The organism is Mycobacterium fragae (assembly GCF_002102185.1).
In the GTDB taxonomy this organism is placed as follows: Bacteria; Actinomycetota; Actinomycetes; order Mycobacteriales; family Mycobacteriaceae; genus Mycobacterium; species Mycobacterium fragae.
The window spans coordinates 1-115,343 of the sequence record NZ_LQOW01000028.1; the positions used below are offsets into that span (position 1 = coordinate 1).

At 65.9% G+C, this 115,343-nt stretch carries 102 protein-coding genes, 3 tRNA genes and 3 pseudogenes (1 of these 108 running past the window's edge); 48 read left to right on the forward strand and 60 right to left on the reverse strand.

Going from position 1 to position 115,343, the window contains the following annotated elements:
• Positions 1-72 precede the first annotated feature (72 nt).
• A pseudogene (locus AWC06_RS23675) lies at positions 73-447 on the forward strand (HNH endonuclease signature motif containing protein); the annotation flags it as partial.
• Positions 448-453: 6 nt separating this feature from the next.
• Here AWC06_RS23675 and eccA read toward each other — a convergent pair.
• The 15 genes from eccA to AWC06_RS16845 form a co-directional block, all read right to left on the reverse strand.
• Positions 454-2,307, reverse strand: coding sequence for a type VII secretion AAA-ATPase EccA (gene eccA, locus AWC06_RS16775; protein WP_085199147.1), 1,854 nt, complete (start codon positions 2,305-2,307; stop codon positions 454-456).
• A gap of 4 nt (positions 2,308-2,311) precedes the next feature.
• Positions 2,312-3,844 carry a type VII secretion protein EccE gene (gene eccE, locus AWC06_RS16780; protein WP_085199148.1) on the reverse strand — a complete coding sequence of 511 codons (1,533 nt, stop codon included), beginning with the start codon at positions 3,842-3,844 and terminating at the stop codon, positions 2,312-2,314.
• Positions 3,841-5,502, reverse strand: a complete 1,662-nt coding sequence (mycP, locus tag AWC06_RS16785) for a type VII secretion-associated serine protease mycosin (RefSeq protein ID WP_169715369.1) — start codon at positions 5,500-5,502, stop codon at positions 3,841-3,843. Before mycP ends, eccE begins: the two co-directional genes overlap by 4 nt.
• Positions 5,499-6,980 (reverse strand): type VII secretion integral membrane protein EccD, encoded by a 1,482-nt coding sequence (eccD, locus tag AWC06_RS16790; protein ID WP_085199149.1) that lies wholly within the window; start codon positions 6,978-6,980, stop codon positions 5,499-5,501. Before eccD ends, mycP begins: the two co-directional genes overlap by 4 nt.
• Positions 6,980-8,008, reverse strand: a complete 1,029-nt coding sequence (locus AWC06_RS16795; protein WP_211281981.1) for a MinD/ParA family ATP-binding protein — start codon at positions 8,006-8,008, stop codon at positions 6,980-6,982. The genes eccD and AWC06_RS16795 overlap by 1 nt, the downstream gene beginning before the upstream one ends.
• Positions 8,009-8,042: 34 nt before the next feature.
• Positions 8,043-8,876 carry an ESX secretion-associated protein EspG gene (locus tag AWC06_RS16800; RefSeq protein ID WP_085199151.1) on the reverse strand — a complete coding sequence of 278 codons (834 nt, stop codon included), beginning with the start codon at positions 8,874-8,876 and terminating at the stop codon, positions 8,043-8,045.
• A 69-nt stretch (positions 8,877-8,945) separates the two neighbouring features.
• Entirely contained in the window at positions 8,946-9,239 is a 294-nt protein-coding gene (locus AWC06_RS16805; RefSeq protein WP_085199152.1) for a WXG100 family type VII secretion target, read from the reverse strand.
• Positions 9,240-9,281: 42 nt separating this feature from the next.
• On the reverse strand, positions 9,282-9,605 hold the full coding sequence (locus tag AWC06_RS16810) for a hypothetical protein (protein ID WP_139820095.1): 324 nt from the start codon (positions 9,603-9,605) through the stop codon (positions 9,282-9,284).
• 166 nt (positions 9,606-9,771) lie between these two features.
• Positions 9,772-10,980 (reverse strand): PPE domain-containing protein, encoded by a 1,209-nt coding sequence (locus AWC06_RS16815; RefSeq protein WP_085199154.1) that lies wholly within the window; start codon positions 10,978-10,980, stop codon positions 9,772-9,774.
• A gap of 11 nt (positions 10,981-10,991) precedes the next feature.
• Positions 10,992-11,303, reverse strand: coding sequence for a PE family protein (locus AWC06_RS16820; protein WP_139820096.1), 312 nt, complete (start codon positions 11,301-11,303; stop codon positions 10,992-10,994).
• Positions 11,304-11,419: 116 nt separating this feature from the next.
• Entirely contained in the window at positions 11,420-15,514 is a 4,095-nt protein-coding gene (eccCa, locus tag AWC06_RS16825) for a type VII secretion protein EccCa (RefSeq protein WP_085199156.1), read from the reverse strand.
• 2 nt (positions 15,515-15,516) lie between these two features.
• Positions 15,517-17,010 carry a type VII secretion protein EccB gene (eccB, locus tag AWC06_RS16830; RefSeq protein ID WP_085199157.1) on the reverse strand — a complete coding sequence of 498 codons (1,494 nt, stop codon included), beginning with the start codon at positions 17,008-17,010 and terminating at the stop codon, positions 15,517-15,519.
• Between the two features lie 2 nt (positions 17,011-17,012).
• Entirely contained in the window at positions 17,013-17,837 is an 825-nt protein-coding gene (locus AWC06_RS16835) for a transglycosylase SLT domain-containing protein (RefSeq protein ID WP_139820097.1), read from the reverse strand.
• Positions 17,834-18,154, reverse strand: coding sequence for a DUF2710 family protein (locus tag AWC06_RS16840; protein WP_085199159.1), 321 nt, complete (start codon positions 18,152-18,154; stop codon positions 17,834-17,836). Before AWC06_RS16840 ends, AWC06_RS16835 begins: the two co-directional genes overlap by 4 nt.
• A gap of 49 nt (positions 18,155-18,203) precedes the next feature.
• Positions 18,204-19,559, reverse strand: a complete 1,356-nt coding sequence (locus AWC06_RS16845; protein ID WP_085199160.1) for a DUF5631 domain-containing protein — start codon at positions 19,557-19,559, stop codon at positions 18,204-18,206.
• A 114-nt stretch (positions 19,560-19,673) separates the two neighbouring features.
• Between AWC06_RS16845 and AWC06_RS23315 the strand changes: the two genes are divergently transcribed.
• Positions 19,674-19,817: a hypothetical protein gene (locus tag AWC06_RS23315; RefSeq protein WP_169715370.1), complete on the forward strand. Its 144-nt coding sequence runs from the start codon at positions 19,674-19,676 to the stop codon at positions 19,815-19,817.
• Between the two features lie 10 nt (positions 19,818-19,827).
• Here the strand turns inward: AWC06_RS23315 and AWC06_RS16850 are convergent, their stop codons facing one another.
• The 6 genes from AWC06_RS16850 to AWC06_RS16875 form a co-directional block, all read right to left on the reverse strand.
• Positions 19,828-20,142, reverse strand: coding sequence for a DUF2694 family protein (locus AWC06_RS16850; RefSeq protein ID WP_085199161.1), 315 nt, complete (start codon positions 20,140-20,142; stop codon positions 19,828-19,830).
• Positions 20,139-20,456, reverse strand: a complete 318-nt coding sequence (locus AWC06_RS16855) for an ESX-1 secretion-associated protein (protein WP_085199162.1) — start codon at positions 20,454-20,456, stop codon at positions 20,139-20,141. The genes AWC06_RS16850 and AWC06_RS16855 overlap by 4 nt, the downstream gene beginning before the upstream one ends.
• A gap of 45 nt (positions 20,457-20,501) precedes the next feature.
• Positions 20,502-21,947: a DUF4226 domain-containing protein gene (locus AWC06_RS16860; protein WP_085199163.1), complete on the reverse strand. Its 1,446-nt coding sequence runs from the start codon at positions 21,945-21,947 to the stop codon at positions 20,502-20,504.
• Between the two features lie 104 nt (positions 21,948-22,051).
• Complete coding sequence (locus AWC06_RS16865) at positions 22,052-22,414, reverse strand: DUF4226 domain-containing protein (protein ID WP_085199164.1); 363 nt, start codon at positions 22,412-22,414, stop codon at positions 22,052-22,054.
• A gap of 44 nt (positions 22,415-22,458) precedes the next feature.
• Complete coding sequence (locus AWC06_RS16870; protein WP_085199165.1) at positions 22,459-23,292, reverse strand: C40 family peptidase; 834 nt, start codon at positions 23,290-23,292, stop codon at positions 22,459-22,461.
• Entirely contained in the window at positions 23,279-24,070 is a 792-nt protein-coding gene (locus AWC06_RS16875) for a helix-turn-helix domain-containing protein (RefSeq protein WP_085199166.1), read from the reverse strand. Before AWC06_RS16875 ends, AWC06_RS16870 begins: the two co-directional genes overlap by 14 nt.
• 143 nt (positions 24,071-24,213) lie before the next feature.
• Between AWC06_RS16875 and AWC06_RS16880 the strand changes: the two genes are divergently transcribed.
• From AWC06_RS16880 to AWC06_RS16905, 6 genes are all read left to right on the forward strand, one after another.
• The gene (locus AWC06_RS16880) at positions 24,214-24,630 is read left to right on the forward strand and encodes a WhiB family transcriptional regulator (RefSeq protein ID WP_085199167.1); all 417 of its coding nucleotides are present in this window, start codon (positions 24,214-24,216) and stop codon (positions 24,628-24,630) included.
• 71 nt (positions 24,631-24,701) lie between these two features.
• Positions 24,702-26,084, forward strand: a complete 1,383-nt coding sequence (locus AWC06_RS16885) for an acyl-CoA dehydrogenase family protein (RefSeq protein ID WP_085199168.1) — start codon at positions 24,702-24,704, stop codon at positions 26,082-26,084.
• 34 nt (positions 26,085-26,118) lie between these two features.
• Positions 26,119-26,460, forward strand: coding sequence for a GNAT family N-acetyltransferase (locus AWC06_RS16890; RefSeq protein ID WP_085199423.1), 342 nt, complete (start codon positions 26,119-26,121; stop codon positions 26,458-26,460).
• 47 nt (positions 26,461-26,507) lie between these two features.
• Positions 26,508-28,541, forward strand: a complete 2,034-nt coding sequence (locus AWC06_RS16895; RefSeq protein WP_085199169.1) for a serine/threonine-protein kinase — start codon at positions 26,508-26,510, stop codon at positions 28,539-28,541.
• Between the two features lie 46 nt (positions 28,542-28,587).
• Complete coding sequence (locus AWC06_RS16900) at positions 28,588-29,838, forward strand: DUF7373 family lipoprotein (RefSeq protein ID WP_085199170.1); 1,251 nt, start codon at positions 28,588-28,590, stop codon at positions 29,836-29,838.
• Positions 29,839-29,852: 14 nt separating this feature from the next.
• On the forward strand, positions 29,853-31,103 hold the full coding sequence (locus tag AWC06_RS16905) for a DUF7373 family lipoprotein (RefSeq protein WP_085199171.1): 1,251 nt from the start codon (positions 29,853-29,855) through the stop codon (positions 31,101-31,103).
• Between the two features lie 13 nt (positions 31,104-31,116).
• On the opposite strand, the gene AWC06_RS16910 is transcribed toward AWC06_RS16905, so the two are convergent.
• Positions 31,117-31,202 (reverse strand) — tRNA-Leu (locus AWC06_RS16910).
• A 246-nt stretch (positions 31,203-31,448) separates the two neighbouring features.
• Here AWC06_RS16910 and AWC06_RS16915 point away from each other — a divergent pair.
• The 7 genes from AWC06_RS16915 to pknB all read left to right on the forward strand — a co-directional run bounded on the left by AWC06_RS16915 (position 31,449) and on the right by pknB (position 41,033).
• On the forward strand, positions 31,449-32,939 hold the full coding sequence (locus AWC06_RS16915) for an FhaA domain-containing protein (protein WP_085199172.1): 1,491 nt from the start codon (positions 31,449-31,451) through the stop codon (positions 32,937-32,939).
• Positions 32,940-33,073: 134 nt separating this feature from the next.
• Positions 33,074-33,541, forward strand: coding sequence for an FHA domain-containing protein FhaB/FipA (locus tag AWC06_RS16920; protein ID WP_085199173.1), 468 nt, complete (start codon positions 33,074-33,076; stop codon positions 33,539-33,541).
• Positions 33,538-34,983, forward strand: a complete 1,446-nt coding sequence (locus AWC06_RS16925; protein ID WP_085199174.1) for a PP2C family protein-serine/threonine phosphatase — start codon at positions 33,538-33,540, stop codon at positions 34,981-34,983. The genes AWC06_RS16920 and AWC06_RS16925 overlap by 4 nt, the downstream gene beginning before the upstream one ends.
• Positions 34,980-36,389: an FtsW/RodA/SpoVE family cell cycle protein gene (locus AWC06_RS16930; RefSeq protein WP_085199424.1), complete on the forward strand. Its 1,410-nt coding sequence runs from the start codon at positions 34,980-34,982 to the stop codon at positions 36,387-36,389. Before AWC06_RS16925 ends, AWC06_RS16930 begins: the two co-directional genes overlap by 4 nt.
• Positions 36,386-37,861, forward strand: a complete 1,476-nt coding sequence (gene pbpA, locus AWC06_RS16935; RefSeq protein WP_085199175.1) for a D,D-transpeptidase PbpA — start codon at positions 36,386-36,388, stop codon at positions 37,859-37,861. The genes AWC06_RS16930 and pbpA overlap by 4 nt, the downstream gene beginning before the upstream one ends.
• Positions 37,858-39,156, forward strand: coding sequence for a protein kinase domain-containing protein (locus AWC06_RS16940; RefSeq protein ID WP_085199176.1), 1,299 nt, complete (start codon positions 37,858-37,860; stop codon positions 39,154-39,156). The genes pbpA and AWC06_RS16940 overlap by 4 nt, the downstream gene beginning before the upstream one ends.
• The gene (gene pknB / locus AWC06_RS16945; protein ID WP_085199177.1) at positions 39,153-41,033 is read left to right on the forward strand and encodes a Stk1 family PASTA domain-containing Ser/Thr kinase; all 1,881 of its coding nucleotides are present in this window, start codon (positions 39,153-39,155) and stop codon (positions 41,031-41,033) included. The genes AWC06_RS16940 and pknB overlap by 4 nt, the downstream gene beginning before the upstream one ends.
• Here pknB and AWC06_RS16950 read toward each other — a convergent pair.
• Together AWC06_RS16950 and AWC06_RS16955 are read right to left on the reverse strand one after the other, a co-directional pair.
• Entirely contained in the window at positions 41,011-41,679 is a 669-nt protein-coding gene (locus tag AWC06_RS16950; protein WP_085199178.1) for an aminodeoxychorismate/anthranilate synthase component II, read from the reverse strand. The two genes, pknB and AWC06_RS16950, sit on opposite strands and share 23 nt — an antisense overlap.
• A gap of 9 nt (positions 41,680-41,688) precedes the next feature.
• A complete protein-coding gene (locus AWC06_RS16955) occupies positions 41,689-42,936 on the reverse strand; it encodes a nucleotide disphospho-sugar-binding domain-containing protein (RefSeq protein WP_211281982.1) in 1,248 nt (415 codons plus the stop codon).
• A gap of 95 nt (positions 42,937-43,031) precedes the next feature.
• Between AWC06_RS16955 and AWC06_RS23820 the strand changes: the two genes are divergently transcribed.
• Positions 43,032-43,700, forward strand: a complete 669-nt coding sequence (locus tag AWC06_RS23820; RefSeq protein ID WP_139820098.1) for a TetR/AcrR family transcriptional regulator — start codon at positions 43,032-43,034, stop codon at positions 43,698-43,700.
• Here the strand turns inward: AWC06_RS23820 and AWC06_RS16965 are convergent.
• A pseudogene (locus AWC06_RS16965) lies at positions 43,690-44,231 on the reverse strand (DUF881 domain-containing protein). The gene AWC06_RS23820 and the pseudogene AWC06_RS16965 overlap by 11 nt on opposite strands.
• 91 nt (positions 44,232-44,322) lie before the next feature.
• On the opposite strand from AWC06_RS16965, the gene crgA reads away from it, so the two are divergent.
• Together crgA and AWC06_RS16975 are read left to right on the forward strand one after the other, a co-directional pair.
• A complete protein-coding gene (gene crgA, locus AWC06_RS16970; protein ID WP_085199180.1) occupies positions 44,323-44,604 on the forward strand; it encodes a cell division protein CrgA in 282 nt (93 codons plus the stop codon).
• A gap of 155 nt (positions 44,605-44,759) precedes the next feature.
• A complete protein-coding gene (locus AWC06_RS16975) occupies positions 44,760-45,176 on the forward strand; it encodes a PH domain-containing protein (protein ID WP_085199181.1) in 417 nt (138 codons plus the stop codon).
• A gap of 4 nt (positions 45,177-45,180) precedes the next feature.
• Here the strand turns inward: AWC06_RS16975 and AWC06_RS16980 are convergent, their stop codons facing one another.
• On the reverse strand, positions 45,181-45,729 hold the full coding sequence (locus AWC06_RS16980; protein WP_085199182.1) for a peptidylprolyl isomerase: 549 nt from the start codon (positions 45,727-45,729) through the stop codon (positions 45,181-45,183).
• 132 nt (positions 45,730-45,861) lie between these two features.
• Between AWC06_RS16980 and cwsA the strand changes: the two genes are divergently transcribed.
• From cwsA to AWC06_RS23685, 4 genes and pseudogenes are all read left to right on the forward strand, one after another.
• Positions 45,862-46,287, forward strand: coding sequence for a cell wall synthesis protein CwsA (gene cwsA / locus AWC06_RS16985; RefSeq protein ID WP_085199183.1), 426 nt, complete (start codon positions 45,862-45,864; stop codon positions 46,285-46,287).
• Between the two features lie 25 nt (positions 46,288-46,312).
• Entirely contained in the window at positions 46,313-46,807 is a 495-nt protein-coding gene (locus AWC06_RS16990) for a hypothetical protein (RefSeq protein WP_085199184.1), read from the forward strand.
• A gap of 82 nt (positions 46,808-46,889) precedes the next feature.
• On the forward strand, positions 46,890-47,120 hold the full coding sequence (locus AWC06_RS16995; RefSeq protein WP_085199185.1) for a hypothetical protein: 231 nt from the start codon (positions 46,890-46,892) through the stop codon (positions 47,118-47,120).
• A gap of 480 nt (positions 47,121-47,600) precedes the next feature.
• A pseudogene (locus tag AWC06_RS23685) lies at positions 47,601-47,845 on the forward strand (IS1634 family transposase); the annotation flags it as partial.
• Between the two features lie 134 nt (positions 47,846-47,979).
• On the opposite strand, the gene AWC06_RS23075 reads toward AWC06_RS23685, so the two are convergent.
• On the reverse strand, positions 47,980-49,086 hold the full coding sequence (locus AWC06_RS23075; RefSeq protein ID WP_139820099.1) for a hypothetical protein: 1,107 nt from the start codon (positions 49,084-49,086) through the stop codon (positions 47,980-47,982).
• Between the two features lie 311 nt (positions 49,087-49,397).
• Between AWC06_RS23075 and AWC06_RS23080 the strand changes: the two genes are divergently transcribed.
• Positions 49,398-49,853, forward strand: a complete 456-nt coding sequence (locus AWC06_RS23080; RefSeq protein WP_139820100.1) for a hypothetical protein — start codon at positions 49,398-49,400, stop codon at positions 49,851-49,853.
• 17 nt (positions 49,854-49,870) lie between these two features.
• Here the strand turns inward: AWC06_RS23080 and AWC06_RS17010 are convergent.
• The 9 genes from AWC06_RS17010 to dnaA all read right to left on the reverse strand — a co-directional run bounded on the left by AWC06_RS17010 (position 49,871) and on the right by dnaA (position 60,705).
• A tRNA-Ala gene (locus AWC06_RS17010) sits at positions 49,871-49,943 on the reverse strand.
• Between the two features lie 139 nt (positions 49,944-50,082).
• Positions 50,083-50,156 (reverse strand) — tRNA-Ile (locus AWC06_RS17015).
• Between the two features lie 58 nt (positions 50,157-50,214).
• Entirely contained in the window at positions 50,215-51,087 is an 873-nt protein-coding gene (locus AWC06_RS17020) for a DUF3566 domain-containing protein (RefSeq protein WP_085199187.1), read from the reverse strand.
• A 46-nt stretch (positions 51,088-51,133) separates the two neighbouring features.
• Positions 51,134-53,644: a DNA gyrase subunit A gene (gene gyrA / locus AWC06_RS17025; RefSeq protein WP_085199188.1), complete on the reverse strand. Its 2,511-nt coding sequence runs from the start codon at positions 53,642-53,644 to the stop codon at positions 51,134-51,136.
• 18 nt (positions 53,645-53,662) lie between these two features.
• Positions 53,663-55,696, reverse strand: a complete 2,034-nt coding sequence (gyrB, locus tag AWC06_RS17030; RefSeq protein WP_085199189.1) for a DNA topoisomerase (ATP-hydrolyzing) subunit B — start codon at positions 55,694-55,696, stop codon at positions 53,663-53,665.
• A gap of 219 nt (positions 55,697-55,915) precedes the next feature.
• The gene (locus AWC06_RS17035; RefSeq protein WP_085199190.1) at positions 55,916-56,419 is read right to left on the reverse strand and encodes a DUF721 family protein; all 504 of its coding nucleotides are present in this window, start codon (positions 56,417-56,419) and stop codon (positions 55,916-55,918) included.
• 33 nt (positions 56,420-56,452) lie between these two features.
• On the reverse strand, positions 56,453-57,631 hold the full coding sequence (gene recF, locus AWC06_RS17040; protein WP_085199191.1) for a DNA replication/repair protein RecF: 1,179 nt from the start codon (positions 57,629-57,631) through the stop codon (positions 56,453-56,455).
• Between the two features lie 7 nt (positions 57,632-57,638).
• Positions 57,639-58,838 carry a DNA polymerase III subunit beta gene (dnaN, locus tag AWC06_RS17045; RefSeq protein WP_085199192.1) on the reverse strand — a complete coding sequence of 400 codons (1,200 nt, stop codon included), beginning with the start codon at positions 58,836-58,838 and terminating at the stop codon, positions 57,639-57,641.
• Between the two features lie 364 nt (positions 58,839-59,202).
• The gene (gene dnaA / locus AWC06_RS17050; protein ID WP_085199193.1) at positions 59,203-60,705 is read right to left on the reverse strand and encodes a chromosomal replication initiator protein DnaA; all 1,503 of its coding nucleotides are present in this window, start codon (positions 60,703-60,705) and stop codon (positions 59,203-59,205) included.
• A gap of 573 nt (positions 60,706-61,278) precedes the next feature.
• On the opposite strand from dnaA, the gene rpmH reads away from it, so the two are divergent.
• The 9 genes from rpmH (at position 61,279) to AWC06_RS17095 (ending at position 67,651) form a co-directional block, all read left to right on the forward strand.
• A complete protein-coding gene (gene rpmH / locus AWC06_RS17055; RefSeq protein ID WP_083088040.1) occupies positions 61,279-61,422 on the forward strand; it encodes a 50S ribosomal protein L34 in 144 nt (47 codons plus the stop codon).
• A 21-nt stretch (positions 61,423-61,443) separates the two neighbouring features.
• Positions 61,444-61,797: a ribonuclease P protein component gene (gene rnpA / locus AWC06_RS17060; RefSeq protein WP_085199194.1), complete on the forward strand. Its 354-nt coding sequence runs from the start codon at positions 61,444-61,446 to the stop codon at positions 61,795-61,797.
• 5 nt (positions 61,798-61,802) lie between these two features.
• The gene (yidD, locus tag AWC06_RS17065; protein ID WP_085199426.1) at positions 61,803-62,123 is read left to right on the forward strand and encodes a membrane protein insertion efficiency factor YidD; all 321 of its coding nucleotides are present in this window, start codon (positions 61,803-61,805) and stop codon (positions 62,121-62,123) included.
• Positions 62,107-63,192, forward strand: coding sequence for a membrane protein insertase YidC (gene yidC, locus AWC06_RS17070; protein ID WP_139820101.1), 1,086 nt, complete (start codon positions 62,107-62,109; stop codon positions 63,190-63,192). The genes yidD and yidC overlap by 17 nt, the downstream gene beginning before the upstream one ends.
• 47 nt (positions 63,193-63,239) lie before the next feature.
• Complete coding sequence (locus AWC06_RS17075) at positions 63,240-63,851, forward strand: Jag family protein (protein ID WP_085199196.1); 612 nt, start codon at positions 63,240-63,242, stop codon at positions 63,849-63,851.
• A gap of 78 nt (positions 63,852-63,929) precedes the next feature.
• On the forward strand, positions 63,930-64,658 hold the full coding sequence (rsmG, locus tag AWC06_RS17080; protein ID WP_085199197.1) for a 16S rRNA (guanine(527)-N(7))-methyltransferase RsmG: 729 nt from the start codon (positions 63,930-63,932) through the stop codon (positions 64,656-64,658).
• 41 nt (positions 64,659-64,699) lie between these two features.
• Entirely contained in the window at positions 64,700-65,635 is a 936-nt protein-coding gene (locus AWC06_RS17085; RefSeq protein ID WP_169715376.1) for a ParA family protein, read from the forward strand.
• The gene (locus AWC06_RS17090) at positions 65,632-66,609 is read left to right on the forward strand and encodes a ParB/RepB/Spo0J family partition protein (protein WP_085199199.1); all 978 of its coding nucleotides are present in this window, start codon (positions 65,632-65,634) and stop codon (positions 66,607-66,609) included. Before AWC06_RS17085 ends, AWC06_RS17090 begins: the two co-directional genes overlap by 4 nt.
• A gap of 310 nt (positions 66,610-66,919) precedes the next feature.
• Positions 66,920-67,651, forward strand: a complete 732-nt coding sequence (locus AWC06_RS17095; RefSeq protein WP_085199200.1) for an acetyltransferase — start codon at positions 66,920-66,922, stop codon at positions 67,649-67,651.
• On the opposite strand, the gene AWC06_RS17100 is transcribed toward AWC06_RS17095, so the two are convergent.
• From AWC06_RS17100 to AWC06_RS17135, 8 genes are all read right to left on the reverse strand, one after another.
• Positions 67,638-68,858, reverse strand: coding sequence for an N-acetylmuramoyl-L-alanine amidase (locus tag AWC06_RS17100; RefSeq protein WP_085199201.1), 1,221 nt, complete (start codon positions 68,856-68,858; stop codon positions 67,638-67,640). The genes AWC06_RS17095 and AWC06_RS17100 overlap by 14 nt on opposite strands.
• A gap of 123 nt (positions 68,859-68,981) precedes the next feature.
• Positions 68,982-69,329, reverse strand: coding sequence for a thioredoxin (gene trxA, locus AWC06_RS17105; RefSeq protein ID WP_085199202.1), 348 nt, complete (start codon positions 69,327-69,329; stop codon positions 68,982-68,984).
• Entirely contained in the window at positions 69,326-70,324 is a 999-nt protein-coding gene (gene trxB, locus AWC06_RS17110; protein ID WP_085199203.1) for a thioredoxin-disulfide reductase, read from the reverse strand. Before trxB ends, trxA begins: the two co-directional genes overlap by 4 nt.
• A gap of 68 nt (positions 70,325-70,392) precedes the next feature.
• A complete protein-coding gene (locus tag AWC06_RS17115; protein ID WP_085199204.1) occupies positions 70,393-71,073 on the reverse strand; it encodes a hypothetical protein in 681 nt (226 codons plus the stop codon).
• A 50-nt stretch (positions 71,074-71,123) separates the two neighbouring features.
• Positions 71,124-71,675 carry an RNA polymerase sigma factor SigM gene (gene sigM / locus AWC06_RS17120; RefSeq protein ID WP_085199205.1) on the reverse strand — a complete coding sequence of 184 codons (552 nt, stop codon included), beginning with the start codon at positions 71,673-71,675 and terminating at the stop codon, positions 71,124-71,126.
• Positions 71,676-71,718: 43 nt separating this feature from the next.
• A complete protein-coding gene (murJ, locus tag AWC06_RS17125) occupies positions 71,719-75,357 on the reverse strand; it encodes a murein biosynthesis integral membrane protein MurJ (protein WP_085199206.1) in 3,639 nt (1,212 codons plus the stop codon).
• Entirely contained in the window at positions 75,354-77,744 is a 2,391-nt protein-coding gene (locus AWC06_RS17130; RefSeq protein WP_085199207.1) for a hypothetical protein, read from the reverse strand. Before AWC06_RS17130 ends, murJ begins: the two co-directional genes overlap by 4 nt.
• Positions 77,741-78,490: an NUDIX hydrolase gene (locus AWC06_RS17135; protein WP_085199208.1), complete on the reverse strand. Its 750-nt coding sequence runs from the start codon at positions 78,488-78,490 to the stop codon at positions 77,741-77,743. The genes AWC06_RS17130 and AWC06_RS17135 overlap by 4 nt, the downstream gene beginning before the upstream one ends.
• A 76-nt stretch (positions 78,491-78,566) precedes the next feature.
• Here AWC06_RS17135 and AWC06_RS17140 point away from each other — a divergent pair, with 76 nt between their 5' ends.
• Both AWC06_RS17140 and AWC06_RS17145 read left to right on the forward strand, forming a co-directional pair.
• Positions 78,567-80,009, forward strand: coding sequence for a CCA tRNA nucleotidyltransferase (locus AWC06_RS17140; RefSeq protein WP_085199209.1), 1,443 nt, complete (start codon positions 78,567-78,569; stop codon positions 80,007-80,009).
• 24 nt (positions 80,010-80,033) lie between these two features.
• Complete coding sequence (locus AWC06_RS17145) at positions 80,034-80,543, forward strand: pullulanase (protein WP_085199210.1); 510 nt, start codon at positions 80,034-80,036, stop codon at positions 80,541-80,543.
• A gap of 73 nt (positions 80,544-80,616) precedes the next feature.
• On the opposite strand, the gene AWC06_RS17150 is transcribed toward AWC06_RS17145, so the two are convergent.
• Positions 80,617-81,390: a TIGR03084 family metal-binding protein gene (locus tag AWC06_RS17150; protein ID WP_085199211.1), complete on the reverse strand. Its 774-nt coding sequence runs from the start codon at positions 81,388-81,390 to the stop codon at positions 80,617-80,619.
• A 10-nt stretch (positions 81,391-81,400) separates the two neighbouring features.
• The gene (locus AWC06_RS17155; RefSeq protein ID WP_211281983.1) at positions 81,401-82,684 is read right to left on the reverse strand and encodes an MFS transporter; all 1,284 of its coding nucleotides are present in this window, start codon (positions 82,682-82,684) and stop codon (positions 81,401-81,403) included.
• A 130-nt stretch (positions 82,685-82,814) separates the two neighbouring features.
• Between AWC06_RS17155 and AWC06_RS17160 the strand changes: the two genes are divergently transcribed.
• Positions 82,815-83,420 carry a YqgE/AlgH family protein gene (locus AWC06_RS17160; RefSeq protein ID WP_085199213.1) on the forward strand — a complete coding sequence of 202 codons (606 nt, stop codon included), beginning with the start codon at positions 82,815-82,817 and terminating at the stop codon, positions 83,418-83,420.
• 7 nt (positions 83,421-83,427) lie between these two features.
• Here AWC06_RS17160 and AWC06_RS17165 read toward each other — a convergent pair whose 3' ends face one another.
• The gene (locus tag AWC06_RS17165) at positions 83,428-84,345 is read right to left on the reverse strand and encodes an LpqN/LpqT family lipoprotein (protein WP_085199214.1); all 918 of its coding nucleotides are present in this window, start codon (positions 84,343-84,345) and stop codon (positions 83,428-83,430) included.
• Between the two features lie 188 nt (positions 84,346-84,533).
• Between AWC06_RS17165 and leuS the strand changes: the two genes are divergently transcribed.
• Positions 84,534-87,422, forward strand: coding sequence for a leucine--tRNA ligase (gene leuS / locus AWC06_RS17170; RefSeq protein WP_085199215.1), 2,889 nt, complete (start codon positions 84,534-84,536; stop codon positions 87,420-87,422).
• Here the strand turns inward: leuS and AWC06_RS17175 are convergent.
• The 10 genes from AWC06_RS17175 to AWC06_RS17220 form a co-directional block, all read right to left on the reverse strand.
• Positions 87,419-88,093, reverse strand: coding sequence for an SDR family oxidoreductase (locus AWC06_RS17175; RefSeq protein ID WP_085199216.1), 675 nt, complete (start codon positions 88,091-88,093; stop codon positions 87,419-87,421). The two genes, leuS and AWC06_RS17175, sit on opposite strands and share 4 nt — an antisense overlap.
• Positions 88,094-88,099: 6 nt before the next feature.
• Positions 88,100-88,594 carry a MarR family winged helix-turn-helix transcriptional regulator gene (locus AWC06_RS17180; protein ID WP_085199217.1) on the reverse strand — a complete coding sequence of 165 codons (495 nt, stop codon included), beginning with the start codon at positions 88,592-88,594 and terminating at the stop codon, positions 88,100-88,102.
• Between the two features lie 55 nt (positions 88,595-88,649).
• The gene (locus AWC06_RS17185; RefSeq protein WP_280522672.1) at positions 88,650-89,399 is read right to left on the reverse strand and encodes an amino acid ABC transporter ATP-binding protein; all 750 of its coding nucleotides are present in this window, start codon (positions 89,397-89,399) and stop codon (positions 88,650-88,652) included.
• On the reverse strand, positions 89,396-91,180 hold the full coding sequence (locus tag AWC06_RS17190) for an ABC transporter substrate-binding protein/permease (protein WP_085199218.1): 1,785 nt from the start codon (positions 91,178-91,180) through the stop codon (positions 89,396-89,398). Before AWC06_RS17190 ends, AWC06_RS17185 begins: the two co-directional genes overlap by 4 nt.
• A 21-nt stretch (positions 91,181-91,201) precedes the next feature.
• A complete protein-coding gene (locus AWC06_RS17195; RefSeq protein WP_085199219.1) occupies positions 91,202-91,879 on the reverse strand; it encodes a GntR family transcriptional regulator in 678 nt (225 codons plus the stop codon).
• A gap of 17 nt (positions 91,880-91,896) precedes the next feature.
• Positions 91,897-92,703, reverse strand: a complete 807-nt coding sequence (locus tag AWC06_RS17200) for an LLM class F420-dependent oxidoreductase (RefSeq protein WP_085199220.1) — start codon at positions 92,701-92,703, stop codon at positions 91,897-91,899.
• A gap of 9 nt (positions 92,704-92,712) precedes the next feature.
• Entirely contained in the window at positions 92,713-93,609 is an 897-nt protein-coding gene (locus AWC06_RS17205) for an alpha/beta fold hydrolase (protein ID WP_085199221.1), read from the reverse strand.
• A gap of 10 nt (positions 93,610-93,619) precedes the next feature.
• Positions 93,620-94,723 carry an inositol-3-phosphate synthase gene (locus AWC06_RS17210; protein ID WP_085199222.1) on the reverse strand — a complete coding sequence of 368 codons (1,104 nt, stop codon included), beginning with the start codon at positions 94,721-94,723 and terminating at the stop codon, positions 93,620-93,622.
• Positions 94,724-94,776: 53 nt separating this feature from the next.
• Complete coding sequence (locus AWC06_RS17215) at positions 94,777-95,319, reverse strand: PadR family transcriptional regulator (RefSeq protein WP_085199223.1); 543 nt, start codon at positions 95,317-95,319, stop codon at positions 94,777-94,779.
• Between the two features lie 136 nt (positions 95,320-95,455).
• Positions 95,456-96,292 (reverse strand): DUF1707 SHOCT-like domain-containing protein, encoded by an 837-nt coding sequence (locus tag AWC06_RS17220; protein WP_227371207.1) that lies wholly within the window; start codon positions 96,290-96,292, stop codon positions 95,456-95,458.
• A gap of 86 nt (positions 96,293-96,378) precedes the next feature.
• Here AWC06_RS17220 and AWC06_RS17225 point away from each other — a divergent pair, with 86 nt between their 5' ends.
• The 10 genes from AWC06_RS17225 (at position 96,379) to AWC06_RS17270 (ending at position 109,020) form a co-directional block, all read left to right on the forward strand.
• Positions 96,379-97,566 (forward strand): LLM class flavin-dependent oxidoreductase, encoded by a 1,188-nt coding sequence (locus AWC06_RS17225; RefSeq protein WP_211281984.1) that lies wholly within the window; start codon positions 96,379-96,381, stop codon positions 97,564-97,566.
• A 1-nt stretch (position 97,567) separates the two neighbouring features.
• On the forward strand, positions 97,568-98,863 hold the full coding sequence (locus tag AWC06_RS17230; RefSeq protein WP_211281991.1) for an MFS transporter: 1,296 nt from the start codon (positions 97,568-97,570) through the stop codon (positions 98,861-98,863).
• Between the two features lie 58 nt (positions 98,864-98,921).
• Entirely contained in the window at positions 98,922-99,347 is a 426-nt protein-coding gene (locus AWC06_RS17235) for a DUF5318 family protein (protein WP_085199429.1), read from the forward strand.
• The gene (locus AWC06_RS17240; protein ID WP_139820102.1) at positions 99,340-101,952 is read left to right on the forward strand and encodes a transglycosylase domain-containing protein; all 2,613 of its coding nucleotides are present in this window, start codon (positions 99,340-99,342) and stop codon (positions 101,950-101,952) included. The genes AWC06_RS17235 and AWC06_RS17240 overlap by 8 nt, the downstream gene beginning before the upstream one ends.
• Positions 101,949-103,583, forward strand: coding sequence for a glycosyltransferase family 87 protein (locus AWC06_RS17245; protein ID WP_085199226.1), 1,635 nt, complete (start codon positions 101,949-101,951; stop codon positions 103,581-103,583). The genes AWC06_RS17240 and AWC06_RS17245 overlap by 4 nt, the downstream gene beginning before the upstream one ends.
• 184 nt (positions 103,584-103,767) lie before the next feature.
• Complete coding sequence (gene rpsF, locus AWC06_RS17250) at positions 103,768-104,058, forward strand: 30S ribosomal protein S6 (protein WP_085199227.1); 291 nt, start codon at positions 103,768-103,770, stop codon at positions 104,056-104,058.
• A gap of 89 nt (positions 104,059-104,147) precedes the next feature.
• A complete protein-coding gene (locus AWC06_RS17255) occupies positions 104,148-104,669 on the forward strand; it encodes a single-stranded DNA-binding protein (protein WP_085199228.1) in 522 nt (173 codons plus the stop codon).
• 30 nt (positions 104,670-104,699) lie between these two features.
• A complete protein-coding gene (gene rpsR / locus AWC06_RS17260; protein ID WP_045375648.1) occupies positions 104,700-104,954 on the forward strand; it encodes a 30S ribosomal protein S18 in 255 nt (84 codons plus the stop codon).
• A gap of 31 nt (positions 104,955-104,985) precedes the next feature.
• A complete protein-coding gene (gene rplI, locus AWC06_RS17265) occupies positions 104,986-105,444 on the forward strand; it encodes a 50S ribosomal protein L9 (protein WP_085199229.1) in 459 nt (152 codons plus the stop codon).
• A 492-nt stretch (positions 105,445-105,936) separates the two neighbouring features.
• Complete coding sequence (locus tag AWC06_RS17270; protein WP_085199230.1) at positions 105,937-109,020, forward strand: replicative DNA helicase; 3,084 nt, start codon at positions 105,937-105,939, stop codon at positions 109,018-109,020.
• A gap of 278 nt (positions 109,021-109,298) precedes the next feature.
• Here AWC06_RS17270 and AWC06_RS17275 read toward each other — a convergent pair whose 3' ends face one another.
• Positions 109,299-109,871, reverse strand: coding sequence for a TetR/AcrR family transcriptional regulator (locus tag AWC06_RS17275; RefSeq protein WP_211281985.1), 573 nt, complete (start codon positions 109,869-109,871; stop codon positions 109,299-109,301).
• A gap of 130 nt (positions 109,872-110,001) precedes the next feature.
• On the opposite strand from AWC06_RS17275, the gene AWC06_RS17280 reads away from it, so the two are divergent.
• Together AWC06_RS17280 and AWC06_RS17285 are read left to right on the forward strand one after the other, a co-directional pair.
• Positions 110,002-110,241 carry a tautomerase family protein gene (locus AWC06_RS17280; RefSeq protein ID WP_085199232.1) on the forward strand — a complete coding sequence of 80 codons (240 nt, stop codon included), beginning with the start codon at positions 110,002-110,004 and terminating at the stop codon, positions 110,239-110,241.
• Positions 110,238-111,245 (forward strand): zinc-dependent alcohol dehydrogenase, encoded by a 1,008-nt coding sequence (locus AWC06_RS17285; RefSeq protein ID WP_169715371.1) that lies wholly within the window; start codon positions 110,238-110,240, stop codon positions 111,243-111,245. Before AWC06_RS17280 ends, AWC06_RS17285 begins: the two co-directional genes overlap by 4 nt.
• Before the next feature lie 402 nt (positions 111,246-111,647).
• Here the strand turns inward: AWC06_RS17285 and AWC06_RS17290 are convergent, their stop codons facing one another.
• Positions 111,648-112,583, reverse strand: a complete 936-nt coding sequence (locus tag AWC06_RS17290) for an NAD(P)/FAD-dependent oxidoreductase (protein ID WP_085199234.1) — start codon at positions 112,581-112,583, stop codon at positions 111,648-111,650.
• Positions 112,584-112,674: 91 nt separating this feature from the next.
• Positions 112,675-115,343, reverse strand: partial view of an MMPL/RND family transporter gene (locus AWC06_RS17295; RefSeq protein ID WP_085199235.1) — the 3' portion only. 340 nt of this gene lie beyond the right edge of the window; the window shows 2,669 of its 3,009 coding nt (coding positions 341-3,009); its start codon lies off the right edge, out of view; the stop codon is at positions 112,675-112,677.

Below are 115,343 nucleotides of genomic sequence, written 5' to 3' on the forward strand. Positions count from 1 at the left end.
GCGAACTGTATCGGGCACTCCAAGCCGACCTAAACCGAAAACCAGAGGCTCTTGACGCTGCATAGGAGCATCCACACGCTGCCCTACCCGCTGGGACCGACTCATGCCTCCAACCTGAAATGTTTATGCCGAAAACATCACTTACTCAAGACTTTTTGGACCGCATGGCGTGACCAGCAGTTGCCCGACGGCACGGTCATCTGGACATCGCCGAGCGGGCACACCTACACCACCCATCCGGGCAGTCGTCTGCTGTTTCCGAGTCTGTGCCTGCCCACCGGCGAATTACCCACTGCGCCAAGGGCGGAGCGACCACCTGGTGACCGCACAATCATGATGCCCACACGCCGCCGAACCCGCGAGCAAGACCGCGCTAAACGCATCCACGCCGAACGCGCACTCAACGACGCCCACGTCGCCGAACGCAACCAACCCCCACCCTTCTAGCGTGAGTCAAAGTTGTATGGGCACATGCTTTTCCGCGCATGCGTCGGCCACAGCGGCGACTATGTCCTGTGTACGCAGCGTCTCAAGATCCTCGACGGTCACCGAGCCCTTGTCGGTGCGGTGCTGGGCGGCCACTCGTGAGTCTCGGAGCCGCTCGGCGCGTTCGACGACGTTGCGGGCGAAGCGCCCGTTCTGCATCACGTCGATACCGTGGGTGCCGTCGGGCGCCAGATAAGCCCGCAGCGTCTTGCAAGCCATATTCAGCGCTTCGCGTGCGGCTGGCTCGATGACGGTCGCGCGCGGTTCGCCGTAGCGGATCGCAATCTCGACCAGCTCATCGGGAGAGTAGGACTCGAACCGCAGCTTGCGGTTGAACCTGCCCGCCAAACCGGGGTTGACGGTGAGGAATTCGTCGACTTCCTTCTCGTACCCCGCGCCGATGAAACAGAAATCGAAACGGTGCACCTCCAGCGCGACGAGTAGCTGATTGACCGCCTCCATGCCGATCATGTCCGGGCGGCCATCGTGGTGGCGCTCCACCAACGAGTAGAACTCGTCCATGAAGAGAATCCGCCCCAGCGAGCGGGCGATCAGCTCGTTGGTCTTCGGACCCGACGCCCCGATGTGCTCGCCACAGAAATCGGCCCGCTTGACCTCGATGATCTCCGGGTGCCGCACGATGCCCAAGCCGGCGTAGATCTTTCCCAGCGCCTCGGCCGTCGTCGTTTTACCGGTACCGGGCGGGCCGACGAGCAGCATGTGGTTGGTTTGATTGGTCACCGGCAGCCCGGCCGCCATCCGCAGGGCGCGGACCTCGATCTGGTCCTCGATCTCGGCCACTGCTCGTTTGACTTCACTCAACCCGACCTGGTTGTTGAGCAGTGCGCGGCCTTCTGCCAAGAGTTCTTCTCGCCGCTCTTCGTTTTCCTCTTCATGGCGCTGCTGCTGCGACCGCTCGGTGCTGACGTCCCATTTGTTGGTCCGGGTGTTGATGGTGTCCTCGTCGGTGACAACCAGTTGCAGATGGGGATCGGCCAGCGCCTGCTTGGCCGGTTCGATCAGTGCGCCGTTGATCGTCGCCTTCGACAGCCAGATCTGGGCCTTGTCCTCCTCATCGAGCTGGCGGTGAGCCATGCCTCGCACGTATGCGAGATCTGCTGCGATCAAGGGGAATTCGCTCGGATCTATTGCCGTCACCGCGGTGTCGCTCAGCTGGTGGCGGCGAGCTTCGACGGGACTACGGTGGCCGGCGCGCAAATCGACGCGATCTGCCCAATCCAGCGCCACCCGTCCCTGTCCGAGGTGGGCCGCGGCGTGAGCCGCCAGCGCGTTGGTGCCCGCCGTGACCGCCGACATGATGATCGCCTGCGGCGGCAATATCGTGGCTGCCACCGAGATCACATCGGGCCAGCGCTGTGTGGCGAACATCAGATACGCCCGCACATACTGTTGCCACTGGTGGTTCTCCCAGGTGTCCAACAACGTCGAATCATCCAGCAGCGCTTCGGCTTTCTCGTACTGGCCATCATCGACAAGAGCGCTGGCCAGCGCCAACCCTGCATGCGATGCTTCCGTCACCGAGATGGACAAATACGGCCCGGCTTTGATCGCCGCCGACAGGCGGACGCCGAGCCGATTGGTTTCCCGATGCAGCCGCGCCCCGTACGCATACAGCTCCTGCAATGTCTGCAGCGACTCGTCACCGGCCGCGATTCGGCCCAGCCACGCATCGGCCATCGATGGGTCGATCTCCGTGGCCTCCCGGAACCGGGCCTGCGCGGCGGCGACGTCGGTGTCGAACAACGCCATGGCTTGATCGAACCGCTTGCGCGCGGCGGCCGTGGTAGTGCTGCTGGTCATTCGTCTAGTCCACCGGTTCGAGCTCGGCTGTCCTCAGGGTTGTCGGCTCTGAGGATATGTAGCGATTCTCGGCACGGAACAACTCGACCTCGACGGTGTGCAGTTCTCCGGCCGCCGTCACGTCCACGGTCGCCGGGCCGACCTGGGTGATCACCACATCGGCCGACCCCCGGTAGGGCTTCCCCGGCTCCCCGACCGAGATCAGGGTGTTCGGGCGGGGCGCGGGGGTCAGCGTGCCGTCGACGACGCTGACCGTTGTACCGGGTATGGGCCTGACCCGGCTACCCACCGCGATATCAGGCATCCGCACGCTTGCCCAGCGTTGCTCGTCGCGAGTGTGCACGGTTATCCGCTCACCGGCTCCGGCCAACCGCACCACGATTCGTTTGGCCAGCGCGTCTTGCGCGGCAATGTGGACACGACTGAATTCTCCTGGGTCGTCAAGGGGCAGCATCAGCCGGTTTCCGGCATCGACTTTGCCCAGCAGCACACCGGAGGGTCCAATCGGAACGATCAGCGGCCCGCTCAAAACGCCGCTGCGAATACCGTGCAGCCTCGGCAGGGGCGCGCACAGGTTGGCCGCGAATGCACTGGCCTGTTCGCCCGGCAAGGTCCGCAGCATGACGCTCGGCGGAGCCGTCGGCGGCTGTGCGCTGCGGACGGTCACCGTGGCGGTGATACTGCCGTCACCGAACAGCGTCAGGTTCTGGATGATCCCGTCGGCGCGCAGCGACCAGGCGTGCGCCAAATTCTCCGCGGTGATGTCGTCCGGTCGATACCAGTAGGTCGTCAGCCAACCGCCCTCGCCGCGCGCGGTGTGCCAACGCTGGTTTCGCGCGTTGAGTGCGGAGTCACCCAGCCGCCGCTCCAGCTCGACGATGTCCGTGGCGGTCGCCACCTTGGCGCGAATACCGTGTTGCCGCAACGCCGCACTGATTCGCTGGGCAGCCGCCAACGTCGCGGTGCCCACTGATGTGCGCCACTGCAGCGCCTCGGCATTGGCCAAAGATGCGATCCGCACCACCAGCCAGGTCTCACGCTGTCCGGCATAGGGTGGCGTGCCGATCAACGTGTCGTAGACCCGCGGATAGTCGCCGGTAGCACGCCGGCGGGCGCCCACACTGACCACACTGATCGAGTCGATCGCCAAACCCAGACTCTGGTGCAGCAGCGGCAGCAGGTCGGCGACGTCGACCGTGTTTTCGGTATAGGTCGCCGTCGAGCCGGTGAACAGGGTGGGCCGATGCGCCTTGCCGAGCAGCTGCACGGCCACCACTGCAACGCCGTCCTGATACCGAACCCCGCCGCCCGCACGGTCGTTGGCCACCGTGATCGGTTCACTGAGAACAATCGCGCGACGGCGTCGCCGCCATAGCATCAGCCACGACCACAACGGCTGACCACGCCAGCAGATCACGCCGGCCGCCACACCGAGCGTCAAACCCACTGCGGCGCCGGGGTATCCGCCAACGGCCCACCCAACCATGCCAATAGCCAGGACGCCGACGATGACCGCCAGCCTCGTCGCGGCCGTCATCGCTCCCGCCGAGCCCGCGCAACAAGCGACGCGATCACCACAGCGGCCACCACGACGCCGGCGAACACCAATGCGACATTGCGGGCACGGTGATCCGGCGGTGGCGGCGGTGCCGCCGGCACGATCAGCCGGCTCTGCGCGCCGGGCGCAACTCGGTCCCCCGGAGGCACATTGAAGGTCAACGCCGCGACCGGGTCCACCACTCCGTAGCCCACCTGGTTGTCGACACCGCGCGGTGGGTTGTGCGCCGTCTGCAGGATGCGGTTGATCACCTGATGCGCGGATAGTCCCGGATACTTCGCGCGCACGAGCGCGGCCACTCCGCTGACGTAGGCCGCTGAGAAGCTCGTCCCCCAGAACGGCATGTTTTTCTCACCCGCGCGGATCGGCGGGTAGGCGTTGGCCGGCCCACCGGTTTGCGGAGACAACCCCATAATTCCCACCCCGGGGGCCGCGGCGGCCACCCACGGCCCGGCGAGGCTCTTGCTGATCGGTGCGCCGGTATTGTCCACCGCACCCACCGACAGCACGTAGTCGGAAAACCAGGACGGCGAGGACACCGTCTTGACTTGATGCCAGTCGCGGGGATCGGAGGTGTCCAGCGGATCGAAGGCGGGGTTCTGCGCGCACTCGTCTTCGCCCTCGTTGCCGGCTGCCGCGACGATCACGGCGTCCTTCACGGTTGAGGCGTACCAGACGGCGGCTCCAATTGCGCTCTGGTCCAACGGATCAGCAGCCGGCACACAGGCGGTGACGCTGACATTGATCACCTTGGCGCCCACGTTGGCCGCATGCACGATGGCGTTGGCCAGCGTGGCAATGGTGCCGGCCTTCTTGCGGGCCTCCATGTCGCCGCCGCCCGGCTTTTCCGGTTCGTAGGCCCGCGAAGACTGGCGGATGGAAATGATCCTCGCGTGCGGCGCCACCCCGACGACCCCGTCCGGTGCTCCCGGCGGAGGTGGCGGCACCTCGGGGTCCTCCGGCGCTCCGGGCGCCGGATCCCCCGGCGCGTTAGCCGGTTCATCAGCCGGTGGCGGAGGTGGCGGTGGCGGCGCCGGCCTGATTTCGGTGATCGTCACTGGCGAGGGGGGCGGTGGCGGTGCGGGCGGGGGTGGTGGTCCGCCGGGCGGTGCCGGTGCCGCGTCGGTGGCCGGTGGGCCGGCCGGCGGTGGAAATGCCGGTACGGCGGGCATCGGGGCGGGCATCGGGATGCCTTGGGGCGCAGCGGCAATCACCGAGGCGACGACGGTGCCGTGCGCGTCGCAGTCCAGCAATCCGTCGCCGTCCATGATGTAGTCCCCACCGGGGACCACCGGCAGGCGATGGCTGGGGTTGACACCGGTGTCGATAACTGCGACGGGCACCCCGTTACCGGTCGAATACTGCCACGCCTTGCTGACGTTGAGCATCGTGAAGCCGGGAGCGGTGACGGCCACGTTCGGGTCGGCGACAGTGATGGTCCGCGCGCAGATATTGCTTTGCCGCATCGGCTGGTCCGGACCGGGCTTGCCGTCCGCGGGTACCCGCCCAGGGTCGACGGTCGGCGGCGGAATCGCCTGCGCCGCAGGAAGACCCGCCGACAAGCCGACCAGTAGGCCCGCGAGCGCCATCGCGGAAATCCGCCGCGGCGCTGATGCATTCCCGCCCCGCTCGGTCATCGCATCCGCACCCAGGTGAACAGCCCGCCGATCCACGCCGCCAGCGGAAGGGCGGCGATAATCGCGGCTATTTCCAGCCATTCGGCGATCATCCGCACCAGAGGGGTGAACCTGGTGATGGGCACCAACAGCGCGGCCGCCAGGCCGGCAGCGCCGAATCCGGCGAGTACCACCGCGGCCCATAGCGCCGACTGGGCCGATGCCGGTGGCTCATGCAGGACGTACTTGACGACGCCGACGCACACCGCGGCAACGGCTCCCGACACCAGCGCAATGGCTTGCCGCTTGTCGGCGAATGCCCTTCCGCGGCTAATGAAGATGAGCACGAACAGCCCCGCCAGCACTGCGGCCCCGACACTGCGGCCTCGTCCCGGCATCAGCGTGGCCCACACCGCGGCAGGCAGGGTCAGGCCGGCAGCAACGCAGATTCCGGTCAGCACGTTGTTGGCACGCACGGCGGCAGCGGCAATCTGCGCCCCGCGCGGGGTGGTGTCAGGGCTCAGCTCCTCGTCGCCGGCCTCGTCCACCGGCGACACCGCGTCGGCAGGCAGGCCGGCGCTGCGGCGAAACAGATCGCGTCCGGTGATCGACCCGAAATACGGTGGCCGGATCCGAGCCGCCCACAACGCAATCGTCGGCGCCAGGGTCAGCAAGAACAACAAAACGACGAGCGTGCACATGCCGAGCCACTGGGCCGGAACCGGCCGCCACATCCGCGCCGCTGCGACCACACCGCCCAGCGCACACAAGGTCACGATCGTCGCCGCCACATGGATGTGACGTCGGGTCATCACAGCGATGCCGCAGGTAAGCACTCCTACCGCGAGCGCCCCGATGAAAAGATGTGCGGCACCGAGGTCGCCGGGAGCACCCATGGCCAGGCTCGCCGCGAGCATCGGCATCGCAAGCCATGCGAACCCGGCCAGCATGTCGCCGCGATGCGGCCACCACCGCGACACCACGCCCGCGCCACCGGCAGCAAGAAGTCCGGGCACGCCGGTCACGCTGCTCGGCACTATCGAATCGCTGGCCGTACGGCTACGCAGCGCCAGCCCGAGCACCGCCGCGAAGACCATTGCCAGGACAGCGAGCGCGGTGTGGGCCGCTGTATCGGCGGTGACGGGTTGGAACAGTTTTTTGCCGATGCGGGCCAGTCCGGTGGACAAGGACTCGTATTGCGGCTCAAACGATTCGCCGTCGACTGCGGGGACCAGTACCAGGGTGGCCCCGTCCTCGACGCCCAACTCGTCGAGCGTTTTCGTGACGTCCAGGCGCACGCCGTTGGCCTTGTGAAGTTCGTAGCCGGCGCCCGGCTCGAGCCCGGCGAGGCCGCGGCGTTTGAGTTCGTCGTTCAGCAGCTCGACGATGTTGTCGATGAACACCTCGACCGGCACCGAGGCCGGATACACCTGGGAGACGAGGTGCTCGCCACATACCACCGCAACTGCGCAACGCGCCGGAAATGCGACCTTCGGCATTAATGTGGCCTATCGGCGTCCGGAATATATTTGTCGGCGAGTGCCGCGGTGATCTCGAATAACCGCAGACGCGTTTTCTTTTTCAGCTCATGTTGCGTATCGATAATTCCGCCTTTGGCCAGATGCGGGTCATAAGGCATGAATTCGACTGTCGCACCCGATTGCCCGAAGCGTTCGGTGAGATATGCGCGCGCGTCGGGGTCGTATTTGTTTCGGCTGTCATTCAGAATGACCATGCTGCGCGACACCAATTCGTGGTAGCCCATTGACCGCAGCAAATCGATTGCGCGGGTGACCGGCAGCGAGGTGTCGGCAGTCAGGCCCGATACGAACACCAGCGTGTCGCAGGAGTCGAAGACCGCCTTCATCACCGGGTGTTCCAGGTCGTCAGAGGTGTCCACCACGATGACGTTGTGGGTGCGACGCAGCCGCGACAGCACCCCGGCGAACATCGACGGCACCAGCGGGCGCGGTTGGTCGGAGGCGCGGTTTCCGGCGAGCACATCCAGCCCTAAGCTGTTCTGCCCCAAGTGTTCCCGAATGTCGGCATAGCCTTGGACATCAGTGTCGTTCAACACCGCGGTGTAATCACCCGGAGGGGATTCATCGATCCGGCCGGCCAGCGTCCCGAAGCCAGGCGCGGCGTCGATGGCGACCACGTTCTCCGGCCGGCACTCACGGAACACCGCACCGATGCATGCGGTCAACGTGGTTTTGCCGACACCGCCCTTGCCGGAAACCACCCCGATGACGTACTGCTTGCGGATGTGGCGGCGGATGCGGTCCTGCAATTCGCGGTAATGGCGTTCGCCCGGTGATTCACCGAGATTAATGGCGTGAAACGACAAGTTGTATAAAAACTTGCGCCACCCTGATCCGGGCGGGATTTTGCGCGGAGCGACCATATCGGAGATGCGCAATGTTCCCGAGACGGATTCCGGGTGTTGCGGCCGCGGAACCGACGCTTGTCTCGGCGTGTGCCTGCCTTGTTCCGGTGAATTCGGCGGCGCTTTCCACGGATTTGTCACGGTGCCGATGCTAACATGCGCGCCATACCCACTTTTACACAACCTTTCGGTACGAATACCATTCCTCGTTTGCGGGCAGACGCCTCACCATCTGGTTGACCGCCGAGGCGATGCTGCTCGCGGTGCCGGGCGCGATGATCATCCATCTCTTGCCACTCGACACAAAATGCTCGCCAACGAGCCTGCCCTCAGGGGTATCGACGATGGTGACCACACTCTGCTCGATGTGTTTGCGGGTGGGCTGATCGGTGTCCACGCCGGACTGGATCGCGACGATGAAGGCCCGCGCCGATCGGCGCATGTCGGCGGCCGACATCAGGATCTGCAGCTGATCGGCGTCCACCTGCTGGCGCAACAGCTGCTTGCGCAACGTTTCTCGGCTGTTTACGCCCACCATCACTTCGTCGACGTCCAGCGTCACTGGCTGGAGCGGCGCGGGCTCCTGGGTTCCACACAGCCGCTCGATCTGCCGGATAACGACGTCGTTCGCCGCAGATTCGCTGCTCGACGTGCCGGCGCCGCTGATGCGGATGAGTTCTTCAGATCGCTCCATCACCACCCACCACTGTGCGAAGCGCGCGAGAATCGCCTTCGCAGGGGCGTCGTCATCAGTTCTCTGGGCGTACATCAGCAACGCGACGTCTCGGCGGGCAAGTACGGTCAGCCACTCAACGACGGTGGCATCGACGTTCCCGGACTCATCGATCACGCCGGCAGCACGGAGCTCGGCGGCGATCGGATGGGCAAGCGCCATAGGCGCTGTCTCGACACTGGGCAGTATGGGCCGCAGCGCCAACTCTGGCGCCAGTACCTCAATCCCGGTGAGTACTTGCAGTACCCACAGCCCGTCAACTGTGGTGGTTAACACGTCTATCCCAATCAAACCGCTGGGGCGCACGCGCCCGCGTGCGCCCCAGCCCGAAGTACAACCCGGGCTTCAGCAGGAGAATCTGTGCATCTCGGCCTGGTCGAGAGTTTGCGTGTCATGGCCGGTGCTCCCAATCGTGTGACCGTACTGACGCACCGTTGCGATGACGTTTTCTGATTGCTGGCTCATCTGCGTAAAAGCCGCCAGGAAGGCCTCCGGCGCCTGACCCTGATAGGACCCGTCGCCGACCAGCGCATTGGCCTTGTTCAGCATGTCGGTGCGGAGCTCGTCCAGCGTCTGCGCGAAGATTGCTACCTCAGCGGCATGGTCAAAGACTGATGCAAAGTCCCACTGTATTGTCATATTGATTAACCTCACTTAGCTCTAGTGGTTTTCTCGAGATATTTAGGTGCTAATGGCGGTGTCGCCGCCTCCGAGCGCATTAAAACTCTGCGCACTATCCAAGTCACTGTTGTGCATAACGCTAACGTTCTGGCCGACGTTCTGAACCAACGTCATACCCCATGCGTGTACATCCTTCAGGCGACCGTGCAGATCAATACCGGTGTTATACGCGGCCATTCGCGCCTGGCCCTTCCAAAATGCGGCCGCGCCCTCTACCCGGTCGGCAAAGGTCTTAGCAGTAGCACAAAAGGTATCCAGCGAGTTTAAAAAATCGTGCTGGCGCGCCAATACAGGATCGGCATCGATATTTAGTGGATTGCTCATTTCTCCTCCTCTGGTGGTCTTTCCGACCGGGCGTACTGAGGTAGTTTAAGTGGTCTGCGGCGGTTGTCACTTCACCCTTTTGTCACTCTCCGGCATCACCGCCTAGCCCCGGGAACCGACCCTCGCAATCGGCCCGGCGGAATCTGGTCATGGCGGCCTCGGCGCATTAATCGGGGTCCTGCTCATCACGGTCGACAACAATGCGCGCATGTGTCACCTTGTCTTTGTCCGCATTGGCGCCTTCACGACCCAACATCCCGGCAGCTGCCGGCGACACCGGCATCGCGCCGCCGCCCGTCGGCGCTGTGGTGGTCGGGCCGCGAACATCGGCCGCGTTGAGTAAACCGCCCGGCCTCAACCCTGTTGGTCGGCCCGCGGTTTCTGGCTCGAACGTGCTCGCGGGACGGGTAAAGCTGGTCAGCCCTGCTCCCGGATACCCGGCGCCGACAGCGCCCGCCCCCGAGCCCAGGCTGCCGGCGGCCCCGCCGCCCGCGCCTATCGGTCCGGCAACAGTCTCCGCAGGGAGAGCTTCTGCCGGATTCGCGCCTGACATCGCCCCCGGGAACATGCCCATGAGCGCTTGTAGCGGGCTCGAGAAACTCTGGGATGCGTTCTGGAAAAACTGTGTTGGGGCACTCGCGAACTGGTTCATCGGTTCAGATGCACTCGAGAACAGGCTCTGCGCCGGGCCCAGCATCGACTCGAACTGATTCGTCACACTAGAAGCCGGGGACGCGGCCTCACCTGCCCCATCACCGAGACCAGACGATGCCTGCAGTCCGGATTTCGCCGCCGTCTGCGCGACGCTCTCCGCCGGCGCAGCCGCAGCCGCAGGTGACGCTCCCATCGGTGTGATGGGCGGGGGGGTACTCGTTATTGCCGCCATCAAGGTGGTCAGCGTGCTTGCATACGCCAAACCGGCGCTCATGTTGTTGGGCCAAAATCCGTTGTAATACAGGTCCTCGTTTGCGGCGATCAACGGCGTGTTGCAACCACAGAAGTTGGTCGAGTACAGCGCGGCCGTCTCGTCGCGATTGCTTTGACACACCGCCGCGGGAATCACCGCTGATCTCGCGATGGTGTTGGCTTCCACCGCGGCTTGCCCGATCGTGACGTGCTTCAAGCAGTGCGCCACCATCGGCGCCAACCCGGCGAAGTTGAGTTCGGTTCCCTTCAACGCGGAGGCGGCCCCGCCGAGGCCTATCCACTGCTCCATGGTCGCCGCGACATTGGCAATCGATACCCCCATGGACACTTCGTGGCTGACGGCCTCGCTGAGCCATGCCGCGATATTGGCGATCACGGTCGACGGGTTGCTGCCCTCCAGGAGGGCAGCAACGCTTTCGGGCGGACCGAACCATAGCGGGTCGGGCATATCGCGCCTTGCTAAATGATCGACGAAACGTTGACGGCACTGAGCAGGTCGTTCACCACATAGCTGATCGAGGCGAGGCTTTGTCCACCGGCATAGGCAGCCCGCTGTCCAACATGTTCCGCAACCGAGCCCAGGTAGGCCATGCCCGCCCCGTTCAGCATGGACGAGAACGCCGCGTCGTCCGACGTGGGCACCATGGGTACTGTCCCGGTGAGCGCGGCAGCCCCGGCGGCATTGTTGGCGGCCATATCACCGCTGATCACCATCTCCGTGACCGACGACACGTTCACGGCCTCCGGAACTACGTTTAGGAAACCAGTCACATCAACTCCCCTAGGTCGTCCTGCGGACCATCACTGCAAGTGGTCTGAGCTTAAGGCCTTCCTGCGTGGCCAATTCACACGAATTCTGCGGTAACCGACGCCGCCGCGCAATTTACCTAATCCACCTGCTCGGGAGCCTCAGGAGCACCCACCAGCACTCCTTCGATCTCCCCATCGGTCGTAACCAGGAGGCCACGGCCGGGCGGTAGCTGCTGCGCACTGATCCTGGCGTAGACCTTCACACTGGCGGGATCGTTGTCCATGAACAACGTGGGTGACCGCGAGCCGGTGAGTTTCTGCAGGAAGGGATTCATCACCGACTGCGACGCCCAGTTTCCCGGCGACCGGGCAGCAATTACGTGCAAACCGACCTCGCGGCTGCGTTCGATCAACGCCCATAGCGGCGCGGTGGCCGCGGGCTTGGCTACTTGGTTGTGGGGTCGCAGCTCATGTTCATCGTCAATCAGGACAAAGTGGTGTGGACCTTCCCACGGTTTCCGGTTAAGTAGCTCCTCCTGGCTCAGCCCAGACGGCGGCAGGCGGTCCCGCAGCGCGGCCGCGAGTTCACCGATCACGGCATCGATGTCGTCTGCCGTATAAGCGTAGGCACGGACATGCCGACCCTGGATTTTGCCGATGAGCGTTGTCTTTGGGTCGATGATCGTGATCTGTGCCTGCTCGGGACTGAACCGGCTGACGATCGCCTGACCGATAGCTGCCAGGGTGGTGGTCTTTCCACACAGTTGGCGTCCCACCACGAGCAGGTTCGGCAGCATGCTGGTCGGCAGCGCGACCGGCTGGAGTGCGCTCTCACCGAGCGCGAACGGGATGTTCAATGGGTCCGCCGCCTCGGGCGTGTCAGCAAAACCGGCGATGACCCGGCTCAGCGGCACGCGCTCCGGCAGGCGCGAGAGCCGTTCTACCTTGCCGGTCCCGGTGACCTCGGCGATCAGCGACCCGACGCCGCGGGTCCCCACCCGTTCGCCCTTGGTGCCGGTAACTTCGGGCACCCCGACCAGCAGCTCATGCCCATCGCGGGTGAGTCCGAATCCCGGGCGGTCTAGCGTGTTGCGAGCGGCCCTGCGCTGCTCGATGGAGGTCCCCATTTGCGACTCGTCAGGGTTGCTCAGCCGGAGTTGGATGCGCGCATTCGAGACAGTGAGCAACCCTTGCTTTTGACCCACAAACCAGCCATTGGCGCTCGTCATCACGTGCACTCCATAGGACAGGCCTTGGCGGGCAACGGCGATCGCGCGATCACCAATGCCGGGATCCTTTTCATAGAGATCGCCGTAGTTGTCGATGACGAGGAAGACGTCACCGAACTTGTCGTTGGGGTCGGTTCCTCCACCGCCAGCCGCCCCGAAGCGGCGCTCGCGAAATTCCGAGATGTCGATCTGGTAGTGCTTGAACGACGCCTCGCGGGCTCGGATCAAACCCTCCATCGTCGCGATGGTGCGCGACACCCCTTCGGTGTCGTTCAGGCTGACGACGCCCGCGACGTGCGGCAGGTCCTCCAATGGGTACAGCGCTGCCCCGATGCAGAAGAATGTGACCCGCTCCGGGCGGTACATCAGCGCGGCGGAGGTCATCAACGTCATCAATGTGGTGGACTTGCCGCGCTGAGCAGTGGCGACCACCATGACGTTGTCCATCTCGGCGTCGATCACATGTACTCGTTGCGCGTGTTCTTCCGGAATGTCGACAATCCCGATCGGGAAGGTCAGGCCCGGGTTCTGCCCGTAGTCGACGTGCCAAGGCTTGCCCCGCCAGTACCCCACCAGCGCGGCCGCCGGCTCACTGACTTCCAATGGGGGAAGCCAGATTTGGTGCGGCAACCGGGCAGGATGTGACACAAGTGATTCGCGGATGACGTCGAGTATCTTCTTTTTCCTGAACCCGTCGGGGTGGAAGAGGAATTCGTCGGGTTCCTCGGGCTCGTCGGCCACCGCCAGCGCTGCGGTGTCCTCGGCGCTGAGCGGCTGGTACTCCCACGTAAGCGGTCGCGGCTGGGAGAAACTCACATCGACCGTCTTGTTGACGTTCGTAACCTTCTTCGGCAACACGAACGGCGCCGACAAGTAGAAGCACCGGAACGGCTCGAGGTCGCGCGGGCCGACCTTGAGCAGTGCATACCCGTTTTCCTTCGACGGCAGATGCAGTGCGGCATCGCTACCGATCACGTCGCGCGAGTCTTCTGCTGTCTCCGCGCGCAGCGCCACCCGAAACGCGATGTTGCTCTTGACCTTGCTCAGCGACGACAGATCCAAGCGCTGGCCGCCCAGCGTGAAGAACACGTTGCAGCCGCGGCCCTCCTGCCCGATGTGGATCACCAGCTGTATCCACTCTTGGTGATGATGAAAGAGCTCCAGGTACTCGTCGATGATGACCAACAGAACGGGCACCGGTTCCAGATCTCGGCCCGCGAGCCGCATCTCTTCGTACTCGTTGGCGTCACGCGCGCCGGCTTCCTTGAAAAGTCGGTAGCGCCGGTGGATTTCGCCATTGATGGCTTTACGCATTCGCTCGGCTAGGTGCCGATCGTCCTTACCCAGGTTGGACAGCGAGCCCGCAACGTGCGGCAAGCCTTCGAGATCCTGGGCGGCAGATTCGAACTTCATGTCGACAAAGATCACGATGAATGTTTCGGGTGAATGCGTCAGCGCGATCCCGTTGCACAGCGAAAGGAAGAACTCCGACTTGCCCGAGCCGGATGTACCGATCACCACGGAGTGAAAACCAAACCCGCCGAAGTCTTTCGCGCGGAAGATGACGTACTGCAACTCGCCGCCGGGCTTCACCCCGACCGGCACCATCGCCCACTTCGGGTCACCACGACCGCGGCTCTCGGCCCATAGCCGGTCGACGTCGAGCTGGCGCGGGTCGCCGATCCCCAGCGCCCGCAGCAATTCGCCTGCCTGGCTGTCGGTTTCGGACAATTCCCCCGCGCTCATCGGCGACCAGCGCGCCAATGAGCGTGCATACCTGTTGGCGGTGCTCTCCGCGAGCATGTCGGCCACCGCGTAGAACGCGTCGCGGTGATAAAGCCGGCCCTCGCGAAGTTCGAACCGCTGGTCCTCGTCCGCAAAACCGACGCCGACACCCGGCCGGGTCGCCAACCGCAGCACGGTGATGCCGGCCATACCCTTCTGGCCGGTGACGCCCTCCCACTGCTCGGGAGTGCCGACGCCGTCGTCGACGATCACCCAGTGCGGCCCCAGCGTCAAACCCGGCGACTCCATTGGTGAGGGCATCGACGTCGGGCTGGTACCTACCGGCGGCGTCCACGGCCCGCGGCCCTTGCGGTGCAGTTCGGCGTCGAGCGCTTCCTCCAATTCGGTCGGCGAGGCGAACACAAGCCTGCGAAGACCGCAGGCATCGAACATCTCGTCGTGCTGGTTGTGCGGCAGCCATACCAGCCACGACCACAGTTCGGGATGACGGGTGACCACCATGATCTTGAGGTCGTTGGCGCTGTGATAGACCGCCAGCGAGCACAGGATCGATCGTGCAAGGTGGTGCAGTGCGCCGGGGTCGTTTCCGATGAAGCTGAACCCGGGTTTGGAGCGCAGACTCAGCACCTTGCCGATGCCGCGGATTTTGCTTTGCTCGAGGATGAAATCCCGCAGCGCACCACCGGTGACCGGCTCCAGTTCCTCCCCGATCGGCACTTCCGGCCATTGCAGCGATACCGCTGAGTCGCTCGCCTGCTGAATCCCGATACCGAGTCGGACGTCAAGGAAATCCGCGTCCCCCGGGCGGCGCTCCCACATCCGCGGACCGCCGATCACGGTGTCCAGCTTCTGCGGGTCGCCGTGCACGAACAGTTGGCTGCGGCGCTGCTCCTGGGCGGCGCGCTGCACTTCTTCGCGGTCCTCGTCGAGCTGGCGCAGGTAGATACGGCGCTGCTTTTCCTGTTCGCCCCAAGAGATTCGCCGCCCTCGGCCGAACCGGCCGCTGAACATCAGCGCGCCGAACCCCGCGAGACCAACCATCGGGAAAAACCCCGACTGCAGCGACCGGACACCGGAGGTGTACATCACCACCAGCGTGCCGATGATGCCGACCAGCAGCGCAGGAAGCGCGATCATCAGCAGGATGTTGCGTGGCTCGCGTTCCGGCAGCGCCAGCGGCGGAGCGACCGCCACCCGCACCGGCGGAACTGTCGGCGGCGCCTTGCGTGGTCCCCTTACGAAACCGCGTTTGGACATGCCTAACCTCCAGCCTGCGAATTGGCTTCCGGGACAGGGGCGACCGCGCCGCCGCCTGTGATGGTGTCGTGTGCCAGCAGCGCGCTGTCACGGCTGATCGCCGGGCCTGGCGCAAAGGTGCGAACGATCGGCCACGGCGCCTGTACGGCATTGTGTGGATCTAACCCAAGCGCCTGCAGGGTCGGGTTGTCCCACTGGATCCCAAACCTAACGCCCTGCGGTGAAAGCCAATACAGGCTTTCACGGCTCTCGGATGTGGCCACGCCGCTCGTCGTCGCGACGAAATTCGCAGCTCCGGGCAGCACCAATGTCTGGTCGGCCTCCACCGAATTGGGGTGGCGGTCATCGCGGACCAGGCGGACCAGGCGAACATCCATGCCGATCGGAACCGGTAGACCTCGCCCGCTGAAGACTCTGATCGCCGCTTGCGGGTCGGTGGACTGTTTCTGCCACGCGACGCAGGTCACCGGATTCGCCGCGGTGTCAATGAAATCCAGCTTGCCCGACGGGTAGTAGTTGACATCGAGCACGTCGACGACGGGAATGTGGATCAGCTTGTCCGGCGAGACCAACTTCGGTGTGGGCGAGCCCTGGGCGTTCGCGGTGCGGAGTAGATCGGCCACAAAGCTGCTGATCTTCTGCACGCCGTCGGGCAACAGCACATAGAAGCCCGTGACAGTGCCCTTGGCGTCGCGGGTTTCCAGCACACTGCCGACCGTCGAGCCCGGCAGCCATCTCGATGGTGTACCTGACTCCGGGATCGCGGGTACCACAAGAGGTTCCGTCGACGGCATGGCATCGAAGAGAGCGTTGGAGATTTCGATCGGATGGGTGACGCCGGGATCGAGACCGAGGTTGAAAGTCACGGACCGGTCCGTGGGGTCGATGCGCGAGCGCTGCCCGCCCCAGATCACATAGGTGGCGCCCTGGTGCGTGGCGAGGACGGCCTGCGACGGGCCCATCGGAGCCGCCCGGCCCACCGTGGAAAGTTCACCGGCGATCGATGTCACCAACGGTGGCGTCACGGTTCCCCTGGTGGGTGCGGTATCGCACACAGACCACGCCGACACCGCGCTCGGAGTAACCGTAAGGCTGTCGGGCACACCGGGAATGCCGATCATCGGCCCGGTGGGGTACTTGGCGATCTCGGATTCCTTGACCCAGGTGGGCGCGGTAGCGTTGCCGACGGCCAGCCGGGCGGACGTCAGGTTGAGCGCCGGGTAGAGACGGCCGTTGATCTTCGCGTACACCGCTCCGGTGTCGCGGTTTCCGATGATCGCCGACTGGCCCACCAACCCGGCGGGTTTCATGATGTGCAGCAGAGCCATCCAGCCGACGCCGATCAAGACGAAGACCATCGACAGCGCCACCGCCGCCTGCTGCTTGCGGTCGTCGTGCTTCATCCGCACCGAGAACCGGGTGATCGCGGCTTTCAGCCTGCGGTTGTAGAACAGATGACCCGAATTCTGGTCTCGGTTCGACAAATTGAGTGGCATCGTCAGTATCCTTTCGGCGGTCGATGCGGATCCGCCTGCTGCACCAGCGCGGCGAGGTTGTCGCCGCTGAGGCTGACGCCATAGCGATGGATCACGTAGTTCATCGACGCGCAGATATTGGCGACCGGATCGTAAATGTTGGTCGAGGTTCCTGGCTGGTGGTAGTGCGCGAAGGTCGCCGGAATCGTTTGGGCGATGCCGCGAGCGGAGCCTGGCCCGACCGCATCTGGGCGCCCGCCCGACTCCCTGGCGATCAGCGTCTCGTATCCACGTAGCCAGTTACGCCGCGCGGCCGGGTCGGAGATGCCCCTGCGATCCAGCGCTGCGGCGATCCGCTGCCTGACATGGCCTGGCGTAAAGGACTTTTCGTACCGAATAGCACGGATCCGGCGGGTAAGCAGGTGAGAGTTGTGCTGCGACCGGCGGACGTATTGCCGCTGCCGCCGAAGCCTAACCGCCATGCGCCGCAATGCTTCCTGTCGTCCCAGCGGGGTATCGGCCGCCGGGATCGGATCAGCGTGCGCGTCGTCGAGGACCCGTCGGGTGCCCTGGCGTCCCAGCGTGTGATCAGCGCGCGCACTAGCCAGCACGGCGGCCAGCTGGGTGTCGGTGGCGGCAATCCGCTGCAGGCCCGCGGCCGTTCGCAGGCTTGCACGGGCCGCGGCGTCCATCCCCTCACCGCCGGACACCCTGGTGAGCCGTTCCGCACGATGCCGAAGTTGCTCCGGCGGGTCCGCTAATCCGGAGTGGAGGCGCTGACCGGCATACAGGTTGTACCCGCGCGCCAGCAACTGGAGCGCGTGGTGGGTCAGTGGATCCACCGTCACTGGACGGCTCCGCCGTAGCGTGCCTTGTTCTCCGCTTCGGCCTCTTCCCGCAGCGCCGCGATCGCAAGATTCAACCTGTCGGCGAGTTCGCTGTGGGTGTAGCCGGCCGTGACGTCCGGATGCAAAGTCAATTCGACCAATCTGCCATCCGAATTTGCGACCGCTCGAATGTCGCCGAGATCAACGCTGTACGTGACTGTCTGGGCCTGCTCGACGATCGCTTCCCACTTGTCGGCGGCCTCACTCAGCTCGCGCAGGACCGATTCGACGAGATCCTTGTCGCTTAGCTGCACGCGACCGCCCGATCCCGACACCATGGCAGTATCTCGACCCCTCCGACCAGCGTCAATTCATGCTTTGCACAGGTCACTCGCCTGCCGCCCATCTGCTCGGCGGTGGAGAACTCAGCATCTGGAACCAGGCGAAATGATAATTCGCGACGATCAGGTCCCCTGTGGCGATGCCCTCGGTAGCTGCCAGCAGCAGGCAATTGAGCAGCAGCGCGGGATCGACATCCGGGTATTGCGCCATGAGGTGGTAGCGCGCGATCTCCAGGTGGACCCGCAGCACGTCGAGCTCGACGTCAACCACTCCCGTTCCGGCCGCCCCCGCCTTGGCCAACGTGTGAACCATCCGGGGCAGGCCATCGCGCCAGTGCGTGGCCTCGGTCAGGGCCCAGCCCAGGTCGTCGACCGGCGGCAACTCCCTGGGTTGCGACGAGGTGTCCGTTTCCTCATAGTCGGTAGCCCACCCCAGCGCGTCGCCGGGCGCGTAGCTCACCGATAACGTCGTCTGTCCGAGGAGGGCCTTCGCGTTGCCGGTGCGCCGCTCCGGGACCAGCAACGTGACCTCGGCGGGCAGCGTGATCCCGGGTGGTATCCAGCCGTGCGCGAGGTCGGTCACCAGCACCGTGCTGCCGTCGTCGCGGTTGCCGATCGCCCAGCGCAACCCCGACTCCTGACGAGCGACGAACTTGAGGAGCCGATCCAACTGTTCCCGATCGGAGTCGGATCCGGCAGGCGGTTCCGGGGCAGGGGTAGGCGGAGCTTCATCGACTGACGGCTTAGCGTGGCGAGCGGGTGTCGGTGGCGCCGGCGGTTCCTCAACTGCAGGGTCCGTGATTTTCGCGAAATCCTTGAGGACCGTGGCGATCTCGTCGAGCACCTCGGTGTCGTCCGTGTCGAACGGGGACGTTGGCCTTACCCATTTTGGCTCGGGGGTTTTCGGTTTGGCGGCCGGCGCCGGCTGCGCTTGCTCTGGCACGCTGATCGGTTCGGTGCGGCTCTCGCCCCGATCGAGCGTGGGCGCCCGATGGCGGTCTTGCGCCGGCTCCGCACCATTTACGGGCCGGGATCCGTTGCGGAATTCCTGCCTCGCATTGCGGAGATGACGGACCGTCGACTCGACCCGTCGAACAGCAAAGGCACGGGCATCGTTGATCACCCGAGCCTCTTCGGCCTGGCGTATCGGATCGGCCATCCCCGCGCGCCTGATACCTTCCAGTTCGGCATTGGCCGCATTGACTATCCGCTGCAAATCCGCCTTCAGATATTCGACGAGTGGGGCCGTTTCAGCGGTAACCGTCGACAATTCGGCAGGCCATAACCCCCCCGTCACCCACGGGGTGCAGTCAACCGGAGAGCTGAACGCCGGAATCTGCAGCGATTCTCGGGTAGCTCTCCGCAGGCGCTGGCGCGCCGTATTCCGGCCGAAGATTGCCACCGGCCAAGAGTACCGTCACTTTCAGATCGACAACTTCGCTGTTTGCTCCGCCTTGCGGTGCGGTATCGCGGCGGTGAATTGTGCGACTAAACCCGGTGTGGGTAGCGTAAGGGCGTGGCTGATTCTGGGCTGCAGCAGCAGCTAAACGAAGTACGCGCACTGCTTGACCGGGCGCGAGAATTGTTCGGTAGCAATCCCGTCGAGCCGCCGACCGATATCGTTCCGGATCGTGATGCCGTCAAGACCTGGATCCGCTAAAGCTCATACTCTATTGATCGGTGTCGTCGCGGCGGTGTAGTTCATGCGCCACCAACTTCTCGATTGCCACGTCGAGATCGTGCGCCGTCGGTACCTCCGCGGAGGGGGTGTAGCCCGCCGCGACGATCTCACCGCGGACTTCCAGGACTGCCTTGAGATACGAGACGTCCGCGGTCAGCAAGATGCCTTGCGCCAAGGTTTCCGCGTCGGTGTTCATCGCGGCCTCGCTCAGCGTGACGCTGTGCATATACCCGCCCCGGCAGGACCGAACGAGAATGTGTCCGCTCGGATGCACGGTGTCGAACGCGGGATCGGCTTCTGTCATTGACTGTCGTCACGGATACGTTCGAACTTGGCGGCAGATTCCGAATCGTGCTGCTCCCACATGGCGGCCGATGTTGTCAGGTGGTGGGCAAGCTCCGCGTGGCTGTCGGCCTGTTCTTCGTAGCACTGCCGACGTTGCTCGAGCAGTTCGCGTCCGGCCTCTCGCAGTTCGCCGAAGATCGGGCCCAGCGAATCCAGGCTTTCTTGGATCTCGTGATGCGACGACTGGACCGTCCGTAGGTAGTCGGATGTCTCCTGGTGGTGGCCGGCGGCTTGCCGCAGGTTGTCGGGCACCACGTGAATTCGATCTGCCATCCGCTGTCTCCTGTTGATCTGCCGGCGAGCCGCCGGATTCCTTAACTATGGTCTGCCGGTGCTCGCCGGCCGGGTGGGCGCGGGCGGGTCCGTCCTGGCCGGTGCGACCGGTGCGACCGGCGCAGGCGGGTGCTCCCAGCCTAGGAAGCTGGGCCCGCTCACGGTGGAAATGTGCTGGATCTGACCGTTCAGCAGCGCACGGCTTTCACGGAGGGCAAGCGCGTGACGATCGGTGAACATGCCGATGTCTCCGGGCACGACATTCGACGGGTCCACGGGGTCGGTCACCGCGGTCCCCGGCGGCGGGATGGTGATTCCCTGCTGGCGGAAGGCATCTGCGATGGGCGCGCCGCCCGCCGCGGCCTGGATGGCTTCGGCGAGCTGGGGGTTGGCAGCAGTCACCGTTTCGCCGTTCGGCAGGGTGATCGTGGTTGGGCCACTCGCGGGCGGTTGTACACTGGCAGCTTGCGGTTCGGCGTCCTCGTGGTCTGGCGGGTCATCGCTTTCGGTGTCGGGGGACGGCCGGTCGCGCGGATCGTCCGATTCCAGCAGCGCGTCATCAGGTTCTCTCGGCGACCGGGGCTCAGCGCCTGACAATGGCCCGGGCAGTGGAAACCCGGTCGGCATCGCCCCGGGCAGCGCTGCCCCGCCCGGAACCGCTCCCCCACCAAATGAGGGGATGCTCGGCATCGGCGCCGGCCCCGCTGTCGGCGCCGTCTGCGCCGTCTGCGCCGGCATGTCCTCAGGTAGCAAGCCGGAATCTTCGCCGAGCAGCGGATCGGGGTATGGATCCATTGCGGGTTCGGGGGGTGCCGTCCGAGGTTGGCCGACGGCCGTGGCCGGCGAGCCTGCCGGTCCGGCTATCGACGGGTGGCGTTCACCGGTGTCCTCGTCCGCGGGCTTGGCGGCACTGTAGAGAGATGTCCACGCGGCCATCAGTGCCGACTTCGATGTGTCGTCAAGGCTCGCCGTGGCGACCACGGCGCGGATATCCCTGAGCTTGCCGACCAGGAACCGCTGGAAGTCCCGCGCCCCGGCCGGGGTGTCCAGATCGGATCGCGTTCTCACCGCCGCCTCGATATCCTGCTGCAGACCGTTCAGCGCTTCCCTGCCCTCGGCGGTCTTTTGGTGCGCATTGAGCACTGCGTCGATCACTTGCAGATCGAGCTGCGCGGTTGCTGAGTTCTGCTGTGCCAGAGCGGCTTCGGCGTCCCTGATTGCGTCGGCTGCCTCGCCCTCCTGATGATCGGAGACACACCCGCCACTTGGGCGTGACGGGAAAAGCATTTCCCCGGTCGTCGGGTTGAACAGATCGGGATGTTGTCGGCGGATCCTGCCAAGCAGCCCGTCGAGTTGTTGTGGACTTGCCGCGAAGATCGTCACCACATCCGTCGCGTCTTGCGGCGTCAGCCCGCTCAGCCACGCTTTCGGGTCGCCCGTGCATTGCTTGACGTGCTCGATCGCGACGAGCACGTCGTTAGGCGTTGCCATTGCTCAGGCGAGCGACGACGCGTAGCTGTGCGGCCCCAACATGCTGGCGACAGTAGCCAGGTGGGTCATACTCGACAATTCACCGACGACTGGCCTGTCAGGCGTTAGCCGGCCGAGGCGGTATAGCGCGGCAGCACCTCTTCCAAGGCTGCTTTTTTGGCGCCGTCGAGCTCGTGGGCGTGTGCCACGACGGCGATGATTTCACGTTGCTTGGCGATCAGGAACTTCTGAAACTCGCGCGCCCCCAACGGGGTATCGACGGCCATGAGGGCCTGGTTCTCGACAGCGCGGTCGATTTCGGCGGCGATGGCATCGAGGCGCCTGCGGCCCTCAACCGTTGCAGCATGCGCGCTGACGAGTGCCTCGGTGATGATACGGTCGGCCTCGGCGGCGGCACCGTGTTGCTTCGATAGCGCGGCCTGCTTGGCCTGGATCGCACCGATCGAGAGCCCGGCCTGGTCCGTCATGGCTTGACCGTACTCAGGCGCTCGGCGCTCAACAACCATTCCTGTCACCCCAAGGGACGTCGGATCTGCACGTTTCCGCCCAGCGGGCTGATCCGCACCGTCGCGCCGGCATGGGGCGCCTCGACGACCAGGTTGTTGCCGATGGCCATCTGTACATGTCCCGCGTTGGGGAAGACGAGGTCGCCCGGGCGCACCTGTGAGCGCGGAACCGCAATTCCGTCGTAGATCTGCTGATAAGTGGTGCGGTCCAAGTGAATTCCCGCCCGCGCGTAAGACCACTGGGTCAGTCCCGAACAATCGAACCGGTCAGGTCCGGTTGCTCCCCACATATAGGGCTTGCCCAGCCGCGATAGCGCCGCCCGCACGGCGATACCGGCACGGCTGCTCGCCGGCGGTAGTCGCAGCCCGGCCACCCGTGCGCGGCGCCGCGAACGGCGGTAGCGCAATGCCCGCAACAGCGCCCGATGTCGTCGGGACTGCTGACGCGCCGATACAACATGGCCGCGTTGAGCGCGTAACCGTGTCACCCGACGGCGGATCGCCTCACGCTGCGCCATCGGGGTGTCCGGTATCGCGGTATCCGCGCGGGCCTCGTCGAGAACGCTTTTCGTCAGCCTGCGGGCGGTGGAGTGGTCCTGGCGAGCGTGCGCGAGGATCGTCGCGACCGCATCATCTGTCGTCGCGGCCGATCGCAGGGCTTCGCGGCTGTGTCCGACTGACTGCCGATAAAGCCCATGTCCCCCACCGGTATTCAGCCCCGCCGCTCGCTGCAGCAATCGATCTACGTGCGCAGTGTCGGCGTTCAGGGTTGGCTCGCGAGTATCGGCCGCGAACAGTTCATGCGCTCGCGTCAACGCGTCCAGTTCAGTTCCGCTCACTGCCCTCCCCCAAGCCGGTCTCGTCACTAGCGTCGGTGGATTCGACCATCTCCGCGAAAGCACGCACGCGCGGAAGCGCTCCCGGCGGGATGACGCCTCGATTGCGGATATCCCACAGCTCCTCGACGGTGACACCGAGCAGAGCGGCGATGACCGGCTCGGGTAGCGATGACTGTGCGCAGGCTCGGTCGAATTGGGCACCCAGGCTCAAAGGCATGCGGTTGAGGAGAGCGCTGCGCGTGGTCTCCAACGCCTCCAGGTGTTGCATCAGCCGTCCTGCAGAATCCGCGCCGGCATTGACCGCGACCCGCCAGGAGCTGGCGGCCAGCATCTCCGCCTTCACGCATTGGTCGATCACAGAAAGAATATACGACTCATATTCGTTTGATGTCGCCTCAGGTAACCGTTCGATCACCGAGTTCAGCGCCGCCAGCTGGGCTCCGGCGTATCCCTCCAGCACGTCAGCGTCGCTGTGGCGATCCACCACGATCGCACCCGAGTGCCGGGCGGGCGGCTGCTGCGCAGGCGTCACCGCGGTCAGGCGCGCCAGTTCGGCCTCGGGATCAGCGGCGACAACCAGTCGCGAATAGGTGCCAGGCGGCAAGCCTAGCCCATTCTCAACCTTCTGAACTGTGCTTTTGTGTGGCTTGCGGGCGCCTCGCTCCAAGTAGCTCAGACCCATGATGCTCACGCCGGTCGCGGCGGCGAGGTCGGCCAGCGACCAGTCCCTTGCTTCGCGCAGCGCCCGGATCGCCGCTCCCGCCGCTTCGCGGCTCACCGCAGCGCTCCGGCCATATTCGGATACTACACAGACCTGGCCATATCCTTTGGTATATACGATTCTGTCACGTTTCTCTTGCCTAAGGGCCGCCATCTCGTATACGCTTTTGCCTACGTTTTGAGCCCAGCGGAGGCGGACAGATGGCACATCCCTGCGCGGTCAACCCAGAATTGTGGTTTGGCTATGCCGACGACGACGGCGGCGATGGAGCCGCCAAGGCGCGCGCCTATGAGCAGTCGGCCACTGAGGCGCGACTGCTTTGCCTGCGCCGGTGCCCGCTGGCCCAGCAGCGGCTGTGCGCGCAATACGCGGTGGAGAACCGCGAAGAATATGGCGTCTGGGCGGGTGTCAAGCTGCCCGGCGGCCAATACCGCAAGCGGCAACAGTTGGCTCGCGCTCACGAAACCTTGCGCCGGATTGCCCGCGGCGAGATCAATTCGAGGCAGTTGCCCGACAATGCAGCCCTGCTGGCCCGGCGTGAGGGCGAGGCCGTCGCAGTCACCGCCACGGTGTTTCACCTGCCGGTCCGCCAGGCCGGGCCGAGATCGGCGGCCTGACTACCCGCAGCCGTTTGGTTGGATCGGTCGACAGGGGGTACTAACAACCTCAGTCGACTCAACGGGGATCCATGGGCTTTGATCTGACGCCGACGGCGGCACAACACGATCTTGCGCGGCGCACGCACGATTTCGCCGAATCCGTGATACGTCCGGTTGCCCTCGAATACGACCAGCGTCAGGAGTTCCCGTGGCCGGTGCTCGAGGAAGCGGCCGAGCGCGGTTTCTACAGTCCGCTGTTCTACCGTGACCTCATCGGTGACCCCACGGGCCTCACCTTGCCGATGTTCATGGAAGAGCTGTTTTGGGGTTGCGCGGGAATCGGTTTGGCGATCGTGATGCCGGCGTTGGCGCTCTCGGCTATCGGGCAGGCCGCGTCCCCGGAGCAGATGCTGGAATGGGCGCCGGAATGTTTCGGAACACCCGGCGACCTCAAGCTGGCCGCGCTGGCCATTTCCGAGCCCGAGGGCGGCAGCGATGTTCGCAATCTGCGGACCCGGGCCAAGCGCGACGGTGACGACTGGGTTATCGACGGTCACAAGATGTGGATCGGCAATGGCGGTATCGCCAATGTCCACGTGGTCAACGCCGTCGTCGACGAGGAGCTCGGCCACCGGGGTCAGGCGTTGTTCATTGTTCCGGGGGGCACTCCCGGTTTGGAGCTCGTACGCAAACTCGACAAATTGGGCTGTCGCGCGTCGCACACCGCGGAATTGCGGTTTGACGGGGTGCGGGTTCCGGGAGCCAATCTGCTTGGCGGGCAAGAAAAGCTCGAACACAAACTGGCCAAAGCGCGAGAAGCCCTCGCCGGTGGAAAACGTTCGGGCTCAGCAACGTTGGGTACCTTCGAGCAGACTCGCCCGATGGTCGCGGCTCAAGCGATCGGTATCGCGCGCGCCGCGCTGGAATATGCCACCGCCTATGCCACCCGCCGGGAGGCATTCGGTGGGCCGATAATCGACAACCAAGGCATCGCGTTTCCATTGGCGGAGCTGGCCACTCAGATCGATGCAGCACGGCTGCTGACGTGGCGGGCGTCTTGGATGGCGGCCCAGGGGATCCCGTTCGAGCGCGGCGAGGGTTCGATGTCGAAGATGGCCGCCAGCGAGGTCGCTGTCAGAGCCACTGAGCGGGCCATCCAGACCATGGGCGGTTGGGGCTACATCACCGATCACCCGGTGGAGAAGTGGTATCGAGATGCCAAGCTGTACACAATATTTGAGGGAACCAGTGAAATTCAGCGGATTGTCATATCTCAGGCGCTGGGCGCGTCTGAAGGCGGTCCGCCGCTGCACGTCGAGATCGAGCCGTCCGGCGGACCGCTGAACCGGATGTTCGGCCGCGGCACTCCCATCAGGGCTCGCGCAGCGAGTGCGGCGCTGACCGTGCAAGACCGGCTTCCCGAACCGGTGAAGCGGGTCGCCATGAAAGTATTGCGGCCCCCGCGCAAATGAACGAACATCCGACCGCCGTACCGAAAGGATGCAGATGACCACGGACAAGACCGGCGCCGAAACCATCGTCAGGGCAGAAGACGGCAAGTACACCATCGGCGTCGAGGGCCAGACGGTCGGGCTCACTGCCGTCGCGGACCGGGGCAACCAGCGGGTTTTCTACCACACCGAAGTCGACGACCAGTTCGAGGGACGCGGGTTGGCGACCATCCTGGTGCGGGAAGCTCTCGAGGCCACCCGCCAGGACGGCAAACGTGTTGTCGCGGTCTGCCAGCTGGTCGCCGCGTTCCTCAAGAGGCACCCGGAGTTCAGCGACATCACCGACCCGGCCACGCCCGAAATCCTGCAGTGGGCGCAGACGCTCTCGTCTCATTAGTCCCCGAGTAACGGATCCTCGCCGAGAAGTAGGTTAGGTTCGGCGGCGTGGTGCTGCGCGCGGGGACGGTGATCTCGGGTTACCGCATCGAAAAGGTACTGGGTTCCGGAGGCATGGGAACCGTGTATCTGGCCGCGAACCCGGTGCTGCCGCGCCGCGACGCCCTGAAAGTCCTCAGCTCGGAGCTTTCGCAGGACCCGGCGTTTCGCGCCCGGTTTCTTCGCGAGGCCGACCTGGCCGCCACCCTGGATCACCCCAACGTCGTCACTGTTTACACCCGCGGTGAATCGGAGGAGGGCCAGCTGTGGATCGCCATGCAGTACGTGGCCGGCAGCGACGCGTCCAAGGAGCTCGACGAAGGTCGGATGACCCCCAAGAGGGCGGTGCGTATCGTCGGCGAGGTCGCCAAGGCGCTGGATTATGCGCACCGCCGCAAGCTGATCCATCGTGATGTCAAACCGGCGAACTTCCTGCTGTCCCCCGATGACGAGCGAATTTTCCTGGCGGACTTCGGGATTGCGCGCGCCCTCGACGACAGCGTCGGTCTGACCGCGACAGGAACGGTGATGACGACCGTTGCGTACGCCGCACCGGAGACGTTGGGCAGCGGACACGTCGATGGACGCGCGGACATCTACGCGCTGGCCTGTTCGCTGTACCGGATGCTGACCGGGTATCCGGTGTTCGCGTCGGCGGGCGGCATGGCCGCTTTGATGGCGGCTCATTTGACGCAACCGCCCCCGCGGGTGACCGATCGCGCCAAGCACCTGCCCCCAGCCATCGACGCGGTGGTGGCCAGGGCGATGGCGAAAAATCCCGATGACCGTTACCAGAGTGCCCGCGACTTCGCCGAAGCCGCCGCCGCGGCACTCGAGGAGAGTGTCACCGTCCCGGTGAGCCAAGCTCCTGCCCCACCACCGGCGCCGCCGGCACCACCTCGGTGGGCACCGCCACCGCAGACACCGCCGCCCAGCCGTCAGAGCCCCGCCTATCCGGGCGGCCAGTTCGGCGGACCGCCTCCGATTCCAAGTGAGCGCTCGCCCGAGCAGCCCCGTCCCATGGGCCCCCCGCAGCATTTCCCTCCAACACAGAAACCCGACGCTAAGCGCAGCGCCGGGCCCCCGCAGCGCGGTCGACGGCGTGGGTGGATCGCGGCGGCCATCGCCGGGGTTGTGCTCATCGCCGCCGGATCCATCGCGGCGGTCATGTGGGGTGGCGGCTCCAGCCCGGGCTATCAGCCTCAGTCGTTCAGTCATGTGCATGGAACCACTCAGATCAACGCGGAGCCGCATGTGGTGGCCGCGGTCGGACCCGGTGACGGCGACGCGGTGCTGTCGCTGGGCGTGCAGCCGGTTGTGATGACCGCGCCGGGCGGCAAGCTGGCCAGCTGGGAGCAGCAACTTGTCACCGGCGGGGTCAAGGTGGTCCCCGCTGTGGACAGCGCCGCGATTGAGGCGGCGAAACCTGACGTCATCATCGACACCGGCACCATCAACGACGCCGCCTACAACGCCTTGGCGGCGATCGCCCCCACCATCACCCGCCCATCCGACAGCACCGGATCGGCATGGACTTGGCAGAACCAGCTGACCTGGATAGGGCGCATCATCGGCCGCGAGGACAAAGCAAAACAGCTCATCGACACCGCCGGTAGCCAGCAAGATGATCTGCGCAACCAGCATCCGGCGTTCAACGGCAAGACGATCGCGGTGGTCAACGTGAGCGACAACGGTGTCACCGCCACGCTGCTCGGCGCGCCGGTCACCGGCTACCTCGAGGGTCTGGGCTTTCGCTACAGCGACAAACTGAAGAGCACCGACGCCGACGCCGGGGGCGTGCGGCCCATGCCGGACAACGATCTGTATTCGCTCAACACCGACGTGATGGTCGCGGTGCGCACGGACAAGGCCGCCGGCGGCGGTGGATACAACGGGTTACCTCAACCACTCACCTTGTATCGGGGCGCGATGGTCATCGTCGACGACCCGAATCTCATTGCAGCGCTGAACACCAGCAGCTACCCGGCGACCGAATACCTCAACTCGAATTTCGTCACCGCCCTCGCCGCGCAGGTCCACTGAAAAACCCCGACGTGGCGGCCTGCTGGGTCCGACTATCGTTTTTCGCATGGGTAAGCACCGCATTCGGGTCCTACGTGCGGGACTTGCCACGGTTTTTGCGACGGCGTTGCTCGGTTGCACCTCGACCGTGAACGGTGTCGCGGTCATGGCGACGCAGCCCGCGGACGCCGATGGTGTCGTGGTGGCGCTGCTGGACACCGGCAAGTATCCGACGACGGCCAGCCACCCGGTCGGCACTGCCGGTAGCGAGTCGTCAGGCGCTCTGTTGGAAGCCCAGCGGATGGCCGAGTATGTGGTCGGCCCCTGGGAGGTCAACGCGAAGCTACGCGAGTCAAACTTTGCCTCTACCCAGGCGGCCCCAGACGTCGACTTGCTGAAGATCGCGCTCGAAGAGCTTCTGCCGGGGCCGGTTCTCGACATCGCGGCGGCGCACGGGATCATCACCACGTTTGCCACCTCCCGTTATTCGCACGGCTCCCAGTCGGCTCTGACGAATGTCGTGATGCGGTTCCCCGACCCGGGTGCCGCGGCGGCGGCCAGCGCCGAGATGGCAGCCAAAAATGCTCAAATCGAGGACCCGCCGCGATCTCCGATTGCCATCGAGAACTACCCCGAGGCGGCCGCATCGGCTCATGACGCGCTCGGTGAAAAAACCGTCGTCGATAGTTTCACCGCCTGGGGCCCATACGTCCTGTATCAGGACGCGCAGTCCAGAAAGTCAAGCGCGCCCGACTTGGCTCCCGAAGCCGCGCTGCTGGTCGAGTTCGTCCTCGGCCATCAAGAAAAACTCCTCGACCAGTTCGCAGCCACCGATCCGGCGAAGCTGGCCAATCTTCCGCTCGACCCGACGGGAAAGCTGTTGGCCCGCACCTTGCCGACGTCGGACCTCGATGCTGCCTTCGTCGCCGGTGTGTGGCAGCCGCGCGCGTGGTTGCACTTTGAAGACGACCCGATCGCGGCAGCGGCCTGGTATGCCGCAGCCGGTGTCGAGGCGGTGGCGAAGGGTTTGACGACGGTGTATCAAACCCATAACCCCGGTGGCGCCGCCCGCCTCGCGCAGCAACTCGCGTCAAACCCCGGTCCCGGGGTCAAGCCCACTACCGGGGTGCCCGGCCTGCCCACGGCTAAATGCTTTAGCCGGCAACACGTGGCGGCCGCGCCGACCACTCGGGAAATGGGGGCCCGCTTCAAATGCGTCGCGCACGCGGATCGCTACACCTTTATCGCCTACTCCGACAAGGAGAAAGACGTCAAACAGCAGACCGCCGCCCAATACCGGATTCTCGCGGGCAAATAGGAGAGCACACAACAATGCGCAAACTGTTGGGCCGGACGCTCGGCACGGCGCAAGCTGCGGTGTCTGCGCTCATGGTGCTGGGCTGCACCGCCACGGTGGCCGGCGCGCCAGTGAAGGCGCCCGATCGCGCCGATGCCGACGGTGCCGTCGTCGCGTTGCTTGACACCGGTACCTATCCGACCGCGGCAGGTCCCCCGTTTGGCACCGCGGGCCGGGTGAACGGCGCCCTGATGGAGGCTCACCGGATCGGCGTAGACGTGGCCGGCCCATGGCAAGCCGATCCGGCATTTCACCAGCGTGGACCGGTGGTCGACACGACCATTACCGGGCCGTTCCCCGAGGCGCGGCTGCTGGCGCAGAACCGTGTGCTGCCGGACCCCATCGCCGACATAGCCGCGGCGCACGGTTTCATCGCCGGCTTTTCCAGCATGCGCACTGCGGGACCGACAAAGGCTTTGCTCAATGTGGTGCTGCGGTTTCCCGACGTCGATTCTGCCGGGGCAGCGGCGCGCGAGATGTCGGACAAATATCCAGATGTCAACCCGCGGCGGGTGCCGCTTGACGGCCACCCCGAGGCAATTACAACGCTCGACGATATTGCAGGCGGCGACGTCATCGCATCGAGCTTCACCCCGCGCGGCGCATTCGTGCTATTCCAAGCGGTACACATCTCCGACCGCACCGAGACGGCTGCAGCCCCTCGACTCATCGGATTGGCGCTGGACAAGCAGGAGCCGTTGATCGACCGGTTTAAACCGACCGACCCCGCGAAGCTTGCCGACCTCCCGAAGGACTTCACCGGGCACCTGTTGGCCCGCACGCTATGGGCACCGGACAACAGCGGACCCTTCATCGTCGGGGTTTGGGAGCCCACCGCTTGGCTGCACTTCGAAGACGACCCGATCAAGGCGGCGGGCCTCTTCAGGTCCGCAGGCGTCGATGCAGTGGCGCAACGGATGACCACCGTCTATCAAGCACGCGACACGACCGGGGCCGCACAAGTGGTCGAACAACTCGCTGCCGACATGCGCGCATCGGACGGCGTTCATCCCATCACGGGGATCACGGGTCTACCGCGAGCTCAATGCTTCGCCCGAAAAAAGACGCTCAGCGAGCCAAACCCGCCGCCCTCCTGGCAGCGGGTGGTGTGGCCGTTCAAGTGCGTAGCACGAGCGGATCGGTATGCCTTCACCGCGTTCTCCGCCGACGAGAAAGACGTCAAGCAGCAGATGGCCGCGCAGTACCGCATCCTGGCCGGCAAGTAGTACTTCGAAAATTTGGTGGGCGAAGGGGGACTTGAACCCCCACGTCCCGAAGGACACTGGCACCTGAAGCCAGCGCGTCTGCCATTCCGCCACTCGCCCTAGACAACCGGTGGAGACTACCACTGTAATAGCCGCCGTCCCCAACGGGCGCCGATGCCCCGGCAGCGGTCCCGGTCGTCCAGCCCGCTGGGTCGACCTGCACCGATGTGATTCTCAGAGTTCTGCAGGTGCCACAGCGCTGTGCTGGACCGATACCATGTTTGAGTAGGACACGCTTGGTGCGACACGCCGGTGGACCGTCCGCCGTGCCGGGATACGGAAAGACGAGTGAGGCGAGCGCTGGACATGAACAGCCAGAAGGGGCTAGTTCAACGCATCGAGCGCAAACTTGAGGCCACCGTCCAGGACGCTTTTGCGCGGGTGTTCGGGGGATCGATCGTTCCGCAAGAAGTGGAAGCCATGCTGCGCCGGGAGGCGGCCGACGGTGTCCGGTCCCTTCAGGGCGATCGGCTTTTGGCTCCCAACGAATACATCATTACCCTCGGTATGCACGACTATCAGAATGTGGGCGCCGATTCAGATCTGACGTCGGACGCCTTTGCTAAACACTTAGCCGGATACATCGGCGAACAGGGGTGGCAAACGTATGGTGATGTGGTTGTGCGGTTCGAGCAGTCATCGAACCTGCATACCGGCCAGTTCCGCACCCGCGGTGCTGTCAACCCCGATATCGAGCCCCGCCCGACCGCTATCGACGTCGCCCCGCCAGAATCAGAATATGCGTTTAGCGCAGAACCAGGAGTACCACCGATGACTGAGAATTCGAGCTATCGCGGCGGCCAGGGGCAGGGGCGGCCCGGCGACGATTACTACGACGAGCGCTACGGGCGTCAGCAAGACGATCCACGCGGTGGCCAGGAGCCGCGGGGACCATACCCGCCGGAACCAGGTGGCTATCCCGACCAACGGGGTTACCCGGAACAAGGCGGCTACCCCGACCAAGGCGGCTACCCCGACCAACGGGGGGGCTACCCCGACCAACGGGGCTACCCGGAACAAGGCGGCTACCCCGACCAAGGCGGCTACCCCGACCAGCGGGGGGGCTACCCCGACCAACGGGGGGGCTACCCCGAGCAGGGCGGCTACCCGCCCTACGAACAGCGGCCGGGCGGCGGATACGGCGGCGGATCAGGTTACGACGCGGGTTATCGCCAGGGCGGTGGCTATGGTCAACCGGGCCAGGGCTACGGCGAATACGACTACGGCCGGGGGCCGGCTCGCCCCGACGAGGGAGGCTACGGCGCACCCGAGCAGCGCGCGCCCTACCCCGACCAGGGCGGCGGCTACGAGCAGGGCTACCAGGGCGGCGGATACGGCCGACAGGACTACGGTCAAGGCTCCGATTACACCCGCTACGGCGACTCGCCCGCTGCGACGTACGCGGCTCCCGGCGGGTACGCCGAGCCGGCGGCGCCCGATTACGACTACGGCCAGTCGGCGGCGCCCGGCGGGTATGGCGACTACGGGCAGAGCGGTTACGGGGCCTCCGGTGCAACCGTCACCTTGCAACTCGACGACGGCAGCGGGCGCACCTACCAGTTGCGCGAAGGCACCAACATCGTCGGGCGAGGACAGGATGCTCAGTTCCGGTTGCCGGACACCGGCGTGTCGCGTCGCCACCTTGAAATCCGTTGGGATGGACAAGTCGCGCTACTCTCCGACCTCAACTCCACCAATGGCACCACCGTCAACAACGCCCCTGTGCAGGAGTGGCAGTTGGCCGACGGCGATGTCATCCGGCTGGGGCACTCGGAGATCATCGTCCACATCCGCTGAGCGCGGTCGGCGAAGCTATCCAGCTTCACACCGTGGTGGCCGCCGTCCAAGTATCGTGACGTTGCCGATGTGCTCGGTATCACCGGCGCGACGGGTACGGACGCCAGCACGGACCAAGACGGAGGGGCCGCCAGATGCAGGGACTGGTTCTGCAGCTGACGCGCGCCGGTTTCTTGATGCTGCTATGGCTGTTCATCTGGTCGGTGCTGAGAATCCTGCGGACCGACATCTATGCCCCGACCGGCGCGGTCATGGTGCGGCGGGGTTTGCCGTTGCGCGGCACCCTACTGCCGTCGCGGCAGCGGCGAGACGCCGCACGCTATCTGGTGGTGACGGAGGGCGCTCTAAGCGGTGCCCGCATCACCTTGAGCGGCCAGCCGGTGCTGATCGGACGCGCCGATGACTCCACGCTGGTGCTCACCGACGATTACGCCTCGACACGGCACGCGCGGCTTTCCCAGCGAGGCTCGGAATGGTATGTCGAAGATCTAGGATCGACCAACGGCACATACCTTGACAGGGCAAAGGTGACGACGGCGGTACGAGTTCCCATTGGCACGCCGGTTCGTATCGGCAAAACGGTAATCGAGTTGCGGCCGTGACCCTGGTCTTGCGCTATGCAGCCCGCAGCGATGTCGGCCTGGTCCGGTCCAACAACGAAGATTCGGTGTATGCCGGCGCGCGGCTGTTGGCCCTGGCCGACGGGATGGGCGGCCACGCCGCCGGCGAGGTCGCTTCCCAGTTGGTGATCGCCGCGTTGGCCCATCTCGACGACGATGAGCCGGGGGGCGACCTGCTCGCCAAGCTGGACGCCGCGGTGCGAGCCGGCAATTCGGCCATAGCCGCACAGGTCGAGATGGAACCCGACCTCGAGGGAATGGGCACCACGCTTACGGCAATCCTGTTCGCAGGCAACCGACTTGGGTTGGTACACATCGGCGACTCCCGCGGCTACCTGCTGCGCGACGGTGAGCTGACCCAGATCACCAAGGACGACACATTTGTCCAGACGTTGGTCGACGAAGGGCGGATCACCCGGGAAGAGGCGCACAGCCATCCGCAGCGATCGTTGATCATGCGAGCGCTGACCGGCCATGAGGTCGAGCCCACGTTGAGCATGCGGGAAGTGCGCTCCGGAGACCGCTACCTGCTTTGCTCGGACGGGCTCTCCGACCCGGTCAGCGACGAGACCATCCTCGAGGCGCTGAAAATTCCCGACGTCACCGACAGTGCTGACCGCCTCATCGAACTGGCGCTGCGCGGCGGCGGCCCCGACAACGTGACCGTTGTAGTGGCCGACGTCGTCGACGAGAACTACGGGCCGACCCAGCCGATCATCGCCGGCGCGGTATCCGGCGACGACGATCAACTGACCGCACCCAACACCGCCGCTGGCCGCGCATCGGCCATCAGCCCGCGGAAAAGTGTCGTCAAACGTGTTCTGCCGCAAGCGGATAGCTTCACCCGGCCACGGCGCTCCCGGCGACGCATAATAATCGGCCTGGCGCTGCTCGCATTGCTGGCGCTCGCCGGGCTGGCCATCGGCCGCACGATCGTCCGCAACTACTACTACGTAGCCGACAACAACGGCGTGGTAACCATCATGCAGGGCATCCAGGCATCGATCCTGGGTATGCACCTGCACCAGCCCTACTCCCAGGGCTGCATCAACAACCGCAACGAATTATCGGTGATCCGCTACGGCCAGCCGGGCGGTACCCACAACTGTCAGCCGATGAAGCTGTCGGACCTGGCCGAGTCGGCCCGCGCACAGGTGGCCGCGGGCCTGCCGGTGGGCACACTCGAGCAGGCCAACGCCCAGCTGCGCAGATTGGCAACCGAATCGCTGCTGCCGGTGTGCCCATCCGCTCACGCGAAATCGCCAGCGCCCAAACCACATCCCCCGCCGACCACAAGCCGCAAACCAGAACCGCCCCTTCCTGGAGTGCCCCCACCGCGAGCACCGACGAAATCCGCACCCACCCACACCTCAATCCCCCCATCGTCACCCCAGCCGGGCGTCGAATGCCGAGCGGCGGCATGACGACACAGCCGCAGCCGGCGGTCTCGGTGACACCGCCGCTGCCGACTCGGCGCAATGCCGAACTGCTCCTGTTGTGCTTCGCCGCAATGATCACCACAGCAGCGTTGGCTATCGTGCAGGCAGACCAGGACCGCCGTTTGAGTTGGGACCTGCTCGATTACGCGGCAGGGTTCCTGGTGTTGTTCGCCGGAGCGCATCTGGCCATCAGACGCTTTGCGCCGTATGCGGATCCACTGCTACTGCCGGTGGTGGCGCTACTCAACGGTCTGGGGTTGGTGATGATTCATCGACTCGACCTCGCCGAGCGCTTCGCCGGTGGCGGCGCACGCGCAGTCGCACACCCGCAAGTGCTGTGGACGCTGGTGGGGGTGGCCGCCTTCGCTTTGGTGGTGGCGTTACTGAAGGACCATCGACAACTCGCCCGCTACGGCTACATCAGCGGGTTGGCCGGCCTGGTGATATTGGCGATCCCGGCGCTGCTGCCACTGTCGTTCTCCGAGCAGAACGGCGCCAAGATCTGGATTCGGTTGCCAGGCTTCTCAATTCAGCCTGCCGAGTTTTCCAAGATCCTGTTGCTTATTTTCTTTTCGGCGGTGCTGGTGGCCAAACGGGGCCTATTCACCAGTGCCGGCAAGCATTTCCTCGGTATGGACCTGCCCCGCCCGCGTGACCTCGCGCCGCTGCTGGCGGCCTGGGTGATCTCGGTCGGCGTAATGATCTTCGAGAAAGACCTGGGGACTTCGCTGCTGCTGTACGCGTCGTTTCTGGTTGTCGTCTACCTGGCCACCCAGCGGTTCAGTTGGGTGGTCATCGGTCTGGCGTTATTCGCGCTGGGAAGCGTTGCGGCGTATTTCGCTTTCGGTCATGTCCGCGTGCGAGTGCAGACCTGGCTCGATCCGTTCGCGGACCCGGAGGGCAGCGGCTATCAGATGGTGCAGTCGCTGTTCAGCTTTGCTACCGGCGGTATTTTCGGCACCGGGCTGGGCAATGGGCAACCGGACACCGTGCCGGCCGCGTCGACGGACTTCATCATCGCCGCATTCGGTGAAGAGCTCGGCCTGGTCGGATTGGCCGGCCTGCTGATGCTCTACACCATCGTCATCATCCGTGGCATGCGCACCGCGATCGCGGTGCGTGACAGCTTCGGCAAACTGCTCGCCGCGGGTCTGGCCTCCACGCTGGCCATCCAGCTGTTCATCGTGGTCGGCGGGGTGACCAAGCTCATTCCGCTGACCGGGCTGACCACCCCCTGGATGTCCTACGGCGGCTCGTCGCTGCTGGCCAACTATGTGCTGCTGGCCATTCTGGTGCGCATCTCGCATGCCGCGCGGCGTCCATTCCGCACCCGGTCGCGCAATATCTCGTCGATCGCGGCGGCCAAGACCGAGGTGATCGAGCGGGTATGAACGCCTCCCTGCGCCGAATCTCGGTGACCGTGATGGCGATGATCGTGCTGCTGCTGTTCAACGCCACGCTCACCCAGGTTTTCACCGCCGACGGGTTGCGTGCCGACCCCCGCAACCAGCGTGTCCTGCTCGACGAGTACTCGCGCCAACGCGGTCAGATCACCGCCGGGGGACAGCTGTTGGCCTATTCGGTGGCCACCGACAGCCGCTTCCGTTTCCTGCGGGTGTATCCCAACGCCGCGGCCTATGCACCGGCCACCGGCTTCTATTCGCTGCGCTACTCCAGCACCGGGCTCGAACACGCCGAAGACCCGGTGCTCAACGGCTCTGATCCGCGGCTGTTCGGTCGTCGGCTGGCCGATTTCTTCACCGGCCGCGATCCGCGTGGAGGCAACGTGGACACCACGATCAATCCGCGCGCGCAGCAGGCCGCCTGGGATGGCATGCAGCAGGGCTGCAACGGACCGTGCAAGGGTGCGGTCGTCGCACTGGAACCGTCCACCGGCAAGGTGCTGGCGCTGGTGTCGTCGCCGTCGTATGACCCCAATCTGCTCGCGTCGCACGACACCGAGCAGCAGTCACAAACCTGGCAGCGATTGCGCGACGACCCCAACTCGCCGTTGACCAACCGCGCGATCTCCGAAACGTACCCGCCCGGCTCGACATTCAAGGTGATCACCACCGCGGCCGCGCTTCAGGCCGGGGCCACCGAAAACGAGCAGTTGACCGCGGCGCCGACGATTCCGCTGCCCGACAGCACGGCCACACTGGAGAACTACGGTGGCACGCCGTGCATCAGCGCAGACACCGTGTCCCTGCGCGAGGCGTTCGCCCGGTCGTGCAACACCGCGTTCGTCGAATTGGGGTTGAGCACCGGCGCCGAGGCCCTGCGCAACACCGCGCAGTCGTTCGGCCTGGACGTGGCCCCCGACCCGATGCCGCTGCAGGTCGCAGAATCCACCGTTGGGGCGATCCCGGATGCCGCCGCGCTGGGAATGTCCAGCATCGGCCAGAAGGATGTCGCGCTCACGCCGCTGGAGAACGCGATGGTCGCCGCGACCATCGCCAATGCGGGCGTCACCATGCAGCCCTACCTGGTCGATAGCCTGCAGGGGCCCGACCTGGCTAACATCAGCACCACCGCGCCGCACGAACAGCGCCGTGCGGTGTCCCCGCAGGTCGCAGCTAAGCTAACAGAGTTGATGGTCGGCGCCGAGCAAGTCACACAGCAGAAAGGGGCCATCCCCGGCGTGCAGATCGCATCCAAGACCGGTACCGCAGAGCACGGCACCGACCCGCGTAACACCCCACCGCACGCGTGGTACATCGCGTTCGCGCCTGCGCAGACCCCGAAGGTCGCCGTCGCGGTGCTGGTGGAGGATGGCGCCGACCGCCTGTCCGCGACCGGCGGCGCGCTCGCCGCGCCGATCGGGCGGGCGGTGATCGAGGCCGCGCTGCAGGGAGGACCATGAGCCCGCGAGTAGGTGTGACGCTGTCTGGCCGGTATCGCCTGCAGCGCCTCATCGCCACCGGCGGCATGGGCCAGGTGTGGGAGGCGGTCGATAACCGGCTGGGCCGGCGCGTCGCGGTCAAAGTGCTCAAGAGCGAGTTCTCCACTGACCCGGAATTCATCGAGCGGTTCCGCGTTGAGGCGCGCACCACCGCGATGCTCAATCACCCCGGGATCGCCAGCGTGCACGACTATGGCGAAACCCAGATGAACGGCGAGGGCCGCACCGCCTACCTGGTCATGGAGCTGGTCAACGGGGAACCGCTGAACTCGGTGCTCAAACGCACCGGCAAGCTTTCGCTGCGGCACGCGCTGGACATGCTCGAGCAGACCGGGCGCGCGTTGCAGGTGGCGCACGCCGCCGGGCTGGTCCACCGCGACGTCAAGCCCGGCAACATCTTGATCACCCCGACCGGCCAGGTGAAGATCACCGACTTCGGTATCGCGAAGGCCGTCGACGCCGCACCGGTGACCCAGACCGGCATGGTGATGGGCACCGCCCAATACATCGCACCCGAGCAGGCTCTCGGTCACGACGCGACACCGGCGAGCGACGTCTATTCGTTGGGAGTTGTTGGCTACGAATCGGTTTCGGGTAAGCGGCCGTTCACCGGTGACGGTGCCCTGACGGTGGCGATGAAGCACATCAAAGAGCCTCCGCCGCCGCTGCCATCCGAGCTGCCACCGAACGTGCGTGAACTCATCGAGATGACGCTCGTCAAAAACCCGGGCATGCGTTACCGCAGTGGCGGACCGTTCGCCGACGCCGTCGCCGCGGTCCGCGCCGGACGCCGGCCACCGCGGCCCGACCAGGCGGCGACGCCCGGACGGGCCACCCCGGCCTCGATTCCATCCGGGGCACAAGCGCGGGCGTCAGCCAACCCCACCGGGCGGGCTGCAGCTGCACGCCGGGCCCGTCCCACGACGGGCGGTCAGCGCACGCCACCGCCGCGGCGCACCTTCTCGTCCGGCCAGCGTGCGTTGCTGTGGGCGGCCGGGGTGCTGGGCGCGTTGGCGATCATCATCGCGGTCCTGATCGTGATGAACTCCCACGACAACTCCCAGCCGCAACCGTCGGCGCCGACCGTCACCGATACCGGGACAGCGCCCAGCAAGGCCGGCTCGCCTCCTGCACAGCCGTCCAATTGGACGGATCGATCGGTAACGGGTAATCCTGGACGGCAAAGCCAACAGCCGCGGGCCGCCACGCTGGTTTACCACCATGCGTCGCTGCCCCGACACGAGACACCGCGATGACCACCCCGCAACACCTGTCCGACCGCTACGAACTGGGTGAGATCCTCGGCTTCGGCGGCATGTCCGAGGTCCACCTGGCCCGCGACGTCCGGTTACACCGCGACGTTGCGGTCAAGGTGCTGCGCGCCGACCTGGCCCGTGACCCCAGCTTTTACCTGCGCTTTCGTCGTGAGGCGCAAAACGCCGCCGCGCTGAACCACCCGGCGATCGTCGCGGTGTACGACACGGGTGAGGCCGAAACGGCGGCCGGCCCGCTGCCCTACATCGTGATGGAGTACGTCAACGGCGTCACCTTGCGTGACATCGTCCACACCGACGGGCCGATGCCGCCGAAGCGCGCCATCGAGGTCATCGCCGACGCGTGCCAAGCGTTGAACTTCTCGCACCAGCACGGCATCATCCACCGCGACGTCAAGCCGGCGAACATCATGATCAGCACGACAAACGCGGTCAAGGTGATGGACTTCGGCATCGCCCGGGCGATCGCCGACAGCGGCAACAGCGTCACACAGACCGCGGCGGTGATCGGTACGGCGCAATACCTTTCGCCCGAGCAAGCTCGCGGCGATGCGGTCGACGCCCGTTCCGACGTCTACTCGCTGGGCTGTGTTCTTTACGAAATCCTCACCGGCGAACCACCTTTCATCGGTGACTCGCCGGTGGCTGTGGCCTATCAGCATGTGCGAGAAGACCCCATTCCGCCGTCGCAACGACACGAGGGCATCTCTCCCGAACTGGATGCCGTTGTGCTCAAGGCATTGGCCAAAAACCCCGACAACCGCTACCAGACCGCCGCGGAGATGCGCGCCGATCTGGTCCGGGTGCACAACGGTGAGCAGCCGGAGGCACCCAAGGTCCTCACCGCGGCGGAGCGCAAATCGATGCTGGCTTCGGCACATTCGAGCGACTCGGCCGGACCGCAGACCGATCCGCTGCCACGCCAGGAACTCGACTTCGCTCGTGAGCGCGGCCCCGGGTCGGTGAGCCGCTGGCTCATCGCGGTCGCGGCGTTGGCAGTGCTGACCGTCATCGTCACGATCGTCATCAATACGTTCGGCGGCGGCATGCGCAACGTGCAAGTGCCCGACGTGCGGGGCCAGGCGTCCGCCGATGCGATCGCCGCGCTGCAAAACCGCGGCTTCAAGACACGCACCCAGCAGAAGCCAGACTCGACGGTTCCGCCCGACCACGTCATCGGCACCGATCCGGGCGCCAACTCCTCGGTGGGTGCGGGCGATCAGATCACGGTCAACGTCTCCACCGGGCCCGAGCAGCGCGAGGTGCCCGACGTTTCCAACCTGAGCTATGCCGCCGCGGTGCGCAAACTGAAGTCGGCCGGGTTCGGCCGTTTCAAGCAGGTCCACTCGCCGTCGACGCCGGAGATGAAAGATAAGGTCATCGCGACCAGCCCGCCCGCCAACCAGACGTTCGGGATCACCAACGAGATCACTGTCATCGTCGGCTCGGGTCCGGCGACCAAGAAGATTCCCGACGTTGCACACCAGACAGCCGAGGAGGCGGAGAAGTCCCTCACCCTGAGCGGTTTCACCAAGGTGAACCGCGTTGCGGTGGACAGCACCGCCCCCGCAGGTCAGGTGATAGCCACCAATCCCGCGGCGCAGACCGAGGTTCCGGTGGATTCGGTGATCGAGATCCAGGTGTCCAAGGGGAACCAGTTCGTGATGCCGGACCTGTCGGGGATGTTCTGGACCGATGCCGAACCCCGGTTACGCGCGCTGGGCTGGACGGGCGCGCTGGACAAAGGTCCCGACGTCGACGCCGGTGGCGCCCAGTCCCACCGGGTCGTCTATCAGAGCCCGCCGGCGGGGGCTGGTTGCAACCGCGACGGGATCATCACGCTGAAGTTCGGTCAATAGCCGCCGGGGCTGACGCCTTCAGGACCTCACTTTCCAGCCGGCGCACGAGCGCGTCGTCTTGGACCTGACCGCAGCAGGCCAGCCAGTTGGCCAGCATCCGATGGCCGCCCTCGGTGAGGATCGACTCGGGGTGGAACTGGACGCCGTGGATGGGTAGTTCGACGTGGCGCACACCCATGATCACCCCGCTACGGGTACGGGCAGTGACCTCGAGCTCGGCAGGCAAGGTCTCCGGCAGGATTGTCAGCGAGTGATAGCGCGTCGCGGTGAACGGATCCGGAAGCCCTTGCAGCACACCCGCATTCGTGTGGAAGACGCTGCTTGTTTTGCCGTGCAGCAACTCCGGAGCCCGGTCGACGGTGGCGCCGAAGGCGACGCCGATGGCCTGGTGCCCCAGGCAGACGCCGAGCAACGGGGTGCGTGCCGCCGCGCAGGCGCGCACCAGGTCGACCGACGCGCCGGCCCGCTCGGGTGTTCCGGGGCCGGGGCTGAGCAGGATCCCGTCGAACTCCTCGGCGATCGCGGCGTGATCCGAAAGCCGTGCGTCGTCGTTGCGCCACACCTTCGCCTCGGCGGCCAGCTGGCCGAGGTACTGCACCAGGTTGAAGACGAAGCTGTCGTAGTTGTCGACGACCAAGATCCGCATCGTGCCAGGTTACCGATCGAATGCCACCGGCGCGGGGTCGGCCAACCGGTCCACGATGTCGGCCAGCCCGGCGAAGCCGGGGGCGGCAGCTATTTCGGCGGCTATCCGGCGGCTGGCTTGTCGGTAGCGCGGCTCGCTCAGCACGGCAAGAATGTCGCGGCGCAGCGCGCGCGGCGAGGGGTGCTCACTTCTGATGCGCCGCCCGACGCCTGACCACGCGACGCGGGCACCCACCTCTGGCTTGTCTTCCTTGCCGCCGGTGGCGACGATCGGCACGCCATAGCGTAATGCATACTGCACGCCGCCGTAGCCGCCGTTGGTCACGTAAACCGAAGTGCGCGGGAGCAATTCGTCATACGGCAGATACATCGCTGCGCGGGCATTGGCCGGCAGTGGGGGCAGTCCGTCCAGTGGGCGATTACCCGTCGCGACGACGACCTGGACATCCTCATCGGCGAGCGCACTCAAGGTGGGCGCGATGGCTTGGCTGTAGTCCCTATTGGCAACGGTGCCTTGGGTGACATGCACGACGGGCCGCGCGCCGTCGAGGTCGCCCCACCAATCCGGGAGCGGCGCTTGCGAACCGGTGGCGGATAGCGGCCCAGCGAAGAATAGGTTCGCGGGCGCATCGGATAGGGGATATTCAAAGGACGGCACAGTGAATTGCACTAGCGCGTCAGCCCGGCGGCACCACTCGGGAGGGGTGCCGGGCATGTCCGTGCCGTGCACCTGACGGTACAGGTGATGGACGATCTGGCTCGGTCCCCGGAGTATCCGACGATTCAATGCGGCCAGCGCGGCGTTGCGCTCACGATTCAGAACTCGGATGGGCGCCAATCCCATGCCGAACGGAGCAATGTCGCGACTGTACAGAGGCAGCGGGCCCACCGAGCACATCGCAATCGCAGGGCGTGATGCCCGTGGGTGCCCGAGCATGAATGCGGCACCAAGAAATAGCGGTTCGGCGAGCACCACGTCGGCAGGTTGGGCCGCCAAAGCGGCTGTGAGCGTGTCGTATTGAGCTTTGGCAGGACGGAAAAACACATTTTCCATATCGAAGGCAACGGCTTTGACGCCCTTCAGCTTCGCCCGCTCAGGAAAGGTTGCGAGCAGATCGAAGTCGAAGTCCGCTTCGGCGGCGAGTGGTACGAAGGTGGCGCCGGTGGCCGCGACCTTGTCGGCGAACGAAGTGCCGGTAACGAAGCGCACGTCGTCACCGCGGTCGACGAACTTCTCGGCAACCGAAAGCAGCGGCATGACATGTCCATGCGCAGGGATGCTAGCCAGGATGATCGATGACACTGCGCACCCCCAGGCTCGCTGTTAGTTCCGCAATGGTAGTATTCATTACTATGCCACCGGAGTCAATATCCAAGCGCCCACGGGCGTACCGGTCCGAGTTGCGTCAGCAGCAGGCGGAGCAGACGCGGTCGCGGATACTCGCGGCAGCCGCCGACCTCTTTGCCGCGGAAGGCTATGCGCGCACCACGTTGGCGAAAATCGCTGCCGCCGCTGGTGTTTCGGTAGAAACTGTTCAGGGCCAGGGGCCGAAGGCTGCCCTGCTGATCGCCGCGGCCGAGTTCGCCGGAGTGGGCGTGAGTGGGGAAGAAAGCATATTGAACCTGGAATTCGGCCGCCAGCTCGTCAAGATCAACGATCCCGGCCAGGCGCTCGATGTTGCCGCCGCGGCAGTCACCGACATCCATAAGGGGTCCGCGAAATTAACGCCCGCGCTGTTGGGCGGCGCCAACTCCGACCCGGAGCTGGACCGGTACCTGGACGAGTTCATAGCCGGGCTCAACAAACAATTCCGGCGAATCTCCGAGGTTTTCCGCAGCCGCGGCTGGCTTCGTGACGATGTCCCGTTCGACGAACTGGTCGAAACCTGCACTGTGCTCTGCAGCGCCGAGACCTATTACCGCATGACCCACCGCGACGGGTGGAGCACCGATGCCTACCAGGCGTGGGTTCGGCGGATGCTCGCCGAGACGGTTTTCGCTGCGGGACAAGTCAATAGCTGACCGGCCCGGCCGGCTGGGCGAAATGCATCCGCGCCGGCTCCGTGTACCCGGTGACCCGGACGTCCGGCATGGCTTGCTCGGTGTAGCCCAGGCCGAACCGCACCACGTACTGCTTGTAGAGCGTCACCAGGGGAGCGGCGGCCAGTGCAGCCTGCAGGGCCGGGGCGTCGCCGATCGCGGTGATCGTGTACGGCGGACTGTACGTTCGTCCGTTGAGCAGCAACGTGTTTCCGACGCAGCGCGGCGCAACATCGCCGCCAGCGCGGTATTCGAAGACCGGCCATGGGTGGAGTCGATCGTGTGGGCCAGTCGATCGCGTTCGGCGCTCAGCTGGTCGACGTCGGCCTGTTCCTGGCGAACCAGGTCCACCAAGCGCGGCGCGTCGCTGCGCCGGATCTCGCCGCCACCCGAGACACCGTGGGTGGCCCCCAGCAGCAACCCGGCGAGCAGGCACACCAACGGCACCCCGACCCGCCACGGCGAGCGGCGTCTGCGGGCGCCGCCGCCGGCGGAGGCGGGGGAGCTCCCCATCGGCCTCTCCGTTCGTTCCTGGTGGGTGCGTTAGGCTCGTCGTTGCACCCGCCCTGAATACCGTAGTCTCCGAGGCATCCCCGAGGTAGAAATGCCCAAGTCGAAAGTCCGCAAGAAGAGCGACTTCACCGTGAGCGCGGTGAGCCGTACACCGGTCAAGGTCAAGGCCGGGCCGTCCAGTGTGTGGTTCGTCGCGCTGTTCGTCGGCTTGATGCTGATCGGCCTGGTCTGGCTGATGGTGTTCCAACTGGCGGCCACCGGCCCGGACGCCCCGTCGGCGCTGAACTGGATGGCGGAGCTCGGGCCGTGGAACTATGCCATCGCGTTTGCTTTCATGATCACCGGTCTGTTGCTCACAATGCGGTGGCGGTAGCAGTTATCGGCGCCGTGATGAATTCATCTGGGGCCTCGGGCGTTACTGGGCTGGCAACTTCGTGCTTACTGGATCACACGCTTGTGATTCATCCCCATTGTTGATAGCGCTTGTGGATAACCGGATCGGCAATGGTAGGACGATCTAGGGATAGCGTGCAGCAAACACAATGGGCGCCGCCTAATGCCGGAATCGCAGGTTGCGGCCTCGCCGGCGTTGTGATGGCTATCGCATGTGTGACCTTGATCACAGACCTTCCTGGCAGGATATTGACAGGCATTGCCGCGGCGGGTCTGATCTTGTTTGCAAGCGTCAGTTGGCGCGCGCGCCCGAAACTGGCAATCACCTCCGACGGCCTGGTCGTTCGCGGATGGTTGCGAACGCAGCTATTGCGCCGACCCGATATCAAGGTCATCCGGATTACCGAGTTCCGCCGAATCGGGCGCAAAATGCGCCTGCTCGAGATCGACACGGCCGACGATCGGCTGCTGGTCCTGTCCCGTTGGGATCTCGGCACCGACCCGCTCGAGGTGCTCGACGCGCTTACCGCAGCCGGCTACGCCGGCTCCTGATCCGTCAGGAAATGGTGATCGACTCGATGACGACGGGCTCCGTCGGCCGATCGCTCTGATCGGTGGGGGTGGTGGCGATGGCGTCGACGACCTTCTGCGACCCCTCGTCGACGACCTCACCGAAGATCGTGTGCCGCCGGTTCAGGTGCGGGGTCTTGCCCACGGTGATGAAGAACTGTGACCCGTTGGTGCCCGGGCCCGCGTTTGCCATCGCCAGCAGGTAGGGCTTGTCGAACTGCAATTCGGGGTGGAATTCGTCGGCGAACTTGTAGCCCGGGCCCCCGCGGCCGGTACCCGTCGGGTCGCCGCCCTGGATCATGAAGCCGCTGATGACCCGGTGGAAGACCGCGCCGTCGTAGAACGGCCCCGAAGTGCCGCCGGAAGCGTTCTCGGTCGAGTACTCCTTGGTGCCCTGGGCCAGGCCCACGAAGTTGGCGACGGTTTTGGGCGCGTGGTTTCCGAAAAGTGCGATCTTGATGTCGCCGCGGTTGGTGTGCAGTGTGGCAGTGGCAGTCTGAATCGGGCTGTTAGTCACGGGATCACAGTCTGCCATCACTTGCGGGGCGGCCCGACATCCGGTGCCCGGTCGTGCAGACAGTGCAGCTATTGGCCCCGTTCGCATCGCGATAGTGGCAATGTGGGAGGCCGGTGTGCACGACGAGCACGGTCGGCAGAAAGGCGGCAGATGAGCGTGACGACGAAGTCCCGGTTGACCCCACGTCAGAGACTGAGCCGAGGGCTGGCGTACACGGCGGTGGGGCCGGTCGACGTTACCCGCGGCCTTGTCGGATTGGGCGTCGATTCCGCGCAGGCCGGTGCGGCGAATCTTCGCCGCCGCTATCGCGAGGGCCGGCTGGCTCAGGATCTGCAGGCCGCGCAAGAGACGATCGCGCAGGAACTGGCCGCCGCGCAGGACGTGGTCAGCGGCTTACCGGAGGCGCTTCAGAAGGCGCGTCGCTCCCAGCGTCGCAGCAAGCGCCCGTGGGTGATTGCGGGCGTGGCCGCGCTGGTCCTCGGTGGCGGTGCGGTCGCGTTCTCGGTGATCCGCCGCTCGTCACGCCCGGAGCCGTCGCCGCGGCCGCCGAGCGTCGACGTCCAACAGCGGCCATAGCCTTCCGGCGTATCGCGGTTGCGCCATGCAGGTTTTGACCGCTCCCGCTGGTTTCGGTCAGTCGGACTGCGAGCGCATTGTGGGCGGCGCGTTGGCGCAGCCCGTCTTGGCCGTCACCAGCCTGGCCTACGTCGCCGCGGGGATGGCCGTACTGTCCTGGGCGGTGCGGGTCAGGGCGCCGCTGGCCGGGGTTGCCGGAGTTGCGCTCGTGGCGGTCGGGGTAGGAAGCTTCGCCTTTCATGGACCCCAGCCGTCATGGGCGAAGCCCGCTCACGACTGGCCCATCGTCGCCGCGGTAGCGGTATACGCGGTCGGCCTGGCCCGCAGCGGGCGCCAGCGGCGGTGGTCAGCCTGGGCGAGGCCGGCCGGCGTCTTTGCGCTGGGATTGGCTGCCTACGCCGCGGGACGCTCTGGGTCGCCGCTGTGCCGGCCCGACAGCCTGTGGCAATACCACGGCGCCTGGCACGTCCTCTCTGCCGCCGCCGCCGGATGGGCTGCCCAGCTCATGGCTGGCGCATAGGAGAAACGCCTTTTCGTTTGCGCAGGTCAAAATTTGGCCATTCTGGGACTGGTTCCTCCCTGAATGCGTCAAAGGAGTTCCCATGATCTATCGCCGTGTTGTGTGGGTGCTCGGCGTCTTGGCGTTGACGCTCTTTTTCCCCGCCCAGGCGGGCGCGCAGCCGCCGACCCAGTGTTTGAGCAACACCCCTCAAGGCAAGCAGGTCTACATTCCGTGCGATTTGCTCAACGCACGCGTCAACTACCCGCCGGGGCAGCGGTGTGTTGGACCGCTCGATCAGTATCCGCCCGATGTGCGCGCCTGGTGTGGCTAAGGAATAGATACGGGGCGTCGTGGAGCCTAGGGGATTCGAACCCCTGACTTCTGCCTTTCAAAGGCGGATCGCGCGGCTGGTCAGGGGTCCGATAGCCCATCAACGTGGCCAATCACATAACAGTGATTCACCACAGATAGCTGTAACCGTGGGCAGATTGTGAGCAATCTGTGGTCATAGCACGACCTGTAGACAACGCCCGAGTCCGTCGCGTGGCGCCTAGCCAGCTACATCAGTGGCTGCATACCTAACTACTGTCCACATAGACGCGCTGCTCGACGCGCGCTCTGCCGCACGCCTTTCAGGCTCACAAACCAGGAAGAACGCACCAGCGGTTCACTCAGATCCTCGGTCTAAAACCCGACTTGGCTCACTTTCGGGGTGTTGACGGAGCGGCTGCGCGTTGAGCTGCGGTTTTGGTTGCGATTCGGATGGAATTTGAACACTAGGATCGGGCCGTACGCTGCCCGGATGGCCTAAGTGCGAACGGTGAAGACGTCGTCGGGGGCCACCGCGGTGCAGGTCGTGTGGTCCTGGCGCAAGGGCTCTCGCTCAATCGAGCATCTCGGTTCGGGGCACGACGACGTCGAGTTGGCGGCGCTGAAGGCTGCGGCTGCCGAGCGGTTGGCCGCTCTGGGCAGACCGAGCTGGATCTGGGGATCTCCGGTCACCTGGGGCCGGGCACGGTGCCGCTCCTGTCTTCGCAGATGACCCCTCTGTGGGATAGCGAGCTCGAAGGCGTTGGCCGCGGCCTGGGCCTTGTCGATGTCTTCGGCGCTGTAGATGTCCTTGAGCGCGGCCAACGCGCCTGGGTGTGCTGATTTGGACAGTGCGGAAAGGACATTAGCCTGCTTGTGGATCAGTGTAGGACCAAGGCGCCGAATGCCCAGCAGATGAGCGCGTTGCCAGTAGCCATGACTACATCGTCCGTACCACGTGGTGAATAAAGCTCGAGGAGCGTGTTCGATACGGCGATCACCAACGACAGTGCCAGCCACGGCGGCGGCAACTGGTTGGCCATGACGATGACGGCACAGAAGATCAGCGCACCGGTGAACCCGCTGACGATGCCCGCCACCGATTTGCGATTGACGTCGCCGATGCCGCGCACGCAGATCTTTTGGCGTCCGAACAGCGCTCCGCCGATCTCCGCCAGCGCATCGGCGACCATGTACGAACCCCAGATGAGCGCGAAGACGACGGCGAACTGGTTCGGAGGAAAGACGACGGCGAGCTGCTTGCCGATCGGGACCATCACGAACTTGAACATCAACCACAAGGTCATGATGAGGAGGCAGTTCGCCCGCGCGAGCACGCCGTCCATGATGCGCGACTGCGGACCGTAGGCGACCGCCGCGAGGAATCCTTCCCCGTAGTAAAGGGCGAGGAACACCCACGCGACGACCACGCCGTCGAGCAGACTGTCCTTCATGAACGCGGTGGCGAACGTCTCGGGCCGCTCGGTGCCGATGCGCGCGTAGAGATAGAAGAAGCTGACGGCCGCGAGCGTGATGAACCGGCCCCGGCGTCCGATCATGTCGATGATGCGGATGCGACGCTCGGAGTGGCGCGCCACGATCTCCTTGACGTCGTAAGGCGCGGACATGCGTGACGAAAACGCGGCGCGGCGTTCTTCGTTCGAGAACCCCGCGACAGACTTCAGTAGCGCGTTCTTGATGCCGTACCAGATCCCGCCCCAGAAGACCCCGAAGATCAGCACGCCCGAGGTCACGCGTACGATCTCGTCGCGGTCGACGGCGTAGGTGCCGAAGAACACCGGGTCGGCTCCGGTGACGAGCACCGCAAGCCAGAAGACGGTGAGTGCGCCGTTGAAGAGGAGCGCGCCCGTGAAGATCCAATCGGCGACATGGCGCCGCTGTTCGAGGAGTGACGCGGGCGCGGGTGCGTCGACACTTGCGACGACCCGTCGAACGCTATGGCCGTGAGGTGGACCACGGAACAACATGCCCCCAACCCCCCGTGTCGTGATGCTCCGGTTTGGTCATGTTGTCCGGCTCGTCGATGCGAGCGTATGCGCTCGCATAGTCATTCACATCGGGAATTGTGGAACCCGACTGGGCTCACCCTCGGGGTGTTGGCGGAGCGGCCGCGCGTTGAGCCGCGGTTTTGGTTGCGATTCGGATGGAATTTGAACACTAGGAGCTGCGCTGGCGGGATCTCGATCTGGAGAATCTGCGGCTACGGATCTCATGCTCGGTGACGCTGGTCGATCGGTTGTTTGTTGTGGGATCACCCAAGAACGGGAAGGCTCGCGCGGTGAGCCTGCCAGCGTTCGTGGCCGATCTGCTGACACCGCAAGATCTCGACGCACTGGTGTTCCCCGACTCGATGGGCGGCTACATGCGCGGCACTAATGTCCGGCGCCGGTGGTGGTCGCGGGCGGTCGCCGCCGCGGAGTTGTTTCCCGAGGACCGTAATGAACACTGCCGGGGAGTCAAGGGTGGTATGCGAGTTCAAGCTCTACGAGCTGCGCCACACGGCTGCATCCCTAGCGATCCAGGCCGGCGCCAACATCAAAGCGCTTCAGAAATGCCGGGCCATGAATTCGCGGGTTTGATGTTGGACCGCCACGGCCACCTGTATGGGTCCGATGTTGAGGCGGTCGGTGTCGCCATCAACGACCTGTTAACTCGCAATTTGGGCAAAATGTGGGCACGGCGTGGACTGGCACGAATTCCAGCCCTAAGCTGCGAGCCGCAAGCTAGCCACTGACCTGCGCATATTCCTCGTGGAGCCTAGGGGATTCGAACCCCTGACTTCTGCCTTGCAAAGGCAGCGCTCTACCAACTGAGCTAAGGCCCCTCGGGCCGACCAGCGGTCTGGTCGGCGGCCACATGCCAGACCTCGACGCCGCGCCGAGACCGAACCACCGCCACCAGCAGGGCGATCGCGGCCAACCCCAACATCAGTCTCACGGAGCGTTTTGGCGAACACATGGTTGTGGGCCTAGGAGGACTCGAACCTCCGACCTCTTCGTTATCAGCGAAGCGCTCTAACCGCCTGAGCTATAGGCCCGCACGCGCGTACGGCCGAGCGACGAGATTACCCCACCGGACCGTCCGTCCCCAAAAGACTAGTCTCGGTCGGCCAGCGTTACTTCGATGCCGCCGATGAGGTCGGTGGTCAGGTTGTAGATGAAGGCGCCGATGGTGGCCATGGCCGTGAGCAAGACGATGTTGACCAACCCGATCAGCACAGCCCCACCGAAGATGGTTCCGCTGGAGACCAGGTCGGCGCTGCCGCTGGTGTTGTTCAGTAGGTCGCCGACGTTGCTGTTGAGCTTGCTCCACACGCCCATCCCGCCGAGTACCAAATACAGGAAGGCCACGGCGATCATCCAGACGAAGAACAACGCGACCGAGAGCACCAACGACACCTTCAACGTGCTCCACGGGTCGACCCGCCGGATCTGCATGCTGGCACGTACCGGACCCCGGGACCGCGCGCTCACCTGGACCCGGCTTCCCAACCGCTCTGTCGGAGGCGACGTGTCCGCCTTTTCCCGCTCGGGCGGGGGTTTGCGCTGCGCGGTGCGAGGCACCGGGCCGGAGAGATCAGGCAGTTCGCTGGTGTAGGCGTCGGTGTGCCGGCTCTCGTGTCGCGGCGGGGCCGAGTCGGCTTCGTGCGGCGGCGCCTTGGCGGGGCCCGGAGCCGGCGTTTTCGCGGCGCCGGGAGCTGCGGTTCCGGAAATGAACCGGCTTACCCGCGCCTCTGCGCCAGAAGGCCGACCGGGCGAACGCGGTTCGCGCGGCGGCGGCGCCTCCGAGGACGGGCGGGACGGCGCCTGGGGGGATCGGGCGCCGCTGCTGCGCTGCCTGGGAGCCGCGTCACGGGCATCGGAAGAACGGTCGGCGGCCGGTCGGTGTGGGCCTACCCGGTCGACCGAGCCATTCCCGTTCGGGCTATCGCCCGGTCCGGGGTATCCCGGCTCGTTCGGTGAAGTCACCCACCGCTCCTTACTTCCGTCCGACCGTCGAGCAGGTCGGCCATCGCTACGTGTTGGGTGCGGTACCCAAATCGTCGTCGGCCACGCCAGCCTCCTCGGCGTTACGTGCGATGGCTAACAGTGTGTCGCCCTCGCCCAAGTTCATCAACCGAACGCCCTTAGTCTGCCGCCCGGCCTTGCGGACCTGCCGGGCCGCGGTCCGAATCACGCCGCCACCGGAGGTGATGGCATACACCTCGCTGTCCTCGTCGACGATCAGTGCTCCAACCAGCCTGCCACGTCGGGTGTCGTACTGGATGGTCAAGATGCCCTTGCCGCCGCGGCCCTGCGTGGTGTATTCCTCGATCGCCGTGCGCTTGGCATAGCCTCCCGACGTCGCGACCAGCAGATATGTGCCTTCCCGGACCACGTTCAGCGACAGCAGGTAGTCGTCGGCGTTGAACCGCATGCCCTGCACACCCGAGGTGGCGCGGCCCATCGGGCGCAACGCGTCATCGGTCGCCGAGAACCGGATGGACTGCCCGTTGGCCGACACCAGCAGCAGGTCGTCGTCGGCCGAACACAACACCGCCCCGACCAGCTCGTCGCCGTCGCGCAGGTTGATCGCCACGATCCCGCCTGAGCGGTTCGAGTCGAAGTCGGTGAGCTTGGTCTTTTTCACCAGACCGTTGCGGGTGGCCAGCACCAGATACGGGGCGTCCTCGTAGCTGCGGATCTGGATGACCTGCGCGATCCGCTCCTCGGGTTGGAACGCCAGCAGGTTGGCGACGTGCTGCCCGCGCGCCGTCCGCGAGGCTTCCGGCAGGTCGTAGGCCTTGGCCCGATACACCCGGCCCTGGGTGGTGAAGAAGAGGATCCAGTCGTGCGTCGAGCACACAAAGAAGTGCGCGACGATGTCGTCCTGCTTCAACCCGGCGCCCTGAACCCCCTTGCCGCCCCGCTTCTGGCTGCGGTACAGGTCGGTCTTGGTGCGCTTGGCGTAACCGGTTTCGGTGATGGTGACGACGACGTCCTCCCGGACGATCAGATCCTCGTCGCTGACTTCGCCGTCGGCAGCCACGATGCGAGTACGGCGGTCGTCGCCGTGTTTGTCGACGATCTCTTTGAGCTCGTCGCGCACGATCCCGCGCTGCCGCTTCGGCTTGGCCAAAATGTCTTCCAGGTCAGCGATTTCGGCTTCGATCTTGGCCAGGTCGTCGATGATGCGTTGGCGCTCCAACGCGGCCAGCCGGCGCAGCTGCATGTCCAGGATGGCCTGCGCCTGGATCTCGTCGACGTCGAGCAGCTCGATCAGGCCCCGTCTGGCAATGTCCACGGTCTCCGACGCCCGAATCAGCGCGATCACCTCGTCGAGGGCGTCGAGCGCCTTGACCAGGCCGCGCAGTATGTGGGCTCGTTCGTTGGCCTTGCGCAGCCGGTAGGTGGTGCGCCGCACGATGACATCGAGCTGGTGGTCGACGTAGTGGCGGATCAGCTGATCGAGTCGCAGCGTGCGCGGCACCCCGTCGACGATCGCCAGCATGTTGGCGCCGAAGCTGGTTTGCAGCTGGGTGTGCTTGTAGAGGTTGTTCAGCACCACCTTGGCCACCGCGTCGCGCTTGAGCTCGATGACGATGCGCAGGCCCACCCGGTCGCTGGTTTGGTCTTCGATGTTCGCGATACCGCTCAGCTTTCCGTCGCGGACCTGCTCAGCGATCGAGGTGATGAAGTTGTCGTGGTTGACCTGATACGGCAACTCGGTGATGACGAGCGACGTGCGGCCGCGTGAATCTTCTTCTATCTCAGCAACTCCGCGCATCCGGATGGAGCCGCGGCCGGTCGCGTACGCGTCGGCAATGCCCTGCGAGCCGACGATCAGCCCGGCGGTGGGGAAGTCCGGGCCCTTGACCCGTTTGGTGACCGCCTTGAGCGTCGCCTCTTCGTCGGCGTCGAAGTTCTCCAGACACCAGAACACCGCCTCGGCGAGCTCGCGCAGGTTGTGCGGCGGGATGTTGGTGGCCATGCCGACGGCGATGCCGCCGGAGCCGTTGGCGAGCAGGTTGGGGAACCGGCTGGGCAGTACCGTCGGCTCCTGCACCCGCCCGTCGTAGTTCGGCGTGAAATCGACTGTCTCCTCGTCGATTTCACGCAGCATCTCCATCGCCAGCGGAGTCAGCCGCGCTTCGGTATACCTCATCGCGGCCGGCGGGTCGTTGCCCGGTGAGCCGAAGTTGCCCTGGCCGTCGACCAGGGGATAGCGCAGCGACCACGGCTGGGCCATCCGCACCAGGGTGTCGTAGATCGACGCGTCACCGTGCGGGTGGTAGTTGCCCATCGTCTCGGCAACCGAGCGCGCCGACTTTGCGTGGCTGCGATCCGGGCGGAACCCGGAGTCGAACATCGCATACAGCACCCGGCGGTGCACCGGCTTGAGGCCGTCGCGCACTTCCGGCAGCGCGCGCCCGACAATCACGCTCATCGCGTAGTCGATGTAGCTGCGCTGCATCTCCTGTTGGATGTCGACCGGCTCGACGCGGTCGGCGGCGTCACCGCCCGGAGGCAGCGTGGTGTCTGTCATTTATATCCCTTGTATGTCTTAAACATCCAAGAAGCGAACGTCTTTGGCGTTGCGGGTGATGAAGCTGCGACGGGCGTCGACGTCCTCGCCCATCAGAATGGAGAACAGCTCGTCGGCGGCGGCGGCGTCATCGAGGGTGACCTGGCGCAGCACCCGGACCGAGGGATCCATCGTGGTTTCCCACAATTCCTTGGCGTCCATTTCACCCAGACCCTTGTAGCGCTGGATGCCGTCGTCCTTGTTGATCTTCTTGCCGGCCTTCAGCCCGGCCTCCAGCAGGCCGTCGCGCTCGCGGTCGGAGTATGCGAACTCCGGATCGCTGCGCTGCCACTTGAGCTTGTACAGCGGCGGCTGCGCCAAGAACACGTGCCCGTTTTCGATCAGCGGGCGCATGAACCGGAACAGCAGCGTGAGCAGCAGGGTGGAGATGTGTTGGCCGTCGACGTCGGCGTCGGCCATCAGCACGATCTTGTGGTATCGCAGCTTGCTGATATCGAACTCGTCGTGGATGCCGGTGCCCAGCGCGGTGATGATCGCCTGGACTTCGGTGTTTTTCAGCACCCGGTCGATGCGGGCCTTCTCCACGTTGATGATCTTGCCGCGCAGCGGAAGGATGGCCTGGAACATCGAGTCCCGCCCGCTTTTCGCGGAGCCACCGGCTGAATCTCCTTCCACCACATACAGTTCCGACTTGCGTGGATCGGTGGAGCGGCAGTCGGCCAGCTTGCCCGGCAATCCGCCGATGTCGGTGGCGGTCTTGCGACGCACCAGCTCACGTGCCTTACGGGCGGCGATGCGCGCCTGCGCGGACGAGACCGCCTTGTTGACGACGGTCTTGGCATCGGTCGGGTTGGCTTCGAACCAGTGGGTGAGCTGTTCGTTGCAGACCTTCTGCACGAACGACTTGACTTCGGTGTTGCCCAGCTTGGTCTTGGTCTGGCCCTCGAACTGCGGCTCGCTGACCTTCACCGAGATGACGGCGGCCAGACCCTCGCGGATGTCGTCACCGGTGAGGTTGGGGTCCTTGTCCTTGAGCAGCTTGCGGTCCTTGGCGTACTTGTTGACCACCGATGTCAGCGCCGCGCGGAATCCCTCTTCGTGGGTGCCGCCCTCGTGGGTGTTGATGGTGTTGGCGAAGGTATGCACCGACTCCGAATAGCCTGCGTTCCACTGCATTGCGATCTCGACCTCGTGGCCCTCACCCTTGCCCGAAAAGTCGACGATGCTGCTGTGAATTGCGTTCTTGGTGCGGTTGATGTGTTTGACGAAGTCGACCAGACCGCCGGGGTAGTGGAAGGTGCGGTGCTTGACCTTCGGCTGCGGGGCGTTGCGTTCCGCCGCCTCTTCCCGTGCCGACTTCGGCGCTTCGGCGGTGTCGCTGACGACCTCGTCGACCACTTCTTCGGCGGCGACGCGCTCGTCGACCAGTTCGATGGTCAAGCCCTTGTTGAGAAACGCCATTTCCTGCAGCCGGCGGGCCACCGTCTCGAAGTCGTATTCGGTGGTCTCGAAGATGTCCGGATCGGCCCAGAACCGCACCGTCGTTCCGGTTTTCTTGGTTTTTTCGCCCTGTTTGAGCGTGCCCGGCACCGAGTGGTCGTAGTACTGGAACCATTCATAGCCGTCGCGCGCGATCTCGACCTCAAGCCGGGTCGACAGCGCGTTGACCACCGACACACCCACACCGTGCAATCCGCCCGAAACCGCGTAGGCGCCATCGTCGCCACCGAACTTGCCGCCCGCGTGCAGTTGCGTCATCACTACATCGACGGTGGGGATGCCGGTCGCGTGCATCGCGACGGGGATGCCGCGTCCATCGTCGGTGACCTCTACGCCCCCATCCTCGAGGATCTTCACGTCGACTTTGGTGGCGAAGCCGGCCATGGCCTCATCCACCGCGTTGTCGACGACCTCCCAGATGAGATGGTGAAGACCGCGTTCGCCGGTCGAGCCGATATACATGCCCGGCCGTTTTCGAACCGCCTCCAACCCTTCAAGAACCTGGATGTCTCCGGCGTCGTACGACTTGCGGGCCTTCTTCTGGGCAGCCACGGTCGGAATGATCTCCTTGGGGTTGCGGGCGCGTTATCCGATCACCGCGCGTTAGTCCTCGGCCAGTCTACCGGTAAGGGCGCCCAGCACCGATTCTGTGAGGGCGTTTCTACACAGCTGTCTGCGCCGTGCGCGGAATTTCTCGCTATTGCATGCGTCCTGACGGCTGGCGGGTCAAGTTGCGCTCTTGTAACGGCCCTGAGCCGATCTTTCGGCCGGTCAACCATAGGTGTCGCGGGGGCCTCTTCCGGCGATGTGCAGCGGCCCCTTGCGCCACGACGGCGCGACCGGGCCGGTGATTTTCAGCGATGTGACGACGCCATCGCCGACTTCGGCGGCGATCTTCGCGATCAGCTGGGTTTGCATGATTCGCAGCTGGGTCGCCCACGCGGTGGATTCGGCGGACACACTCAACACCCCGTCGCGCAGGGTGGTGGGTCTGGCGTGTTCGGCGATCTGTTGTCCGACCACCGACGGCCACTGCCCGAACACCGTGCCCTCGGCGACGCGCGATGACCATCCCTGCTTTTTCGCCACGTCGCGCGCGACCCTGCCCAACGGTTGCGGGTCGCGGCTGTCTGGGCCCGGTCCCGACCAGCGCCGTCGGCTCGACGCGCCGGCCACCCGGCGCGTCGACGGTATCCGCCGCCCCCGCCCGACGTCTTTCCCTTGCGTGCGCGCGGCGCCGCGCGCCTCCTCCAGGGTGCGCCGGACAAGGTCCATTGCATCGTCGGGGTTCAATGGTCGCGCTCCTCCTCAGGCCGTTCCGGCCTGCATCGTCGACGCTCCGGGTTCATGGCGCACGACCGACACGCGTCCATTGTCGTCGTCGTGCAACGCGATGGTCACCCGCCGGGCGTCCCAATCGTGGGGAATGTCATCCACGACGGCCGCCGTCACCAGGACCTGCTCTGCTGACGCGGCGGCCGCGGCCAGCGCCGCACGGCGTGCGGTGTCCAGTTCGGCGAATACGTCGTCCAATAGCAGCACCGGCTCACCACCCTCTGCGCGCAGTAGTTCGTAGGACGCCAACCGCAAAGCTAACGCCATCGACCACGATTCACCATGGCTGGCAAAGCCTTTCGCGCGTTGTTCACCGAGTTTCAGCTCCAGATCGTCACGGTGCGGACCCACCAGACACATGCCGCGCTCGAGCTCGGCGTCACGGCGCTGTGCCATCTGGGCCAACAGCGCGGACCGCAGCGCCTCCGCATCGACACCCTCGCCGGTGTCGACACTGGCGCGGTAGGTGATGGTCGCGGCCCGCGATCCCGGGGCCAGCTGTTCGTAACTCTTCTCCACTTCGGGCGCCAATTCGTTGACCAGGTCCATCCGGGCGGCCATCAGCTCGGCGCCGTGCGTGGCCAGGTGCCCATCCCAAACCTCGAGCGTGTCCAGTGTGCCGCGGTCACCCCGGAAGCGGGCACCCGACGCCGTCTTGAGCAGCGCGGTGCGCTGACGCAACACCTTGTCGTAGTCCGCGCGCACCGCAGCGATCCGCGGGCGGCGCACGGTCGCCAGGTCGTCCAGATATCGGCGCCGATCGGCGGGATCGCCCCGGACCAGGGCCAGGTCTTCCGGCGCGAACATCACCGCGCGCAATACCCCGACGACCTCGCGCGGGCTGCGCACCGGTGACCGGTTCAGGCGCGCCTTGTTGGCCCGCCCCGCCGCGATCTCCAGATCAACCGCACACTCCCGACCGTCGTTGACGACGATCGTCGAGATCACCGCACGCGAGCAGCCCACCCGCACCAACGGCGCGTCGGTCGCGACCCGATGCGAGCCCAGGGTGGACGAATACCACAGCGCTTCAACGAGATTCGTCTTGCCATATCCGTTCGGCCCGACGAACACCCAGCGGCCCGGTTCCAATTCCAAATCGGCGTGTGCCCACGACCGGAAATCCCGCAACCCGAGATGGCGAACGTACACCTAACCGCTAACCAGGTAGGCGGACCGGCATCAACAAATACACGTAATCGGTCGACACTGCTGAGAACGGCCCGGTGCCGCTGGGCAGGGGGTCATCGTCGGTGACCGGGCGTAACACCGCCGGCTTGTTGGGCGTGGTGAAACCGAACAACACCCGCTCGGAATGCAGCGAACCCAACCCGTCGGTCAGATATGTCGGGTTGAATGCGATGGTCAGCGGCTCACCCGCGAAATCGACCGGCAGGTCTTCTTCGGCGCGGCCGACGTCGTCGGCGCCGGCTGAAAGGCGCAGCGCACTCTCGGAAAATTCCATCCGCACCTGCGCACCTCGGTCAGCGACCAACGCGACTCGTTTGATCGCCTCGGTCAGCTCGCCGACATCGATCGTGGCCACCGCAGTGTGTTCGGCGGGCAACAACTGACGAAACTTCGGGAACTCGGCGTCCAGCAGCCGGGTCGTGCTGCGTTTCCCGCTTCCGCTGATACCGAGCAATCCCTCTTTGCCCACCGCAGAGCCCGCACCCAACGACAAATGCACCTCGGCACCATCGGTTCCGGTTTTGGCCGACTCGGCCAGCGTCTTCGCCGGCACCAACACCGCCGCCTCGATATCGGGCGATCCCGCCGACCAGGTCAGCTCGCGAACCGCCAACCGGAACCGGTCGGTCGCGGCTAGCACCACAGTTTCACCGGAAATCTCGACCCGGATCCCGGTCAGCATGGGCAGCGTGTCATCCCGGCCAGCCGCGACGGCCACCTGGGTGATCGCCTCAGCAAACAGATCCGCCGAAAGCGTGCCGGTTTCTTCGGGCAGCGCGGGCAACGTCGGGTAGTCCTCGACAGCCATCGTGGGCAGCGAAAACCTGGCGTTACCGCAGGTCAGCGACACCCGGGTGCCGTCGACCTGCACGTCAACCGGCTTGTCCGGCAAAGCCCGGGTAATGTCAGACAACAGCCGCCCCGACACCAAAACCGTTCCCGGAGAAGCTATTTCAGCGGCCAACCGAACTTCAGCCGAAACCTCGTAGTCGAACCCCGAGATCGTCAAACCGTCGTCCGAGCCGGTCAACAGCACTCCGGCGAGCACCGGCACCGTGGGCCTGGTGGGCAGATTTCGTGCCACCCAGGCCACTGCGTCGGCGAAGTCGTCACGCACTAAACGGAACTTCAAGTCGGTCAAACCGACCTTGGTCGTCGCCACGTTCATAGCGTCCCTTCATCGCGGCAGTCGAACCACAACCGTAGAGCTTCGGCCGCCATCTTGAAAGCTAATCGATAGCAGTGACACTCGGGATGTTGTTGTGCCGGCAGGCGGGTGGGAAGCGGGTGTCCCCAGGTGTCTTTTCGAAGAAGAAACTACGTAGAGATATCAGTAGCAGTAGTAAGGCCTGTGGATGCTGGGGACAGGTTGGCGTCGGCGCTGCTGGGGAAGCGAACCGGGTTGTGGATGACGACACCGGCGGTTGTGTGGTTTGTGTGCAGCGGTTGGGGATGACGTACGGCTGTGCACGGGCCGGGGAAATCTTGGCCACGGCATAGACCGGTTGCTCACAGGGATATGCACACCGCGGTTAGCGCTTGGAGCGTTGCCGAATGCGCGTGGTGAGTTCCTTGACATGGTCGAAGACCTCACGCCGTTCAGCCATTTCGGAGAGGATCTTGCGCTGGGCGTACATGACTGTGGTGTGGTCGCGGCCGAAAGCCTGACCGATTTTCGGTAACGACAGGTCGGTGAGTTCCCGGCAGAGGTACATGGCGATTTGGCGGGACTGGGCCAACGCCCGGGTTTTACCGGGCCCGCGGAGTTCCTCGACGGTGGTGTCGAAGTACTCGGCTGTGGCGGCCATGATCGTCGCCGCGCTGATCTGCATGGTGCTGGCGTCGGCGATCAGGTCTCGTAACACGATTTCCGCCAGCGACCGGTCGATCGGTGTCTTGTTCAGTGACGCGAACGCGGTGACGCGGATCAAGGCGCCCTCGAGCTCGCGGATATTGCGTTCGATGCTGCTTGCGATGAGCTCGAGCACGTCGTCGGGTACGGCCAGGCGTTCCATTTGTGCTTTTTTGCGCAGGATGGCGATTCGGGTTTCCAGCTCGGGCGGCTGGACGTCGGTGATCAAGCCCCACTCGAACCGGGTCCGTAGCCGGTCCTCAAGGGTGGCCAGTTGCTTGGGTGGGCGGTCAGAGGAGATGACGATCTGTTTGTTGGCATTGTGCAGGGTGTTGAAGGTGTGGAAGAACTCTTCTTGGATGCCCTCTTTGCCTTCGATGAACTGGATGTCGTCCACCAACAGCACGTCGACGTCGCGGTAGCTGCGCTTGAACGCGACCTTGCGGTCGTCGCGCAACGAGTTGATGAAGTCGTTGGTGAACTCTTCGGTGGAGACGTACTTGACCCGCATGCCGGGAAAGAGGCGCTGCGCGTAGTTGCCGGCGGCGTGCAGGAGGTGAGTCTTGCCCAGTCCGGATTCGCCCCAGATGAACAGCGGGTTGTAGGCGCGAGCCGGTGCTTCGGCGATGGCCAGGGCGGCGGCATGGGCGAACCGATTGGAGGCGCCGATGACGAACGTGTCGAACGTGTAGCGCCGGTTGAGGCTGGTGCCGCCATCACCGTCGGCGTCGTTGGTGGGCGGTCGTTCGGTGAAGTAGGCAGGCCAATTCTCGTGTGCGCTGGCCAGGGCTTCGCGGTCTTCGTCTACCTCGTCGGCGTCGGCGGCCGGCTCCTCGGGCATCGGGGCACTGCCGTCGTCGGCCTCGTCGTCGGCCGGAGGAGCGATACGCACGCCCAGTTCGATTGGTTGTCCGAGCCGTCGGCTCAGTGCGTCGGTGATCTGGGTGCGCAGGTGGCGTTCGATCTCGTTCTGCACGAAGCTGCTCGGCACCGACAGCAGAGCAAATCCTTCAACAATGGTCAGCGGCTGCACGAGGTTCAGCCAGGCCCTTTGCTGAGGGGTCAGCGGAACGCCGTAGGGCTCACCGTTTAGCGAAGAGCCGTCGGTCGGAAGCTCGCCGTTGAGTTCGGAGACGACCGCATTCCAGACCGTCGCGAAACTTGATCCGGGGTCATCGGTCAACGACGGATCCCCCTGATTCGACGTCGATATACAACCATAAGGTGCGACGACGGGCTGTCCACATGGTTATCCACAGGTGTGGACAGGACAGCCCACGTCACGCCGCAGTTTAACGGCGACAGCACACAAGATCGGCGCTCGAGACACCCAGCATAGGTTGCCTGGAAAGGAAGCCGATCCGCCATCCTCGCTTCGTTGTCGGGCGCCGTTCCAGTCCGAAACGGCATGCACGAAGCTAACAAGTTTTCTGTTTGAGCGCCAACAGTTCTGCAACATTGCCGGGTGCTTTCATAACATCGCTCGCCGCCAGCCGTGGCGGGTGTGACGGCAGTTAAATCGCGGTGCCGAGTCGATGGCGCAATGGGGAAGGTTTGACCCGACGAACGGTCGTCAGTACCCTCGAACAGTCGCCCGAAAGTCGGCGATACGGCTGCGATCCGGGCAATATGCCCGGGGCCCGCGCCGGTTACCAGCGAGACACCGAGCCTGCTGAGGCTTCGTGAGGGCAATCGTGTCCGACCGGCATGACATAAAAGGTCGGATCGCGATGCCAGATGCAACGAGGAGATAGTCGTGGCAAAGGGCAAGCGGACCTTCCAGCCGAACAACCGGCGCCGAGCCCGTGTGCACGGCTTCCGGTTGCGGATGCGCACCCGGGCAGGACGGGCGATCGTGTCGAATCGGCGTCGTAAAGGCCGCCGCACGCTGACTGCCTGATCAGACTGCGAATGTAGAGCGGTGCTCTCCGCACGGAACCGCATGAGGCGGTCGGCCGATTTCGACGCAACGGTTAGGCACGGGGTCCGAGCCGTGCAGCCGGACCTTGTCATCTATGCCCGACGCGCCACCGACGAGGTGGACGCCCCGAAGGTCGGCCTGATTGTCGCCAAGTCGGTGGGCACCGCTGTGCAACGGCATCGGGTGGCGCGTCGCTTGCGTCATGTCGCCCGCGCCGTGGTGCAAGGGTTGGATCGGTCCCAGCGCCTGGTGATCCGCGCGCTGCCGGGTAGTCGCGACGTCGAGTCGGCCCGACTGGAACGGCAACTGCGCACCGGCTTACGCCAACTCGAGTTGATGGGCTCGAACCGGTGAAGGACATGACGGGGTGGGCTAGCCAGGCCGGCGCGGCGGCGGCGCGCGGCTTGATATTCGTGATTCAGCTCTACCGGCATATGGTGTCGCCGTTGCGATTGCCGACGTGCCGGTTCACGCCAACCTGTAGTCAATACGCGGTGGACGCCCTCACCGAGTACGGCCTGGTGCGGGGGAGTTGGCTGGCCATCGTGCGGCTGGCGAAATGTGGCCCATGGCATCGGGGAGGATGGGATCCGATACCGGAGCGGCCGGTGGCGCCGGCGCGTGTAGGCCACGACTGGGGCACCCCAGCGAAGCGAGCGGAGGATTCCGTTGACGTTTGATCCGTTCAGCCTGGACATCTTCTATTACCCGGTGTCGGCGATTATGTGGTTGTGGTACAAGGCATTTGCCTTTGTGCTGGGGCCGTCGAACTTCTTCGCATGGGCGCTGTCGGTGATGTTCTTGGTGTTCACCCTGCGGGCAATCCTGTACAAGCCGTTCGTCCGACAGATCCGCACCACCCGCCAGATGCAAGAGTTGCAGCCGCAGATCAAGGCGCTGCAGAAGAAGTACGGCAAGGACCGTCAGCGGATGGCCTTGGAGATGCAGAAGCTGCAGCGCGAACACGGGTTCAACCCGATACTGGGCTGCCTGCCGATGCTGGCGCAGATGCCGGTGTTCCTGGGTCTGTATCACGTGTTGCGTTCGTTCAACCGCACGACGGGCGGGTTTGGTCAACCGCATCTCTCGGTGGCCCAGAACCGTGCCACAGGGAACTACGTGTTCAGCCCGACCGACGTGGCGCACTTCCTGGATGCCAACCTCTTTGGCGCGCCGATCGGCGCGTTCATGACCCAGCGGACCGGGCTGGACGCGTTCACCGAATTCAGCCGCCTCGCCGTGATCGGCGTCGGGGTGCCCGTGATGATCGTGGCGGGAATCGCGACGTACTTCAACAGCCGCGCCTCGGTCGCGCGGCAGAGTCCCGAAGCGGCAGCCAACCCGCAGACCGCGATGATGAACAAGCTTGCGCTGTATGTCTTTCCGCTTGGCGTGGTGGTCGGCGGTCCTTTCCTGCCGCTGGCGATCATCGTGTATTGGGTTTCCAACAACATCTGGACGTTCGGCCAGCAGCACTACGTCTTCGGGATGATCGAGCGCGAAGAAGAGGCGAAGAAACAGGAAGCGATCCAGCGACGGGCCGCGAATGCGCCGGCACCCGGCGCCAAACCGAAGCGTCCGCCAAAGGCCACGCCGGCGGGCGGCAACGGCGCGGCGGCGGCGCCCGGCGGCGGTGAGGCCGGTGCCGAGGTCGACGGACAAAGCAAGACCCGACAGGCGGCGCGCACGGACGGCGCGGCCAACCGGACTCCACGCCCGGGCGCGAAGCCGAAGAAGCGGAAACGCTGACCGGCGACCACGGCCGGGCCCTGAGACGAGAAGGGACAGAGGCAGGCATGACAGACGCCGACACAACTGAACGCGACGCACCCGAAGAACCGGTGCAGGACGCCGGCCCAGACGCCTCGACGGATACGGGCGCGGATACGGCGGCGGCCGACAGCGGCGATGAGGGCGGCGAAGAGGCCGGCGGCGACGCCGACCTCGAGGAGCGGTTGGTCGCCGAGGGCGAAATCGCCGGCGACTATCTGGAAGAGCTGCTCGACATCCTTGATTTCGACGGCGACATCGACCTGGACGTCGAGGGCAACCGGGCGGTGGTCAGCATCGACGGCAGCGACGACCTGAACAAGTTGGTGGGCCGCAAGGGAGAGGTGCTCGACGCCCTACAGGAACTGACCCGGCTAGCGGTCCATCAGAAGACCGGCGTGCGCAGTCGCCTGATGCTCGACGTCGCGAGTTGGCGCCGCCGGCGCCGCGAGGAATTGGCGGCGCTGGGCGACAAGGTTGCCAGGAGGGTACTGGAAAGCGGCGAGCGCGAAGAGCTCGCGCCGATGACACCATTTGAGCGCAAGATCGTCCACGACGCCGTCGCGGTGATCGACGGAGTCCACAGCGAGAGCGAGGGCGTGGAGCCGTCGCGCCGGGTTGTGGTTCTGCTCGACTGAGCGCACCACGACAACGCCACATAGAGTTACACCGGTGTAGTTCCAGCGGCTCGCCGCTGCCACCACCAGACCGGAGGAATGTTTCACGTGAAACATGTGGTCTCTTCCAGGCAAGTGGTGCCGCCAGTGCCCGCGCCGCCGGACGCCGCCGCTGCGGTCTTCGGCACGCGCCTCGATCTCGCCAAGCGCTATGCCGAGCTGTTGGCCGGTGCAGGTGTTGAGCGGGGAATCCTGGGCCCCCATGAAATCGACCGACTCTGGGAGCGCCACCTACTGAACAGTGCGGCGGTGACCGAGCTGGTGAACCCGGGGGAACGCGTCGTCGATATCGGCAGTGGCGCCGGGCTGCCCGGGATCCCGATGGTGCTCGCGCAGCCCGGCCTGCACGCCGTGCTCGTCGAGTCCCTGCTGCGGCGAAATGAATTCTTGACCGCCGTCGTCGCGGAGCTGGGATTGGCGATCGACGTGGTCCGGGGGCGCGCGGAAGACCCCGCCGTTCGCGAGCGCGTCGGCGGAAGCGACGCGGTGGTGTCACGCGCGGTGGCGGCGCTGGACAAGCTGACGCGGTGGAGCTTGCCCCTGCTGCGACCGGGAGGACTGATGCTGGCCGTCAAAGGGGAGCGGGCAGCCGAGGAAGTACGCGAGCATCGGCGTGTGATGACCGCGTTGGGCGCAGCTGATGTCAGGGTGGTGCAATGTGGCGTGAACTACTTGTCTCCGCCCGCAACCGTGGTGGTGGCGCGGCGCGGAAAGCCGGCCCCGAACCGGCGCAGGTCGCGCCGGAAGTCCGACAGGGAGAGAGTATGAGTGCGCCACACGGTCCGGCTCCTCAGCCGGAAGCCCCGGGGATGTCGCCACCAAATGTTTCACGTGAAACATCGCAGCCGGTTTCACGTGAAACATCGCCCGAATTCGACACACCGATCGGCGCCGCCGCCGAGCGCGCGATGCACGTCCTGCACACCACCTATCCGCCGCTGCGCCGGCCGCGTAACCGACGGCTGTTCACGATCGCCAATCAGAAGGGCGGCGTAGGCAAGACCACAACGGCGGTCAACCTCGCGGCGGCGTTGGCCATCCAGGGGCTCAAGACGCTCGTGATCGACTTGGACCCGCAGGGCAACGCGAGCACCGCGCTGGGCATCACCGAACGCCACTCCGGCACTCCGTCCTCCTATGAGGTATTGCTCGGCGAGATTCCGTTGCACGCCGCGCTGCGACGCAGCCCGCACAGCGAGCGCCTGTTCTGTGTGCCGGCCACCATCGACTTGGCCGGTGCGGAGATCGAGTTGGTCAGCATGGTGGCTCGGGAGAACCGCTTGCGCACCGCGCTGAGCGGCCTGGAGAACGGCGACTTCGACTACGTGTTCATCGACTGCCCGCCGTCGCTGGGCTTGCTGACCATCAATGCTCTGGTCGCCGCGCCGGAGGTTCTGATCCCGATCCAATGTGAGTATTACGCGCTGGAGGGGGTGTCACAGTTGATGAACAACATCGAGATGGTGAGGGCACACCTGAACCCGCGCCTCGACGTGAGCACCGTGATCCTCACCATGTACGACGGCCGGACCAAGCTCGCCGATCAGGTGGCCGACGAGGTACGCCGGTATTTCGGCGCCAAGGTCTTACGCACGGTGATCCCGCGCAGCGTCAAAGTCTCCGAGGCACCCGGTTACAGCATGACCATCATCGACTACGACCCCGGTTCGCGCGGTGCGATGAGCTACCTCGACGCCAGTCGCGAACTCGCCAACCGCGATCGACCAGTGGAGGGACAACCATGACTCAGCCGCTACGCAGGAAAGGCGGCCTCGGCCGCGGCTTGGCTTCGCTGATTCCGACGGGACCCGCCGACAGCGACTCCAACGCGTCGAGTCTGGGTCCGCGGATGGGCGATGCGGCCGCCGACGTCGTGCTCGGGGGACCGGGCCCGGCGAGCCCCAACGGCATGGGCGCGGTCTACCGCGAGATCGACCCGGGCCTCATCGAGCCCAACCCGCGTCAGCCGCGCCAGGCGTTCGACGACGAGGCGCTGGCCGAGCTCGTGCACTCGATCCGCGAATTCGGCCTCATGCAGCCGATCGTCGTGCGGCCGCTGGATGGTTCCAAGCGTTACCAACTCGTGATGGGGGAGCGGCGCTGGCGCGCCGCCCAAGAGGCCGGCATGACCACGATCCCGGCCATCGTCCGCGAGACCGGCGACGAGAACCTGTTGCGCGATGCGCTGCTGGAGAACATCCACCGCGTGCAGTTGAACCCGTTGGAAGAGGCGGCGGCCTACCAGCAACTGCTTGACGAGTTTGGTGTGACGCACGATGAGCTGGCGACCCGCATCGGCCGCTCGCGCCCGCTTATCACCAACATGATCCGGCTGCTTCGGCTGCCGATCGCGGTCCAGCGCCGGGTCGCCGCCGGCGTGCTGTCCGCGGGGCATGCTCGTGCGCTGCTGTCCCTCGAGGGCGGCCCGGAGGCTCAGGAGAACCTGGCCGCCCGCATCGTCGCCGAGGGGTTGTCGGTCCGGGCAACTGAGGAGGCGGTCACCCTCGCCAATCGGGGCGATACCGACAAGCCGACCCCTCCTCGGCGCAAGCCGATTCAGATGCCGGGGCTTCAGGACGTTGCTGAGCGGTTGTCCACTGCCTTCGACACCAGGGTCACGGTCAGCTTGGGCAAACGCAAAGGCAAGATCGTCGTCGAATTCGGCTCGGTGGAGGACTTGCAGCGCATCGTCGGCCTGATGAACTCGTCGAACACCTGACCGAAGACACGCCGCGATTCCGTCACTGTGACGGCTGGGCGCCCCAGGGCACCTTCAGCGACCGCGGCCAACTCAATCACCCTGTGCGCGAGCCCATTTCGGCGCTGTGCTTACCCGGCATCCTCGACACCGCAGCAGGAGCACGCCGAGGTGGCGCAAGTCGGCCATGCGCGACCATGCGGGCCGTCGCGCACTACCCCCCGTTTGCGGGATCCTGGGGGTACGCTCGCTTGCGGGGCGAAGTGACCACCCGTTTCGCGGGGAAGCCGGGTATTAGCCTCTCGCACCCTCACGGAGGCCCAGGAGTGTAGTGACTGCTCGAATCACACCGCTGCAGCTCGAAGCCTTCGACCAGCTTCCCAAGCATGCGCGCCGGTGCGTCTTCTGGGAGGTGGACCCCGCGACCCTCGGAAAAGACGACCACCTCGCCGATCCGGAATTCGAGAAGGAGGCGTGGCTGTCGATGGTCATGCTCGAGTGGGGATCCTGCGGCCAGGTGGCCACCGCGACCCCCGCCGAGTGCGGCCAGAGCGAGCCGCCATGCCTGGGGTATGCGTTCTACGCTCCGCCGCGGGCGGTGCCGCGCGCGCACCGGTTTCCCACCGCCCCGGTTTCCGCCGACGCCGTGTTGCTGACGTCGATGCGGGTGGAGCCCGGGCCCGCCGCCGACGATCTGCCCTACAGCCTGATTGCCCGGGTGGTCGACGAATTGGTCCGCCGCGGCGTGCGGGCGCTGGAGGCGTTCGGGCGCACCGATGCGGTCGCCGAGTTGCTTGACCCGCAGGCCGTCGACCCCGACGTGGCACCCGTGCTGGAGGCGCTGGGGGATTGCTCGGTCGAACACTGCGTCATCGGGGCCGACTTTCTGCGCGACGTGGGGTTCGTCGTGGTCGCGCCGCACCGGTATTTCCCGCGCTTGCGGCTCGAGCTGGACAAGGGCCTCGGGTGGAAGGCGGAGGTGGAAGCCGCCCTGGAGCGGCTGTTGGAGAGCGCGCAACTGCAGCAGCCGGTGGCCGCAGGTTCGTCGGCTACGACCCGCTGAGCCTGCTGGCCTGCTCCACCGACAATTCGTGGGCGAGGAGTTCGGCGAAGGTGAACGTGCCCGTTGGCCGGTCGTTCTTGCCAAGCAGATACAGCCGTTTGACCGCCGCCAGGATGCCTTCGGCAATGGCGTCGCGCGTCTGCGTCGTGACCAGCATCGCGCGATCACGAGGGTTGGTGATGTAGCCGATGTCGACCTGGACCGTCGGCATCCGCGTCAGCCGCAGCAGGTCCCAGGTGCGGCCATGGGTGCGGCAATCCCGTAATCCGGTGCGCGCCACCACTTCTCGTTGAATAAAGTCAGCCAGGTTGCGGCCGATGGTGGAGACCGACCCATGCGAATTGCCGAAGTGAAACGAGGCCACACCATTGGCCGACGGGCTGCAATGGGCTGCGCAGCGCAAGCTGATCATCAGGTCGGCACCGACGGCGTTCGCGGTCGCCGCACGCTCCGCGTCGGACGGGCTGCGGTTAGTCGGCCGCGACAAGAACGTCTCCATGCCGATCGCCGTCATCCGGCCCTCGAGACGACTTCCCAAGTCCCACAACATATCTGCCTCGCTGATGGGGCCGCCTGCGCCCTGCGTGATCAGACCGTGGTCGGCGCCGCCGCGACCGGGATCGATGATGATCCGCTTGCCGGAGAGCTTGGGACCGGACCGACGGACCAATTCCTCTTCACGGATGGCGTGCAAAGAGCCGCCGGTCACCCGCGAACTCAGAAAGTACAAGGAGCGCAACGTTTCCGGGCCGCAGATACCGTCGGCGTACAGCCCGTACTCGCGCTGGTAGGACATCAGCGCATTGTGCGTCTGCAAACCGAAGTAGCCGTCGACCAGGTCGGTGTAAAAACCCAGGTCTTGCAGCCTGGCTTGCAGGGTGGCGACGTCGTCGCCGTACATCGGCGCGCCGAACTGATGGTGCAGCGTACGCGCGCCCAGCCGGTAGGACGCCTCTTTCAGCGCGCGGTAGGTCGCTTCACCGACGATGCCGTCGACGAGCAGCCCGCGATGTTGCTGGAAGGCGCGCACCGCGTGGTCCAGGTCCTCGTCGAACACGTCCAGCGCGACGTGCTTTCCGGTGGTCAGGTCCTCCTCGGGGCCGTCCAGATGCCCCAGCGCGGTCAGTGCCGCCCGAATCTCGGTGACTGCTGCGCTGCGGTCTCCGCAGCGCAGTGATTCGCCGGCGCCGCCGTGCGGAATCGACATTCCAAAGCCTCCGGTGAGCCCGTGAACAGCCCTGCCGTGAGTTGACAGGCTTGGCGGTATTGTCGCAGACGCTCCGCGATTTCCGGAAAACGCCAGGCAACCGTGGCGATGCCAGGCCCGCTGTTATTGGGGGCTAGGCGTTATGTCGGACAGTTCCCGCAACAACGCGGCCTTGCCCTTTGCCCCCACGATGCGTTTGACCGGCTGACCGTCCTTGAACAAGATCAACGTGGGAATCGAGACCACCTGAAAATCGCGCGCCGTCGCCGGGTTGGCATCGACGTCGAGCTTGGCAACCCTGAGCTGACCGGCTTTTTCGGCCGCGATCTCCGCCAGCACCGGCGCCACCATCTTGCATGGCCCGCACCACGTAGCCCAAAAGTCAACCAGCACAGGCGTATCGCTCGCCAACACATCGCTGGCGAAAGAAGCGTCAGAGACTTCCACTGGGGCGCTGGTGTTCTCGGTCATCGCGGTACTCCAATCAGATCGGTGTCGGTGCCGGACTCGGTTTCGGCGGTCCCGTCGGACTCTGCGAGCTCGGCCAGCCAACGCTCGGCATCGATCGCTGCCGCACATCCGGTGCCGGCGGCGGTAACCGCTTGCCGATAGCTGCGGTCCACCAGATCACCGGCCGCAAACACGCCGCCCACTGAGGTACTCGTGGTGGGTTGCTTGACCAGCACGTAGCCGTCTTGGTCGACATCCAAGGCGTCGCGTACCAACTCGGAGCGGGGATCGTGACCGATCGCGACGAAGACCCCGGTCACGGGCAGCGTGCTTTCCTTGCCGGTGATCTTGTCGCGCAGCCGAAGCCCGGTAACCGTGCCGTCGCCCTCGACGGCGACCACGACGCTGTTGGTGATGAAGCGGATCTTGTCGTTGGCCCGGGCCCGGTTGAGCATGATCTTCGACGCGCGGAACTCGTCGCGCCGGTGCACGATCGTCACGCTTCGGGCGAACCGGGTGAGGAAGGTGGCTTCCTCCATCGCCGAGTCGCCGCCGCCGATGACGGCGATGTCCTGGTCGCGGAAGAAGAAGCCGTCGCAGGTGGCGCACGAACTGACGCCGCGGCCCAGCAGCTCCTGCTCACCGGGCACATTCAGATAGCGCGCCGCGGCGCCCATCGCCAGAATGACGGCCCGGGCCTGATGGGTCTCGCCGTCGGCGGTGGTGACCGACTTGACCGGGCCGTCCAGCGACACCGATTCGACGTCCTCCATGCGCAGGTCCGCCCCGAACCGCAGCGCTTGCTCGCGCATCTGATCCATCAGCTCCGGGCCGGTGATGCCGTCGCGGAAGCCGGGATAGTTCTCGACGTCGGTCGTGGTCATCAACGCCCCGCCGAACGCGGTGCCCTCGAACACCAGCGGCGACAGCTGCGCGCGCGCCGTATAGAGCGCCGCGGTGTAGCCGGCGGGTCCTGAGCCGATGATGATCACGTCATGCACAGCGGTGGCGGTCATACGAGCCTTTCGGGATACGGATTCAACCGTTTGGAACGCCAGCCTAGGGTGTGCTGTTCCCGCGGACACTACGGCCGCTTCACGAGTCTGTCAGCCAGTAGACCGGTGTTCGCTGAATTACAGGTGGGCGCCACCGCCAGCGCCGCCACCGTGCCGGGGGCCGTGCCCGGCACCACCAGCAAGACTGCGGGGCGCCGGGCGACTTCGAGCGGGCGGGCACCGAGCACGCGGGCGGACGTCGGGTAACCGAGGCCTTCGAGGCAGGACGCGCGGCGTTGCGGGTCGGCCAGTGGCCCGTAGTCCGGTGCGTGGTCGAGCAAGGCGAGGATCTGTTGATCCGACAGCGGAATCGCCGGGGGCGGACGCGACACCGTGATGTGTTGTGCGGTGGTCGGCGTGCTTGGCGTCGGCGCCGGCGCTCGCAGCAGCGCCGCGGTGCCGAGCCCGACCGCTACCGCGGCCGCCGCCAAACCGGCCAGCGCGGCGACGACTCGCGCCGGGCGGCCCAGATTGCCCGGTCGGACAGCATGAGCGGCGGGCGGCGCCGAGCCCAGCGCGGCGATCTCGCGGCGCACTCGGTTCAGCGCGTGCAGGGTCCGCTGGGCGTCCGGGTCGGTGCGGATCCTTTGACGCACCCGGGCGGCGACGTCATCGTCGAGCAGACCCGCTTGCAGGTCGGCGAGCAACTCCACCGTCAGCGGCGGATCCGCGCTCGCATCGTGGTGTTCATCCGGCTCGGCTCCGCCCATCCGCCTCAGTGTCCGTCATCGGAAACCGGATCGCCACGGCCCAGGCGCAATCAGGCGTGGTCGAGGTATCCGAGGACGCTGGCCAGGCGAGCTCGTGCGCGAGCGCAGCGGCTCTTGACCGTGCCTTCGGCCACACCGAGCAGCCGGGCGGTGTCGGCAACCGAATAGCCGTGCATATCCACGGCCACCACCGCGGCGCGCTGCTCGACCGGCAGCCGCATCAGCGCTCGTTGCACCGCGATTGCGGTCTCGACCTGCGCCGTGCGATCGGCCACCGGGTAAACGTCTTCCAAGGCGATAGTGGGATGAGTCCTGTTGCGGCGCAACCGGTCCAAGCACGCGTTGACCACGATGCGATACAACCAGCTGCTGACCGCGGCGTCATGCCGAAATGAGCCGGCGCCCCGGTGCGCGGAGAGCATCGCGTCCTGCAGCGCGTCGGCGGCGTCCTCGGGGCTGCGGCTGCTGAGCCGGGCGAGGCGCTGCAGTTGCGGGTGATGGCGGTGGATCAACTCCTCGAAGGCGTACCGGTCGCCGGCGACGTGGGCGGCCAGCAGTTCGGCGTCGCTGCGTTGCTGCCGAACCCGGCGACCGAAGCCCACGGCCGGACAGTAACCAATCGGTTGGCGCCCGGCACTTCACCTGTTAGGACGCGGCCTGCACGGTGATCTCGGAGATATCCGCCCGGCTTTTGCCGTCGGTGGTGCCCAGCGTGGAGATCCACACCAGCAGATGAGAGGTGGGCGACGAGGCCTTCACCGGGATGGTGTTGTGGCCGGGATGCAGCAATGTCGGCTGAGTCAACGCGGTGGTGGCGTCGAGCTTGCCCGGTGTCGACGTGGACGACGAGCGGATCTGAACCTTGGTTCCGGTGCTTGCGAGGTCGACGGTCACGGCGCCGACCACGGTCGGTTTGGGTAGCTGCAACAGCAAGCCGACCCCGCTTTTGAAAGTCGGGAACGGAACGGCGTCGTGATAGGTGTCGGTCTGCCACATGGTGGCCGGGTTGCCGTCGATCGCCAGCCCGGCGTCGCCGGGGTTGTCGGCCTCTCCGCCGGGGGAGAAGACCGTGGCGTTCACCGGTTTGACCGTGCTGCCGGCCGCGGCCGGCTCGCCGCCGGGTGTCGAACTGGCCGACGGCGCGTTGAGGCCCAGCTGGTCTTTGTCGAGCCCGCTGACGTCGCCGAACATCCGGCTCAGTATCGACGCCAGAACCAGCAGCGCCACCGCGATGATGGCGACGCCGACACCTACGCCGACCATCACGCTGCGGCGGCGGCGCAAATGTTGCTGGGCATCCTGCGGCGTGGGGGCGCGGAAGCGGCCCGGCGGTGGAGGTGGCGGCGCCGAGACCGCGATCGGGCTCAGCAGCTCGGTGCGGTCAGCCACCGCGGTCGCTTGCTGCAGCAGGTTCAAAAGCGTTGCCGCGCTGCGGATGCCACCGTCGCCGTGAATCGCATGAGCGGCGGCGGCGGAGATTTGGAAGGGGATGTCCCGGTCCATGGAACTGGGTTCGACGGGCTGGCCGGCCGCGTCCCGCGGGGCTGGCGCCATCCCACTGCGGGCCCCGTTCTCCTTCAGCGGCCACCGGTTGACCAGCAGGGCATACAGCGCGGCGCCTATTCCGCGGATGTCGTCCTCAGGGGTGGCGTCGGGCATGGTCGCCGGGAAGGCCAGCACCACATCGCCTTCGATGCTGACCCGGACCCGGCTGGGGTGATCGATCGACAACGCGACGCCTGCGTGGTGGGCGGCCTCGGCGGCGGTGGCCAGGGTTTGCATGGCCCGGGCGGCGCCCACCGCGGACGGCGCGGTGTCGGCGACCTCCTGCAACGAACCGCCGCGGATCCATTCGGCGACCACCAGGCCGCCGCGCCCTGTGTGGACGACGTCGAGGATGCGGGCGATGCCGCGCTGCTCGATGCGGCTCAACCGCAGCGTGCGCGCCAGGACCTCGCGCAATTCGTCCTCGGCCATGGTTCCGTCCGGGTCGATGAACGTCAGCGCGACCTGCCGATCCAGCGCGGTATCCAGCGCCTGCCAGAACTGCAGGCGGGGTGCGCCGCCGTGGAAGACCAACAGCCGGTAGCGGCCACGGGCGATGCTGGCACCCGGAACCAGGTGCACTTCGTCTTGGGACGGCGAAGGGTGGGCCGCGGGCTCGCGCGGCGCGTCAAATTCCAACGGGTCGTCGGCGTCAACATCGGCCGCCGCCGTGCCGTTGGATTGCTTCGGCGGGACCGGCGCCGCAACGGTGCCGACCTGCAGATCGGGCGGAATGTCCGGCTGGAAGTCGTCGGCGGCCTGCTGCGGCGGCTCGACCTTTGCGACAGGCTTGGACGAGGCGTTGTCCGATGATCGCTCGGTCATCCCCGGTCCTCTCCCCGTCCCCTCTCCGGCTAACTGCTCCGAAGGCCTGCGCCGGATCGGTTCCTGGACCGGATATCCCTCCGGCGTAGACGAATTCCTCTGCTCAGGGTACGTGACGACTTCGGGGCGGGACAGTTGATCGGGCCTGACCGCTTTGCGGGCGGCTACGCCTGTACGGGGGCGTATCGGCGGCCGGCCGTCGGGGCCCGGCCCGGCGTGGCCGATGCCGATCCAGCGGCGAAACGCGGCCAGCGCCGCTACGGCCTCGGGCACACGCGCGCGCAGCATGACCGCGGCCAGGATGGGCGCCATGACCACCACCAGCACCAGCAGGCGAAGCAGCGAACCGGCGCCGCCGCCGAAGGCGGTGAGCCGGCGCATTCCCATCAGCTCGTCCACCACGTGGGCTATTAATCCGGCCAGCAACGATGCGGCGATCGTGACCAGGATGGTTCTCAGCTCTGCGGCGCCGAGCAGTTGGCCGCCGCGTGGCCGTAATGCGTTGCGCAGCAAGAAGTAACCGACGATCGCGCCGGCCAAAAATCCCAGGCCGTTGGCGAATGCCAGGTACCCGGCGACCAGATCGGGGTTGTCGGTGACGTGCGGCGCGATCAGCGAGGCGATGATCTTGACCGTGGTGATCACGACGATGATCACGATCGGTATCCAGGGCTGTTCGCGGGCATAGAAAACCCGCAGTTGTAAAAGCACCAGCGCGTAGGGGATCAGCGTGAACGCCGACAAGGCGATCGCCCCGCCGAGGTAGCTGGCGTCCACCTCACCGAAATGGCCGTAAGCGAATAGCGCACTGCCGATTGCCGTCCCGCCGACGGTCATGAACGCGACCATCGGGATCAGCGTGATCATCGTCAACCGGGTGGCCAGAGAGAGGTCAGCGAGCACGGCCGGGGTGTTGTCGGCGGCCGCATTGCGGCTCAGCCGCGGCATGACCACGGTCAGCACGGTCACGCCGATCATGCCGAACGGCAGCATCAGCACCAGCCAGGTGTAGTAATAGATCGCCGGGCCGGAAGCGGCTGCGGTGCTGGCGATCTGGTTGGTCACCACCAGACCGATCTGGCTGATCAGCACATAAAACACCATCGCGGCGGCCATGGCACCAAAGCGTTTGAGCCGCTGGTCGATTCCCCACAGCGGGCGAAGGCTGATGCGCTGTCGCCGGATCGCCACCAACAGCACCGCGGTCTGCGCGAACACCCCCAACGTGGTTCCGATTCCCAGGACCAGCAGCTTCTTGTTACCCATTTGCACGGGATCGACCGACAGCGGGCCGGGTACCGCCAGATACACGCCCAGCGTGGCGATCGCGACGACATTGTTGACGACGGGCGCCCATGCCGGCGGCCCGAACACGTTGCGGGTGTTCAGGATGGCCATGAACACCGATGACAGGCCGTAAAAGATCACCTGCGGCAACAGCAGATAGGCGAACGCTGTGGTGAGCGGCTCGTTGACTTCGGGAGTGCGGCCCAGCATCAACCGCACCAGCAGCGGCGCGGCGGCCACCGACACCAGCGTGGTCACCAACAGCAAGGTGGTCGCCAGCGTTACCAGACGGCGCACGAACGCCGCTCCGCCGTCGGCGTCGTCCTGCTCGGCGCGGGCGAGTACCGGCACGAAGATCGCCGTGAAGGTGGCCTCCAACACCAGCGCGGCGACCAGGTTCGGAAGCTGGTTGGCCACCGAGAATGCGCTCGACAGCGCGGCACCCAGGATCGCCGCCAGCAGCACGATGCGGGCAAAGCCGGTGAGTCGGCTGACCAGCGTCGCGAACGCCATTCCCCATGACCGCGACACCACCGCGGCGTCGGAGAGCTCGGGCCTGGCCTGCGGGGGCCGCACCACCGGTCGCCGCAGGGGTCGCTGCGCCGGTGGCGGCACGGGCCGGCTCATACGTGCGGCTCTTCCTCAACGAGATCGGCCGCGGGAGGGTCGTCGAGGGCGAGCCGGTCAGGGGGCTCCGGGCGATCCAGATCGGCGCGGTCCGGCTGGCCGCGGAAACGATGCCAAAGCCGTCGTCCCGCCAGCGTCACCAGGATCGCCGCGGCGGTCAGGGTGATCGCGAACAACACCTTGCCGTAGGCGTTGGAGTGCACCGAAAGCCGGACCGGCTCACCGAGCGGCACACCGTCGGGGGTTCGCAGCGCAACGTCGACGGCGACGCGCTGGGTGAAGTTCACTTCGATCGGCACACGCAGCGGCAGATACCCTGGCGGCAGCTCGATTTCGCCGATGTCGGTGACGGTCATTCCTGGTGGAGTGTCGACCTGCAGCCGTACCCGGATCGGGACGGCCAGCCCGTTGTGCAGTGCCAGCGGCAGCGGGCTGTGCTCGGTGGCCAGCGTGTAGGCCCCGCTCGGGTTGACGATGGTGACAGCCCCGAACAAGTCGTCGATCGTGTTTCCGACTATCGCCACACGCTGTTGGGCAAGGCCGTTGCGGGTGTCCGGCCGCTCGGATTGGCTGACTGCCCGCAACATGTCCTCGCGCAGCGGCGCGGTATAGCCGATGCCGGTCAATCCGGTTCGGGCATCGGTCGTCAACGCCGCGGTCAGCCCCCACAGCCGGCCCAGGTCGCCGGCGATGCGGGTGATGACGGCGTCGTCGAACCGGCCGCGTTGGGCGGTACCGGCGACGGTTGGTTGTGGCGGCCCGCCGACGGCTTGGGCGTCGGCGATAAGCGTCGGCAGGGGGCGGGGCACCGCGAGGCCGGAGCGGATCGCGGTGGCCAGCGTGGTCAGGATCGCTTGCGCGTCGTCGGAGTGCAGGTTCCAGTTCGCCGGCGGCAGTAAGACCTCGGTGCGCGGCCCGACCCGGGGGCGCAGGCCGCGCCACAACATGGCGCCCAGCGCGTCCTGGCGCCGGGCGGTGTCGGAGTCATGCCGAAGCGGGACCGCGAGCGCGCCGTCCAGATAGGTCGGCGCCACCGGATCCGAGCCGGCCGCCGCCAGGGCAGCCCCGACGGCCGGAGCGAACGGAGCGACCACCACCTGTGTCGAAAGCCGCTGCGGCGCAGTCGCGGCGGTGGCAGCGGCCCCGGCGGTGGAGTCTTCGGTCGCGCCGCTGCTGGCGGGGCCGATCACCACCGAATTGCCGTTGGCACTCAACAGGTCAACGGTGCGGCGGGTCACCAAGCCGTCCGGGATCAGCGTTGCGCCGCGGACCGAGGTGATGCCCAGGATTTGATCGACGACGTCGCCGGTGGAGCTGGTTGCGATCGCGCTGAGCCCACCGTCGCCGATGCGTTGCACGGCGTCGAGGTCGGCTTGGGCGTAGGGAACCGGCGCCACACACATCCGGTGAGCCAGTCCACGCAGCCGGTTCAGCCAGCTCGCGGCTGCGGCCTGCCCGGCGCCGGGGTGCGCAGCGGCGCTGCCGGAGCCGCCATCGGTGACAACATAGCCGCCGGTCATCGCATTGACGGTGACCAGCAGGTCCGGGTCGACGGCCAGGCACAGTGACCGACCGACGGCTCCGTCTGGGTCGACGTTACGGCTGGTGGCGAACTCGGCGGCGCCCAGCAGGGTGTCCAGCCGACCGCCGGTGGCCAGCGAGGTCGCCAGCTCGTCGTCCGTCAGCCGCACCGGAATCGTGCCGCCCGGCGCGCCCGGGGCCAGCCTCGGCCGATCGGCCAATGGCCACAGCATGGTGATCGCCACCGGTTTGGAGGTGTCCGGGGCGACGACCGAGCCCAACGCATCGCCGGTGGCGTCGAGCGGGTCGGGCGGCACACCCACCACCGGCAACAGGAAGCGGGCGTCGTCGAGCCGGGCGGGTTCGCCGTAATCGGGCGTTCCGTTGGCGTTGACCAGCAACGGGTAGACGCCAGGCTGATCGATGCCCAGCGACGGCTTGGTCAGCGCGCGAAGTGGGGCGGACAGGGCGAAGCCGGCGTGTTGACCGCGCTTTAGCTCGTTGGACACCGTCAGGAAGTCGCCGAGGGATTGGTACTGGTCGGTGCTGCCGTCGAGGTTGGTGCGCAGGCCGGCCGTTTCGGTCACCGCCGGGGCGTGTTCGAGGCGGACCATCACGTCGTGGACCGGCCGGTCGCCGATGTTGGTCACGGTTCCGGTGACGCTGACCACGGGCTCGCTGGTGGTGGTGACCACGTTGGGGGTCACCTGATCGATCCGAACCTGGACGAACGGAGTAGCGCCCGGCTCGCCCGCGGCGGCGCGGGGGGCGGCCGTGGGTAGCGTGAGCGCGGCTCCTAAACCAGTCAGGATGCCGGCCACTACGGCGAGGCGCAGCGCGGCCCGCCGAAGCCGCGGGCTAGTCACGGCCCTGGACCGTGACCGTTCTTCCGGCCCCGGGTGGATTCGTCCGGGCGACGGTGCCGGGTGCGCGAATGCGTCTGCGGTCGCCGCCGCGGCGAGGTGGGCGGTAGCGGCGGCAGCGCGGCCGGGCCGTCGCTTTGCAGCTTGTCGATCAGCTCATCGGCCACTTCGGCCAGGCGGCGCTCGTCGGCGTAGGCCAGCCGCGACGGCAGCTCAGCGATCGGCACCCACGCCACCTCGGCGACCTCGAGGTCGTCGTCGGACAACTCTCCGCCCGCGCAGCGCATTAGGTAATGGTGCACGGTCTTGTGCACGCGCCGCCCGTCGGTGACAAACCAGTAGTCGATACGGCCCAACGCGGCCAACACGCTGCCCCGGATGCCGGTCTCCTCGGCGACTTCGCGGATCGCGGTCTGCTCGGCGGTTTCGCCGAGCTCGATGTGACCTTTCGGCAACGACCACAGCATCCGGCCGCGCCGGTCGACGCGCCCGATGAGCGCGGCGACCTGTTCTTCACGCGGCCGGTCGATACCGTCGATCACCAACCCGCCGGCGGAGGTTTCATGCACGGTGCGCAGACGTTCCGGACCGTTTCGCGTCGAGCGCGACCGGCCCGACTTGGCCGGCTTGGCCGCCGCGGCGCCCTCGAGAGCGCTGTTGTCGGTGCGGTTCTCGCTCGGCCCGACGGCGCGTCGAGCGCGGCGCCTGCCCCGGCGCCGACGTGGTTTGGCTTGTTCGCCGTCCGACACCCAAGCGATAGTAGCTGGCACGCCTGGGCGTTCCGGGACACACTCGCCGTTGGCGGCCCGACTAGGCTGAACCAACGTGCCCGAAACCGCGCAAGACGCCGATCTGCTGGCCGCCGCCGCGGTCGCGCTGAACAGGCATGCGCAGGTCTTGCGTGAGCTCGGCGAGATGTTCGCTGCGGCAGGCCATGACTTATATCTCGTGGGCGGATCGGTGCGGGACGCAGTGCTGCGCCGACTCAGTCCCGACCTTGACTTCACCACCGACGCGCGCCCCGAGCAGGTGCAGCAGATCGTTCGGTCGTGGGCCGATGCGCTGTGGGACACCGGTATCGAGTTCGGCACTGTCGGCGTCGGCAAGGGCGAATATCGCTTGGAGATCACCACGTTCCGCGCGGACCGTTATGACCGGGTGTCACGCAATCCGCAGGTGCGTTTCGGGAATCGCCTCGACGACGATCTGGTGCGCCGTGACTTCACCGTCAACGCGATGGCGGTTCGCATCACAGCGGCCGGCGCGGGCGAATTCGTTGATCCGCTAGGCGGTTTGGTGGCATTGCGCGCCGGTGTGCTGGATACCCCGGCGGCGCCGTCGGAGTCGTTCGGCGACGACCCGTTGCGGATGTTGCGCGCGGCGCGGTTCGTCGCGCAGCTTGGTTTCACCGTCGCGCCGCGAGTGCGCAAAGCGATCGAGAAGATGGCCCCGGAACTGGCCCGCATCACCGCCGAGCGGGTGGCCGGCGAACTGGACAAGCTGCTGCTCGGCGACGACCCGGTCGCCGGGATCGACCTGCTGGTGCAAACCGGCCTGGGCGATGTGGTGCTGCCGGAGGTCGGCGGCATGCGCATGGCCATCGACGAACACCACCAGCACAAGGACGTCTACCAGCATTCGCTGACCGTGCTGCGCCAGGCGATGGCGCTCGAGGATGACGGGCCGGACCTCGTGCTGCGCTGGGCGGCGCTGCTGCATGACATCGGTAAACCCGCCACCCGCAAGCTCGAACCTGACGGCGGGGTGAGCTTTCACCACCACGAGGTGGTCGGTGCCAAGATGGCCCGAAAACGGTTGCGGGCGTTGAAGTACTCCAAGCAGATGATCGACGACATCTCGCAGCTGGTGTATCTGCATCTGCGGTTCCACGGCTACGGCGATGGCAAGTGGACCGATTCGGCGGTGCGGCGCTACGTCACCGACGCCGGGCCGCTGCTGCCGCGCCTGCACAAGCTGGTGCGCGCCGACTGCACCACCCGCAACAAACGGCGGGCCGCCCGGCTGCAGGCCAACTACGACAACCTGGAGGCGCGGATCGCCGAGCTGGCGGCGAAGGAAGACCTGCAGCGGGTCCGCCCCGACCTGGACGGCAACGAAATCATGCAACTGCTGGGCATCCCGCCGGGCCCTCAGGTCGGTGAGGCGTGGCGCTACCTGAAGGAGCTGCGGCTGGACCGCGGGCCGCTGAGTCGTGACGAGGCGACGGCCGAGCTGATGGAGTGGTGGCGCGCCCGCGGGAACCGCTAGCGACGCGGCGGCGTCGATACTCGCATGGAGTATTGCTTGGGCGCCGGGGACGGCGTGGCGACCATGTGGAACGGCGAACCCAATCTCGACCTGGACGGCGACGGCCGGCTGGACGCCGTCGGTCTGGACTTCGACGGCGACGGGCTGCACGATGACGCCCTGGCCGACCTCGACGGTGACGGGCTCGCCGACCATGCCGTGTTGGACGTCGACAACGATGGCAGTCCGGAAAGCTACTTCACCGACGACGGGACCGGCACTTGGTCGGTGGCGGCAGACCGGGACAGGCAACTGCGCTGGTTCGGGCTCGACGGCGTCGAGCACACCGGAGGGCCGCTGGTCGACTTCGACGGCGACGGCCAGGCCGACGACCGGCTGCTCGACGGCGACGCCAACGGCCTGGCCGACCGGGTGATCTGCGGCGCCGACAATGGCGTGACGGGCTACGCCGACACCGACGGCGACGGCCGATGGGATGTGAAGCTCACCGACAGCGATGGCGACGGCACCGCGGATGCGGCCAGCGCCCTGTAGCGATTCGCCGAGCGTGGAGAAGATGCGCGCCAATCACGAAAAACCGTGCAACAAGTCGACATTCGACGCCTAATTAGCGCCCAGGGCCCGGCGGGCCGGCGAAGGCTTGGGCGATCTGCAGCCAGCGACGGGCGTCGTCCCCCTCAGCGGTGATGTCCAGGCTGCTCAGCGGGCGGCGCTGAGTGACCAGGAAACAGAAGTCCTCGGCAATGCCGGTGACTCGCTGCGCGGCGTCGGGCGGCCCCCATGACCAGGTGTCGCCGTCGGGGGCGCGCAGCTCGACGAAGAACGGCTCGGTGGGCGCCGCAAGCCCGTTGACGGCGAAGGCGTAGTCGCGGGTGCGCACCCCGATGTGGGCGACCGATCGCAGCCGCGCGCTCGGCGCCCGGCGCACGCCGAGGGTGTCGGCGACGTCGAGTCCGTGCGCCCAGGTCTCCATCAATCGCGCCGTCGCCATCGAGGCGGCGCTCATCGGCGGCCCGAACCAGGGCAGTTTGCGCCCGTCGGGAACCGCCTGCAGTGCGTCGTGCAGACGGGTGCGCGTCAGCCGCCAGTCGGCGAGCAGCTCGGCAGGAGGCGTGGCGGCCAGTTCGTCGGCGCCCGCGTCGACGAAGCCGGTGGGGTTGCTCGCGGCGGCCTCCAACAGCTCGGCGAAGGCGGCTTCGTCGTTGACCGCCGTGTGGGCTACCCGGTCGGTCCACAGCAGGTGTGCGATCTGGTGGGCAATGGTCCAGCCCGCGGCAGGCGTCGGGGTGGCCCAACGGTCATCGGCGAGCGGCGCTACCAGCGCATCCAGCTCGTCGCTTTCGGCGCGTAGGTCAGCCACGATCGAATCCACACCGGCCATCTCAAGTACCTTAACGATCCGGTTGGGCGAGCCGGCCGACGATGGCGTGAACTGCGAGCCCGGCCAGGTACAGCAGTGTCCCGGCCAGCACCAGCGCAGGGGAGTGGCCGTCGCGGGGGATGATGCTGGCGGCCACCGTGATTGAGCCGATGAATGCCAGCCAGAAGAGCGAATCCTGCACCGCGAAGACGTGTCCGCGTAACGCGTCGTCGACGTCGATCTGCATCGCGGTGTCGGCGCACAGCTTGACCACCTGCCCGGCCGCGCCGAGGAGGAATCCGCAACTCACCATGACGGGCAATTGCAGACCGGCCCCGACGATCTGGATGGCCGCCGCGATCGCCAACGCCCCGTTGGCCGTGGCGTAGCGGCCCCAGCGACGTACCGCTGGGGGAGTCAACACGTTGGCCAGGAAGGAGCCGGTTCCCGCGGCCGCGACGAACAACACTGCGTTGCCGATGGCTCCGGCGGACGCGACGCCGCCGCTGCGCACCAGCAACAGCACGACCAGGGTGTTGATGCCGAATACCATTCGGTGCGCGGCCAATCCGGTCAGGGTTGCCGCGACGGTGGGGCGGGCCCGGACGGTGCGCATGCCGTGCACCCAACCGGTGGTCACGGTGTAGATGACCGATCCGTGGATTGCGCGCTGGGTGTCGTCGGGGCCGAGCACGTGGGCGGCGAATCGCAGCGACAGCAGCAACGCGATCAGCACCGGCACGGTTACCAGCAAGATGATCGATGCCGCCCCGTTGTCCCCGGAGCCGAGGAGCCAGCGGGGCAGCAGCATGAAATTCGCCCCGGCGAAAGCGGCGGCCGCACCCGTCGCGTTGGCGATCGAATTCATCGTGACCACCTGTTCGCGGGGCACCACGTGAGGAAGCGCCGCCGACAGGCCCGAGGAGACGAAGCGGGAGAAGCCGTTGACGACCAACGCGCCGCACAGCACCAGCAGGTCGTCGGCGCCTGCGGCCAAAAAGAATCCCACCGCGGCCACCGCCGCGAGCCGACCCAGGTTGGCGCCGACCAGTACCAGCCGACGGTCCCAGCGGTCCATCAACGCGCCGGCAAACGGGCCCAGCAGCGAGTAGGGCAAGAACAGCACCGCGAACGCGCCCGCGATCGCCAGCGGGCTGGCGGCCCGCTCGGGGTTGAACAGCAACGCCCCCGCCAGACCGGCCTGGAACAGCCCGTCGCCGAATTGGCTTGCGGTGCGCAATTCCAGCAGTCGCCAGAAGTCGGGCAAGCTGCGCACCGAACGCCAGGCAGCAACGGGTGCGCGTGTGTGGGTCACAGAACCTACTTCCCCGTGATGGCCCGGCAAGCACGCCCGGGCGCGGTACCCCCGTAGACAACAGTACAAATATCTTGGAGCGCCCGGTTTGTTCACCACGACTGGCCTACACGGATGCCATGATGGTGTCGTGGCGCAGCACGAGGATCCGGAGGACTATGTCGCCCCCGCCGCGCATCGAGTGCGGGCGGGAACCTTGCTGTTGGCCAACACGGATCTGCTCGAGCCCACATTCCGCCGCAGCGTGATCTACGTCGTCGAGCACAACGAGGGCGGAACCCTGGGCGTGGTGCTCAACCGCCCCAGCGAGACCGCCGTCTATAACGTGTTGCCGCAGTGGGCCAAGCTCGCGGCCAAGCCGAAGACGATGTTCATCGGCGGGCCGGTGAAGCGTGACGCGGCGCTGTGCCTGTCGGTGCTTCGGGCCGGTGCCGACCCGGACGGCTTACCGGGCATACGGCACGTGGCCGGGCGGATGGTGATGGTCGATCTCGACGCCGACCCCGAGTCGATCGCCCCGCTGGTGGAGGGGGTGCGAATCTTCGCCGGGTACTCCGGATGGACGATCGGCCAGCTCGAGGGCGAGATCGAGCGCGACGACTGGATTGTGTTATCCGGGTTGCCGTCTGACGTTTTGGTGCAGCCGAGAGTCGACCTGTGGGGGCGGGTGCTGCGGCGCCAGCCGCTGCCGTTGTCGCTGCTGGCCACCCATCCGATCGACGTGAGCCGCAACTAGACCGCTGCTAGTGCGCCGGAGCAGCCGGGTGACCGGCAAGCGGTGCAGGCGCCGGCGTCGCGGGCAGCGGGGCCGTCGGCGCCGCAGCGGGCGGGTTGGCGGTCGGCACGCTGACCCGGAATCCGTTCACGATGGCGTCGGTGGCCGGCGCCTCGGCGACTGCCTGCGCGGCGTCGGTGGTCACCGCAAGCGACACCAGGTAGCGGTCGGGGCCCGAGGTCGCGATCACATGACGCCGAGAAGTGTTGAGCGTCATATCGTTCTGGCGATAGGTGCCCTCGATGATCGCGGACGGGAAGCCGCCGAAATCGGCCAGTGAGGCGTTGGTGGTGCGCCACGCCGGCAGTTGTTGACTGTCGACGTAGCCGTGGGTGATGGCCTCCCTCGGGTCGAAGTCGCCGATCAGTTTGTACACCACGACTTGGGCATTGGAGGTGTACAGGCTGTTGCTGGCACGGTTGGCGGTGACCACGAACGGGTCGACGACGTTGGGGTCGGGCACCTGCTTCCATCCGGGCGGCACCGGCAAGGTGATGTCGAGGGCCTTGAAGTTTTGCGGCTGTTGCGCCTGCAGCTGGACGTTCTTGGCCTGGAAGTAGTCACGAAGGGTCCCAGACGTGGCAGGCAGCAGCGCCGGCTGCGCCGGGGGCGCCGCGGCCCTCGGCGGGGCCAGCGGGGACGAGACCGGCGCCGGCACTGTGGGAGCCGTTCCCGGCATGGCGTTGCCGACCGCGCCCGGGGCGACCGCGACGGCCTGCGGCGCCAGGGGCACGACGGGAGCCGGGGCGGGAGCCGGAACGGGGTTGGGCCGCGGCGGCAACACCGGTTCCGCCGATGCGGGAGCTCCCGCAACGCCCAGCACACCCAGGGCACCGACGGCTACACCCGCGACCACTACCCGCCAGCTACGGGCAATCTGTCTCATGAGAGTCGGTCCTTCCCAGTCGCTCAGATAGCCGACTGTAACCAGGGAAAAGAGCGGCAACCAGGCCTGGAATGCACCTGGAATCGACCTGGAATCGAGCTGGGATGAAGCCATGATCGGCCCGCGACGTAACCGAGACCATCCTGTGGCCGCGGGCCCCTTCGCGGCCGCCTTATAACCTGTTTGACGTGACCGAATCCCCGACGGCCGCGACGGGCCCCGCCACCGGCTCCGGCGGCGTCGATGCCGACGCGCCGCGGTATCGATACACCGCAGAGCTGGCGGGCCGTATCGAAAAGACTTGGCAGGACAACTGGGCCAGTTGGGGAACGTTCAACGTGTTCAATCCGGTCGGGTCGCTGGCGCCGCCCGACGGCTCAGCCGTGCCCGCCGACAAGCTGTTCGTCCAGGACATGTTCCCGTATCCGTCGGGCGAGGGGCTGCACGTCGGTCATCCGCTGGGCTATATCGCCACCGACGTCTACGCCCGATACTTCCGGATGGTCGGTCGTAATGTGCTGCACGCGTTGGGCTTCGATGCGTTCGGTTTGCCCGCCGAGCAATACGCGGTGCAGACCGGCACGCATCCGCGTACCCGCACCGAGGCCAACATCGTCAACTTCCGCCGCCAGTTGGGCCGGCTGGGCTTCGGCCACGACAACCGGCGGAGCTTCTCCACCACCGACGTCGAGTTCTACAAGTGGACGCAGTGGATCTTCCTGCAGATCTACAACGCCTGGTTCGACACCGCCGCCAACAAGGCACGTCCCATCGCCGAGTTGCTAGCGGAATTCGACTCCGGCGCAAGGCAGTTGGACGACGGTCGCGAATGGTCGACGCTGTCGGCGGGTGAGCGGGCCGACGTGATCGACAGCCACCGCCTGGTGTACCGATCGGATTCGATAGTGAACTGGTGTCCGGGTCTGGGCACGGTTCTGTCCAACGAAGAGGTCACCGCCGAGGGCCGCAGTGACCGCGGGAACTTTCCGGTGTTCCGGAAGCGGTTGCGGCAGTGGATGATGCGGATCACGGCCTACGCCGACAGGCTGCTCGACGACCTCGACCTGCTGGACTGGCCCGAGCAGGTCAAGACCATGCAGCGCAACTGGATCGGGCGCTCCACCGGCGCGGCCGCGCTGTTCGGCAGCGACGCCGGCGACATCGAGGTGTTCACCACCCGGCCGGACACCCTCTTCGGCGCCACCTACCTGGTGCTCGCCCCCGAGCATGAGCTGGTCGACGAGTTGGTTGCCGCCGAGTGGCCGGACGGGGTGGACTCCCATTGGACGTTCGGCGCCGACACGCCCGCCCAGGCCGTCGCGTCCTACCGGCGGGCCATCGCGGCGAAGTCGGACTTGGAACGCCAGGAGAACAAGGTCAAGACCGGCGTGTTTCTGGGCAAGTACGCGATCAACCCGGCAAACGACGAGCGGGTGCCGATCTTCATCGCCGACTACGTGCTGGCCGGATACGGTACCGGGGCGATCATGGCCGTTCCCGGCCACGACCATCGCGACTGGGAGTTCGCCCACGAGTTCGGCTTGCCGATCGTCGAAGTCATTGCCGGCGGCGACATTTCACAAGCCGCTTATGTCGGCGACGGCGTGCTGGTCAACTCCGGCTACCTCAACGGCATGGATGTGGCCACCGCCAAGCAGGCCATCACCGCGCGGTTGGAATCCGAGGGCCGCGGTCAGGCCCGCGTCGAATACAAGTTGCGCGACTGGCTTTTCGCGCGGCAACGCTATTGGGGCGAGCCGTTCCCGATCGTCTACGACGGCGACGGGCGCCCGCATGCGCTGGACGAGGCGGCGTTGCCGGTCGAGCTGCCCGACATCGAAGACTATTCGCCGGTGCTGTTCGACCCTGACGACGCCGACAGCGAGCCGTCGCCGCCGCTGGCCAAGGCGACCGATTGGGTGCACGTCGAGCTGGACCTCGGTGACGGGCTCAAGCCCTACACCCGCGACACCAACGTCATGCCGAATTGGGCGGGCAGCTCCTGGTACGAGCTGCGCTACACCGACCCGCACAACTCGGAACGGTTCTGCGCCAAAGAGAACGAGGCCTACTGGATGGGCCCGCGACCGGCCGAGCACGGCCCGGACGACCCGGGCGGTGTCGACCTGTATGTCGGTGGCGCCGAACATGCGGTGCTGCACCTGCTGTATTCACGGTTCTGGCACAAGGTGCTCTACGACTTGGGTCATGTCAGCTCGTGCGAGCCCTACCGTCGGCTGGTCAACCAGGGCTACATCCAAGCCTTCGCCTACACCGACAGCCGCGGGGCCTATGTGCCGGCGGCCGACGTGGTCGAGCATGACGGCAAATTCGTCTACCCGGGTCCTGAGGGTGAGATCGAAGTCTTCCAGGAATTCGGCAAGATCGGTAAGAGCCTGAAGAATTCGGTGTCGCCCGACGAGATGTGCGACAGCTACGGCGCCGACACGCTGCGTGTGTACGAGATGTCGATGGGCCCGCTGGAGGCCTCACGCCCTTGGGCGACCAAGGATGTCGTGGGCGCATACCGTTTCTTGCAGCGGGTGTGGCGGCTGGTGATCGACGAGTACAGCGGCGAAATCAGGGTGGTCGACGACCAGGATCTCGACGCTGACACGCTGCGGCTGCTGCACCGCACCATCGCGGGTGTGTCGGAAGACTATGCGGCGCTGCGCAATAACACCGCGGTGGCCAAATTGATCGAGTACACCAACCATCTCACCAAAGAGCACCGCGATTCGGTGCCCCGCGCGGCGGTCGAGCCGTTGGTGCTGATGCTGGCGCCGCTGGCGCCGCATTTGGCCGAGGAGTTATGGCAACGGTTGGGCAATCCCGCATCGCTGGCGCACGGGCCGTTCCCGGTGGCCGACCCGGCTTACCTGGTCGAGGACACGGTCGAATACCCGGTGCAGGTCAACGGCAAAGTCCGTGGCCGAATCACGGTGGCCGCCAACGCCGACGCCGACACGCTCGAGGCGGCCGCGCTGGCCGACGAGAAGGTGCAGGCGTTTTTGGCGGGCGCCACACCGAAGAAGGTGATCGTGGTTGCCGGGCGGCTCGTCAACTTGGTGGTCTAGCGAGGGCGCACCACAACCTCGTGCACATGCGCATCCGGCGGGGTGGCCACCACGTCGGCGACCACTGCGGCAACTGTGTCGGGCCGGAGGAATCGCTCGGGGTCGTATTCGCCGCCCTCGTACGCGACCAGTTCGCGCTGCATATCGGTGTCGACGCGGCCGGGGTAGACGGTGGTGACCCGCAGGGCAGACTCGTCGTTGCGCAGCGAATCGGCGAACGCGCGCAGCGCAAACTTGCTGGCCGAATAGGAGGCCATCCCGGGCGAAACCCTGCGCCCCGACCCGGAGTTGATGAACACCACCTGGCCCTGTGCGTGTCGCAGCGCCGGCAGCAGCGCCAGCGTAAGTGCAACCACGCCAATCACATTGATCTCGAACGTGGTGCGCCATTGTTCGGCGGTGGACTCGGCGACAGACCCGGGCATGGACACCCCGGCGTTGTGGACCAGCACGTCGAGCTCGTCGATGGATGCGGCATGGGCCGCGATCGCGTCGGTGTCGGTCAAGTCCAGCGGCAGCGTCGTGGCGGCCAGCCGCTCGGCGGTGGCGTCGAGCCCGGGCGAAGGCCGGCCGGCCAGCAGCAGAGTGTGCGTCGGCGCCAGGGCGGCGGCAATGGCCGAACCGATCCCGCGGCTGGCACCAGTGATGAGTGCGGTTGGCTTGCGCGCCAACGACTTTCAGTCCTGTTCGGCGGGCGGGGCGGTCACCGGCTCGCTGGCCGCCAGGCGCTCCAACGGCGCAAGCGCCTTGGTCAGGGTGTCCAGGTCGGACTCGCTGAGCTGGCTGAGCAACGCGGCCAACGCCGAGATCCGGTTGGTCAGCGACTCGCGGTGCACCGCTAACCCGCGCGGCGTGATGTCAACGAGCACCGCGCGCAGGTCCGACGGGTCGCGCGAGCGCTTCACCAGGCCGATCTTCTCCAGGCGGCGAATCGCGACGGTAGTCGTTGGCGTGCGGACTCGCTCGTGCGCGGCGAGGTCGGTCATCCGGATCGGACCCCGATCGAGCAGCGTCACCAGGATGGACAGCTGCGCCAGGGTCAGGTCTCCGGCTGTTGCGGCGCCGGCGCTGGGGTCACCGCGGCGCAGGATGGAAAACAGCTTGGCCAGCGTGCGGTGGAGGCCCTCTGCCAGCTGCGTGAGCTCCGGCGCGGTGGCTTCACGTTCCGCCATAGTTCGCCAGTCTAACCGATCTTGTGTTCGGCTTACCCGAAAATCGGTTTTGCTGTCAAAGCACTTGCGACAAGAATCGCTGCAGCCGCTCGGTTTCCGCCGCCTCGAAGATCCGATCCGGCGGCCCGGTTTCCACCACCTGACCGTGGTCCATGAAGACCACCGTGTTGGATGTCGACCTGGCGAAACCCATTTCGTGGGTGACGACCAGCATCGTCATGCCCTCGTGGGCCAGGTCGGCGATCAGCGCGAGGATGCCCTTGACCAGTTCGGGATCCAGCGCCGACGTCGCCTCGTCGAACAGCATTACCTGCGGGGCCATTGCCAGCGCGCGGGCAATCGCGACCCTTTGCTGCTGCCCGCCCGACAGCGCGCCGGGGCGGCTATCGGCCTTGTGTTTCATGCCCACCCGATCCAGCTGGGCCAGCGCCAGCTCGCGGGCCGCGTCCACGGAGAGGCGCTTAAGCCTGCGCGGCGCCAGCATGACGTTGTCGAGCACGGTGCGGTGCGGGAAGAGGTTGAAATGCTGGAACACCATCCCAATTCGCTGCCGGAGCCGATTGGGATCGTCGCCCCGCACCGAGCGTCCGTCGAGCAGGATGTCGCCGCGGTCGGGCTCATACAGCCGGTTCAACACGCGCAGCAGTGTCGACTTGCCGGAGCCCGACGGGCCGATCACCGCCACCGTGCTGCCCGCGGCCGCGTCGATGTCCACTCCGCGCAGTACCGTGTTGTGACCGAACGACAGGTGAATGTCCTTGCCCGCCAGCGATACCGACTGCGGGCGCTCCAAGCGATCCGTCACGTCATCTCCTGACTGGTCGTCGAGGCGATCCGGTCGAGTGCGTTCTCCGGCTCAGCAGGAGAGCGGCCGTGGCGCAGCCGGTTGTCGACGAAGTTCACCAGATGAGTCAGCGGGATGGTCAATATCAGATAGAAGATCCCCGCGGCCACCAGCGGTGAGAGGCTGCCGGTTTGCGCGTTGAGGTCGCGGCCGACCTGGAACAGTTCCCGCTGACCGGCGATCAGGCCGAGGAAGTACACCAGCGCGGAGGCCTTCAGCAGCGCGATGAACTGGTTGACCAGCGCGGGCAATACCCGGCGGATTCCCTGCGGTACCACCACCAATCGCATCGAGGTGCGGTAGCTGAGCCCCAACGCCCGCGAGGCCTCCAGCTGACCGGACTCCACGCTTTGAATTCCGGAGCGGAAAATCTCGCCGACGTAGGCGGCGGCGGTCAAACCCAGCGCCGCGATGCCCAGGGGATACGGGTTGTTGTGGGTCAGCCCGCCCACCACCGGGCCGAGCCCAAGCCCGATGAGCAGGATGATCACCACTTCGGGCAGGCCGCGGAAGATGTCGGTGTACACCCGCGCCGGCCAACGCAGCCAGCGCACACGCGAGATTCCGGCGACCGCCAGCATCATCCCCACGGTCAGGCCGATGATGCTGGCGCTGACGGTCAGGATCAACGTGTTGGGTAAGCCGGTTTTCAGCAGGACGGGGATGGCCTGCTGGTAGAGGTCCCAGTCGAGGAAGGACTCGCGCAGCTGGGCGAGCGTGGACGTCGGGGCGGGCGGTCCGGCCTTGGGCCGGTGATGGCGCTCGGCGATTCGGGCGAAGTCCGGCAGATGCGGCGTCTGCGCCGCCTTCGATCCCGGTTTCCAGTCCGGCGGCAGCGGACGCGGAACCCATTCGGAGTAGAGACCCGACCAGGTGGCGTCATTGATGACCGCGTCCAGCCCCGAGTTCAGCGCGGCGATCAGCGGGCGGTTCTCTTTGGCTACCGCGTAGGCCACGAAGTCCCCTTCGTTGAACGCGTTGGCGACGATCGCGGCGGGATCCCCGGGCCGCACCGCGTTCATCGCTTCCAGCCCGCCGGCCACCCAGGCATCGATCTGATGGGTCTTGAGGCTGGTGTAGGCGGTGGTGATGTCGGGGAACTTCACCGGTTGCAGATGCAGCGTCTCGACCACGTAGGCGTCTTGCACGGTGCCCTGAACGACACCGATACGCTGCCCGGCCGCGAGGTCGTCGAACCCGGTGATCGGTGAGCCGGGCTGGACCACCAGCGAGGCATAGCCGAAGTCGTAGCCGTTGGTGAAGTCGACCGTGCGCCGGCGCACGTCGGTGGCCATGATCGATGCCGAGCCGACGTCAAAGCGCCGCGACGCGACCTGGGCGAGCAGGCCGGCGAAGTCGGTGCCGACGAAGCGGACCTGCAACCCCAGCTTTGCGGCAATGGCCCGCAACAGTTCGTTGTCGAAACCGGTGAACTGCCCGTTGGTGTTGATGCAAGTGTTCGGCGGCGCCTCGGACAGCGTGCCGACCGTCAGGGTGCCCGGACTGATCAGGCCAAGCGCCCCGACGTCCACCGAATCCAGCGGCTCGACATCCGCGGTCGTGTACTTGTCTTCGCGAGGACGGGTGGCTTTGGCCAGCTTCGGAGGTAACTCGGTGGCGCTTTGCACCCCGGGCGGGGCGCACTGATTGGGAGCGGCCGTGGCGGGCGGCGCCGACCCGAGGCCGCACACCATCAGGATCGCCGCGATCAGCGCGACCAGCTTTCCGGCGTTGAGGTTCATGGCCCCAACCTAACGGCCGGTTCAGAACGCAACCGCGGGCTTTTGCGACGGAGCGAGAACGCGGCGGCGAACCAGTTCGGTCACCATCACCTTCGCCATCAACTCAGCGCAGCCGGCGCACGCGGCCCGCGCGGCGTCGGGGTCGCGGCGGTGGATCGCCGCGGTCTCCTCTTCGTAGAACGGCAGCATCTCGACCATCACGTTCGGGTAGCTCTGCAAGAACGCACGCGGAATCAGGCCCCGCGAGGCGCGAATTGCCGCGCGCAGCCTCGGCCCGGCGTACTCCTCGTTGACGGCGCGCCGATACTCGTGCGCCGCCGCCTCGAATGCACGAAGCTCCTTCGCATTACGCAGCGCGCGCATCACGGTGTCGAGCCGGCCGAGGATCCGCGGCGTGGGGTTGGCGGCCGCGCGAGCCGACGCGAGTCCGTTCAGCACGCCGTGCACCTCGTAGTGTTCGCGGATGGTGTCCTCGTCGAATCGCTCGACGAACGCGCCCCGGTGATATTGCGTGGAAAGCAGCCCGTCGTGTTCCAGCTGCCCGACGGCTTCCTGAACCGGAACCCGGCTCATCCCCAAGTGCTGGGCGATCTCGTTGCGGTCGACCCGGTCACCGGTGCGCAGCTTGCCGGTCAGCACCAGGTGGAAGATGTAGGCAACGACCTGATCTTTTTCTTTGGCGCCGTATTTCTTTGGCATGTCCGGGGAAGTGGCGGCTAGAGGTTATCGCGCCACCGGCACAATACTTCGGCGGCGCTCAGGTCGTAGTCGGGTCCGGTGGATCCGACGGTCAGCAGGTTCACCCCGAGGCCCGTCAGTGCTTCGGCGTCGGCGATCAGCTCGGCATGGCCCGCGCGACCGGTCTCCCCACCGACGGCGGCCGAGCGTTCGATGGTATCCGGATCGCGCCCGACCGCGGCGCAGTGTTCGGCCAGCACGGCCGACTTCGCCGGATAGTCGTCGGCGGTGGTGAAGCTGTGCCACATATCGGCATGCTCGGCGACCAGACGCAGGGTCTTCTTCTCGCCCCCGCCGCCGATCAGCAACGGAATCTGCCGCGTCGGCGGCGGATTGAGCTTGCCCAGTCGCGATTTGATCCGTGGCAGCGCGGCAGCCAGGTCGTCGAGACGACTGCCGGCGGTGCCGAACTCGTAGCCGTATTCGGTGTAGTCCTTACGTTTCCAACCCGACCCGATGCCAAGGATCAGACGACCATCGGATATGTGGTCGACGGTGCGGGCCATGTCGGCGAGCAGTTCCGGATTGCGGTAGGAATTGCAGGTCACCAGCGCGCCGATTTCGATGCGCGACGTCTGCTCGGCCCAGGCAGCGAGCATTGTCCAGCATTCGAAATGCGGACCGTCTGGATCGCCGTACAGCGGGAAGAAGTGATCCCAGTTGAACGCGACGTCGACGCCGATGTCCTCGCAGCGACGGACCGCGTCACGGATTTTGCGGTATTGGGCAGCATGCTGCGGCTGCAGCTGCACGCCGATACGCACGGAGCGAAGGGAGGAAGTCATACTGCCACGTTAGCCGTCGAGCACTGTCCGCACGATGTCGACCAACGCCCGAGGCTGGTCGCTCTGCACAGAATGCCCGGAATTCTCTACGACGTGCGTGCCACGGAATTGCGATGCACGGCTGGCTAATTCGTCTGCGTCGTCGTCGGTGACGAAGCCCGACTTGCCGCCCCGCACCAGGGTGATCGGCGCGGACAGCCCGTCGACGATGTCCCACAGGCTGTCGAAATCGGGAACCGTGCGGATCCTGTCGTAACGCCACGTCCAGCGACCGTCGCCCAGCCGACGGGAGTTGTGAAATACGCCGCGGCGCAACGCTTTCACGTCGCGGTGGGGCGCCGCTGCAGTGGTCGACTCCAACATGGCTTGGAAGCTGTCGAATTCGCGATCGCCGTGCATCAAGACCACCGTGCCTTGCTGTTCGGCAGTCAGCTCACTGTGGCGCCGCAACGCCGACGGGGTGACGTCGACAAGGATGAGCTCTTGCAGCAGGTCGGGTGCGATCGCGCCGAGCCCGATCGCGGTCAGCCCGCCCAGCGACATGCCGACGACGAGATCGGCGGACGGCGCAAGCTCGCGCACTACCGGCGCCAGCGTGGCGGCGTTGCGCTGCGGGGAGTAGTCGCCGTCGTCGCGCCAGGCCGACCGGCCGTGGCCGGGAAGGTCCAGCGCGAGGGCCGGCTCACCCAGCCCGACGATCACGGTGTCCCAGGTGTGCGCGTTCTGCCCGCCGCCGTGCAGGAACACGACCCGCGGTGGGCGCTCGCCCCACTTCAGCGCGCTGATCGCGCCCACGTCGACCCGTTGCACGACGGGCAGCGGACCGGAAACGCCGGCCTGTTCGGCGTTTTCGTGCAGCAGCGCAAACTCAGGCAGATCAGCGAGCCCGTCGTCAGCAGTCGCCACGGGGCAGCTCCTAGCCGACGATGAACTCTTCCAGCTGTGCGCGGGCGATGTCGTCGGGCAGCTGCTTCGGTGGGCTCTTCATCAGATACGCCGACGCAGGGATCACCGGTCCGCCGATGCCGCGGTCCTTGGCGATCTTGGCGGCCCGCACGGCGTCGATGATGACCCCGGCCGAGTTCGGCGAGTCCCACACCTCGAGCTTGTACTCCAGGTTCAACGGCACGTCGCCGAAGGCACGACCCTCCAGCCGCACGTAGGCCCATTTGCGGTCGTCGAGCCAGCCGACATGGTCGGACGGGCCGATGTGCACGTCCTTGGTATTGAACTCCCGCTGCACGTTCGACGTGACGGCCTGGGTCTTGGAGATCTTCTTCGACTCCAGGCGCTCACGCTCGAGCATGTTGAGGAAGTCCATGTTGCCGCCCACGTTGAGCTGCATGGTGCGGTCCAGCTGCACACCGCGGTCCTCGAACAGCTTGGCCATCACTCGGTGCGTGATCGTCGCGCCGACCTGGCTCTTGATGTCGTCACCGACGATCGGCACTCCGGCGTCGGCGAACTTCTTGGCCCACACCGGGTCCGACGCGATGAACACCGGCAGCGCATTGACGAACGCCACGTTGGCGTCGATCGCGCACTGGGCGTAGAACTTGTCGGCCTCTTCCGAGCCCACAGGCAGGTAGGAGACCAGCACGTCCACCTCTGCGTCGCGCAGCACCTTGACCACGTCGACCGGCTCGACGTCCGAGAGCTCGATGGTGTCCGCGTAGTACTTGCCGATGCCGTCCAACGTCGGTCCGCGCTGCACCGTCACGTTGGTGGGCGGCACGTCCGCGATCTTGATGGTGTTGTTTTCGGAGGCGAAAATCGCGTCCGACAAGTCGAATCCGACCTTCTTGGCGTCCACGTCGAATGCGGCGACGAACTTCACGTCGCGAACGTGGTACGGCCCGAACCGCACGTGCATCAAGCCAGGCACCGACGATGTCTCGTCGGCATTCTGGTAATACTCGACGCCCTGTACCAGCGAGGACGCGCAGTTACCGACGCCGACAATCGCGACCCGGATCTCCGGCTGAGCCGCCGGTGCCCCAAACGGCTTGTGCTCACTCATACGGGGTTCTCCTTACTCATACCTCTGTGGTGGATGTTGTCGTTCGCCTGGCTCTAGGACTGCTCGGCGCGGCGTTGCGCTACGCGTTCGGCCGCGATCAACTCGTTGAGCCAATTGACTTCTCGTTCGCTTGACTCCAGCCCGAGTTGATGTAGCTGGCGGGTATAGCGGTCAAGCGAATTAGTCGCCCGCGCCACTGCTTCACGCAGGCCTTCCCGACGCTCTTCGACCTGCCGACGGCGGCCCTCCAGGATGCGCATCCGCGCTTCGGCGGGAGTGCGGTTGAAGAATGCCAGGTGCACTCCGAAGCCGTCGTCGGTGTAGTTGTGCGGACCGGTGTCGGCGACCAGCTCGCTGAAGCGCTGCTGGCCGGCTTCGGTCAATTCGTACACTCGCCGCGCGCGCCGCACCGGCGTCCCGGCCGGGGCGGCGTTCTCGGCGATCAGCCCGTCCGCCTGCATCCGTCGCAGCGCGGGGTAGAGCGACCCGTAAGAAAAAGCCCGGAACGCCCCCAGTAGACCGGTCAGCCGTTTACGCAGTTCATAGCCATGCATGGGCGACTCGAGCAAGAGTCCCAGGATGGCAAGCTCCAGCACCGAGTCACCTCCTTTGCTCGATCGTTGTGACACTTGATGTGTCGGGACACAGTCTCGCGTCATAGTATCGTCCCGATATATTTGCCACCACACCAGCTGGTGTTCGCATCGCGTTCAGCCGGTATTAGCCGAGCGGTCAGGACGGACGGATGATCTGGCTGACGGTGCCGTCGCCGGCGAACTGGATATAGCCGCTGCCGTAATCGCTGGACACGTAAACCGACAGCGACAGCGCACCCGGCCTGGTCGGGTCCCCGGACGGCTCGACGATCAGATATGTGCTCTTGACGTCCGACTGCTTGATGCCCAGTGTTTGGGGAGCACCCCGCAGGATGCCTACGACCGCCGCGGGGTCGAAGCTGCTCAGGTCGACGGCAGCGGCCGCACTGCTTTTGGACGAACCGGTCGGATTGCCCCATCCGCCGCGATAGGTGTAGCTCAGTTGGCGTCGTGGTTCGCGGGGGTCCGGGCGATCCATCACCGCGTACTCGGGGTAGACCACCAGCCGAAAGCCCATTGTGTCGCCGAACTTTTTGCGGGCCGCGTCCAGCAGCCCGGTCAGACCGCCCACGGACTGCAGCTGCTTGGGCGGGGTCAGCACCACCGGCGCAACGCCGTCGGGCTTCGCACCGGGATCGGATGTGAAGCTCAGCGGTGAGCTGGTGTTGCCGTAGAGCCCCCAGCCGATGCCCATCCCGAACAACACCGCGACGACCAGAGCGGCCGCGACGATGCCCCAGCTGCCGAACTTCGGTCGTGAGCGCAGCGGCGTCAGCTGCACCGGGGCGCTGGCGGTCTGCAGGTCAGCGACCAGAGCGTGCAGATCGGCCAGCGTGACGGCGGCAGTGGCCGCGCTGACCCGTTCCCGGTGTTCCTCCATCGACAGCTGACCCTCATTGAGCGCCGAGTCGAGGATCCGGCAGGTGTCGTCCCGGTCGCTGTCTTTCGCCCGGGTAGCAGCCACGGCGATGATCGTATGCGGCGTGCGGGCCCGCGGGTTGAAATCACCATGGTTGCAAGCCTGTTGGGTGCGGCCGACACCGGGCATAAATAGATAGCGTGTCAATACACCTTCATTGGTTTCTTCCCACTTACGGGGATTCCCGGAATCTCATCGCCGGCGGCCACGGGAGCACGATGCACGGCGACCGGCCGGCCGATTTGAAGTACCTCATTCAGCTCGCCCAGGCCGCCGAGGTCAACGGCTTTGAGGCCGTGCTCACCCCGACCGGCCAATGGTGCGAAGACGCCTGGCTGACCACCGCCATGCTGATCAGCAGCACCGAGTCGCTGAAGTACTTGGTGGCGTTGCGGCCCGGCCTCATCAGCCCGACGCTGGCCGCGCAAATGGCGGCCACGTTTCAGTGGCAGTCGCAGGGACGGTTGCTGCTGAACGTGGTCACCGGCGGGGAGAGCATCGAGCAGCGCAAGTTCGGCGACTTCCTACCCAAAGAGGCCCGCTATGCCCGGTGTGGCGAGTTCCTCGACATCGTCCGCCGGTTGTGGACGTCTGCCGAGCCGGTGACGGTGACCGCAGAACACGTGCGCGTCGAGAAGGCGTCGTTGGCGCGGCGCCCCGATCCGGTGCCGGCCATCTTCTTCGGCGGCTCCTCACCCGAGGCCGGCGACGTCGCGGCCAGCTTCGCGGACACGTATCTGACCTGGGGTGAGCCCCCCGACCAGGTCAGCGAAAAGCTCGACTGGATCCGAGGTCTGGCCAAGGCCCGGGGCCGGGAACTGAGCTACGGCATCCGCCTACACGTGATTTCCCGCGACACCAGCGAGCAGGCCTGGTCGGAGGCGCACCGGCTGCTCAGTGCTCTCAGTCCGCAAACCGTAGCGGCCGCGCAACAGTCGCTCGCCCGATCGGAGTCCGAGGGGCAACTCCGGATGCGCCGATTGCATGGCGAGGGCAGCGCTTTCGATGCCGGCGTGGACGCGCGACGTCTCGAGATCTACCCCAACCTGTGGTCGGGCGTTGGGTTGGTCCGCGGCGGCGCCGGCACCGCGTTGGTCGGTTCGCACCAGGAGGTCGCCGAGCGGATCACCGAATATGCCGAGCTGGGCCTGGACCACTTCATCCTGTCCGGCTATCCACACTTGGAGGAGGCATACACGTTCGGCGAGGGAGTGCGCCCGATCCTGGCCCGGCGTGGCCTCCTGGGTGACGGCGTCGAACTCGACAAGCCGACCGAGCCGGCCCGGTCGGCGTTCCTTCCGAGCGTCGGGGACGTCAGTGCCTCCTAGCCTGATCGAATTCGCACCGCCTCAACAACTCGACATCGACCGCAGCGCGCGCCGCACGGTGCTCGCTGCCAGCGTGGTCGGCACCACCGTCGAGTGGTACGACTTCTTTCTCTATGCGACGGCCGCCACGATCGTCTTCAACCATGCGTTCTTCCCGTCGCAGAATTCCACCTTGGGCACATTGTTGGCATTCGCCACTTTCGCCGTCGGATTCGTGATGCGCCCGATCGGCGGATTCGTGTTCGGCCACATCGGCGACCGCATCGGTCGGAAACGCAGCCTGGCGCTGACCATGCTGTTGATGGGCGGGGCGACCAGCTTGATGGGCGTGTTGCCCACGGCGTCGCAGGTGGGGATCCTCGCGCCGGTGCTGCTGGTGGTGCTGCGAATCATTCAGGGGTTTGCGCTGGGCGGTGAGTGGGCCGGCGCCATGTTGCTAGCCGTCGAGTACAGCCCCGAAGATCGGCGCGGAATCTACGGCAGCGCACCGCAGGTTGGCCTGGCGCTGGGGCTGGCCTTAGGCACGGGCGTGTTCGCGATGCTGCAGCTGCTGCTGCCGGCGCACGCGTTCGCCAGTTACGGATGGCGAATCGCGTTCCTGCTCAGTGTGGTGTTAGTTGCCTTCGGGTTGGTGGTGCGGCTGCGGGTGGCCGAAACACCGGCCTTCCAGGCGATCCAGGCGCGCGCGGAAACTTCGGCTGTTCCGGTGCGGGAGGTCTTCACGCGTCCGGCCCTGCGCCTCACCCTGCTCGGTCTGGTATCCCGATGGGCGGAAGGCGCCGCGTTCAACACGTGGGGGGTGTTCGCCATCGCGTATGCAACAGGGACCCTTGGGCTGGGCAAGGTTCCGGTGCTGTCGACAGTCACCATCGCCGCGCTGGTGATGGCGGTGCTGCTGCCGGTATCCGGTCGCTTCACGGACCGATTTGACGCGCGGATGGTGTACGCCACGGGCGTCGCGATGCTCGGGCTGGCCGTGTTCCCGGTGTTCGCGATGTTCGCCGCCCACAGCATCATTTGGTACGCGGTGGGCATGGTGCTGGCATTCGGTGTGATCCACGCCTGGTTCTATGGCGCGCAGGGCACCCTTTATGCCTCGCTGTTCCCCACTCGAATCCGCTACACCGGGCTGTCCACCGTCTATCAGCTGTCCGGGATTTATGCGTCCGGCCTCACACCGTTGATACTGGCCAGCCTCATCGCGGCCGACCACGGCAACCCCTGGTATGCCTGCTGCTATCTGGTTGTCACGGCCGTATTCAGCGTCGGTGCGACGCTGCTGCTCAAACCGAGTTGATCGGCTGGCACGCCAGGCTAGCTCTCGGCAACGCCGACACGGACGTACTCTGGTGTGCGTGCGATTGCAGCGACAGGTAGTGGACTATGCGCTTCGGCGTCGCTCCGTGCTGGCCGAGGTGTATTCCGGGCGAACCGGGGTGTCCGAAGTATGTGACGCCAATCCCTACTTGCTGCGCGCGGCGAAGTTTCACGGGAAGCTCAGCCCGGTGATGTGCCCTATCTGCCGGAAAGAGCAGCTCACCCTGGTGTCGTGGGTATTCGGCGATCATCTGGGCGCGGTATCCGGTTCGGCGCGTACCGCCGAAGAGCTGGTCTTGCTGGCATCGCGATTCGAGGAGTTCTCGGTACACGTGGTGGAGGTATGCCGGACCTGCAGCTGGAATCACTTGGTCAAGTCGTATGTGCTCGGCGCAGCCCGTCCGCCCCGAGGGTCGCGCAGCACGCGGACGGCGCGCAACGGCGCCCGCACGGCCAGTGAATAACGAAGGGCAGCAAGACCGCTCGGCCCGTGACGCCCCGAAGGGGCCGGCGGCCGACGGCGCGCCCAAGCCCAAGCCGACTCGGCGACGTCATCCGGTCCCGCCTGATGACCGGTTGACCACCGTGTTGCCGCCGGTCCGCGACGACACGTCGCTGCCGTTGCGGGATCCGATCGAAGCGGTCAAGGCAGCACTGGACGGTACGGCGCCGCCGCCGCGCGCGGAGCGCCGCGACCCGACGATCGATGCGGTCAAGGCTGCGTTGGACGGTAAGGCATCGGGTCCTCGCCGACCGCCCACCGGCAGCCGCCCGCCGCGGAGCAGCCGGCCTGGGGGTGGCCCGCCCGGCCGCCGTCCGCCCGGGGGAAGTCCGCCCGGGGGAGGTGCGCCCGGGGGCCGTCCCCCCGGTCCGCCGCCGTGGAAACTGCCGCAGCTGCCCAACTGGGACTGGATTCACCGAATCGACTGGACGTGGCTGCGCCGGATCAACTGGTTGTGGGTGCGGCGCGGACTCTACGTCGCGGCCGTGGTGATGTTGCTGTTGCCGATCGTCACCTTCGCGATGGCCTACTTCATCGTCGACGTCCCCAAGCCCGGCGACATCCGTACGAATCAGGTCTCGACGATCTTGGCCAGCGACGGTTCAGAGCTCGCCAAAATCGTTCCCCCGGAAGGTAACCGGGTCGATGTCAAGCTCGAGCAGGTGCCCGTGCATGTGCGTGAGGCGGTACTCGCCGCCGAAGACCGCAATTTCTATTCCAACCCGGGCTTTTCGATCTCCGGTTTCGCGCGCGCGGTCAAGAACAATATGTTCGGCGGCGACTTACAGGGCGGCTCGACGATCACCCAGCAGTACGTCAAGAACGCGCTGGTCGGGTCGGCGCAGTACGGGTGGAGCGGCCTGATACGCAAGGCCAAGGAACTGGTCATCGCCACCAAGATGTCGGGCGAATGGTCCAAAGACGATGTGCTGCAAGCCTATTTGAACATCATTTACTTCGGACGAGGCGCCTACGGGATCTCCGCGGCCTCGAAGGCGTATTTCGACAAACCCGTCGAGCGGCTCACCCTCGCCGAGGGAGCACTGATGGCGGCGCTGATCCGGCGGCCGTCCAGCCTGGACCCCGCCGTGGACTTGGAGGGCGCCAAGGTACGGTGGAACTGGGTGCTCGACGGGATGGTGGAAATAGGTGCACTCTCGCCGAAGGACCGTGCGGCCCAGGTGTTTCCGACGACGGTGCCGCCCGAGCAGGCCCGCGCGCAGGACCAGACCACCGGACCCAACGGGCTGATCGAGCGGCAGGTGACCAGGGAGCTGCTCGACCTGTTCAACATCGACGAGCAGACCCTCAACACGCAGGGCCTGCAGGTCACCACGACCATCGATCCGCAAGCGCAGAAGGCCGCCGAGAACGCGGTGTCGAAGTACCTCGAGGGTCAGAACCCGGACATGAGGGCCGCCGTCGCGTCCATCGACCCGCATACCGGGGCGGTGCGGGCCTACTACGGCGGCTCGGACGCCAACGGCTTCGACTTCGCGCAGGCCGGCCTGCAGACCGGGTCGTCGTTCAAGGTGTTCGCGCTGATCGCCGCGCTGGAGCAGGGCATCGGGCTGGGCTATCAAGTGGACAGCTCGCCGTTGACGGTCAACGGCATCAAGATCTCCAACGTCGAGGGCGAAAGCTGCGGAACCTGCAACATCGCCGAGGCGCTCAAGCGCTCGCTGAACACCTCGTACTACCGGCTGATGCTGAAACTGAAAAACGGTCCGGAAGACGTGGCCAACGCCGCACACCACGCGGGCATTGCGGAAAGCTTCCCCGGTGTGGCGCATACGCTCTCCGAAGACGGTCAAGGCGGACCGCCGAACAACGGAATTGTGTTGGGCCAGTACCAGACCCGGGTGATCGACATGGCCTCGGCGTACGCCACGCTGGCCGCCTCCGGCGTGTATCACCGCCCGCATTTCGTGCAAAAGGTGGTCAACTCGGCCGGCCACGTACTGTTCGATGCCAGCACTTCCGATAACTCCGGTGAGGAACGGATTCCGAAAGACGTCGCCGACAACGTCACCTCCGCGATGCAGCCGATCGCCGCGTATTCGAACGGCCACGCGTTGGCCGGTGGCAGACCGTCGGCGGCCAAGACCGGCACCACCCAGTTGGGTGACACCGACGCCAACAAGGACGCGTGGATGGTCGGCTACACGCCGTCGCTTTCGACGGCCGTGTGGGTGGGCACAGCGCGGGGCGACCATCCGCTGGTGAACAAGTGGGGCTCCCCGGTCTGGGGCTCGACTCTGCCGTCGGACATCTGGAAGTCGACCATGGACGGCGCTCTCAAGGGCACCTCCAGCGAGTCCTTCCCCAAGCCAACCCAGATCGGCGGCTACGCCGGGCCGCCCGCCGCGCCGCCCCCGCCACCTCCGCCGCCGTCGCAGACGGTCATCCAGCCCACGATTGAAGTGGCGCCGGGCATCACGATTCCGGTGGGGCCGCCCACCACCGTCCCCGTCGGGCCCGCCCCGCCGTTGGTGCCGGCGCCGCCGGGGGGCGGAGTGCCCGCGCCGGGAGCCGGAGTGCCCGCGTCTCCTGCGCCGCCGCCGTGACGGACGTCGAGACGGGCCGCCCCACCGTCTCGCCAGGGCCGTTGGCCTCGGACCTGCGCACCGCCGAGGACCGCGATTGCCCCAGCCGCACAGACTTTCTGGGCGCGGCGCTGTCGAATCTCGTCGGCGGCCCAGTGGGCCGGCACGCGATGATCGGGCGCGCGGCGTTCCTCACCCCGCTGCGGGTGATGTTCCTGATCGCGGTGGTGTTCTTGGCGTTGGGTTGGTTGACGAAGGCGCCCTGCCTGGTGACCACCGGGTCAGGGCCGGGTGACCAACGGGTCGCCAATTGGCAGAATCAGCGCGCCTATTACGAGCTGTGCTACTCCGACACCGTGCCGCTGTACGGCGCAGAGTTGTTGAGCCAGGGCAAGTTTCCGTACAAGTCGAGTTGGGTTGAAAAGGATCCCGACGGCAAACCGCAGACCCGCTATGACGGCAAGCCTGCGGTGCGCTACATGGAGTATCCGGTGGTCACCGGGGTTTATCAGTACATGTCGATGGCGTTGGCCAAGACCTACACCGCACTGAGCAAGTTGATTGCGCTGCCCGTCGTCGCCGAGGTGGTGGTGTTCTTCGATGTTGCGGCGTTCGGCTTGGCGGTGGCTTGGCTGGCGACGGTCTGGGCCACTGCGGCCCTGGCGGGCCGACGGGTGTGGGACGCCGCGCTGGTGGCGGCGTCCCCACTGCTGATCTTTCAGATCTTCACCAATTTCGATGCGCTGGCAACAGCTTTCGCGGTCGGTGCGCTGCTGGCGTGGGCGCGGCGACGACCGGTGCTGGCCGGTGCGCTGATCGGACTCGGTATCGCCGCGAAGCTGTATCCGCTGTTGTTGTTGGCTCCGCTGCTGGTGTTGGGAGTCCGCACCGGGCGTCTACGCGAAGTGGCCCACACCGCGGCCGCCACCGCGTTGACCTGGCTGCTGGTGAATTTGCCGGTGATGGTGCTCTTCCCCAGAGGCTGGTCGGAGTTCTTCCGGCTCAACACCCGTCGCGGCGATGACATGGACTCGCTGTACAACGTCGTCAAATCGTTCACCGGCTGGCGTGGTTTCGATCCGGACCTGGGTTTCTGGCAGCCGCCACATGTGTTGAACACCGTAGTGGCAGTGCTATTCGTATTGTGCTGTGTGGCAATCGGTTACATCGCCCTCACTGCTCCACAGCGGCCCAGGGTGGCGCAGGTGGCGTTTCTGGTGGTGGCGGCATTCCTGCTGACCAACAAGGTGTGGAGCCCGCAATTCTCACTATGGCTGGTGCCATTGGCGGTGCTGGCCTTGCCGCATCGCCGGATCCTGTTGGCGTGGATGACGATCGATGCTTTGGTGTGGGTGCCGCGAATGTATTACCTCTACGGCGTCCCCAACCGTGGGCTGCCCGAGCAGTGGTTCACCGCCACGGTGCTGATGCGCGACGTCGCGGTGCTGGCGTTGTGCGCGCTGGTGGTCCGCCAGATCTACCGGCCCGGCGAAGATCTGGTGCGCTGGGGCGGGCGAGTCGACGATCCCGCCGGTGGCGTGTTCGACCGGGCCGACGACGCGCCGCCCAGCTGGCTGGCGCCGTGGCTACGACCGGCTGCGCTACGGCAGCCGGCACCAATAGCCGCGCCGACGCCGTCGAGTGTGCGATGAGGGCGTCGAGTGTGCATTGACGGCGGCGCGCCTCGGCGTGTCGTCGCCCTGGACGCACGCTCGACACCGGATTTCGCAAGCTCACCAGCTGTCCGGTAGCCTGAGTCGGTTGCCGACGCAGGCGACCCTCCTGCCACGGACAAGACCGTGGCCGCACACGACCATAGGAGGTGATGAGGTTCCCATGCGTCCATACGAAATCATGGTCATCCTTGACCCCACCCTCGACGAGCGCACCGTCGCCCCGTCGTTGGAGACCTTCCTCAACGTCGTCCGCAAGGACGGCGGAATGGTCGAGAAGGTCGACATCTGGGGCAAGCGCCGGCTGGCGTACGAAATCGCCAAACACGCCGAGGGCATCTACGCCGTGATCGACCTCAAGGCCGCGCCCGCGACGGTGTCCGAGCTCGACCGCCAGCTCAGCCTGAACGAGTCCGTGCTGCGGACCAAGGTGATGCGCACGGACAAGCATTAGCCTGTGGGCGAATGGCCGCGGGATGTCAGAGCCGTTGCCTAGGCTCAGCCAAATGCCCGCCGGAGCCCAGGCGGACCTAGGAGGAAATTGTGGCTGGTGACACCACCATCACCGTCGTCGGAAACCTGACCGCTGACCCGGAGCTGCGGTTCACGCCGTCGGGTGCTGCCGTGGCGAACTTCACCGTGGCCTCGACACCGCGGATCTACGACCGCCAGAGCGGAGAATGGAAAGACGGCGAGGCGCTGTTCTTGCGGTGCAACATCTGGCGGGAGGCCGCGGAGAACGTCGCCGAAAGCCTGACCCGCGGATCGCGGGTGATCGTGCAGGGTCGGCTCAAGCAGCGCTCGTTCGAGACCCGCGAGGGCGAGAAACGCACGGTGGTCGAGGTCGAGGTCGACGAGATCGGCCCGTCGCTTCGATACGCCACCGCCAAGGTGAACAAGGCCAGCCGCAGCGGCGGCGGAGGCGGCGGCTTCGGCAGCGGCGGGGGATCCCGGCAGGCGCAGGCGCCGGCCCAGGCCAGCGGCGGCGGCACCGGCGACGACCCGTGGGGTAGCGCCCCGGCCTCCGGCTCGTTCGGCGGCGGCGACGACGAGCCTCCCTTCTAATACCTGAATTACAGAGCGAAAGAGAACGACATGGCGAAGTCCAACAAGCGGCGCCCGGCTCCGGAAAAGCCGGTCAAAACACGCAAATGCGTGTTCTGCGCCAAGAAAGACCAAGTGATCGACTACAAGGACACCGCGCTGCTGCGCACATATATCAGCGAGCGGGGCAAGATCCGCGCGCGCCGGGTCACCGGCAACTGCGTGCAACACCAGCGCGACATCGCGCTCGCGGTCAAAAACGCCCGCGAGGTGGCGCTGCTGCCCTTCACCTCCTCGGCGCGGTAAGCACGCAACGCAGAACGGACACCATCAAAAAATGAAGCTCATTTTGACCGCCGACGTCGACCACCTCGGTTCCGCCGGCGACACCGTCGAGGTCAAGGACGGGTACGGACGCAATTTCCTCCTGCCGCGTGGCCTGGCGATCGTCGCGTCGCGTGGCGCGCAGAAGCAGGTTGACGACATCCGGCGGGCCCGCGCCTCCAAGCAGGTTCGCGACCTCGAGCATGCCAACGAGATCAAAACCGCGATCGAGGCGCTGGGCCCGGTCGCGCTGCCGATGAGGACGGCCGCCGACTCCGGCAAGTTGTTCGGCTCGGTGACCCCCGGTGACGTCGTCAGCGCCATCAAGAAGGCCGGCGGACCCAACCTCGACAAACGGGTCGTCCGGTTGCCCAAGGGGCACATCAAGGTCGTTGGTAATCACCCGGTCACGGTGCATCTGCACCCCGAGGTGGACGTCGAGGTCGCCCTCGACGTCGTCGCGCAGGGCTAGCGCCCCGCATCGGTCATCCCCGGTGGCGGTCTGAGTGGCTGCCGCCGGGGCGCTGACGCATCCTCTGGCGAACTTCCGCCCGAGTCGAACCGATAGCGAACGTAACCGTCTGTTAACGCGCCCAATCATTGCCTGCAACGCAACACGCCCGAAATGGCAACCCGGGCCGACACGCCGAAGAGATTCTCATCCACACAAAGTGTGTGGCGTTGTGTTCCGCTTATCTGCAGTGATGCCGCGATCCCCGATATTGCTCCACAGGTTCTCCACACCCCCTCAACACAGCCGCTCACAGATATGCACACGCGATGCACAGTTTCATGAACAGGGCCGCTTGGAGTCCTTGCCAGCAACCTTTAGCGTCAACCGTCGCGAGGCGATGCCGCTATGCGTTGGGCTGTTCGGGGTGAGTGATGTCGGAGGCATGGCCTAGCGTCAAGTCGTAGGTGTCGAATATGCGTTCGAGTGCCGCGTCGAGGAGGTGGGGAGGCCATGGCAGTCGTTGACGACCTCGGCTATCCCGGCACCGACGCGCCCAGCGAGGACTTCGGACGTCAACCTCCGCAGGATGTCGCGGCCGAGCAGTCGGTGCTGGGCGGGATGCTGCTGAGCAAGGACGCCATTGCCGACGTGCTGGAAAAGCTGCGCCCCGGCGACTTCTACCGCCCGGCGCACCAGAACGTCTACGACGCCATCCTGGACCTGTACGGGCGCGGGGAGCCGGCCGACGCGGTGACGGTCGCCGCCGAGTTGGACCGCCGCGGCTCGCTGCGCCGGATCGGCGGCGCGCCCTATCTGCACACCTTGATTTCGACGGTGCCGACGGCGGCCAACGCGGGCTACTACGCGGGGATCGTGGCCGAGAAGGCGCTGCTGCGCCGCCTCGTGGAAGCCGGCACCCGGGTGGTGCAGTACGGCTATGCCGGCGCGGAGGGCTCCGACGTCGCCGAGGTGGTCGACCGGGCCCAGGCCGAGATCTACGACGTGACCGATCGGCGGCTCTCCGAGGACTTCGTCGCGCTGGAGGATCTGCTGCAGCCGACGATGGACGAGATCGATGCGATCGCGTCGGCCGGGGGGTTGGCGCGCGGAGTGCCGACCGGTTTCACCGAGCTCGACGATGTGACCAATGGCCTGCATCCCGGCCAGATGATCATCGTCGCGGCCCGCCCTGGGGTGGGCAAGGCGCTGGCATTAGACACGCCGCTGCCGACACCGGATGGCTGGACGACGATGGGCGACGTCGCCGTCGGTGATGAGCTGCTGGGTGCCGACGGACAGCCCACGCGGGTGGTGGCCGCGACCGAAGTCATGTTGGGCCGGCCATGCTACGAGGTCGAATTTTCTGACGGCACGGTGATCATCGCCGATGCCGATCACCAATGGCCGACGGGTTATGGCGTCCGCCCGACGGCCGAATTGCGTAGCGGGCTGGACACTATCGCCGCAGCTGGATCGATCGCCAGCTACACCGAACGCCGCGGAACCGCCACCTTGATGGCCCCGGTGCTGCATGTGGACGCGGTGCGCCGGGTTTCCAGCGTTCCGGTGCGCTGCGTGCAGGTCAACAACGCTGCGCGGCTGTATTTGGCGGGCCGCGGCATGGTCCCCACGCACAACTCGACCCTTGGGCTGGATTTCCTGCGCTCGTGCTCGATCAAGCATCGGATGGCCAGCGTCATCTTCTCGTTGGAGATGAGCAAGTCCGAGATCGTGATGCGGCTGTTGTCGGCGGAGGCCAAAATCAAGCTCGCCGACATGCGCTCGGGCCGGATGAGCGACGACGACTGGACCCGGTTGGCGCGGCGGATGAGCGAAATCAGCGAGGCGCCACTATTTATCGACGACTCGCCGAACCTGACGATGATGGAGATCCGCGCCAAGGCACGGCGGCTGCGGCAGAAGGCCGATCTGCGGCTGATCGTCGTGGATTACATGCAGCTGATGACTTCGGGCAAGAAGTTCGAGTCGCGGCAGGTGGAGGTGTCCGAGTTCTCGCGTAACTTAAAGCTTTTGGCGAAGGAACTCGAGGTTCCGGTTGTCGCGATCAGCCAGTTGAACCGCGGTCCCGAACAGCGCACCGACAAGAAGCCGATGCTGGCCGACCTTCGGGAGTCGGGTTGTCTGACCGCATCGACGCGAATCCTGCGCGCCGACACCGGCGCCGAGGTGACGTTCGGTGAGCTGCTGCGCACCGGCGAGCGTCCCCTGGTGTGGTCGCTGGATGAGCAGCTACGGATGGTTGCCCGGCCAATGACCAACGTGTTCCCGAGCGGTCGCAAAGAGGTGTTCCGCCTGCGGCTGGCGTCGGGACGTGAGGTCGAGGCCACCGGAAACCATCCCTTTATGACGCTCGACGGTTGGACGCCATTGGAGCAGTTGACGGTTGGCGACCGGCTGGCAGTTCCGCGCTCAGTTCCGGAACCAGTCCACACGCAACGGATGGCAGATTCCGAGGTAATCCTGTTGGCGCACATGATCGGTGATGGGTCATGCGTCAAGAACCAGCCGATCCGATACGCCTCAGTCGACGAAGCCAACCTAGTCGCGGTCGCCCTCTCGGCAATGTACTTTGGAGTGACGGCAGTTCGCGACGATTACCCTGCTGCTCGGGTGACAACTCTCCGTCTGCCCGCGCCGTATCACTTGACGCATCGTCGGCGCAATCCAATCGCCGCGTGGTTGGACAAGCTCGGTCTGTTTGGATTGCGCAGCTACGAAAAGTTTGTGCCACAGCGGGTTTTCGCATTGCCGAACGACCAGGTGGCGCTGTTCTTGCGGCACTTATGGGCCACCGACGGTTCGGTGTCCTGGGACGACAAAGTGGGTCAGGCCCGCGTTTACTATGCATCGACGAGCCGACGTTTGATCGATGATGTGGCAGCGCTCCTGCTGCGCGTCGGTGTGCTCGCCCGGATCAAGCGCGTAATTAAAGCCGGTTATCGCGACTGCTGGCACCTTTACATCTATGGCGCAGAGAATCAGACAAGGTTCCTACGCCATGCCGGCGTGCACGGTGTGAAAGCTGTTGCCGCGCAGGAGGTGCTAACCCAGCTCGACGGCATTGTTCGCAATACCAATCTGGACACTGTGCCGAAAGAGGTGTGGACGCTAGTCAAGGCGTCGTTGGTGAGTCGACAGATGACGCACCGCCAGTTCGCCGCCGCTATGGGTACGCAGTTCTGCGGCTCCGCGATGTGGAAGCACGCGCCCAGCCGAGGACGCTTGCACCGCGCTGCGGGGTTGCTTGAGGACCGTGAGATTCATGCACTGGCCACGAACGATGTGTTCTGGGATCAGATAGTGGAGGTCACAAGTCTGGGCGTGATGGATGTCTACGACGGAACAGTGGATGACACACACAATTTCGTCGCCAACGGTATCAGTGCACATAATTCTCTGGAACAAGATAGTGACGTCGTCATCCTGCTACACCGACCGGATGCCTTCGAGCGCGACGATCCCCGCGGCGGCGAGGCCGACCTGATTCTCGCCAAGCACCGCAACGGCCCGACGAAGACGGTGACTGTTGCTCACCAGCTGCACCTGTCGCGCTTCGCGAACATGGCGCGCTAAGTGTAGGTTCTCAAATCCCGTGTCCGATTCTCAAATGAAATGTCCACTCGGTGTCCAATTGGACATTGGAGTGAGACAAGCGCGAACCGGGGTTCGTGCCAGTGGCTGTGCGATCGTTGGTCGGGGGCTGCGCATTTCGAGCTGTTGCGCGGCGGCGAGCTAATGCAGCTGACTCTGCGTTGCAAGGGGGTGGTCTTTAGTGGTCACACGCTGGCAATGACGAACCTGCTCGTCACGGCCAAGCAACTGCCGAGGCATGGCAGCTGGGCTTCGCTGCGTCACCTAGTGGCGCCGGCCAACAGGGCCCTGGCCGCGTCTTTCGCGCGACGGGCAGCCCTGGGGTCGCGCCCCGAGCCGGCCACCGCGAATGCGCCGTCGACTAGTAGCGATATCTGCGCCGTCAAATCCTCAGTGGCGCATCCTGATTGGGCTAGCATTTCACCAACCAATCGTTCTCGCGAGCGCAGATGATGCAACGCTGCCTGACGTACCGGATGCTCAGGCCCGCCAATTTCCAATGCGGCATTGAGGAATGCGCACCCGGCGGTCGCGCTGGACGACAGCACAGTATCGATGACGTCGAAGAGCGCAAGGATGACTGGTTCACCCGTGCGCTTAGCGCGCTTCTGCGCAGCGGCGCGAAGGGACTGGATCGCGGCGGCGTCCCGAGCTTCCAATGATGCCGCCACGAGCGCATCCTTGGATCCGAAATGCTGGTAGAGAGTCCGCTTGGTGACACCAGCAGCGTTGACGATCGCGTCGACACCGGTTGCGGTGATGCCGCGTTCGTAGGTCAGCTCCGCCGCAGCCGATAACAGGGACTCGCGCGCCGACGATCTCACGTCCACCACGGCCGCAACTATACCGACAGTTCGGTATATCAGGACGAAGGCAGGTGAGCCGACTTCGGCATTGCAGTATACCGACCGATATGTATACTGCGAAGCGCCCGAAGATAGTGTGACCAACAGGAGTAGTGCCATGCCAGTTGTCCGGATGAGCGTGCCCGCGGGAGCCTTGAGCGCCGCGCAGAAGAGCGAATTGATCACTCGCATAACCGATGTCGTAGTCGATGTGGAGGGCATCGAGGAGTTGCGGCCCATGGTGCACGTGCTCATCGATGAAATCGCCGACGGCGGTTGGGGCACGGGGGGTCGCGCGTGGACCCTGGCCGCTCTGGCCGAAGCCTTCGGCACCAAGCGCGACAACACTGCATCGTGAGCATCCAGTCACTGGTGTACGTGCAGCCAGGCAAAGTGGAGTGGCGCGAAGCTCCAACGCCGCGGCTGCAGGGAGCTGGCGAGGCGTTGGTTGAACCGGTTTCATCGAGTCGCTGCGACTTCGACCGGTTCATCGTTTCCGGCGGTACTCCATTCGACGGACCCTTCGCGATCGGGCACGAGGCCTTGGTCCGCGTCGTCGAGTGCGGGGATGCCGTGCGTGGGTTCGCGCCGGGGGATCTCGCGTCGATCCCTCCCACCATCTCTTGTGGAGAATGCCGTCGCTGCCAGCGCGGCTTGAACGCTTACTGCAGTCGGGTTCCACCGGCGTCGGCGTTCGGCGTGGGCGCGGGCTTCGGTGGTCTATACGACGATCTCGTCCGCGTGCCGTACGCCGATGCGATGCTCGTGCCGGTCCCGGCCGGCCTAAACCCCGCCGACCTGGCCGCGGCCGGGGACAGCACCAGCATGGGGCACACGATCATGTCGGCCGCGCACACCCGCGGGGCCAAGCGCGTGATGGTTCTTGGGGGCGGCGAGCATGGCCTCTTCCAGGTCGCCTTCGCCCATCTGCTCCTGGATCCGGAGGTCCTCGTCTACATCGATACCGACGCCGAACGGCGCAGAACTGCCCACGAGCTAGGCGCCACGAGTGTGCACGATTCACCGCCGGGTTCGTCTGTCGGGCCGCTTGACCTGCTCGTCGACGCCGCTTGCAACCGAGACTGGTTGCACCAGACGATCTTGCTCGTCGAACCCGACGGGGTCGTAGAGTGCACGGGAGGCTACTTCGGTGACCTCGCACTGCCGAGCTTTCCAATGTACGTGGCCGGCACCCAGATTCGGTTCGGGCAAGCGAATACGTTGGCTCATATCGGACCGACGCTAGAGGTGATCGCTAGCGGACGTCTCAAGCCCTCCGCCGTGTGGGCCAATCACGTCAGCTGGTCGGAACTGCCCGCCGCTTACGTTGAGCAGTCGGGCAAGCTGATCGCCACTCGATGATTGACGACAGTCCAGCCCACCACCCGAAAACCGCTGGACCGTTGATGACACTGGCCGGCAGCGTGCCGGCCGAAGTGCGACTGCAACGGCGCCCGCGCAAAAATGACGCGGCCCAACGGCATTCGTCCGAGGAGTTGCCAGTCGCACTGGAGGGCGAAATGCCGGCCTGGGTCAGCGCGTCGGCTGGGTCTGCGATGTGTCGATCCACCGGTCGATGATCTTTGCGGTCAGAGCCTGGCCGTCGCGCATGATCCGGGTTATCCCCAATACCCAGCTGTCGCCCATCGGCCGTCGTTCACCAAAACTCGACTTAGCTGGCCGTGTGGCTTTCGAGCCCGTCATTGCCGCCAACGCTCTGGGACTGCGGTTCATGATTCAGCTCGCCGTTGACGGTGGTCCGGTTCATTCCGGTGTCGGTGAGCCGACGTCCTCGGCCAAACTCTGCACAACCGACGCGGCCGCGAGCGAACCTGTCGCGATTGCCGCGGCCACCTGCGGCATCTGTGTCGCAATGGTGTCGCCCGCGGCGAAGACTCCGGGAACTGTTGTCCGGTAGAGCGCATCGACTGCGATGGGGTTCGCCGCCGCCAGCGTCGGCTCACCGAATCCGACCCCGAGCTGTTCGCTCAGCTGCGACCGCTGGTGCAGTGTCGTCGCGACGAGCAGGCCGCTGCGTGCCAGCTGAGTTCCGTCGGTGAACACAACGGCTTCCAATTCTCCAGCGCTTGACGCGAGTTCGGCCACGGGCCGCTCGTCGATCACCACGCCTGCTGCGGCCAACCGGGATCGGTGGGCATCGTCGAGCTTCGCAGGCCCTCCAGTCAGGAGCACAATGTCGTCGCTCCATCCCCTGAGCAATAACGACGCACGCACTGCCCGCTCACCGTTGGCCAATACGGCCAACGGTTGATCGCGGACCTCCCAGCCGTGGCAGAACGGGCAGTGGAACACCGACCGCCCCCACAACTCTGCAAGTCCCGGCAGAGCAGGTGGCCGGTACTCCATGCCAGTGGCCAGCAGCACCTGACGCGTGCGTTCACGCCGACCGTCGGACAGTTCGAGTTCGAACACATCGCCGGCACGCTCACCTGCCACCACCTCGCCGGTACGCACTTCGACGGACGGGTAAGCCGCAATCTCGCGCCGCCCGGCCTCGTACAGCTCGCCCGGTGGTCGGCCGTCGTGACCTAAAAGCCCGCCGATGCCGTGAGCGGCCAGGTTGTTCTGCTGACCCGCGTCGACCAGTAGCGTTCGCCGCCGCGCCCGGCCCAGTACCAGGCCTGCGCTCAAGCCCGCGGCGCCGCCACCGACGACGACGCAGTCCCATGTAGTGGTCATGACCCAATCCTCCAAATTGTTTCGAGCCTGTGCTGATGTTCAATCGCGTCATCGAAAGCTTGACGGCCATGAACGTGAGTTGTTTCGTCTTTCACCCCTGTGCGATGTGACAATTACGATCCTGCGCCGTGTCACCGGCGGGTGGACTCTCCTTCTGTGCCTCGCCGTCTTCGATGCGCGATCCCCCTGTTCGGTCATGCTCCTCGGTCCCGCCCGTCGAGGGTCTGGGATCTGGTCCCAACAGTTTGCGGACCGAGATCCGCGAACCGAACGGCTGCAGCATCTGACTGGCCGGCCTGGTGCGCACGTTTAGCGGCCACCAGAACCAGCGGCCTAGGAGCGCCGCGATCGACGGTGTCAACAGCGATCGCACGATCAACGTGTCAAAGACGAGGCCCAGGCAGATCGTGGTGCCAATCTGCTGAATCACGACCAGGTCGCTGACGATGAACGAGCCGAGGGTGAAGGCGAACACCAGTCCCGCGGCGGTGACCACTCCGCCGGTGCCGCCGATCGCGCGGATGATGCCGGTATTCAATCCGGCACCGACCTCCTCCTTGAATCGGGAGATCAGGAGCAGGTTGTAGTCCGCCCCGACCGCGAGCAGGATGATGATCGCGAGGGCGGGCACGAGCCAGAACAGCTCGACTCCGAAGATGTACTGCCACAACAGTATCGATAGCCCGAGCGCTGCTCCCAGCGAAAGGATGACGGTGCCCACGATCACGATGGCGGCCACGAAGCTGCGGGTGATGAGGATCATCACCAGCAGAATCAACGCGACCGCCGCCAACGTGACGATCATCAGGTCGTACAGCGATGCCTCTTGGATGTCCTTGTACGTCGCCGCCGTCCCGGCGATGTAGATCTTCGCGTCCGCCAGGGGGGTCGCCTTGATCGCATCGAAGGCAGAGTTCCGGATGGCGTCGATGTGCGAGATGCCCTCGGGGCTGGCGGGTTTGCCCTCGTGGGTGATCGTCATCCGGGCGGCCTTGCCGTCGGGCGACATGAACAGCTCGAGGCCGCGCTTGAAATCGGCGTTGTCGAACGCCTCCGGTGGCAGGTAGAACGAATCGTCGTTCTTGGCATCGTCGAAGGCCTTGCCCAGCTCGGTGGCGTTCTGCAACGCGTCTCGACCCTGTTTCAGCGTGCCGCTGATGGTGGCGTAATTCGACTGCAGCAACGCGCGATTGGTCTGCTGGATGTCGACCTGGGGTGGGATCAGCGCCAGCACCTGCGGTTGCAGCGCGTTGAGTTTGTCGAGGCTCGCGGTGATCTTGCCGAATTGTTCACTGAGTTTGTCGATTCCGTCGAGTGAGTCGAACACCGATCGCAGGGCCGCACACGACGGGATGTCGAAGCAGTGTCGCTCCCAGTAGAAGTAACTGCGGAGCGGCCGGAAGAAGTCGTCGAAGTTGGCGAGATTGTCTCGGATCTCGTTGATGGTGTCGACGGTGTCGTGGAATGCCCGCACCTGCTCGGCGGTGGCATCGGTGGCTTGCTGTTGTAAGGAGAGCTGACGTTGCAAGATGTCGATCGCTTTACCGGTCTGATCGATTTGGGTCAGGAGGTCGCGGGCCCTGTCCCCCTGGTAGCTCAGGTTCATGACCTGTCCCGCGCTCTGGGCGCTGATCTGAAATGGAATGGAACTGTGCTTGATTGGCGTACCGAGGGGTCGCGTGACCGACTGCACCAGTGCGACCGCGGGGGTGTGCAACACCGCCTTGGCAACGCGTTCCAGAATCAGCATGTCCGCTGGATTGCGCATGTCGTGATCGGATTCGATCATCAGCAACTCGGGGTTGAGCCGGGCCTCCGAGAAGTGACGTTCCGCGGCGGTATATCCGATGTTGGCCAGGGCGTCATCGGGCATGTAGGGCCGTCCGTCGAAGCTGATCTGCGCTCCAGGCAGGGCGAGTAGGCCAACCGCGGACACCGCCAACGAGACGACGAGCACGGGCCCCGGCCACCGCACTATCGTCGTGCCGACGCGGCGCCAGCCCGTGGAGCGACGCACACGTTTGGGATCGAGGAACCCGAACCGCGAAGCGCTCGTCACCACCGCCGGCCCGAGGGTCAACGCCGCGGACAACGTCACGACGAGGCCCAGCGCCGTAGGGATGCCGATGCTGCTGAAATACGGGAGCCGGGTGAAGTGCAGGCACGCCACTGCTCCGATGATGGTGAGTCCGGAGCCGACGATGACATGGACGGTGCCACGGAACATGTCGTGGTAGGCGGCCTCGCGCTCTAGGCCCTTGCCCCGGGCTTCTTGGTAACGCCCGACAAGGAAGATGGCGTAGTCGGTGCCCGCGGCGATGGCCATGCCCGTCAGAAGGTTCACCGCGTAGGTGGAGAGGTCGAACAGGCCCGCGTTGCCCAGCAGCGCGACCACCCCCCGCGTTGCGGCGAGTTCGACGGCGACCACGAGGAGAACGATCAGCATGGTGACCAGGGAGCGGTAGACGATGAGCAGCATCACCGCGATGACGAGAAACGTGACGGCAGTGATGAGGTGGGTGCCTTCGTTGCCGATCTCGAAGTTATCCGTGATCAGCGGGGCGGCGCCGGTGACGTATGCCTTGACCCCTGGTGGGGGCGGCGTGTCGGCCACGACCTGGCGGATGCTGTCGACGGAATGATTGGAACGCGACTCGCCTTGGTTGCCTTGGAGGTAGACCTGTACGAGCGCTGCCTTGCCGTCCTTGCTCTGCGCGCCGCCCGCGGTGATCGAATCGCCCCAGAAGTCTTGAACGTGCT

Bases quoted from the DNA above. Each gene is read 5' to 3' on its own strand.
- eccA (WP_085199147.1), bottom strand. From the start codon at position 2,307: ATGACCAGCAGCACTACCACGGCCGCCGCGCGCAAGCGGTTCGATCAA.
- eccE (WP_085199148.1), bottom strand. From the start codon at position 3,844: ATGACGGCCGCGACGAGGCTGGCGGTCATCGTCGGCGTCCTGGCTATT.
- mycP (WP_169715369.1), bottom strand. From the start codon at position 5,502: ATGACCGAGCGGGGCGGGAATGCATCAGCGCCGCGGCGGATTTCCGCG.
- eccD (WP_085199149.1), bottom strand. From the start codon at position 6,980: ATGCCGAAGGTCGCATTTCCGGCGCGTTGCGCAGTTGCGGTGGTATGT.
- AWC06_RS16805 (WP_085199152.1), bottom strand. From the start codon at position 9,239: ATGACAATACAGTGGGACTTTGCATCAGTCTTTGACCATGCCGCTGAG.
- AWC06_RS16810 (WP_139820095.1), bottom strand. From the start codon at position 9,605: ATGAGCAATCCACTAAATATCGATGCCGATCCTGTATTGGCGCGCCAG.
- AWC06_RS16815 (WP_085199154.1), bottom strand. From the start codon at position 10,980: ATGCCCGACCCGCTATGGTTCGGTCCGCCCGAAAGCGTTGCTGCCCTC.
- eccCa (WP_085199156.1), bottom strand. From the start codon at position 15,514: ATGTCCAAACGCGGTTTCGTAAGGGGACCACGCAAGGCGCCGCCGACA.
- eccB (WP_085199157.1), bottom strand. From the start codon at position 17,010: ATGCCACTCAATTTGTCGAACCGAGACCAGAATTCGGGTCATCTGTTC.
- AWC06_RS16840 (WP_085199159.1), bottom strand. From the start codon at position 18,154: ATGGTGTCGGGATCGGGCGGTCGCGTGCAGCTAAGCGACAAGGATCTC.
- AWC06_RS16850 (WP_085199161.1), bottom strand. From the start codon at position 20,142: ATGACAGAAGCCGATCCCGCGTTCGACACCGTGCATCCGAGCGGACAC.
- AWC06_RS16855 (WP_085199162.1), bottom strand. From the start codon at position 20,456: ATGGCAGATCGAATTCACGTGGTGCCCGACAACCTGCGGCAAGCCGCC.
- AWC06_RS16860 (WP_085199163.1), bottom strand. From the start codon at position 21,947: ATGGCAACGCCTAACGACGTGCTCGTCGCGATCGAGCACGTCAAGCAA.
- AWC06_RS16865 (WP_085199164.1), bottom strand. From the start codon at position 22,414: ATGACGGACCAGGCCGGGCTCTCGATCGGTGCGATCCAGGCCAAGCAG.
- AWC06_RS16880 (WP_085199167.1), top strand. From the start codon at position 24,214: ATGGCACATCCCTGCGCGGTCAACCCAGAATTGTGGTTTGGCTATGCC.
- AWC06_RS16885 (WP_085199168.1), top strand. From the start codon at position 24,702: ATGGGCTTTGATCTGACGCCGACGGCGGCACAACACGATCTTGCGCGG.
- AWC06_RS16890 (WP_085199423.1), top strand. From the start codon at position 26,119: ATGACCACGGACAAGACCGGCGCCGAAACCATCGTCAGGGCAGAAGAC.
- AWC06_RS16900 (WP_085199170.1), top strand. From the start codon at position 28,588: ATGGGTAAGCACCGCATTCGGGTCCTACGTGCGGGACTTGCCACGGTT.
- AWC06_RS16905 (WP_085199171.1), top strand. From the start codon at position 29,853: ATGCGCAAACTGTTGGGCCGGACGCTCGGCACGGCGCAAGCTGCGGTG.
- AWC06_RS16915 (WP_085199172.1), top strand. From the start codon at position 31,449: ATGAACAGCCAGAAGGGGCTAGTTCAACGCATCGAGCGCAAACTTGAG.
- AWC06_RS16920 (WP_085199173.1), top strand. From the start codon at position 33,074: ATGCAGGGACTGGTTCTGCAGCTGACGCGCGCCGGTTTCTTGATGCTG.
- AWC06_RS16930 (WP_085199424.1), top strand. From the start codon at position 34,980: ATGACGACACAGCCGCAGCCGGCGGTCTCGGTGACACCGCCGCTGCCG.
- pbpA (WP_085199175.1), top strand. From the start codon at position 36,386: ATGAACGCCTCCCTGCGCCGAATCTCGGTGACCGTGATGGCGATGATC.
- AWC06_RS16940 (WP_085199176.1), top strand. From the start codon at position 37,858: ATGAGCCCGCGAGTAGGTGTGACGCTGTCTGGCCGGTATCGCCTGCAG.
- pknB (WP_085199177.1), top strand. From the start codon at position 39,153: ATGACCACCCCGCAACACCTGTCCGACCGCTACGAACTGGGTGAGATC.
- AWC06_RS16950 (WP_085199178.1), bottom strand. From the start codon at position 41,679: ATGCGGATCTTGGTCGTCGACAACTACGACAGCTTCGTCTTCAACCTG.
- AWC06_RS16955 (WP_211281982.1), bottom strand. From the start codon at position 42,936: ATGCCGCTGCTTTCGGTTGCCGAGAAGTTCGTCGACCGCGGTGACGAC.
- AWC06_RS23820 (WP_139820098.1), top strand. From the start codon at position 43,032: ATGCCACCGGAGTCAATATCCAAGCGCCCACGGGCGTACCGGTCCGAG.
- crgA (WP_085199180.1), top strand. From the start codon at position 44,323: ATGCCCAAGTCGAAAGTCCGCAAGAAGAGCGACTTCACCGTGAGCGCG.
- AWC06_RS16980 (WP_085199182.1), bottom strand. From the start codon at position 45,729: ATGGCAGACTGTGATCCCGTGACTAACAGCCCGATTCAGACTGCCACT.
- cwsA (WP_085199183.1), top strand. From the start codon at position 45,862: ATGAGCGTGACGACGAAGTCCCGGTTGACCCCACGTCAGAGACTGAGC.
- AWC06_RS16990 (WP_085199184.1), top strand. From the start codon at position 46,313: ATGCAGGTTTTGACCGCTCCCGCTGGTTTCGGTCAGTCGGACTGCGAG.
- AWC06_RS16995 (WP_085199185.1), top strand. From the start codon at position 46,890: ATGATCTATCGCCGTGTTGTGTGGGTGCTCGGCGTCTTGGCGTTGACG.
- AWC06_RS23075 (WP_139820099.1), bottom strand. From the start codon at position 49,086: ATGTTGTTCCGTGGTCCACCTCACGGCCATAGCGTTCGACGGGTCGTC.
- gyrA (WP_085199188.1), bottom strand. From the start codon at position 53,644: ATGACAGACACCACGCTGCCTCCGGGCGGTGACGCCGCCGACCGCGTC.
- AWC06_RS17035 (WP_085199190.1), bottom strand. From the start codon at position 56,419: ATGGACCTTGTCCGGCGCACCCTGGAGGAGGCGCGCGGCGCCGCGCGC.
- dnaN (WP_085199192.1), bottom strand. From the start codon at position 58,838: ATGAACGTGGCGACGACCAAGGTCGGTTTGACCGACTTGAAGTTCCGT.
- yidD (WP_085199426.1), top strand. From the start codon at position 61,803: ATGACGGGGTGGGCTAGCCAGGCCGGCGCGGCGGCGGCGCGCGGCTTG.
- AWC06_RS17075 (WP_085199196.1), top strand. From the start codon at position 63,240: ATGACAGACGCCGACACAACTGAACGCGACGCACCCGAAGAACCGGTG.
- rsmG (WP_085199197.1), top strand. From the start codon at position 63,930: ATGTTTCACGTGAAACATGTGGTCTCTTCCAGGCAAGTGGTGCCGCCA.
- AWC06_RS17085 (WP_169715376.1), top strand. From the start codon at position 64,700: ATGTCGCCACCAAATGTTTCACGTGAAACATCGCAGCCGGTTTCACGT.
- AWC06_RS17090 (WP_085199199.1), top strand. From the start codon at position 65,632: ATGACTCAGCCGCTACGCAGGAAAGGCGGCCTCGGCCGCGGCTTGGCT.
- AWC06_RS17100 (WP_085199201.1), bottom strand. From the start codon at position 68,858: ATGTCGATTCCGCACGGCGGCGCCGGCGAATCACTGCGCTGCGGAGAC.
- trxA (WP_085199202.1), bottom strand. From the start codon at position 69,329: ATGACCGAGAACACCAGCGCCCCAGTGGAAGTCTCTGACGCTTCTTTC.
- trxB (WP_085199203.1), bottom strand. From the start codon at position 70,324: ATGACCGCCACCGCTGTGCATGACGTGATCATCATCGGCTCAGGACCC.
- AWC06_RS17115 (WP_085199204.1), bottom strand. From the start codon at position 71,073: ATGGGCGGAGCCGAGCCGGATGAACACCACGATGCGAGCGCGGATCCG.
- murJ (WP_085199206.1), bottom strand. From the start codon at position 75,357: ATGAGCCGGCCCGTGCCGCCACCGGCGCAGCGACCCCTGCGGCGACCG.
- AWC06_RS17145 (WP_085199210.1), top strand. From the start codon at position 80,034: ATGGAGTATTGCTTGGGCGCCGGGGACGGCGTGGCGACCATGTGGAAC.
- AWC06_RS17150 (WP_085199211.1), bottom strand. From the start codon at position 81,390: ATGGCCGGTGTGGATTCGATCGTGGCTGACCTACGCGCCGAAAGCGAC.
- AWC06_RS17165 (WP_085199214.1), bottom strand. From the start codon at position 84,345: ATGAGACAGATTGCCCGTAGCTGGCGGGTAGTGGTCGCGGGTGTAGCC.
- AWC06_RS17180 (WP_085199217.1), bottom strand. From the start codon at position 88,594: ATGGCGGAACGTGAAGCCACCGCGCCGGAGCTCACGCAGCTGGCAGAG.
- AWC06_RS17190 (WP_085199218.1), bottom strand. From the start codon at position 91,180: ATGAACCTCAACGCCGGAAAGCTGGTCGCGCTGATCGCGGCGATCCTG.
- AWC06_RS17195 (WP_085199219.1), bottom strand. From the start codon at position 91,879: ATGCCAAAGAAATACGGCGCCAAAGAAAAAGATCAGGTCGTTGCCTAC.
- AWC06_RS17200 (WP_085199220.1), bottom strand. From the start codon at position 92,703: ATGACTTCCTCCCTTCGCTCCGTGCGTATCGGCGTGCAGCTGCAGCCG.
- AWC06_RS17210 (WP_085199222.1), bottom strand. From the start codon at position 94,723: ATGAGTGAGCACAAGCCGTTTGGGGCACCGGCGGCTCAGCCGGAGATC.
- rpsF (WP_085199227.1), top strand. From the start codon at position 103,768: ATGCGTCCATACGAAATCATGGTCATCCTTGACCCCACCCTCGACGAG.
- rpsR (WP_045375648.1), top strand. From the start codon at position 104,700: ATGGCGAAGTCCAACAAGCGGCGCCCGGCTCCGGAAAAGCCGGTCAAA.
- rplI (WP_085199229.1), top strand. From the start codon at position 104,986: ATGAAGCTCATTTTGACCGCCGACGTCGACCACCTCGGTTCCGCCGGC.
- AWC06_RS17270 (WP_085199230.1), top strand. From the start codon at position 105,937: ATGGCAGTCGTTGACGACCTCGGCTATCCCGGCACCGACGCGCCCAGC.
- AWC06_RS17280 (WP_085199232.1), top strand. From the start codon at position 110,002: ATGCCAGTTGTCCGGATGAGCGTGCCCGCGGGAGCCTTGAGCGCCGCG.
- AWC06_RS17290 (WP_085199234.1), bottom strand. From the start codon at position 112,583: ATGACCACTACATGGGACTGCGTCGTCGTCGGTGGCGGCGCCGCGGGC.